Below are 86,708 nucleotides of genomic sequence, written 5' to 3'. Positions count from 1 at the left end.
GTCGAAGTAGTACTCGCCCCGCTCGTTGGTGACCGCCGTACCGATCTTGTTGCCATCGGCGTCGTACAGGTTCACCGTGGCACCCACCACCGGCTCCTCACCGGGGTCCTGGATACCGTCCTCGTCCGTGTCCTTCCAGACCCGGTTACCGATCTGCAACGGCGCCTCGTCACACATCACTTCGAGGTCACCGATGCCACGCGCCTTGCCGAAGGCATCGTTCAGGAAGTTGCCGTCGTTGTTGCCGGCAGTGCCCGTGGTGCGGTCGACCCACCGCACACCGCTACCCGTCCTGGGGATGGGGTCCATCGCGGTGAAGGGGATGGTCGTCTCCACCTTGGAGATGGCCACACCACCCGAGCTGTTCTCGTGGTGGGCACCCACGTTGTCACCGGGGTAGAACTCCTTGGCGTTCGGGTTCTGCCCGCCGGAGTTCTCGGGGGTGGCGTTGTTGGTGCAGCCGCCGTTGCCGTCCAGGACGAACATGTGGTTCCCGCCACGGCAGGCCCGGTTGATGTCACCACCCTGGAACGCGGTCGTCGCCGGCCACGTGGCGGAGGTGCCGGGCAGCTCCCAGCCGGCCCGGTCGGCGAAGCGGTCGGCGAAGCCGAGGACCATGTCACCGTTGGTCTCGAAGTTGATGTCCGAGAGCTCCGGCTCCGGGTTCTGGATGTAGGCGTTGGTGCAGGCCTTGCCGTCCTGGTTCAAGGGCCGGACATTGGTCCACGGGTACCAGCCCTCGCCGTTGCACACGTCCGCAGGCAGGCCGTCACCGGTGAGACCACCGCGGGGGAAGTTCAGCGGCTGGTCCATGACCGTGCCGGTGAACTGGCCCGTGACCGGGTCGAAGACCTGCACGACGGCCCGCATGTCGGCCTTGCTGCCGGTCGACTGCGCCGAGCAGACACCACCGACATACACCTTGCCCTCGTAGAGGCCCAGGCCGTAGGGGCGCCAGTCCCCGGGAGCGGCGCAGCCCGGGTCCTTGATCGCGTAGGACGCCTTTTCCTTGGCGGCCGTCGGCTGCGTGGCGTCGTAGCGGTAGAGCCTGCGGTCGTGCATGTTGACGACGTACAGGTCCTTGCCGTCCGAACTGACGTCCAGGTCGCCGAGCGATTCCTTGCCCACCACGGCACCGAACGCCTCGTCCATCCCGGCGTTCGGGTTGTGGCCGGTGGAGCCGGCGTTGGGAACCGTGGCGAACAGCGAGGTCTGCTTGGTCGCCGGGTCCGTCCGGTAGATCGCGCCCGGACCACCAGGACCGTACTTGGTGCCCCGCTTGGCATACGCGGCGGAGAAGACCTGCTTGGTCACCTTGTTGTAGCCCAGGCCCCACACCGTTCCGGTCTGGCCATTGTTCGCCAGATCGGTGAGCTGATTGTATTCGCCCCGCGCGTTGAACGGGAACGACGTCAGCGTGCGGTTGCTGTCCGGCGCCGGGTTCTGCGGCGGAATCGTCGGATTCTGGCAGGCCGTCACCAGCATGGCATTCTTCTGGCAGTAGTCCTCCGGGCTCCAGAACGCGGTCGTGATCTCCACGTTCTTGCCGCCCGACAGATCCACGAACTCCACGTTCGACGACAGCACCGTCGGATCGATCAGATCGCTCCTAAGCGAAGCGAACCCGGGAAAGAGCACACCCTTGTCGGGGTTCTTCACCTCGATCCGGTACTTGCCGCCGCCCAGGCTGTTGCCCGGGGTCAGCTTCACCGTGCCGTCCGCCTGCGTGGTACCGGTGATCGACCGACCCTTGTCGTCGGTCAGCACCACCGAGACACCGGACATACCCGGCTCCAGAGCCTGGTCCCACTTCCCGTTCGCGTTCACCTCCCGCACCACACGAACGGTCGCGTCGCCGTCCCCGGAGTCGGCCGCCGCGGGCGACACCACGGAGACCACCCCCGTCGCCGCGAGCGACGCCGATAACGCGGCCGATAAAGCCAAGGACATTCCGCCGGCCCACCGCCGACGCTGCCGCTGATTCACTACCAGCTCACTTCCGATAGTCCATCGTCTGCCCGTGATGACGAGTCACCACGGCAGGGGCCACTGGTAAAGATCCTTGCCGGGTCCGCCCTATGACGACCGGATGATCCGGGTGAGTGAGTGAGCGGCTGTCGGAGGGGCTGGAGCATCGACTGAAAGGCTGGATCACGCACCGAAAAACTCAGCTGCCGCCTGCGACCGGACGAGGTGGACTGGGGTGACCCCGGTGCCACCCGCTCCGACGGGGCCCCGGTGTCGGTGGGCCAGTCGACGCGTCCGGGATGGTGCAGCGGATGCCGCGTCCGCACAGACAGGCACGGTTCTTGCGGGACGCATCTGTCACACGCCCTGAGTGGACGCCTGCGGGGACCCGGGGTCAGGGTCGGGCCCCCGCAGGCTGTTCGAGGACCGCGCCTAGGCGGTTCCGGTGATGCGCTTGACGGCTTCGCTCGTGAGCTGTCGGTCGTGCGGTGCGGTGTCGAGGGCACGGTGGAGGGCCAGCCCCTCGATGAGTGCGTCGAGCTGGCGGGCCGTTTCGGCGTCGAAGTGTCGTTCCAGGACTTGTCGGCTGCGGATCATCCACTTCCGTGTCAGCTCTCGGTACTCCGGGTGCCGGGCCGCGAGGGTGTAGAGCTCGTGGGTGACGATCAGGTCGTACTGCGGGCCGTCGGAGAGTTCGTGGATGAGGTCGGTAACCGCTTCGCGCGCCTGCTCGGCGCTGTCGGCCGCGTTCAGGCGCCGCTCGAAGAGGGCGGCGACGTGCTCGGCGAAGCGGGTGAAGGCTTCATGGAGCAGCTCGTCGATGCCTTTGAAGTGGTAGGTCATCGAGCCCAGTGGCACCCCGGCGCGGGCGGCGATCTTGCGGTGGGAGACGCTGGCGACGCCTTCTTCGGCGATGTGGTCCAGGGTGGCGGTGAGGATGCGTTCGCGGCGCTGCGGGTCGGTGTGTCCTGTAGCCATCGGAGCAGTCGCTCTCAGAGACCGCGGACGGGCCGGGCGGGGCTGCCGACGGCGACGACGTTCGCGGGGATGTCTTTGGTGACGACCGCTCCGGCGCCGATGACGCTGTTGTCGCCGATGCTCACACCGGGGCAGACGATGACGCCGCCGCCGAGCCAGACGTTGTTTCCGACCGTGATGGGGCGCGCGGCCTCCAGCTTGTCGCGGCGGGGCTGCGGCTCCAGGGGATGAGTGGGGGTGAGGAGTTGGACGTTGGGGCCGATCTGGCAGTCCTCGCCGATGGTGATCGCCGCTACGTCCAGTGCGGTCAGGTTGTAGTTGACGAAGGTCCGGGCCCCGATGGAGATGTTGCTGCCGTAGTCCACGTACAACGGCGGCCGGACCTCGATCTCCTCGCCCGCGAAGCCGAGCAGCTCGTCGAGGAGCGTCCGGGCGGCGGCAGGGTCGTCCAGGAACGCGGCCTGGTAGCGCGCGGCAAGCCGCATGGCGCGCTGCTGCCTGTCGGCGATCCCCGGATCGTCGGCAATGTAGAGATCGCCTGCAAGCATGCGTTCCAGATTGGTGCGCGGGTCATCGGCAAAGTGGTCCACCGTCATGCGTACGATCGTACGCCCTGGAAGGTACGTTCGTACACTCCGATCGCCGAGGAAGCCGGAACAGCCCCGAAGGGGAACAGGGCCGTGCGGCGACTTTCGAAACACACCCCAGTGACGTTGCACACATTCCTGTCGGCCGCCTCGACTCCGGAGACCCCCGCCACGGAGGTGTGAGTCCGTCAACGCGCTTACAAGAGACCCTGACTGACGGAGCATCAGGGATGCCGCGGCCAATGGCACCGGCACGGGTGGGCCGCCTGAGCGGTCAGGCGGCTCCCGTATCTTCTCGAATATGAAAACCATTCGCACAAGAGGGCTGTTGGGTGTCTGCCTGCTGCTCCCCGGCCTCGCCGCCTGCGGCGCGAGCGGAACAGCCTCCTCGGGGACCCCGGACGCGACACGGGCGTCCGGCGCGGTCCTGACCAGCTGCGGCCTGGAGACGAGGGTGCCCGCTCCCCCCGAGCGGGCGATCTCCCTGGAGCAGAACGCGACGGAGATCATGCTCAGCCTGGGGCTGGCCGACCGGATGGTCGGCACCTCCTACCAGACGGATCCCGTGCTCCCCGCACTGGCCGCGGAGTACAAGAAGGTGCCGGTGCTCGCGGAGCAGTACCCCCACCACGAGGCCGTCCTCGCCGAGGAGCCGGACTTCCTCTACTCCACGCTCTCCTCGGCATACGCCGATGAGGCGGCGGGTCCCCGCGCCGACTGGAAGAAGCTCGGCGTGCCGGCCTACCTCTCCGTCCACGACTGCGAATCCCCCGAACTCACACCCGACGAGGTGCGTTTCGACGCCGTCTTCAACGAGATCAAGGACATCGCCGCCGTCTTCGGTGTCGAGCAGCGCGGGGAGAAGACGGTCAAGGACCTGCGCGTCCGGCTCGACCGAGCGGTGCGTGAGGCACCGAAGAACACCGGCGCGAAGCTGATGTGGTACTACTCCGGCACCACCACGCCCTACATCGCCGGACACGGTGGGCTCCCCTCGGCGGTCGGCAAGCAGGTAGGGGTGGACAACGCCTTCGACGACATCCGTCAGAAGTGGCCCGCGGGCAACTGGGAAGAGATAGCCGAGCGCGACCCGGACGTCATCGTCCTGGCGGATCTGACCCGTGGAGGCGACGGGGACAGCGCCGAGGCGAAGAAGCGGTTCCTCCGCGCGAACCCCGTCACCTCACACCTCGACGCCGTGCGCAACAACCGCTTCATCGTGGTGCCCGGTTCGGCCATGGACCCCTCCATCCGCAGCGTCAGCCTGGCGGAGGAGCTCAGCAAGGGGCTGACCGCGCTCTACGGCTGACGCCGCCCACCCCCACCCATCGAAGGACACCTGCATGACCGACACCGCTGCTCTGCCCCCGCGCGATCTCCTGGAGCGCTGGGACGCCCAGCAAGCCGCCTACGTCGCCCATCGGGAGCTGCGCTTCCAGTCGATGCTGGACGTACTGCGCCTCGGCCTGCCCGAGCAGTTCCACGTGCTCGACCTCGCCTGCGGCCCCGGCTCCCTGTCCGACCGCGTCCTGCGCGCCTTCCCCCGGGCGCGGGTCACGGCCGTCGACTACGACCCTGTGCTGCTGCGCCTGGCAGGCGACGTGCTCGCGGAGTACGGCGACCGGGCCACCGTCGTGGACACCGACCTCGTACGCGCCGACTGGGCCGAGCCGTTGGCCGGAGAGCGGATCGACGCCGTCGTCTCCTCGACGGCCCTGCACTGGCTCTCCCCCTCCCAACTGCTGCATGTCTACACCGCACTCGCCGACCTGCTGCCGCCGGGTGCGGTCTTCCTCAACGCCGACCATCTGCGCTACGGGCCCGCGAACGCGACCCTGGGCGCCCTGTCCGAGCGGCACGACGCAGAGGTGCAGCGCACCGCGTTCGCCGCCGGTGCCGACACCTGGGACGCCTGGTACGAACTCGCGGTGGCCCAGCCGGGCATGCCCCCGCTCGCCGCCGAACGTGAGCAGCGGTTCGCGGACCGCCCGCCGCAGCCGCCGGCGCCGCTCCACTTCCATCTGTCGGCCCTGCGCACAGCGGGTTTCGCCGAGGCGGGGACGGTCTGGCAGTACCTCGACGACTACGTGGTCTTCGCCCGCCGATGACAACTGCCACCACGAGGGCGGGCGGCCGACGGGGCGTGCTCTCCCGGAGCACGCTCGTCCTCGTCTGCTGCGGTGTCCTGCTGCCCGTGTCCGTACTCGTCGCCGTCGGTACGGGCAGCGCCGACATACCGCCACTGGCCGTGGCCCGGACCGTCGGCGCCCATCTCGGGGCGCCGTGGGAGGCGCTGCCGCCGCTGCGCGACAGCATCGTGTGGAACCTGAGGCTGCCGCGCGTCCTGCTGGCCGCGCTGGTGGGGGCGGGACTCGCGGTGTGCGGCACGGTCCTCCAGGCCGTGACCCGCAATCCGCTGGCCGACCCCTACCTCCTCGGGGTGTCGGCCGGAGCGTCCACCGGAGCGGTCCTGGTCCTGGTGCTCGGTTTCGGCTCCCTCGGCCTGCCTGTCGGGGCCTTCACCGGCGCGATGGCGGCCTTCGGCTCCGTTCTGCTCCTGCTCGGCCGCTCGCTCGGCTCCGCCACCAAGGTGGTGCTGTCGGGTGTCGTCGCGTCCCAGCTGTTCAGCGCGCTCACCAGCCTCGTCGTCGTCCGCTCCGGCGACGCCGAACGCACCAGGGCGGTGACTTTCTGGCTGCTCGGCTCGCTCGCCTCGGCCGACTGGACCTCGGTGGGTGTGTGCACCGCCACCACCGCCGCGGGCCTGCTGGTGTGTCTGCTGTACGCCCGCCATCTCGACGCGCTCGCCTTCGGCCGGGAGACCGCCTCGACCCTGGGCTTCGCACCGCACCGCACCGAGACGGTGCTGTACGGGACGACCGCCGTCGTCACCGGCGCTCTGGTCGCGGCGAGCGGCGCCATCGGCTTCGTCGGCCTGCTGGTCCCGCACGCGGCACGGATGCTCACCGGAGCGTCCCACCGGGTACTGCTGCCGTCGTCGGCCCTGCTCGGCGCGGTGTTCCTGATCTGGGCGGACACGGCCGCCCGCAGCGTCTTCGGCGCCCAGGAACTGCCGGTCGGCGTGCTCACCGCGCTCCTCGGCGTTCCGGCCTTCGCGGCACTGCTGCGCAGACGAACGGCCACGCCATGAGGGGCCCCGGAACCGCGCACGCGGCCCGCTCCCTGGAGTGGACGGCAAGCGGCCGCGCGATCGTCGACGGCGTCACCTTCGCCGTGCCACCGGGGCGCTTCACCGCTCTGATCGGGCCGAACGGCTCGGGCAAGTCCACCGTGCTGCGCCTCCTCGCCGGACTGCGCCGCCCCTCGTCCGGACAGGCCCTGCTGGACGGATCCGACGTCACGGCCCTGAAAAGACGCGACGTCGCGCGCCGACTGGCCTTCGTCACCCAGGAGACCGTGTCCGATCTCGACACGATCGTCTCGGAGGTCGTCATGCTGGGCCGGGCCCCGCACCGCGGACGCTCGGCCACCGCTGAGGAGGACGTCCGCGCGGTCGCGCAGGCCATGGCGGCGATGGGCGTGACGGCACTCGCCGACCGGTCCTGGGCCAGTCTGTCCGGCGGCGAACGGCAACGGGTGAGCATCGCCCGGGCATTGGCCCAGCAGACGCCCGCCCTGCTGCTCGACGAGCCCACCAACCACCTGGACATCAGCCACCGGCTCGACCTCATGGAGATGCTCTCGCGCACCGACGCCACGGTCGTCGCGGCGCTCCACGAACTCGACCTGGCCGCCCGCTACTGCGACCACCTGGTGCTCCTCGACGCCGGCCGGGTGGTCGCGGCCGGCCCTCCCGCCGCGGTGCTCACCCCGCGCCTCCTGGAGCAGGTCTACCGGGTCCACGCCACCGTGAACCTGGGACCCGACGGCAGGCCGGACGTGCGTCTGGCCCCACTCCCCCGCGGTGAACGCCATCAGCGTGGCGAAGAGCCGTCACGGACCGTCTCTCACGGCCCGCACCAGTCGCATGCTCGGCCGGACAACTCCTAAGTCCGCGCGCCCATGGATGCTCTCGCCGTCACCTCCGACGGCAGCCTGTCCACGCGTTGCTGGAACCGGCGCAGCAGCAGGAGCGCGGTGATCGCCAGACCGGTGAGCAGTCCGAGCCAGATGCCGAACGTGTCGAGTCCGGCCGCGAAGCCGAACAGCGCGGCGGCCGGGAGTCCGACGAGCCAGTAGCCGACGAGAGTCACCCGGAAGCCGCCCTTGGTGTCGTCGAGCCCGCGCAGCAGCCCGACGCCGATGTTCTGCGTGCAGTCGAAGAACTGCAGTACGGCGGCGACCAGAAGCAGTTTGACGGCCGTGTCCATGGCCTGGCCGTCATGGGAGTCCAAGAACGGGGCGAGGACGAGACGCGGGACGGTCACATAGACGACGGCCACGACCGTCATCACCCCGGCCGCGCAGGCCAGTGCGGTGGTCCTCAGACGCCGGGCGGCCGCCATGTTGCCGAGAGCGAGTTCACGGCTGACGCCCAGGGAGGCGGCGTGCGAGAGGCCGACGGCGATCTGGAAGACGATGTACACGAGCTGGTTGACGGCCGTGTGCGCGGCCAGCGCCGCCGTGCCGAAGCTGCCGACCAGCAGCGCGACGACGGAGAAGAAGCCGGCCTCGGAACCGTAGGTCGCGGCGATCGGCGCGCCGAGTCCGGCCAGTCGGCGCAGGGTCGCCGGGCGGGTCTTCCAGACACTCAGGGAGAGCAGCGGTGCCAACTGCGGGTCGCGGCGGGCGGATACGTACAGGGCGAGGAAGGACAGCGCGTAGACGGAGGTGGTGGCCAGGCCGATGCCGGGCAGGCCGAGCTTCGGGACGACCCATGTTCCATGGATGAGAACCCAGTTGAGGCCGACGTTGACCGCGATGGAGGCCAGTGTGATGCGCAGCAGCGCCTGCGGCCGGCGCAGCCCGACGGTGAACTGCCGGATCGCCTGGAACCACAGGCAGGGCAGCAGGCCGGGCGCCAGCGCGTAGAGCACCGGTTTCGCCGTGCGGACGATGTCCGGATCCTGGCCCAGCCAGATCACGGCATGTCCGATCAGCACCATCAGCACAGCGCCCACCGCACCCGCGAGCGTGGCCAGCAGCAGGCTCGCGCGGACCAGGTCGCGGACGTCCTCCCGGCCGCTCTCGCCCTTCTCCGTGCGGGCGTCGGCGGCGGCGACCTGGTTCCCCACGGCGGTGACCAGGCCCACCCCCATGGTGCGCAGCTGGTTGAAGATGACCATGGCAAGACCGCCGGCCGCGAGGGCCTCGGTGCTGATCAGACCCATCATCACGGTGTCGGTGGTGGTGAGGGCCACCTGGGCGAGCTGGGTGAGCGCCAGGGGGACGGCGAGGGCGGCCAGGGCTCGGCCATCGGTGAGGAGTCGTGTCAGGGTGGGCGGCATCAGGTGTGTTCCCGCGGGGTTCCGGAAGCGGTGGAGCGGAGTGCGGTCAGCAACGCGTGGACCTCGCGCTCCGCTCGGGGATCGAGCAGATCGCGTGCGATCATCCAGTCGTCGTCGAAGACTGTGTCCATGTACTTCTCCCCACCGTCGTTGATCAGGGCGACGGTAGTCGTTCCCGGTGCCTGCGACGAGAGACGGTTCAGCGCCTCGTACACCACTCCGCCCGCCGAGCCGCCGATGAGCAGCCCGACCCGGCGGGCCACCACTCGGGCGGTGGCGAAGGCCTCGACATCGCCCACCTTGACGCCCTCGTCCAGGAGGTCGTAGTCGACCATGGCCCCGATGGTCGCGCCCTCGGGGGTGCCGGTGCCGGACTGGTAGTAGTCGTGCGCCGGCGGTCCGAACGCGATCGACCCCTTCGGCTCGACGCCCACGATCCGTACCCGGGGCAGGGTCTCGCGCAACACCTTCCCGGTCCCGAACAGCCCGCCCCCGGTGCCTACGGCACCTATCAGTTCGTCGACATGCCCGTCCAGGGCGGCGTTGATCTCCCGTGCCACAGGGTGGTAACCGACGCCGTTCGCGGGGTTGTTGTGCTGCTCCGTGAAGTAGGCGTTGTCCGAATCAGCGGCCATCTTCTCGGCGAGTTCCTCGCGGGCCGCCGTGGCCAGTTCCTCGTCGCCCTCTTCCGCGACGTGGACCAACTCGGCGCCCAGGGCCTTCATCGCCCGCAGCTTGTCGGCGGCCGCGTGATGGTCGACTACGGCGGTGAAGGCGTAGCCGCGCTCGGCCGCGACGACAGCCAGCCCCAGGCCGGTGTTCCCGGACGTCGACTCGATGATCCGCCCGCCCGGGCGCAGCAGACCGCGTTCCTCGGCGTCGATGACCATCTGCCGAGCCATGCGGATCTTCGCCGTGCCGGTCGGGTTGAACTGTTCCAGCTTCAGCAGCAGCCGGGCGCCGTTCTCGGCACGGCACAGCTCGAACAGCGGGGTGGCTCCGATGAGTTCGGAGACCCGCCGGACGATCGGTGGTCGGTGGAGGGGGTCAGGCATGGGGGCTCCGTAAGTCGTGGGGTGGCGCGGGATGGCCGACTGCGGCTGAAGAGGCCGGTTCCGCAGCGGTCATCGGGACTCCAGGCATGGTCAGGCGGGGTGGCGGTCGAGCTGCCAGCGGAAGCGGTCGGCCGTCGGCTCGACGACGACCTTCGGGGGCAGCGGGAGTTCGTGGAACGGTGACTCGTTGGAGTCCATCTGGTAACCGGCGGTGTTGAGGTACACCAGCAGGTCGCCCACCGCCGGCGGAGTGGAGAAGGGAATCTTGCGCCAGGTCAGCAGGTCCGACTCCAGGCAGGTCGCCGCTCCCACACAGGCCGGATACGGACCGGTGCGCGCGGCGGCCTCCCGGCGCGCGGGCACGAGCACCGGGTCCGGCAGGAACTCGCTGCCGAACCACTGCTCGGACAGGCTCAGGCTGCTGCCGTCCACGGTGAGGATCGCGTAGCCGTCACGCTCCTTGACGCCCTGTACGCGGAACACGGTGAACCCGGCCTGGTCCAGCAGCGCCCGGCCGGGTTCGACCAGCAGTCCCACGTCCGCCGCACGCAGCAGTTCGGCGAGCGTTGCGTCCTCGCCGACCGGCACGGCGGCGAGGACCGCGCGCAGGGCATCGGCGCCCGCCACGGGGGAATGGTAGGGGTAGAAGCCGCCGGTGAAGCGCTTCGCCGCATGGAAGTGCTCGGGCCTGCTGCTCTCCTCGAACCGCTGCCAGTCCGCCCCGCCGACGTAGTCCACCGCGAAGCCGCCGCCTATGCTGATCCGGTCGGCGCGCAGCCCGAGATCCCGTGCCCGGCGGCACAGCCGCACCAACACTGCGGAGAGGTCGGCACGTTGGCCGGTGTCGTAACCGGACAGATGGAAGCTGAAGCCCTCCAGGTCCACCGCCGAGCCGCCGAGCCGGTCCAGTGCCGCGGTGATTTCGTTCCCGTCGAGCCCGAATCGGCTGTGCGGCTGGTCCGGTGGCAGCACGCGGAGCAACACCCGTGCCCTACGGTCCAGTTCCCGTGCCGTCATGTCGAGCCGGTCCAGCTCGTCCAGGGCGTCCACGGCGATCATCGCGCCGTGCAGCACGGCCACCCGCAGCAGTTCGTCCGCCTTCGCCGGGCCGGTGACCACCAGTTCACCGCCTCGGACACCGGCCGCGAGTGCCTCGCGCATCTCGCCCTTGCTCGCCACGTCGACACCCAGCCCGGCTGTGGCCGCGCGCTCCGCGAACACGGACGCCTTGTTGGCCTTCTTGGCGAAGTACACCCGCCCGTCCACCTCGGCCTCGGCGAGCGCCTTCCGGAAGGCGGCCACGTTGGCGTCGAAGGCGTCCGGGAGGAGCACGTGGTACGGGCCGCCGAGGCCGTGGCCGAGCTCGTGCAACAGCGGGTCGGAGAGCAGGCGCCCCACCACCGGGTCGGTGTGTGCGGGGAGCGGTACCGTCACTTCCACAACGGCACCGCCGTGCCCAGCCCCTGGGCGAGGGCGAGTTGGGCGAACCGGTGGCCGAGCGCGATATCGGTGACGACCAGTCCGCTGTTGTAGGCGAAGATGCTCTGACCCGCACTGGTGCGCCCGGATGCCCGCTTGGCCAGGACGTCGGGGAACTCCACGTCGACGTCCGGCAGCCGGCCCTCGGCATCGGCCATGTCCGTGCCGGTGACCCGCATCTGGGCGGCGCTGGTGGCGACGACGCGTTCGGCGCGCCACAGGGTGGACGGGGCGATGCCATAGCCGACCAGCACACAGAGGGCGGAGGGCTTGAGCCAGTCCGCCTCCACGGACGCCTGAGTGTTCGGGCCCGCCGTCGCCAGCACGATGTCCGCCTCCCCGGCGGCTGCCCGCAGATCGGACACGAGCTCCAATTCCCGCCCGGGAAAGTGCCGTTCCAGCTCCTCGCGGACCGCGCGGATGCCGTCCGGATGCGTGCCGGAGAGCATCAGACGCTCCAGGTCCGGCAGGGTGGTCAGCAGGAACGGCAGAGCCAGCCGCCCTTGGGTACCGGTGCCGACGACCAGCGCGCTGCGGCTGCCGGGGGCGGCCAGTTCGCGTGCCAGCAGCGCGGAGACCGCCGGGGTGCGCAGTGCGCCGATCCGTCCGCAGTCCAGCATCGCGACGGGCAGCCCGGTCTCGTCGTCGTACAGCGTCAACGTCGTGTAGTAGTGCTGCTGGTCGCGGTCCTCGTGCAGGCCGTGCTTGTACGAGGTCTTGACGGCGACCACGTTGCGCTCGCCGTCGCGGCCGAGCATGGCGTAGCCGACCGAGTGGCCGTCGGCCGGCTTGACGGTCAGCTTGCGCGGGTTGTCGGAGCGGCCCTCGGCCAGGGTGCGGTAGGCCTGCTCCACCACGGAGACCACGTCGGACAGGGTGATGTCGATGCCGGCCACGTCGGTGGTGCTCAGGACGCGCAGGGTCTTGTCGTCTTGCGCCATGTCATTCCCCCGGGACGGCTGTGCGGACGGTGTCTTCCTGGCGGCGTGTGCGGGTCACGCGAACGCCTCCACGGCTGCCTGGCCGTAACCGTGTTCGTCCTGTTCGGCGGCGGGCCGGGTGCGGCGGCGCGGGACACGGACCGAGGCGCGCTTGAGCCAGCGGTCGGTGCCGTCGTAGCGGGCCTTGAAGGGGACGCGGCCGTGGACCACGAGGTCGTTGTCGACCACGAGGACGTCGCCGGGTTCCAGGCTCACGGCCGTGGAGACCCTGACGAGTTCGTCCGACAGGCGGGCGTAGGCGGCCCGGTGTTCCTCCGAGGCCCGGTCGAGCGGGGTGTAGGCGGGGTCGTAGCGCAGGGTCAGCCCGGTGGGCGAGTGCCACAGGGTGGGCACCGGCTGCGGGGTGCCCGCGTAGGACTGGGCCTCGGCATAGGCATCGTCGGGCAGGATCGGCAGCACGGGCTCGCTGAGCAGTGCGACATCGGCGGTGCTGAGGTCCACTTCCCGGACGGAGGCGGCGGTGGTGGCCACGGCGTCGTGGTTGCGCATGCAGCCGAGGATCAGCAGATGGGCGCGGCCGGGGTGGAAGGCGTCCTCGGTGTGCGGGCTGAGCAGCACGGTGCTGCTGGCCCCGGTCTGTTCCTCCTCGTGTCCGGGCGACGGCACGATGTTGTGGACGAACCGGCCGTCCTGCTGGCCTTCCCAGGCGATCGGGGTGCCCATCACCGTGGCGAGCAGCAGCAGGACCGCGTCGTACAGTTCCCCGGCGCTGCCGGCGCTGGACCAGTGTCCCGGGGTGGGGCCGATGGCCGTGTCGTCGACGGGGATCCCGCGCAGGACGAAGAGACCGGCCGGAGTGTCCGCGGGGCGGCAGGCATGTCGGATGTCGACGCTCAACGACGCCGCCAGGTCGGGGGCCCGGCTCATGAGACGGGACCAGTCGGAGCCGTGGCCGGTGCTGGAGGACAAGAGCAGGTGCTGGGCGGCCTCGGTCAGTTCGTGTACGGCGTGCGGGTCCAGCTGACGCACAGGCGTGCCTGCCGTGGGCATGGTCGACCATCCGTTCTTGGGGATGCGCGTGCGGGTGCGCGGTGAAGTGATGAGGGAAAGCCGGGCAACAGGGCGTGGGACGTGGGCCGTCTGCGGCGGGACGGGAGAATCAGGTGTTCCGTTCCGGTGACACGCCTGGCCGGCTCGGCCTAGGTAAGCCATACCTAAGTTAGACGGTTGACGCGGGGCGCGCAGTACTCCACTTGGAGTATTGCGGCCTGATCAATTTTTAGGATAGGCAAACCTAAGTACCTGGTCGTTGTTTCTGGAAGTCGAGGCAGACGTGGACCTGACGAGACGTCAACTACTTGTGGCTGGTGGAGCTCTGGGGGCAACAGCCCTGCTGGCCGCGTGCGGCGGCGGTGGTGACGCCAAGTCGACTGAGAGTCCCGGCAGCGGCGCCGAGAAGCCCCGCAAGGGCGGCACGCTGCGGGTCGGGGCCCTCGGCCGCGCGAGCGCCATCACCCGGGACCCGCACGGCACCCAGTCCAACGAGAGCGACTACCTCATCATCAGCCTCGTATACGACACGCTCACCGTCCCCGGCAGCAAACCGAACACGATGCCCCGGCTCGCCGCGGGCTGGAAGGCCTCCGACGACCTGAGGACCTGGCGGTTCACCCTCGCCAAGGGGGCCACGTTCCACGACGGTTCACCGGTTACCGCCGCCGATGTCGTCTTCTCCCTCAAGAGACTGCGTGCCACCCCGTCCGGCGCCTCCCGCCTGCCCGGCATCCAGGCCAGGAACATCACGGCCGAGGGCGACGACACGGTCGTCCTCGTCTCCGACTATGCCAACGCCGAACTGCCCCTGCTCACCCGCCTGACCACTTTCGTCGTGCCCGAGGGCACCGCGGACGACGACATCGCGAAGGCGCCGGGAACCGGTCCGTTCAAGCTCGACTGGTTCCGCGGCGGCAACGCCCGCCTCGTCCGCACCCCCAACTGGTACGGCGGTGACGTGCACCTCGACGCCATCGAGGTGAAGATCTTCGAGAGCCCCCAGGCCATGGCCAACGCGCTCCTGGCCGGCCAGATCGACCTCGCCTCCAACGCCGGTGCCGTCGCGGCCCGCAGCGCCAAGTCGCGCGGCGACATCCAGACGGTCCGCCGCCCCAACGACATGGCCGTACCCATTGTCATGCGTACCGCCGACGGCCCGTTCGCCGATCCCAAGGTGCGCGAGGCACTACGCCTGGCCGTGGACCGCAAGGCGATGGTCGAGCAGGTGCTGTCCGGCTACGGCACCGTCGCCAACGACATCCTCGGCACCGGAGACCCCGCGTACGCCAAGAGCATCCCGCAGCGCACCCGCGACCTGGCCAAGGCCAGGCAACTGCTGAAGGAAGCCGGTTTCGACACCTCCAAGACCTACGAGATCCTCACCACCGAGGACATATCCGGGCTCGCGGAGTCGGCGACCCTGTTCGCCACGCAGGTGCGCGAGGCCGGCGTCAAGGTGAAGGTGGTCAAGCAGGAGTCCGCGGTCTTCTGGGACAGCACCTGGCTCAAGGGCGACCTGTACACCACCTACTGGGGCACCAACGACTCGGTGGTCTTCTTCGCCAGCAAGACCATGGTCTCCGACAGCGGACAGAACGAGGCCGGCTGGCAGGACACCGCCTTCGACACGGCGTACCAGAAGGCCATCGGCACCGCCGACGCCACCCGCCGCACGCAGTTGCTCCAGGAGATGCAGCAGATCGAGTACGACAGCTCCGGCTATCTCCTGTGGGGCATGGCCGACGGCGTCGACCTCGCCGCGGCGAAGGTGCGCGGGCTGCCCACGCTTCCCGGATACGGCCGTGTCCAGCTCGAGAAGACATGGCTGGCCAGTTGATCACGCAGACCAGCGTGCCCACGGCTCCCACGGCCGCGGTGCCGTGGGGGCCGCGGGCGCGGGCGGCCACGACCCGTATCGCCCTCGTCCTCCTCAAACGCGCACTGCTGCTCGCGGCGCTCCTCGCCCTGGTCTTCGCCGGCGTGGAGCTACTGCCCGGAGACGCGGCGAGCGCCACCTCCGAGCGTGGGGAGAGCGCCGCGGACCTGGCACTGCGCCGCCATGCGCTCGGCCTCGACCGACCGGTCCTGGAACGCTTCTGGGACTGGATGTCCGGCCTGCCCACCGGCGATCTGGGGACATCGGCCCACGGCGAGCGGGTCGCCGACCTGGTGACCACCGCGTTCCCCAACACCCTGGTGCTCAGCGGCACCGCCCTGCTGCTGACCGCCCTGCTGTCGGTGACGCTCGCCTCATGGGCGGCCCTGCGGCCCGAGGGACGCCTCGACCGGATCGTCACCGGCGCTTCGACCGCTGTCTTCGCCGTCCCGGAGTTCGTGGTCGCCGTGGCGCTCGTCCTGGTGCTGTCGCTGTGGACCGGATGGCTGCCCGCCGTCACCCTCACCGACAGCGACGGCACCCCTTCCTCATGGACCATGCTGATCCTTCCCGTCCTGGCCCTGACCGTCCCGCAGACCGGCTGGAACACCCGCATCGCACGTGCCGCCCTCGCCGACGAGGCCCGCGCCCCCTATGTCGAAGCCGCCGTCTTCGACGGTCTCGCACCGCGCCGTGTCCTGCTGCTGCATGTTCTGCCGGGGGCCCTGCCGACCATCGCCGCCGGGCTCGCCACGTCGTCGGGAGTGCTCCTGGGAGGAGCGGTTGCCGTGGAGACCATCTTCAACTACCCGGGGATCGGCGCTGTCCTGACCTCGGCGGTCGCCGACCGCGACACCCCGGTGATCGCCGGAGTGACGATGCTGGCCGGCGCGGCGATCACGGTCGTCCTGCTCGTGGCGGACCTCCTCCGCGACGTTCTGACGGCAGGTCGCCGATGAAGGCCTCGACCCGCTCGGTCCTGCCGCGGGTGATCCCCGCCGCCCTGCTCGTCACGCTGGCCCTCGCCGGCCCCTGGCTCATTCCGCATGCCGTGGACAAGCCCGTCACCATGCCGTTCGGCGAACCCGGTCATGGAGCGCCGCTCGGCGGCGACCAACTCGGCCGCGACGTGCTCAGCAGACTGCTGGCGGGCGGGCGTGAACTCGTTCTGTCGGCCCTGCTCATCGCCGTGGTGGTGACCGCGGTGGCCGCCGTGGTCGGAACGATCGGCGCCCTGCGGCCCGTCGTCGGGCGCGTCGTCGAGCGGGCCGCCGACATGCTGATCCTGCTGCCCGCCGTCCTGGGCGTCATGCTGGTCGCCCTGTCCTGGCCCGGCGGCGGGCGCCTCGCCGTGATCGTCGCCGCCGTCGCGCTGGGCTTGCCCTACGCAGTCCGCCTCACCGCCGGCGCCGCGGCTCCCGTGGCCGCGTCCGGCTATGTCGAGGCGGCAGCCGCCGGCGGCGAACGGCTGTGGTTCCTCGTGGTCCGCGAAGTGCTGCCCAATCTGCGCGCCACCCTGCTCGCCCTGCTCGGGCTGCGGTTCGTCGAGGCGGTCTACGTCGTCTCCATGGCCGGGTTCCTTCAGGTCGGCCCCCAACCACCGGCCGCCGACTGGGCGTTGATGATCCGTGAGAACTCCTCGGGAATCCTGCTCAACCCCTGGGCCGTCATCGCCCCCAGCGCCGCCGTCGGTCTGCTGGCACTGAGCGTCAACCTCGCGGCGGCCGCCCTGGCCCCGCAGACAGGCCGAAAGGCGGCAACGCTGCTGTGAGACACACCCCCGTGAACACCAACGCGGACCGCGAGGAACTCGTGGCCGCGGCGAGTGGGTTCGGCGTCAGGGCGCGGGACGGCCGACAGCTCCTCGAGGAGACCTCTCTCAGCCTCCGCGGCGGGCGCCTGTTCGCCATCACCGGTCCGTCGGGCGCGGGCAAGACAACGCTGCTGCGTGCCTTCCTCGGCCACCTGCCGCACGGCACCGCCCGCTCCGCCGGCACGGTGCGCGTCCTCGGCCACGACATGTTCCAAGTCGACGACGACAGCCGCCGGACGATCCGCAGGAGCGACATCGCCTACGTCGGCCAGGATCCCGTCTCGTCACTCAATCCCCGGCTGCGGGTCCGCACACTCCTCACCGAACTGGGTTCGGACAGCACTGCCGCTGAACTCCTGGCCGCCGTGCGTCTGCCCTCCGACCAGGGTTTCGCCGCACGTCGTCCGGGACAGCTCTCCGGCGGGCAGCTGCGGCGCGTCGCACTCGCCCGAGCCCTGTCGAAACGGCCTCGGCTCCTCCTCCTGGACGAGCCCACCGCCGGGCTCGATCCGGCGCTGCGCGAGGAGATCGTCGAACTGCTGTGCCGGCTGACCCGCGAACACCGTTTCGCCGTGGCCTTCTCCTCCCACGACAGGGACGTCGTGGAGAGGCTGGCGGACGATGCCGTACACCTGACGGCCGACGGCGGCCGCCGGCCGAGCACACTGCGGCCCGTGGCCCATCGCCCGGCCCCGGCAACGGAACCGCCGAGCATCGCCACACCTGGCGCCCCCGTCCTCGACGTCCGGGATCTCGGCGTCACCTTCGCCCGCCGGGGAGCGGGGCGTCCGGCGCTGGCAGGCATCCATCTCTCGGTGGCCAAGGGCTCCGCCGCGGCGGTCGTCGGCGCCTCCGGGTGCGGCAAGACCACGCTCGCCCGCACACTCGTCGGCCTGTGCAAGAGCCAGTCCGGCACCGTACGGCTGGACGGCACGGTTCTCCCGGCGACGATCCGGCGTCGCAGCAGAGAACAGCGCCGCCGGATCCAGCTGATCACCCAGGATCCCCTCGGCGCGCTCAACCCCAGCCGCACCATCGGCTCGTCCGTGGCCAGGCCCCTGCGTATCCACCACGGAACGCCGTCCGGCGCGATCGGCGCTCTGGTGGACGAACTGCTGCACCTGGTCGGGCTTCCGGAGTCCTTCACCGGCCGGTATCCCCACGAGCTGTCCGGCGGGCAGCGCCAACGGGTCGCCATCGCACGCGCGTTGGCCGCCGAGCCGGACATCCTCATCTGCGACGAGATCACCTCCGCGCTCGACCCGGACACCGGAGACGCGGTGATGGGCCTCCTTCACCGGCTGCGGCAGGACCGCCGCATGACGCTCATCGTCATCAGCCATGACCTGGCTCTCGTCCGGGAACGCACCGATACGATCACGGTCCTCGCCGACGGGCGGGCCGTGGAGTCCGGCGCCACCGCGGACGTCTTCGCCGCCCCCCGGCATGCGGCGACACGGGAGTTGCTCTCCTCGCGCCTGGCAGCCACGTGAACGCCCTTCACCGTCGTGGGCGCGGTCAGCGAGGTACGACTCCCTGCGCCTCGCCCACTTCGTGCCGCAGATGGAGCACACCGGCCACCGCCGCGCCCGCAGACAGCAGCACGACAAGGGCCGCGATGACGGCGAGCCAGCGCGATGCCGTGGTGCGGGGTGCCGAAGGCTCGAGGAGTGTCGTGACGCGGTGCGCGACCGGCCCGGTCTCGGCTCCGAGCGTCAGGTAGGGACGTGTCGTAGGGCCCGCCTCATGGCTGGCCAAGGCGGCTCGGGCCACCGCGACGGCGGCCAGTTTGCGGTCCCCGACGGCCCGGGCCGCCGCTTCGTCGGCCGCGAGTTCGGCAGCGAGGCGGATGGCGTCCCGCACCCGGCGAAGCGCGGGATGACAGTTCGCCGCGATCTCGGCGACGGCGAGGAAGTAATGGTGCCGTTCCGCGTTGTGCGCACGTTCATGGGCGAAGAGCACTTCTCGCTCGGCGGCCCGCAGGCTGCGCAGCATTCCTGCCGTCACGACGATGCGGTTGACGCGGCCCGGCAGGGCGTACGCGTCGGGCCGGGGTGAGTCGATGACGCACAGGTCGCCCACGACGGGAAGCTCGGCGACCTTGCGCTGTGCCGCTCTCAGCGTGCGGCCGTGCCGCACCGCCGAACACCCGAGACACAGACCGCCGATGCCCAGGGCGCAGGCCGCCAGGACCGCCATCGCGCCCATGAGGTGTGCGGACGGGGTGCACAGATGCCGGACGAAGTGATTCAGCTCGGCGAAGGCCGGTACGAGGTACAAGCCCGTCAGGACCAGAGCGGCGAGAGAGACGACACAGGCCACGGCAAGCACCGTCGTACTCACCGCGAGGATCCACAAAGCCACCGCCGGCCGCGCCCAGGACACTATGCGGCCCGCCGCCAGGCTCAGCGAGAACGGCAGCAGCATCGGCACCAGAAAAAGCGGAGTCAGCAACGGGGTCCCTCGTCTTCGGCGGCCACCTACACACTCACCCCAGATTTCGACTACAGTGTTGTAGACCGTTTACGGGCGTGTAGACGGTCCGGCCGCTATTTCCCGAGGAAGGTTGCGCCCGAATGTGCCCCTCGGTCCGTCATTCGCTGCAGACCACGGTACATGTGAGCGACGAGTCGCCGGAGCCTGCGGGGTGTGCGTCCGACATCGGAGATCGGCCCTGAAATTGGCCTATGTCCGGCGGCGCGGCTCGGTGACCTTCGCGGTTCCGCTGCGCTGAGAGGTGCCGGCGGCCGGACAACTGCGTTCCTTTGTTTCGATGTTCAGCAAGGATGTGGATGGTGCTGCGTGTACTGCTGGCCGGCGGTCGGACCTCTGTGCACTCCCGAATCGGCAAACTCGTCGAAAGCGCACCGGACATTCAGATCGTCGCAGCGGTCGAAAGCGGTATCGAGGGTGTTCGTCTGGCCTACGCTCTGCAGCCGGACGTAGTTGTCATTCACGCTCACGCCGAGGGTTTCGACGGAATCGAAGTCGCCCGCCAGATCGCGGGATCAAACGAACTGCCCGACGTCCGTACGGTCATGCTCTCCGATTCCACTGCGGACGACTGGGTGCTCGGCGCGCTGAATTCCGGCGTCAGCGGATTTCTTGAGAGCGACGCGCGGCCGGAGGTTCTCGTCGAGGCGATCAGGGCGGTCGCGCGTGGCGATGCGCATTTGTCACCCGCTGCGACACGGTGCGTCCTCGACAAGGTGTTCCCACTGCTGCGGCCGGGCTCCGGCGGCGAAACGGAACAGCGGTTGAGCGAGCTCACTCCCAGAGAGCGCGAAGTCGTCTGCCTCGCGGCACTCGGGCTGGACAACAAAGAGATCTCCAGCCGCTTGATCGTCTCGCACCTCACCGTCAAGACCCACATCAACCGGGCCATGGTGAAGCTCAATGTGAGAAGCCGCGCGCAACTGGTGGCCGAGGCACATCGCAGCGGTCTCGTCCGCCTGCGGGACGAGGACCAGGAGAAGGCCTGACAGCGGTGGGCGGCCGACGACACGGCGTTGCTCGATGGGTGTAGATGACTACACCAGGCATTCGGGAGCCCAGGCCATCGTCGCGGCAAGCGTGACACGCGATCGTAGAGGACAGATCGAATCCAAGTTTCCGCATCGACCGCATAGATGTCACGAATCCCGCAAGGGGCCTCCAAGGAGAAAACCATGTCCCACAAGATTGCGCGCCGAGTCTCCCTCGCGGCCACCACGGCAGCCGTCGCAGCGGCCGCCATCCTCGCCGTCGGGGGCTCCGCCTCAGCGGCGACGATCGAGCACAGCGACGTCTCCGCCCCCACGTCCCGCTCCGTCCAGTCCACAGATCGTCACCACCAGGGACACGTGGACGACGCCCGCAGCCGTTGGGTCCAGGACCAGATCCTCTGGCTCTCTCGGGACTGCTGACAACGCCCTTCGACGCCGAGGCACGCAGGTGCGCTTGGGCTCCCCAGCCGACCGGACACCATAATTTGCTTGACTTAAGTAACGGCATTATGCTTGCCTAAGTCAAGCAATCTGCCGGCGGTACCGTCGGCAGTTTCCAGCCGGGGGCGTCATGAGCGGCGACGCCCCCACAGCACCGAGCCCGTGGGGACGGGTGGTCGGTGCTTCTTCGGACGGGGCGGCCAGGCCCTTCCCCTGGGCCGCCGTCCCGTCCGAAGACTCGGCAGCCGCCCCGACCGGATCTCTGCCTTCGCAAGGGAGCAGGCTCCCCTCTTCTCGAAGGGGCGATCGTCTAGCGTTGACCCATGTGGAAGACAGTGCGGCGCGCCGCTCGGGCCACGGCCTACCTCGCCGGAGCCGCGGCGATGGCGTTCGGAACGTGGCTCTTCATCACCGTGCTGCTGATCGCCGCGTTCGGGACGCTGGCGGTCGCCGGTGCCTGGCTGACGCCCGAGGCCGTGCTGCTGCTGCGGCGGATCGCAGGGGCCAAGCGGAACATGACCGCCGCCTGGACCGGCGTGAAGATCCCCGAGGTGTACAGGCCCTTCACCGGGACCATGCGCGAGCGGCTCGTCAGCGCTCTGCGTGATCCCGGCACCCGCACCGATCTGCGCTGGATGGCCGCCTACTGGTTGTACGGCGCGATGTTCGCCTTGGCCGTGCCCCTGTGGCTCGCGGGGCTGGTCATCGACGGCGTGTGGTGCGGACTGCTGCGCCGCGAGGCGGTTGTGCTGCCGTTGATCGTGCGGCTCGCCGACCTGGATGCCGACTGGTCGACCGCCCTGCTCAAGCCGTCCCCGCAGGTGCAGCTGACTGCCCGGGTCGAGGAACTGGCGGCAACCCGCGCTGACGCAATCGCTGCACACGGCGCCGAGCTCCGCCGTATCGAGCGGGACCTGCACGACGGGGCACAGGCGCGACTCGTGGCGCTGTCCATGCGGCTCGGGCTCGCCAAGCGCGCCTACGGCCAGGATCCCGAACTCGCTCTCAAGCTGCTGAACGAGGCCCAGGAACAGGCCGAGAAAGCGCTGACGGAGCTGCGGCAGGTCGTGCGGGGCATCCATCCGCCGGTTCTCAGCGACCGCGGCCTCGCGGGCGCGGTGCGGGCACTGGCGGCCGGCAGCGGATTGGACGTCGTCGTGGACGACGGCGGCCTGGACGAAGGAGTACGGGCACCTGCGGCGGTGGAGACAGCCGCCTACTTCGTGGTGGCCGAATCACTGACCAATGCTGCCAAGTACAGTGGGGTCTCCCAGGCCGAGGTACACCTGGCCCGAGTCCGGCGCGGACTGCGTGTGCGGGTCAAGGACGAAGGCGGGGGCGGCGCCGATGAATCCTCCGGCTCCGGGCTGCTCGGCATGCGGCGACGTGTGGCCGCGCTCGACGGGATCATGGAAGTGTCCAGTCCCGCGGGAGGGCCGACCGTGATCGAAGTGGAGTTGCCGTGCGTGTGGTGATCGCCGAGGACAATGCCCTGCTGCGGGAAGGGCTCGTCCTGCTGATGACCTCGGCCGGACATGAGGTCGTGGCTGTCGCAGGCAGCGGACCCGAGATCATGCCCGCGTTGCTGAAGCACCGCCCGGATGCCGCCGTTCTCGACGTGCGGATGCCACCGGGTTTCCGCGACGAAGGCCTGCGTGCCGCGCTCGAGGCACGCAGGGAGATCCCCGGTCTGCCGGTGCTGGTCCTGTCGCAGTATGTCGAAGAGTCCTATGCCACCGAGTTGCTCGGCGGCGGGGCGGGCGGGATCGGCTATCTGCTGAAGGACCGGGTCGGCCGGGTGGACGAGTTCCTCGACGCCCTGGACCGGGTGGCCAAGGGCGGCACCGCCATCGACCCGGAGGTGGTCGCCGAACTCCTCACCCGTCGCCGCGACTCACCGCTGGACTCGCTCACCCCGCGAGAGCGCGAGGTACTGAAGTTGATGGCTGAGGGCCATGACAACGCGACCATCGCCAGGACACTCGTCGTCACCGAGCGCGCTGTACACAAGCACATCGGCAATGTCTTCCAGAAGCTGGGCCTGCCGCCGAGCGACAGCGGGCACCGCAGGGTCCTGGCTGTCCTGGCCTATCTGGCCCACACAGGGCGTCCATGATGTGGCACAGGGCCGGGGGTGTCAGAGCCTGCGGCTGAAAAGGTCCAGCAGGGCTGCCCAATGGCGTTCCGTTGCTTCGGTGCTGTGCATCGACGTGTCGGCCTGCGTGAAGCCGTGCTGGGCACGGGCGTAGACCTCACTGCGGTGCCGGACTCCGGCTTCGACCAGGGCTCGACCGAGTCGCTCGATCTGCTCAGCGGGGTTGGTGGAGTCCTGATCGGCGTGGCCGAAGTAGAGTTCGGCGGTGATGCGATCGGCGAGCAGGTGCGGGCTGTCCGGGGCGTCGGTCGCAAGATACGCCCCGTGGAATCCAGCCGCGGCGGCGACCCGTCCCGGGTAGGTGCCCGCGGTACGCAGGGCCAGTCCCGCACCCATACAGTAACCAGTGACACCTGCCGGCTCCTCGGTGGTCAGCCGTGAAGCGGCCAGCCAGTCCAGATAGGCACCGGCGTCACGCATGGCCGCTTCGGGGGTCAGGGCCTGTGCGGCCGGGCCGATGCTTCGGATGATCTCGGGGCGCCGGACCGGGTCGATGAACTCAGGCAGGTCCACCACAGGCGCCCGCCGGTAACGGTAGAAGACATTGGGGACCAGGACCGTGTAGCCGGCGGAGGCAAGCCGGTCCGCCATGGTCTTGAGGTGCGGACGCAACCCGAAGGCGTCCATGTAGAACAGCACAGCGGGGTGCGAGGTGCTGTCGTCGGGATGGGTCAGGTATGCGTCCGCGGTGCCATCCGGGGTGGGGATGTCGACGGTCGTTCCTTGCACGGCAGTGGTCACAGGTGTCAGTCCTGGCTGGGGTTCGCGAGGCCGTCACCGGCGGAGTGCCGGACGGCCTGGTCGGTCAGTTCCTTCACCTGCTTCGCGGAGACGCTCACGCCCGGCGTCTCGAAGAACCAGCGCTGAGCCTCTTCCTGACCGAGCGTCTCGGGGCGCTCCGCCAGGTACGGCTGTACGTAGACGGGGGTACCGGGCTCGCTGCGCCAACTGTCCGCCAGCGTGCCGATGTCCACGGAGTCGTAGCCGAGGGCATCCAGCAGTCGGGCCGCCTTCGCCTTGGCGGACCCGTCGTCGCCTGCGATGGGCAGAGCGCTGCGGTCAGGGCTACCAGCGGGTCTGGCGCTCGTGAACAGGCGGCGAAAATCGATGTTGTTGAACGCCTTGACCACTCGGGAACCCGTCAGGTGCCGCTGCACCAATGCGCTCGAGGGCAGCCGGCCCGCGTCCAACTCGTCGATGCGGCCGTCACGTTCTGGGTAGTAGTTCATCGTGTCGATCACGATCTTGTCGATCAGCGCCTCGGCCGGGAGCTGAGGGTATGCCTTCAACGGGACGGTGGCCACCACCAGATCGCCCGCCCGAGCGGCCTCGGCAGGCGTGGCCGCCCGGCCGTGCTCCCCGAGGTCGGCCACGAGGTCGGCCAGCGTCTCAGGTGCGCGGGAGTTGCTCACGACAACGTCAAGGCCGGCAGCGACGGCCAGGCGGGCCAGCGCGCTGCCAATCATGCCGCTGCCGATGAGACCGAGTGTTCGGATGGCCACAGTCTTGCCTCCATCGTGCCGACCGTGCGTACGTGTCCCGCAGACTCGACACCGTAGGTGATTCTTAGAATCCATGATGAAACTGAGTGTCAGGCTAGCTTCTGGGGATCATCTATGCAAGCAGGGTTCGGCTGGAGATAGGATCAGGGAGTGGACACAGCAGGGCGCACGAACACCAGGGACATCGCTCGGGCCGCGGTCCGGGCCCAACTTGCGCAGGTGGCATTCACGCTGTTCCGACGTGAGGGCTTCGAGAAGGTCACCCTCGATGATCTGGCTGCGGCCGCCGGGGTGTCTCGCAGTACCTTCCTCCGTTACTTCGGCACCAAGGAAGACGCCGTCCTCGGCACTTTTGACAACAAGGGCGAGCGCGTGGCGGACGCCCTGCGCCGGCGCCCGGGTGACGAGGACGACTGGACGGCGCTGCGCCACGCTCTGGACACCGCCATCGAGGAATACCGGAAGGATCCGGACGCGGCTTTGGCGTTGACCCGCCTGGTCCGGGACACCCCTGCCCTGTGCGCGCGGCAGCTGGAGAAGCAGCACGGTTGGTGCCCGGCCCTGGCCCTGGCCCTGGCCGAGCGCTCCGGTCGTGGCCCGACGCCCACGCTCGGCCAGCAGGTCCGGGTCGCCGCCGCACTCGACTGCCTGCGCGTCGCCGTGGACCACTGGACCGCTTCCGACGGCCACCACGACCTCGTGACCCTCCTGGACGAAGCGTTCGCCGCGCTCGCCCGCGGCTGACCGCGTCACCGGCCGGCCTCGCCCGGCAGGCCTCCCGACCGCCTCGGTCCGGGCTCGACCCTGTGGCCGCCGAGAAGCCACCCGGTTGCTCGACCGGAGCCGGCTCCCTCGACTGCGTCATGCCCAGCCGGCCCGAGGCGGGTTCTCGGTCACGGGCATTCAGGAGGCAGGGGGGGCGGCAGCGAAGTGTGAGACCCGGTAGCCCTCCTCCAGGTGCGCCACCGGGCCGAACTCTCGAGGGCCGCATGACGCGAGCCGACTGCTACCAGGCGATCGGCAACTCGTAGATGCCGTACGCCTGCGAGTCCTCCTTGAACTTCAGTTCCGAGAGGGGGGTGGCCAGCCTCAGTGTCGGCACCCGGCGGAACAACGTGCTGAACACGACGTGGAGTTCGATGCGGGCGAGTTGCTGCCCGATGCACTGGTGCGGACCCCAGCTGAACGCCATGTGGTGCGAGGCCTTGCGCGTGAGGTCGACCTTCTCGGGCTCGGGGAACGCCTGCGGATCCCAGTTGGCCGCGGGCAGGGCTGCGATGACGCCCTCCCCCGCACGGATGGTCTCGCCGTCGATCTCGATGTCCTCGACGACCGCCCGCCGCGCCAGCAGGTGCGGAATGGTGAGGTAGCGAAGCAGTTCCTCGACGGCATTGGTGACGAACTTCGGGTCATCGCTGTTCTGACGGAGCAGCGTGAGCTGATCGGGATTCTCCAGGAGCAGGGCGGTGCCCAGCGTGATCATGTTCGCGCTGGTGTCATGCCCTGCGACAAGGAGGATGTGCCCGAGCGGCGCGGCCTCCTCCATGGAGAGCACGCCTTCCCTGACCCGCGTGCCGAGGTCGGAGAGGACGTCCTCGGCCGGGTCGTCCATCTTGGCCTCGATGAGCCCCGAGATGTATTCGCGCAGTACCCGCGTTGTTTCGGCCGCCTCTTCGGGGGTCTTGAACCGCGCGTTGGTGACGCCCGCGTGCTCCTGGAAGAAGCCGTGGTCCTCGTACGGCACCCCGAGGAGCTCGCAGATCATCAACGAGGGCAGGGGCAGAGACAATGCCTCGTTCAGCTCAGCGGGGTTGGGGCCGGCCAGCATCTTGTCGATGAGGTCGTCGGTGATCGTCTGGATCGCCGGGCGCAGCTTCTCCATCCGGTGCCTGGTGAAGGAGCTGGTCAGCATCCTTCGCCAGCGGGCGTGTTCGGCTCCGTCGGTGTTGTTGATCGACGGCTGCATCTCGGCTGCGTGCGCTTTCATGGACGCTGTGGTGTGCGGGTAGCCGGGTGCACCGATGTCGGCACTCACCCGTGCGTCCGCCAAGAGCTGCCGCTGGGCCGCGTGAGTCGTCACCACCCACGGCGTGGTGCCGTCCCAGGTCTCGGCCCGTACCACGGACTTGCCCGATTCATGCAGTGCGAGCAGACCCGGCGGCGGCGCGAACGGGCACTGCGCTGCTCGGGGCGACGGGTACTTCGGAAGCTCCTCGGTCACCTCGGCACCGTCCACCTTCTCGGTCATGGTCGGCATTCCTCTCCTTGACGGCTGCGGCGCGGCGTACGTCTCGAACCATACTTCGACCGACTGGTCCAATCAATCACTTGCGATGTATTGACCAGTTGGTCTACTTGCTGTCACGATCCCGAACCGACGGGCCCTGTCCTTACGCCCGCTTCAGGGATTTCTGCCGAAGTGCAAGTCGATCACTGTCGAGTCATGCCTAGGCGAAAGAGACAAAGATGTCATCCCATCAAACAATCAGGGACAGCGTTCGTCCCCCCCGCCCCATCCCGGTCATCATCGCGGTCCTGATCCTCGCCGACGTCGTCAGCGCCTTCGAGTCGTCGATGATGTTCAACGCGTTGCCACGGATCATCACCGACTTCCGTACGACCCCCGTTGACGCCAGTTGGGTCCTGACCGCCTTCGTCCTGGTCGCCGCGGCCTCGGCCGCAGTCTGCGGCCGCCTCGGTGACATCTACGGCCGCCGCAACGTCATCATCGCGCTGCTGCTGATCTCCATGGTCGGGTCGATCGTCAGCGTGTCCACAGGCACGCTCACCGGCGTGATCATCGGCCGGGCCGTCCAGGGAGTGTCCGGCGGCATCCTCCCCCTGTGCTTCGGAATGGCCCGCGAGACCCTGCCGGAGAAGTACGTGCCGGTCGCGACAGCAATGATCGCGGGCGCCGCGATGCTCGCCGCGGCCTCGGGCAACATCATCGCAGGAGCACTGATCGACAACCTGAGCTGGCATTACATCTTCGTCGTGGCTGCCGTCGTCGCCCTGGTCTCGGCGGCTGCCTGCTGTCTGCTCCCCCGATCGACCGTGCTCGCCGACACGCGGCGTGTCAGCTGGCTCGGGAGTGTGCTCTTCGCCCCGGCGATCGCCCTGGTGCTCTACGGCGTCAACGAGACTCCGAGCTGGGGCTGGATCGACGCACGGACGATCGGCTGCGTCGTCGGAGGTCTCCTTCTTCTGCTGCTGTGGGCGTTGCGGGAACAGCGCACCGAAAACCCCATGATCAACCTGCGGCTGTTCGCCGAGCGCAAGCTCACGCTCACCATGCTCGCCACCGCTGCCCTCGCGATCGGCCCCCTCGGCGCCACGGGCTTCCTTCTCCAGATCATCATGCAGACCCCCGAGGACGCGCCCGTCGGCCTCGGGCTGAGTGCGACCGACGCGGGCTGGGTCTCGTTCTGCATCGCGATCTTCGGTTTTCTGCTCTCGCCGGTCAGTGGCCGGATCGCCTCGCGTGCCGGCGCCCGGCGATCCCTGATCATCGGCAGCGCCTTCGGAGTGCTCAACGCGGTCGCCCTTGCATTGCTCTACTCGTCCCTGGCAGGTTTGATCTTCTCCACGGTCTTCCTGACGGTGGCGACGTCGTTCATCCTGTCCTCGCTGCCGACGCTGGTCATAGAGGAAGCGCCCGCAGAGAACACCAGCGAGGCCACGGGCTTGAACGTGGTGGTCCGTACCGCGTTCACGGGTGTCGGCACGTCACTCACGACGTTGCTGCTCAGCATGTCGCTCGTGGCCGGCACGTCGTTCAGTACCCGTAGCGCGTACCTGTCGGTGTTCGTCCTCATCGGTGTCTGCTGTCTCGTGGCGCTCGCCCTCGCGTTCCTCATTCGTCCGGGCCTGCGTTCGGCGGCTGTCCCCGCAGCCATGGCATCGAGGGCCTGACAACCGCGGCGGCAGCAGCTGGGGGATCAGATGGTGTTCCGGGCGGGGCCCGGCTCCGGTCGACCGGAGCCGGGCCCCGCCCGGGTTCGCTCTTGCAGCCGGTGCGCAGCGGTGCGGAGGTGCTTCTTCCCGTCCGTTCCACGCGAGGAGTTGCTCCGCGAAGGCTACGCGGACGCGGAGCCCGGGTCCTGGTGGAACCGGTGTCCCAGGAACGCGCCCGTCCACGCCATCAGATCCGACGGCACGTAGTAGTCCTTCTCGTCGTTGATCGCGTCCCAGTTCTCCGCCACGTCCTCGACCGTGGCGGCACCGCCCTGGTGCACATAGCCTTGAGTGGAGCCGATGAAGAAGCGCGCGAAGCGGTCGGCTCCCGCCGCGTAGATCTCCCCGCTGACCGGGCAGCTCTCGTGCGCGAGGTAAGCCACCATGGGGGCCACGGCTTCGGCAGGCATGTACGACTGACCGGACGTGCCCTGTGCGTCGTCGTCCTCGGCACCGCCCATGCGCGTCATGGCGGCGGGCGCGATGAGGTTGACCTTGATCCCATGTGGCTCTCCTGCGAGCTTCGCGCTGCGGGCCAGGCCGATCACACCTCCCTTGGCCGCGGCGTAGGACACGTTGTTGTCCAGGCCGAACAGCCCCGCAGACGTGGTCAGCACCACTCGTCCGTAGCCCTGCTCGACGAAGTGCGGCCAGGCCGCCCACATCGTGTTGAACGACCCGACCAGGTGCACGGCCAGATGGCGTCGGAGGTTGTCCAGGTCTGCTTCGGGGAGGCCCGCCCATCTGATGATCCCGGCGTTGTTCACGAGGATGTCGATGCGCCCGAAGGCGTCGAGTGCGGCATTGACGATCGCCTGGCTGCCCGCCTGCGAGGAGACGTCGTTGGTGTCGGCCACGGCCTCGCCACCCGCCGCGGTGATCTCCTCGGCGACCTGCCGGGCTGGTCCGGCATCAGTTCCCTCGCCCTCCATCGACCCGCCGAGATCGTTGACCACCACCTTCGCACCGCGCTCCGCCAGGAGCCGGGCATACGCCCGGCCGAGACCCCGCCCGGCACCGGTGACGACGGCCACACGTCCTGCAAAACTCAACTCGTCCATGTCAACTCCTGTCGTGCTGCGCCCTCCCGCGAAGCCGGTGGCGCGCCAGCGTAGGTGTGGGTATGTCAGGAACGGACCGCACCGCGGTGCCGGCCGTCACCTCGGCCGCCTGGAAAGGCGTTGCCTTCATTCCTTGATGTGAATGGCCAGTGCGGGGCACACCGCCGCGGCGTTGCGGACGTCGTCGGCCAGCTCCGTCGGCGGATTCTCGTTCAGCAGGACCACGACACCGTCCTCCTCACGCTGGTCGAACACATCCGCGGCGGCGGCCACGCATTGCCCTGCGGCGACGCACTTCTCCTCGTCGATGACAACCTTCATGGCGGCGTCTCCCGGTTCTTCGTTCAGTGGATGGGGGCAACGGGCGGACGGAGGGCGTCCACCACCTCCTGGCGGCGCAGACGCGTCTGCTTCGGCATGTTCCAGCCGAGCACACCGGTGACGACACCGTCACTGGTGTACCGGGCCACGAACCGCCGGGCCGTCACATCGCCCTCGACGACCTCGGCATCGGGGGTGACACGTCCTTGTATCTGGAGCTTGGCGTCGAACTGGTCAGTCCAGAAATAGGGCACGGGAACATAGGGCCGGTCCTCGCCGAGGATCGCTCCGGCCACGGCAATGGCCTGTTCCGTGGCGTTCGTCCGGTTCTCCAGGCGCATCAAGCAGTCGAAGCGCTCGTGGTGGAAGCGGGCCACGTCACCGACCGCGAAGATCCCCTCCGCCGCGCGGCACCGGGAGTCGCACACCACACCGTTGTCGAGGCGCAGTCCGCTGTCCGCCAGCCACTCGGTCGCCGGGGCCGCTCCGATCGCGACCACCACCACCTCGGCCGGCAGGTGTTCCCCGGTGGTCAGTTCCACGCCGGTGACCCGCCCGTCCGCACGCGTCAGTGCTGCTGCTCCCGCGCCCAGGCGCAGACGGACTCCGTGTTCGGTGTGCAGTTCCGCCAGCAGGGCCGACACCATGGGCCCCACCTGGAGGGTCATGGGTGCCGCCAACGGCCCGGTGAGGGTGACGTCGAGCCCCAGCATGCGCGTGGTGGCGGCGATCTCGGAACCGAGGACGCCCTCGCCGACGACCACCAGCCGCACACCGGCCGCCAAGTCCTTCTTCAGGGCCAGGGCGTCGTCAAGGCCGCGTAGCGCGTGCACGCCGCGCAGTCCCTCCTGGCCGGGCAGGGTCCGTGTGCGCACACCGGTGGCGATCACGATCGCGTCCGCGGCCAGCTCCCGTCCGGACGCCGTCCGGACTGTCCGTGTCGTCGTGTCCAGCCCGATCGCCGCGTCGCCGAGGACGAATTCGGCGTCCAGTTGCGACAGGACGTCGGGGGTACGCAGGGTCGCCCGTTCCGGCTCCCACGCTCCGGAGAGCACCTGTTTGGACAGGGGAGGCCGGTCGTAGGGGGCGTGGGGCTCGTCGCCCAGCACTGTGATGTCCCCCGCGTATCCCCTGCGTCTGAGTGCCTCCACCGTGGTGAGCCCGGACGCCGAGGCACCCACCACCAGAACCCGGCCCGGGGCGGTCATGCCGTGCTCAATCGTCATTGATGACTCCGTTGCGCGTGATGCGATGCTACCTGAAACGTAGACCTAACGGTCGGTACACACAATGCGAGGCGGAGGGCCGCCGACGAGCCGCGGCGACCCCCCGTACGCCCCGCGCAGGCGTGCCGACCTGCTACCGCGGGCCTGCAGGCGTCACACGAGGTAGCGTCCGCCGTTGGCGCTGAGGGTCTGTCCCGTGATGTATCCGGCCTGGTCGGACGCCAGGTACGCCACCGCGTAGGCGACATCGGACGGCTGACCGGCCCGTTTCATCGGCATGGTGGCCGCGACCGCCTCCACATCGACCGGCCCCTGACGCACCAGCGGAGTGTCGATGAAGCCCGGGGGTACGTGGTTCACGGTGATTCCCTTGTCGGCGTACTCGACGGCCAGCGCCCTCGTGAGGCCGATGACACCGCCCTTGGATGCCACGTAGTGGGCCATGGCCGGGGCTCCCGTCTGCGCGGACGAGGACGAGATGTTGACGATCCGCCCCCAGCCCGCCGTGAGCATGTCGGGCACCAACGCCTTCGTGACCAGGAACGGCCCCTTGAGATTGATCCCGATCATGCGGTCCCACGCTTCCTCGCTGATGCTCGTGAATGCCTGGTAGGCCGTGGTGCCCGCGTTGTTGACGAGGATATGGACAGGGCCGAGCTCCTCGCGGGTCCGGGCCGCCGAGGCGGCAACCGCGCCCGCGTCGGCGGCATCTCCCGTGACCGCTATCGCCGTACCGCCGGCTTCGTGAATCGCCGCGGCGGTCTTCTCGGCGCCCTCGGCGTTCAGGTCCCACACCGCGACCGCGGCACCGCGCTCAGCGAGTACGGTGGCGACCGCTTGCCCGATGCCGCGTGCGCCGCCGGTGACGACCGCGACCTTCCCTTGCAATGACATGCGCGCTCCTAGTCGTGCGTAGTGCCAGACAACGGGCCGGATGTGAGCCTCGCCGCCATGGCCGGTGATCCATCCCCCGTACCTGCGTCGGACAGCCCCGGTGGTGCGTCGCCCTCCGTCAGCCGGAGAGGGCTTCGCGGGCGGCGTTGCGCGCTGCCGTTGCGGCCGGGAAGCCGGCGTAGCCGCTGGCGTGGTAGATGACTTCCGCGATTTCGTCCTCGGTCAGCCCGTTGGTGACCCCGATCCGGACGTGTGTCCTCAACTCGGTCTCGGCTCCGAGCGCGATGAGGATTCCCAGCGTGACCAGACTGCGGTCACGCGGGCTGAGCCCTTCACGCGCCCACAACGCACCCCAGACGCTGGTCAGGCCGATCTCCACCAGCTCTTCCCCGAGGCGCCCGTCACGCAGATCGATGTCCCCGTCGGGAAACAGCCCGGGCAGCGCTGTGCGCATGGCTTCGAGCCCAGCGCTCCGCAGGTCGGCCGGGTTCTCGGCATTCTTGGCCGTCATGTGCGACTCCTGTTGGCACGACGTCGTCGTCATCCCCCGTGCCGAAAGTTAGATCAAGCGGTCGGTATAATCAACGGTCCGGGCAATTCACATCTGCGGTGCTACCACCATTGATCGGACCCCCGAGCTCCTCTACGCTCGCAATATTCGATCGACCGGTCGATCTATCAATCGGCTCAAGCGGGCGGAGCAGCCCCCTGTTCACTGTGGAGGGCAGATGAGCGAATCGACGAAGGCAGCAGCGACGGCGCACGCGACGCCAGGGCGGCAGGCGGGTCCGGCCGACCTGTTGGACGTCGTGGTGGTGGGGGCAGGCGTCACGGGGATCTATCAGCTGTACCGGGCCCGGGAGTCCGGGTTCTCGGCGACGCTGCTGGAGGCCGGCAGCGGGGTCGGCGGCGTCTGGTACTGGAACCGCTACCCGGAGGCGCGCTTCGACTCGGAGAGCTACACCTACGGCTACCTGTTCTCGAAGGAACTGTGGGAGGAGTGGGAGTGGTCGGAGCAGTACGCCGGCCAGCCCGAGATCGAGCGGTACTTCAACCACGTGGTCGACCGGTTCGACCTGCGCCGCGACATCGTCTTCGATGCGCGGGTGACCTCGGCGGTCTTCGACGAGGCGTCCGGCACGTGGAGCGTGAGCACCGAGAACGGGACCACACTGCGGACCCGCTTCCTGGTCGCGGCGACGGGGAATCTCTCGGTGCCGTTCATCCCGCCCATCGCGGGCCGTGCGGACTTCCGGGGGGAGCAGCATCACACGAGCAGGTGGCCGAAGGAGCCCATCGACTTCACCGGCAAGCGCGTGGCACTCATCGGGACCGGTTCCAGCGGTGTGCAGGTCGTGCCCGCGATCGCCGACGAGGTGGCCTCCCTGACCGTGTACCAGCAGAAGGCCGACTGGGTGACGCCCCTCAACAACAGGCCCATCACCCCCGAGGAGCAGGCGCGGCTCAGGGCCGACTTCGAGCGGATCCGGGACACCCTCAACACCTCGCCGAGCGGGTTCCTGCACACCATCAACCCGGTCAACGGCGCAGATGTCGGTCCCGAGGAGCGGCAGCGGTTCTACGAGAAGATCTGGAACAGCCCCGGCTTCACCAAGTTGACCGAGCACTACCGCGACATGACGAGCAACCCCTTGGTGAACGCCGAGTGGTGCGAGTTCATGGCCGGCAAGATCCGCGGCATCGTGCAGGACCCGGGGACGGCGGAGAAGCTGATCCCCGGGGACGGCGGCTACGGGGCACGGCGTCCGCCGTTCGGGACCGGCTACTACGAGGCGTACAACAAGCCGAACGTCTCGCTCGTCTCACTGCCCGAGGAGCCCATCGTCCGCATCACCGAGACCGGGATCGAGACGAGCGCAGGCCTGCGCGAGTTCGACATCATCATCTGGGGCACCGGTTATGACTTCGGCACCGGCGCCCTGAACCGACTGGGAGTGCGCGGCAGGCAGGGTCTCGCGCTGAAGGAGTACTGGGCGGACGGGCCGGCCACCTACCTCGGGGTTGCCACGGCGGGCTTCCCGAACTTCTTCTTCCCCGGCGGACCTCACGGGGCCCTCGGCAACAACCCGCGCTACGCCGGGGACCAGGCGGACTTCGTCGCCGAGGCCCTGGTCCACACGCGCGACTGCGGCTATGACGTCATCGAGGTCAAGGCCGCCGCGGAGCAGGAGTGGACGGACCTCATGAACAACAGCGACTCGTTGTCCATTTTCCAGCGCGGCAGCTACTTCTACGGCGCCAACATCCCGGGCAAGGCCGTCCGGCAGTTGCTGAACCCCACCGGGCGCTGGAAGCTCCAGGAGCTGATCCGGGAGGTCAAACGGTACGACTACGCGACCTTCGCCTTCTCAAAAGCCGACGAACGGGACGGCTGACCCCCTGCGCGACCGCTCGGCCGGCCCTTCGGCCGGCCGAGCGGTCGGGACCCGCGCACCACGTCACGGCAGGAAGGTCGTAATCCTGCGCTGGAAGCGCCACTCGCCGCCGCGCCGCCGCAGCGTGTCGTCGTAGCGCCCCACCAGCCGTACCGCCCAGCCCGACTCATCGCGCTGGAGGAACACCAAGTCACTGGTGGCCGTAGCCTCGTCCCCCGCCGAAGAGGTGACCACCGTGTTGCCCACGAGGTGCAGCTGCGGCTGTGAGGGAACGAATCCGGCATAGCCCTCGCGTAGGGCGTCCCGGCCTTCGAAGGTGCCCACACCGCTGATCTCGGCGACGCCGTCGGGCCAGAACAGCTCGACCATGTCGGCCGGCCGCCCGGCGTCCAGGGCCTGCGCGTACGTGGCAATGAGGGACTGCGCGTGCGCCGCGACCGACGCCTCCGCTGATGTACTCATGGTGACTCCCGGGAGATGAGGATCGGCTACGCCTGGTAGGTGGTGGTCCTGCGCCGAAAACGCCACGCGCCGTCCTGGCAGCGCAGCGTGTCGTCGTACCGGCCGACCACTTGCACCGCCCAGCCGGACTCGCCACGCTGGAAGAAGACGACGTCGCTCACCGCTGTTGCCTCTTCCTCCGTCCACGAGGTGATGACCGTGTTGGACACCAGGTGCAGCTGCGGCTTCGCCGGCGCCCAGCCCTTGAACGCCTCACGGAGCGCGTCGTGCCCCTCGACGGGCGCAAGGCCCGGCACTTCAAGGACCGCATCGGGCACGTACAGGGCGACTATGTCGTCGGTGCGTCCGGCGTCCTGCGCCCGGGTGTGCGCACCGATCGCGGCACGCACACCGGCGGCTACCAGGGCCTGCACGGTTTCGCTCATTCGTCTCTCCAAGTGGCTGACGGTACTGAACCGGCTACCGCAAAAGAATCTTTCGACCGATGAGTCTATTATCAATGACCAGCACCCGGCGAGCCCTCATCGGCTTTTGAATTAATCATTGACCGAGCGGTACAAACCCCCATAGCATCGCCGACGACTGTCGACGGGGACTGTCGCCGAAGGAGGACTGATCGTGACGAAGCGTTGGAAGCAGCGGCCACCGGGGTCGACGTGGGGCGACTGGGGTGAGGACGACGAGCTGGGCCGTATCAACCTGCTCACCGCCGAGAAGGTGCTGCAGGGGGTGCGTACGGTCGAGCACGGGATCACCTTCAGCCTCAGCCTGCCGCTCGACTATCCCGGTGGTACCGCCCTCAACCAGCGGCGCTATCCGCCCGTCCTGCGTCCCACCGAGGATCTGGCACACAAGCAGGACGTCTTCTACAACGTCGTCGCCCGTGAGCAGATAAGTCCCGACCTCGTCGACGTATGGTCCGACGACGTGGTGACCCTCTGGCTGCAGTACTCCACCCAGTGGGACGCCCTCGCGCACCAGGGTGCCGAGTTCGACGCCGACGGCGACGGCATCGCCGAACCCGTCTACTACAACGGCTACCGCCCCGGCACCGACATCGTCGGCCCCCAGGACGATGCGAAGGGCGACGGCAGCGGCAGCCTCAGCTTCGCCCGCCACCTCGGCCTCGAACACATGGCCGCGCACGGTGTCCAGGGCCGCGGCGTCCTCATCGACCTGGCCCACCACCTGGGCACCGGGTACCAGCCGGTCAATCTGAAACAGCTCCAGGACATCATGGCCGCCGACAACATCACCGTCGAACCCGGCGACATGCTCCTGCTGCACACCGGTTTCGCCACCCAGATCCTCGCCTGGGAGAAGAACCCCGACCCCGTAGCCATCCACCGGACGGCCCCCTACCTCGACGCCGGCGACGCGGCACTGCTGGAGTGGATCGCCGACTCGCAGATCTCCGCCCTGATCGCCGACAACTACGCCGTCGAGGGCGTGGGCGTCACCCAGGCCCAGGGCCCGCACACACTGCTGCCGATCCATCATCTGTGCCTGTTCAAGCTGGGGGTGCCGCTCGGCGAGCTGTGGTATCTCCACGACCTCGCGGCCTGGCTGCGTGCACACGACCGCAGCCGCTTCCTGCTCACCGCTCCCCCGCTCAACCTCCCCGGCACCCAGGGCAGCCCGCTGACGCCGGTCGCAACCGTCTGACACACCGGTCCGAGATCCGCCGCCGGCCCACGGCCCGGTCCTGCCAGTACGGCTGGGCGGGCGGCGGATTCTCAAGAGGATGCTCCCCACGGCCGTAGCCGTGGGGAGCATCCTTTTCGCAAGCCTCGCTCGTCCGGCCCTGTGGCTCAGACCGCGGCGATCCGGCGCAATGTGTCGGCGATGGTGTCCCGCGAAGGCAGCCACAGACGCTCGAGCGAGGGTGCGTAGGGGGCAGGCGTCGCAGGCGGTGCCACGCGGGTGACAGGCGCGTCCAGATGCCAGAAGCCCTCGTCGACGGCCAGGGCGGACAACTCGGCGCCCACGCCGAAGTCCCGTACCGCCTCGTGCGCGATGACCAGACGGTTGGTCTTGGCGAGGGAGGAGAGAACGGTCTCCCGGTCCAGCGGGGCGATGGTCCGCAGGTCGACGACCTCGGTACTGATGCCCTGCGCAGCGACCAGTTCGGCCGCGGCGAGCGCGTCGTGGACCATCCGGGACCAGGAGACGAGGGTGACGTCGGTACCTTCCCTGACCACCCTTGCCCGGCCCAGCGGGACCAGGTGATCGGCCGCTGGACGCGGGCCTTTCAGGCCGTACTGGAGGCGGTTCTCGACGAAGACCACCGGGTTGGGGTCCTGGATGGCGGCGCGCAGCAGGCCGTATGTCTCGGCCGGGTCGGAGGGCATCACCACGGTCAGTCCGGGGATGTGGGCGAGGATGGCCTCCAGGCTCTGCGAGTGCTGGCTGCCCGAGGAGCGTCCGGCGCCGAACTGGGTGCGCACCACGAGCGGCAACGAGGCCCGGCCGCCGGTCATGAAGCGCAGTTTGGCGGCCTGATTGAGGAGCATGTCCAGGCAGACCCCGATGAAGTCCATGTACATGATCTCGACGACGGGCTTCATCCCGGCCATGGCGGCTCCGACCGCCGTGCCGAGGACGGCGCTCTCACTGATCGGGGTGTCGCGGACCCGGCCGGGGAATGCCTGGGCCAGCCCCCGGGTGAGCCCGAAGACGTTACCGCCCGCGCCGACGTCGATGCCGGCGACGAACACGTCCGGATCGGCGGTGAGTTCGTGCTCAAGCGCGAGCCGTACGGCGTCCATGGAGCGGAAGACCTCGGCGTCGGCCGGCGGTGCGGCCGGCTCGGGGCGGGCGGGACGGGGCGCGGAGACGAAGTGGTGCAGGGTCTCGGGGGCGGGTTCGGGCAGGCTTCTGGCCCACTCGACCGCTGCCTCGATCTCCTGGTCGATCTCCGCGTCCACTGCGTCGGCCGCCTCCCCGGACGACCCGGCCGCCGCCAGGTGGCGGCGGGCCACCAGCAGCGGGTCGCGCTCCTTGGCCGTGGCGACCTCCTCCGTGGAGCGGTAGCGCTCCGGATCGCCCTCGTAGTGGCCGTGCCAGCGGTAGGTTTCCGCCTCGACCAGGACCGGACCGCCGCCCGTGCGCAGGCGCTCCACCACGTCCGTCATCGTCCCCGCCACCGCGAGGACGTCGTTGCCGTCCACATGTGCGTAGCCGATGCCGTATCCGGCAGCGCGGGCCGACAGCGAGGCGCGGTGCTGCTCGGCGGCAGGGGAGAACTCGGAATAGTGGTTGTTCTCGCACAGGAAGACAACAGGCAGGTCCCATACAGCGGCCAGGTTGACGGCCTCGTGGAACATGCCCTGGGCGACCGCGCCGTCACCGAAGAACGCCACCACCACGTCGCCTGCCGCGCGCAGCTTGGCCGCCGTCGCCACCCCCGCGGCGATCGGGAGCCCGGCGCCGACGATGCCGTTGGCTCCGTAGATCCCGAGGCCCGGGTCGGCTATGTGCATCGAGCCGCCACGGCCGTGGCACGTGCCCCCCTCCCGGCCCATCAGCTCGGCCATCATCGAGGCGCTGTCCAACCCCTTGGCCAGGACGTGACCGTGACCGCGGTGCGTGGAGGTGATGCCGTCACGCTCACCCAGGGGCCAGCAGGCGCCGACCGCGGTGGCCTCCTGGCCGATCGACAGGTGCAGGAAGCCGGGAATCTCCGTCGCCTTGTACAGCTCTGAGGCCCGTTCCTCGAACCGCCGGATGCGGCGCATCCGGCGATACATCTCTACAAGCCGCTCCACGTGTGTGGGATCCACGCCGGTGGTCTGCGGTGCCACAGTCATGTGCGTCCTCGCTACGCTCACACAGGCGGTGCGCCGAGAGCAACGCCTGGACCGTCGTTTTAATGTACCGTTTGGTCTAGCAAACTGGGGGCAGCAGTCCTCGTGCCTGCTCTCCCCCCGCCGGGCGACAGCCGGCTGGAGCAGGCACGAAGGCTGCGGTCCCGTCGACGCGCTGTCATGTCAGGGGAGAGAAACACATGCCACGCCCACCGGGCCACGGACCCGATTTCCAGGTCAGACGCGAGAAGATCATCGACACTGCTGCGGAGATGTTCGCCCGCCAGGGATACGCCGCGACATCCGTGAACGACCTGGGCCGTGCGGTCGGTCTCGCCAAGGGTGCCCTGTACTACTACATCGGCTCCAAGGAAAACCTGCTCATCGAGATCCAGTCGCGCGTGATGCGGCCGCTGCTGTCCCGAGCACGGGAGATCGCCGGGCTCGACGAGGATCCTCTGCTGCGGCTGCGGCTGCTGTCCGAGTCGCTGCTGACGATCATCTTCCGCAGGCTCGACCATATCTGGGTCTACGAGCACGACTACCGCAGCCTCAGCGGAGATGAACTGCAGACGCTGCTCGGCCAGCGCTCCGACTTCGAGCAGTTGGTGTCCACACTCCTCATGGAAGCCGTCGAGCGCGGCACGTTCCAGCCGTTCGAACCGCGGCTGGCCACGCTCCAGTTCCTCAACCTCCACAACCACACCTACCAGTGGGTGCGGCCGGACGGGCCGTGGGATCCGGCGTTCCTGTCCCGCCAGTACTGCGCCACCCTCTTCCGGGGATTCGGCGCGGCCGAAGGGACCCTGCCGGATGTCGAGAAGCGGGCCGCCGCGTTCAAGCGTGACCGGCCCGAGCTTCCGCTCGACCCCGAGGCCGTATGGGAAAGCGTCCCTGTCGGGGGCTGAGCCGCGTCCGCGGTGCGCGGCAGCGCACCGCGGACACCCGTCCGCTCCGGGCCTCATGCCCGCTTGACCAGAGCCTTCGCGATGACGTTGCGCTGGATCTCGTTCGTGCCCTCGCCGATCTCCAGGATCTTGGCATCGGCGTAGAACCGGGAGATCTCCGATTCCCGTATGTAGCCGTAACCACCGTGGATCTGTACAGCCTCGGAGGCGGCGCGATGGGCGGCCTCGGAAGCGTACAGCTTGGCCATCGCGGCCTCCGTGGCGTGCGGGCGGCCCTGATCGGCGAGCCATGCCGCGCGGTAGACCAGCCAGCGAGCTGCCTCGAACCCGGTGCCGATGTCGGCGATCTTGTGCGCGACCGCCTGGAAGTCCGCCAGTGGCCGGCCGAACTGGTGCCGCTCCGTGGCGTGCTTCACGGCCAGCGCCAGCGCTGCCTTCGCCAGCGACAGGCCCAGCGCGGCCACGCTGATCCGTCCCTTGTCCAGTACGGCGAGGAACTGGCGCAGCCCGCCGCCCTCCTCACCGATCAGATGGTCTTCAGGGATCCAGCAGTCCTCGAAGACCAGCTCCCGGGTGTCCATGGCGTGCCAGCCGAGCTTCTTCAGCTTCCGGCCGCAGGTGTATCCGGGCGTGTCGGTCGGCACGTAGAACGTCGCGTACCGCTTGCGCCCGTCGTCGTCCCGGCCCGTCGCGGCCAGCAGCGTGACGCCCCGGCTGATGTCGGTCCCGGCGTTGGTGATGAACATCTTGGTGCCGTTGATGACCCAGCCGTTCTCCGACCGCCGGGCAGTGGTGGCGATTCCGGCCGCGTCGGAGCCGGCCTCCGGTTCGGTCAACCCGAACGCGCCCATGGCCTCGCCCCGCGCCAACGGTGCCAGCCAGCGTTGCTTCTGCTCCTCCGTGCCGTACGCAAGCAGGGGCAGCGAGCCGATGGTGGAGTGCGCGTTCCATGACGAGGCGACCGACTGGTCGGCGGCGCCGAGTTCCTCCATCACCGCCACGTACGAGACCATGTCGGATCCCGCGCCGCCGTATTCCTCCGGTACGAGCATGCCCATCAGACCGAGCTCGCCCAGCTTGGTGAAGATGTGGGTCGGGAACTCCTCGCGCTCGGACCACGCGGCCGCGTGCGGGGTGATCTCCCGGGCCGCGAAATCGCGGACCATGTCCTGCAGCGCCCTGGTCTCCTCAGGCAGGTCGAAATCCATGTCACAGTCCCTTCGGGGTGAGCAGAACCTTGAGGTGACGGGCCCGGTCGGCAGTCAGGTCCGCGAAGACCCCGGCCCCCTCCGCCAGCGAGAACCGCCCCGTGAGCAGGGCCCCGGCGTCCAGGCGGCCGGTGCTCATCAGGTCGATGACGCGTGGGATGTCGAAGTTGTAGCCGAGCGTGCCGAGCACAGCGCGCTCGTAGAACACCAGCTGTCCCAAGTCGAACCGGACGCTGCCGTGGCCCACCCCGGCCAGGACGACACGCCCGCCGCGACGGACCGTCGCAACGGCCTGCTCCGCCAGCGCCGGCACCCCGGTCGCGTCGATCACCGCGTCCGGGCCGACGCGGCCGGTACGCAGAAACACCTCACGCCGTACATCGGATTCGAGCGGGTCGAATGCCTCCGTGACACCGCTTTCGAGGAGCTTCTCCCGGCGTTCCGCCAGCGGCTCGCTCACGAACAGCCCGGCCGCTCCGGCCAGCCGGGCCGCGAGCACGACGGCGAAGCCGATGGGACCGCCGCCCAGGACCAGAACGTTGTCGCCGGCCCGCACACCGGCCCGGGTCACCGCATGCAGGCCCACGGCCAAGGGCTCGGCCAGCGCGGCCATCTCGTCCGTCACGTTGTCCGGCAGCCGGGTCAGCCCGGCGAGCGGGACGGTGACCCGCTCGGCGAACGCGCCGGAGGACGCCAGTCCCACCGATCCGCTCCGGGGGCAGATGTGGTACTCGCCGCGGGCACACCAGTAGCAGACGCCGCACCGCCAGACCGGATCCGCGGTCACCCGGTCACCGACGGCGATGCCCGGGACCTCGCCCCCCAGTGCGACCACGGTGCCGCTGAACTCGTGTCCCAGAGCGAGCGGAGGACTCGCTCCGGTCAACGGGTGCGGTTCGGAACGGATCATGTGCGGGCCCTCGAGAAACTCGTGCAGGTCAGTGCCGCACACTCCGCACCAGGACACCTCCACCACGGCCTCGTGCGCCCTCGGGGCCGGCGGATCGGGTACCTCCTCCAGCCGCAGATCGCGTGCACCGTGCCAGCGCAGCGCCTTCACGTCGTGCGTCCCTCCGTGTCGTGGTCCGTCTCGGCGCCCTCCCGTGCGGGCCCGTCGAATCTCGCCTTTCCCGGGCCCTGTTCGAGGAAGGAACGGATTCCCGTGGCCGCGTCCGCCGTGCCGAAGACCTGCGTGAACAAGGACCGCTCCAGTGCGAGCCCGGTCGAGATACCGGTGTCGCCGCCGTGGTCCACCGCCTCCTTGATCGCCTCCAGGGCTGCGGCAGGCCCCGCAGCGAGCCGCCTCGCATAGGCACAGGCAGCGGTGTGCACCGAGTCCGCCGCAACGACCTCGTCCACCAGCCCGATCCGGAGCGCCTCCTCGGCGCCTACGCTGCGGCCGGTCATCAGCAGGTTCTTCGTCCGGGCCGGGCCGATCAGGCGCGTCAGGCGCTGGGTGCCGCCGGAGCCCGGCATGATGCCGAGCCGCACCTCCGGCTGGCCCAGCACCGCGTCCTGTGCCGCCACCCGGTAATCGGCGCACAGGGCCAGCTCCAGCCCCCCGCCCAGCGCATACCCTGTGACCGCCGCGACCACGGGCATCGGCAGGCGTGCCACCTCGTCGAACGTGCGCTGCAACGCCCGGTTCCAGCCCCGCACCTCCGCGGGCCCCATGGCCGCGAGCGCCTTGATGTCCGCGCCGGCCGCGAAGAGCAGCTCACCGCCGTAGAGCACCACGGCCCGTACCTCACGGGAATCCGCCAGCCGGCGGACACACGCGGCCAGTTCCTCCCGCTGCCGGGAGTCGAACGCGTTCATCGGCGGATTGTCCAGGCGGAGCGTGACGACCGGTCCGTCGGTGTCGAGCCGGATGCGTGGCACGGAGTCCTCCCCTTCCTCGAACTGAATGGGCGCCGCACGACGGTTGTCGGTGGGGCGCGGTGCATCGTAAAGTGCGGCTAGGTTTTATAGACCAATGGGTACACTAAAACTCTGTAGCGGGCAACCGACCGGTCGGAACACTTCCCGATCACCGAACGAGAGAGTCGCCGTGCACAATTTCGCGAGCATCCTCGACTACCACTCGGCCCAAAGGCCCGGCTCCGTAGCCGTCGTGCAGGACGAACGACAACTGACCGTCCGCGAACTGCACGAGCGGGTCAACCAGTTGGCGGCGGGCCTGGCCGAGCTGGGCGTCTGTCGTGGCGACATCGTGGGGCTCCTGCTGTACAACAGGCCGGAGTTCCTGGAACTGGTGTACGCCGTCAACCGGATCGGTGCGGTTTTCCTGCCGCTGAACTACCGGCTGTCCGAAGAGGAGTGGCAGTACATCCTGGGCCACGCCCGCGTGAAGGTCCTCGTCACGGAGCCCGAGCTCGTCGGCTCGGTGGACCGGATCGCCGCAGGGCTGACCGACCTGGACCATCGGATCCAGGTGGACGGCGACTCCCTCGATGCGCCGTGGACCGGTTACGAGGACCTGCTGGCACGGCACCCGTGCGCCGGAGTACAGCCCGTCGAGGTCGCGTCGGATGATCTGCAGCGGCTGATGTACACCTCAGGCACCACCTCACGGCCCAAGGGCGTGTGCATCACGCACGGTAATGTGCAGGCGAAGAACCTGGCGCACATTGTCCACTTCGGCCTGACGGCGGCGGACACCACGCTGGTCTGCGGTCCTCTCTACCACGTCGGCGGCCTTGACATGCCGGCACTCGGGGTGCTGTACGCGGGCGGAAAGGTGGTGCTCCAGCGCAGGTTCGACCCCACGGGTGCGCTGCGCGCGATCCAGGAGCACCGTGTGACCAACGTGTGGCTGGCGCCCGCCATGGTCAACGCGGTTCTGGAGGTCCCGGACCGCGAGCGCTACGACACCTCCTCGGTCCGCTTCGTCCTGGGTGGCGGCGAGAAGACCCCGGAACCGGTGCTGCGGCGCATCATGACTGCTTTCCCCAACGCCTGGTTCGCCGACGCCTACGGACTCACGGAGACGGTGTCGGGCGACACGTTCCTCGACCGTGAGCACGCGCTGTCCAAGCTCGGCTCGGTCGGCCGCCCGGTGCCCCACACCCGGGTCAGGATCATCGACGACACCGGCAAGGAGGTTCCGGAGGGCGGGCTCGGCGAGATCACGCTCCGCGGCCCCAAAGTGTTCCCCGGCTACTGGCAGGACGAAAGAGCCACCACCGCGGCCCTGCGGGACGGCTGGTTCCACACGGGTGACATCGGGCACGTCGACGAGGATGGCTTCCTCTACATCGACGACCGGAAGAAAGACATGATCGTCTCGGGCGGCGAGAACATCGCCACACCCGAGGTCGAGCGCGTGCTGTACGAGCACCCCGCCGTGCTGGAGGCCGCGGTCGTCGGTCTGCCGCATCCACGGTGGGGCGAAGTACCCCGTGCTTTCGTCGTGTTCCGGCCAGGGGTCAGCGCCGGGGCCGAGGAACTGCGCGAGTTCTGCCGCGCCCGACTGGCCAAGTTCAAGGTGCCGGCCCGCTTCGAGGTCGTCGACGAACTGCCCCGCACCCCCTCGGGGAAAGTCCTCAAACGCACGCTGCGCGACATCCCCACGTTGGAGCAGGCATGACTGATGTGAACGCCGCGCTGCGGCTCGACGGGAAGACCGCCTGGGTCACGGGCGCGGGCAAGGGCCTCGGCCGGGCCATCGCCGTCGCTCTGTCCCAGGCCGGGGCGACGGTCGCCGTCACCGCACGTACGTCCGGTGACCTGGACACGCTTGATTCCCAACTCGCCGGGCACGGGGGAAAGGTGTTGGTGCTGCCCGGCTCCGTCGCCGACTCCGCCACCGTGCGAGCCACGGTCGCGCGCATCACCGAGGAGACCGGGCGCCTGGACGCGGTCGTCAACTGCGCGGGCATCAGCCCTCATTTCACCCGCAGCGAGCACGTCACCGACGACGACTGGCGCCAGGTGCTGGATGTCAACCTCCAGGGCACCTTCTACTGTTGCCGCGAGGCAGGCCGGGTGATGCTGGAGCAGCGTTTCGGCTCGATCGTGAATGTCTCCTCGGTGCACGCGCGTACCGGATTCGAGCGGATCGCCGCGTACGCCGCCGGCAAGGGGGGCGTCGAGGCGCTCAGCCGGGCACTCGCCGTGGAATGGGCCGACCGCGGGGTCCGTGTGAACACCTTGGCGCCCGGCTACTTCCGCACCGACCTCAGCTCGGGGTTGCTCGACAGCCGGTGGGGCGAACGCATCCTGCGTGGTATCCCCCTGGGCCGCGTGGGCGACGCCGACGAGCTGGGAGGCGCGGCGGTCTTTCTGGCCTCGGACGCTTCTCGCTTCGTCACGGGGACGACTCTCACCGTGGACGGCGGGTGGACCGCCTGGTGAAGGAGAGCCCGGTGGACGACGCCGCGGCCCCGTTCAGACTCCCCGACCCGTCAGGTCCCTCATGCCCAGGGACCGTCGGGGTCGACACGGTGCGGGTGACCGCCCGTCGACTTCTTCCTGCTCGCGACCAGGCCGCCGAGCGCGCCCAGGGACACCAGGCCCATCATGCCGGCGCCCACATACCGGTCCACGCCGTCCATGGCGACGTACATGCCCGCAGCCGCAGCTCCGTTGAACAGGAAAAGGAACCAGAGCGTGCCCGGCCGCCCCAAGAACGCCTTGATCCTCGGTTTCTGCGCGATCCTCGAGCCGGCGATGAGGGCGACCACTCCCCCGCCATAAGTGGCGAGGTTCTGCTGAGTGTTGTCGTCGAAGATCTGCTTGGCCGCACCGCTGAGGGCGAGGCCGACGACGAAGAGCGACCAGAGGAACAAGTTGACGAAGAACGATTTCACTTGGGAGAAGACCGAGATCACGGGAGTTTCCTTCGGGTGATGGTCAGATCGACGAGGAAGGGAACCCCCTCGTTGTCACCGACGATCCCGGCATCCGTCCACCACCACGAGGGAACGTGCTCCCGAAAGCATGGTGTAGCCGGCTACACCATGGGATGGGACCTGCTTGTGGTGTAGACGGCTGCACCGGTGACTGTCGCTGCCACTCCGGTTCGTGGAGACGAGCTCTCACCCCTTGGGCTGCGAGTATGGCGTGGCGGGGCGCTCAGTCAGCATGCCCTGGCCTTGACGACGCGGGGAATGAGGTGGTGGTGAAATGTGTCTGGGATCCGCTCAGTTGCTGCCGGTCAGTGCGACGCTGGCGTGGGTTCTCGCGGTTCTGTTGGTGGCCGCCGTGCTGACCGCGGTGCTTTTCCATCTGTCGCCGGATGACACGAACAGCCGCGCTTGGCAGATACTTTCCGCTGGTCTGCGTGGAGCGGTCCAGCTGGCCGTGGTGTCGGCCGTCATCGGGTGGGTGGTGCGATCCGTGATCGCGCTGCCCGTGTTCGTCCTGGTGATGTATGGCGTGGCGGTGCGGACTGCGGGCAGGCGGATCACTGCGGACCGTACGTGGTGGTGGGCAGCGCTTCCGATAGGCGGTGCCGCCGGGCCGGTTCTGTTGCTCCTTGTGGGAACCGGCCTGCTGCCCGTGCAGGGGATCGCGGTCATCCCGGTGGCCGGCATTCTGATCGGCGGTGCGCTGACCGCGACCGTGCTCGCCGGGCGGCAGGGCCTTGCGGAGCTGCGTTCGCGGCATGGCGAGGTCGAAGCCGCCATGGCCCTGGGGATGCTGGACCGGGATGCGCGTCTGGAGATCGCCAGGCCGGCTGCCTCGGAGGCACTGGTCCCAGGTCTGGACCAGACCCGCACCGTGGGGTTGGTGACGCTTCCGGGTGCTTTCGTCGGGATGCTTCTCGGCGGTGCCGACCCGGTCGCCGCTGGAGCGGTGCAACTGTTCGTTCTCGTAGCCCTGTTGGCTGTGCAGGCGGTTGCGGTGTCGCTGACGCTGGAGTTGCTGGCACGCGGTTTGATCACCGGATCCGACCAGGCACGGAGCAACGGTGCCGGGGCGAAACCGGACACCTCAGCTCCGCGGAAATGGGTCCCGAGGCCGCTCCGTTCCCGTCGGGTACGGGAAGCTGCCCGGTCTCACTCGTCACCTTGAGCGTGTGCTCGTCTCGTTCGGTGGTGTTTCCTGCCGGCCTCGGCGCCGTGGAGCCGAACGCCGAGGCCAACAGGGGGTTACTCGCTAGCCGAGGTCCTTCTGGAGTACCGACAGGACTCCGCGGGCAGCTGTGGGGCCGGTGTTGAGGTAGAAGACGTCGTCGTCGACGGGGACCGCGGTCTTGTTCGTCACGGCCTGGAGAGTCGGCCAGAGGGGAGCCTTGACGAGTGCGGTCGCCTTCGCGTCCCCGCCCTGGACGCCGTAGAAGAGCCAGTCGGCATCCGCACGGTCGAGCTGCTCATTGCTGATGTCCTCGGACGTATCGTCGAATTGCTGGCTCTGGGGGCGACCCAGGCCGGCGTCTTCAGCGATGCTGCCGGTGAAGGACGGCACCCCGAAGACCCGGAGCCTGTCGCCGTTCATCCGCAGGAAGGAGACGGTGACCGGCTTCTTCAACTGCTTGCCCAGAGCTGCGGCGTCGGCATGGAAGTCGTCCAGGAAACGCTGCGCCTGCTGCGTCTTGCCGACGGCGTCGGCCAGGAGAAGGAAGTCCTGCTTCCAGTACAGGCCCGTCCCCTGGGTGGCGACGGTGGGCGCGAGGTTGCTGAGCGAGGTGTAGAGGCTCTTGGCATCCTTGCCGGCGGTGTTCATGAGAATCAGGTCCGGCTTGATGTTGGCGACGGCCTCCAGGTTCGGCTCGAAGCGCGAACCGACGTCTGCCACTGCCGCGATCTGCTCGGCGTCCTCGGAGAAGGCAGCTGTCAGGTAGGCCGGTATGAGGTCGGCCCCCTCCCCGCGCGTGGAACCCACGGGGACGATGCCGAGAGTGAGCAGGGCGTCCGCCTGACCGGTGGAGATGACGACGACCTTCTTGGGGGCCGTCTTCAGGGTGGTCTTCCCCTCGAAGTGTGCGACGGTCCGGGGGAACTCGCCGTCCTTCTTGCCGCTGCCCATCCCTGCGGGAACGGACCGGGGAGCCGTGTGTGTCGTGGCCGCAGGGGTGTCAGCACTGCTCTTTGCGGCAGCCGGGGCGTCCGACGAGTCGGTGGTGGAGCAGCCGGTGAGCAGAACGAGGGCGCTCAGAGCGGCAGCCGAGATGAGCCGCGCAAGCGCCGGCTGGTTGAATCTTGCCATGAAAGGTAGCTTAGGCTTGCCTTACTAACAGGCCGGGTTCGGACGGCAGTGCGCTGTGTCACACCGGGTGCGCGCAGCGCCCCACCACAGAAGTGAAGAGAACGCCAAAGTGATGATGTTGTCCGGGTCGGCACACACACGGCCGCCCGATCCCGCGGTGCCGGCAACCAGGCGCAGCATCCGAGGACACCATGGGCGGCGCACCGTGGGATGGTTCGTGTGTCTGCTTGCCGTGGCCCTGCTCGCGCTGGTCAGTCTCGGGGTCGGCTCCCGCAGCATTCCCCTCGACACGGTGTGGAGCGTTCTCACGGGCCGCGGCAGCGCCGCGGAGCGGGCCATCATCTGGCAGTTGCGCATACCGCGCACGCTTCTGGCCTGTGTTGTCGGCAGCGCCTTGGGCGTCGCCGGTGTGGTGATGCAGTCCGTCATCCGCAATCCGCTGGCGGAACCCGGTCTCGTCGGTGTGAACGCGGGAGCGTCCTTCGCCGTCGTCCTGGCGATCTCACTGTTCGGAGTCACCGAGACATCCGGATACATCTGGTTCGCCTTCGTCGGCGCCATTCTGTCCGCACTCGCCGTCTATGGGCTCACGTCACGTAGCCAGTTCACAGGGCAGCACACACGGCTGGTCCTGGCCGGGGCGGCCATGTCGGCCACCCTTGGTGCTCTCACCGGCATTCTCACGATGTTCGACACGAACGCCTTTGACTCCTACCGGTTCTGGGTGGTCGGCGCACTGGAGAACCGGGGTACGCCCGCATTGACTGTCGCGGTTCCCTTCATAGCAGTCGGAATCGGCATCGCGCTGCCCCTCGGGCCGGCGTTCAACGCCCTGGCACTCGGTGACGAGACGGGCTCCGCGCTGGGGCTGCGCACCGGCTTGGTGCGTGCTGCGGCCTTCACCTCGATCATGCTGCTGTGCGGCGCCGCCACCGCGGCCGCCGGTCCGATCGCGTTCGTCGGGCTGGTCGTCCCGCATGCCCTCCAGTTGGTCCTCGGTCCGGACATCCGCTGGCTGCTGGCCTACGCGGTACCGGCAGGCGCCGCACTCGTCCTCGCGAGCGACATCACGGGACGCGTGGTGGCACGACCGGGCGAGATCGAGGCAGGCATCGTGACGGCCTTCATCGGTGCGCCGGTCCTCATGTGGCTGGTCAACAAGCGCAAGGCGGTCCGCCTGTGAGCCGTCACGGCACACCCACCGAGGCATACTCTGTCCTGCGCCTGCCGTACGGCGGGTCGTTGCGGTGGCCCCGCAGAACAGGCTGGGTGGGGCTGACAGCAATCGGCGCCTGCCTCGCGCTGTGCGCGCTGGGCCTCTTCACCGGGACCTACCACATCACTGCCGCCGAAGTGATGGACGTGCTCGGCGGAGGCGGGAACGACACCGACCGCTTCATCGTGCTCGGGCAGCGGATGGCACGCCTGTCCGCCGCCCTGGTGGTCGGCGCGGCACTGGGCCTGGCCGGCTCCCTGTTCCAGAGCCTGTCCCGCAATCCGTTGGGCAGCCCGGACATCATCGGCTTCACCACCGGTTCCACCACGGGCGCCCTCACCGTCCTCCTCGTCGGCGGCGGCGCCACCGGACTCGGGGCGGGAGGCGGAGCCCTGCTGGGCGGCCTGGCAACCGCTGTGCTGGTCCAGCTCATGTCCACGCTGCGCGGGGCGTCGGGCGGCAGCCGGCTGATCATCACGGGGATCGCGGTCGGGGCGATGCTGTCGTCGGTGAACGACTTTCTCCTCACACGTGCGGACATCGAATCGGCTGAGAGCGCCAAGGCGTGGACATTCGGCAGTCTCAACGCCATCACGTGGACCCAAGTCGCGCCGGCAGCCCTGCTGTTTCCCCTCCTTCTCGGCGCGAGCGCACTTGTGGCCAGGCCACTGCAGATGACCGGGATGGGGGACGAGACGGCGGCCGGACTCGGTGTCCGGGTCGAACGCGTCCGCACCGCGGCCCTCCTGATCGGGGTGGCGCTGACCGGCATGGCCATCGCCACCGCCGGGCCCATCGGGTTCCTGGCGCTCGCGGCTCCCCAACTGGCGCGCCGTGCCGCGCGGGTACCGGGGATCCCCGTGGGAACCGCGGCCCTCGTGGGGGCCGTACTGCTGTGCACCGCTGACTTCCTGGCCCAACGCCTGCTGGCACCCTTCCAGATCCCGGTGGGACTGGTGACCGGAGCACTCGGCGGCCTCTACCTGATGTGGCTGTTGTGGCGCCAGAAGTGACAAGTGTCGGGGTGCAGTGCAGTCGGACGGGCCGGTACGCCGTCGCGTACCTGTGCCGAGACACCGAGGGAGGCCTTGGCCGCCCCGGCCGACGGCGATCGCATGCAATGTGCCGCCTGCGACACGCCCCCGCCCGCACCGGTCACCCGCGCCCCCTTCGCGCCCAACTCGATTGTGTTTCACGGCTGTTGCCAAGGCGATGCCAGTACGTCAGAGGTCTTCACGAGATCCACATCGGGGGCATAGATTCCCGTCGGCCCGAACATCCATTCAAGTCGAGGGAATCCTTTGACACTCCATCCGTCCGGAAGAGGGCGCCGCCTGCTCGTCCTCGCGGCCGCCCTCCTGGTCACCGCGGCGACCCCGCACCTGACCGCCTCCGCTGACACCTCTCCGACCGGTGACGCATCAGGCACGACCCGCGCCCCTGACAACGTTGCCGCGTCCGTCGTCACCCTGATCACCGGCGACAAGGTCACCGTCACCCCTGACGCGAGCGGCGGCCCCGGCACCCTCACCGTGCAGGGGCCCGACGGCGAGCCCACCGGTGCCCGGGTACTCACCGTGGGCGGCGACACCTACGTCTACCCCGAGTCCGCCCGCCCCTATCTGGCGTCCGGCGCCCTGGACGACCGGCTCTTCGACATCACCCGGCTCGTGGCCGACGGCTACGACGACGCCGCGCAGCAGCGCCTGCCCCTCATCGTCACGTACGGCGGCAAGGACGCCCCGGCGGCCATGCTGCGCAAGCGGGCCGTCGCCATGCCCGGCGACGTCACCGGCGTCCGCCCCCTCACCAGCGTCAACGGGGTCGCCCTCGCCGCGGACCGCGACGACTCCGGCGCCCTCTGGAGGTCGCTCACCGCGACCCGTCCCTCCGCCGCCGAGAAGCCGGCAGGCGACGCGTCCTTCGCAGGCGGTGTCGCCAAGGTATGGCTCGACGGCCGGGCCGAGGCCACCCTCGCCGACTCGGTCGCCCAGATCGGGGCGCCCGAGGTCTGGCAGGGCGGCAACACCGGCCAGGGCGTCGACGTGGCCGTGCTCGACACCGGCTACGACCAGGACCACCCGGACCTCACGGACGCCGTCGAGGGCAGCGCCAGTTTCGTCCCCGGCGAGGACGTCACCGACCGCAACGGCCACGGCACGCACGTCGCCTCCACCATCGCCGGCAGCGGCGCCGCCTCCGGTGGCACGGAGAAGGGTGTGGCCCCCGGCGTGGACCTGCACGTCGGCAAGGTGCTGTCCGACGCGGGGTACGGATACGACTCCTGGATCCTCGCGGGCATGGAGTGGGCCGCCCGCGACGTCCACGCCCGGGTCATCAGCATGAGCCTGGGCAGCAGCCAGTACGCCGACGGCCAGACCGTCCTGGCCCGGGCCGTGGACGAACTCAGCGCGGAGACCGGCACCCTGTTCACCATCGCGGCCGGCAACGACGGTCCATACGCGCAGACCGTCCGGTCGCCCGGTACCGCCGACGCCGCACTGACCGTCGGCGCGGTCGACTCCTCCGACGCCATCGCCGATTTCTCCAGTCGGGGCCCCCGCTACGGCGACGACGCACTCAAGCCGGAGATCACCGCGCCCGGCGTCGGCATCGTGGCCGCCCGCTCGCAGTACATGACCCGGGGCTCCGGCCCGTACATCAGCCTGAACGGCACTTCCATGGCCACGCCGCACGTGGCCGGCGTCGCCGCCCTGGTGGCCGCCGCCCACCCGGACTGGACCGGCAGCCGCCTCAAGGACGCCCTGGTCAGCACCGTGAAGGCCACCCCGGAGATTACGGCGGACGACGGCGGCAACGGCCGGGTCGACGCCGCGCGGGCGGCCACCGCAAACCTCACGGCCACCGGCACCCTGGACGCCGGCATCCACTCGCCCGGCGAGGACGAGGGGACCGTGGTGAAGACCGCGACCTGGACCAACACCGGCGACCAGGCCGTCACGGTGGATCTCGCGGTGGACGCGCCCGGCGTACCCGCCGGTGTCTTCACCGTCTCCGACGGACGCCTGCACGTCCCCGCGCACGGCACGGCGAGCGCCACCGTCACCATCGACCCGGGCAGGGCGGGCGACCTCCAGCGCCGGACCGGCCGGCTGACGGCGTCCGCCGACGGCCGGGTGCTCACCCGGACCCTGCTCGGTGTCAGCACCCGCCAGCAGCTGTTCCACGTCCGCAGCACGATCACCGGCCGCTCCGGCGAACCCGTCCAGGGCGCCCTCACCTTCTTCCGCGAGGGCGACGAGTACGCGGGCTACTACCTCTTCGACGGCGGCAAGTCCGACGAACTGCTGCCGCCCGGCCGCTACACCGTCTACGCGGACTTCCGGGTGACGGGCACCCACGGCGCGGCCTCGGCCGGTTATGCCCGCGTGGTCCTGCCGCAGGTGGACATCACCGGCACCACCGACCTGGTCTTCGACGGCACGAAGCTGCGGGAGATCTCCGCGGTCACCCCGGAGAAGAGCGAGAACTTCGCCCGGCGCCTGGACTACTACCGCGCGTTCGACGACGGCACCTCCGTCCTCGACAGCACCCTGATCGGCGACGGCTGGGACAGCATGTGGACGGCGCCGACACCGCGCGTCCGCAACGGCGAGCAGTACCTGACCGCCCGCTGGCGCAATCAGGAGCCGCTGCTGACGGTGACCTCCGGCACGCAGAACTTCGACGACCTGTGGATCATGCCCGGTTCGGCGAAACTCCCCGAGGACGACTACGACCTCGACCTCATCCACCCCGGTGACGGTCTCGACGAGGACTACGCGGGCGTGGACGCGGCCGGCAAGGCGGCCGTCGTGCCCTGGGACTCCGACGACGAGGACACCGCAGACGACCAGATCAGGGCCGCGCAGAAGGCCGGTGTGAAACTGCTGCTGTTCGTCAACGACCTCGACGGACGGCTGCGCCAGCCGATCATCAGGTCCGCCATCGAGGTGGTGGGCCTGTCCCGCACCGAGGGCGAGAAGCTCATCGCACGCGTCGACGCCACCGGGAGCGTGCCGCTGCGGGCGGTCTCGCGCCCCGACACGGACTACCTCTACGACCTGGTCCGCACCTGGAAGGACCGCATACCCACGGACCTCGTGTACGCCCCGGGGACCGCCCAACTCGCCCGTGTGGAGACCTCGTTCCGCAATCCCGCCGGCCGCGAGGTGTACGAGAACCGCTACGACGTGCACCCCTGGACCGGCTACCGGGTGGGCACCAACCGGCTCAGCACCGCCGGCGCCCACCGCACCGACTACGTCACCGCCGACAACGCCTTCTCGTGGGTCGAGGAGGGCGAACTCCAGCTGATGTCCTACAGCGCGTCCGCGCCGGTCCGGTACCCGGCGGGACGGACCACCGACGTCGAATGGTTCGGGCCCGTCGTACGCCCCCGTATCAACAGCGGGGTGGCGGCCCCGGTCCGCACGGGCGACGAGATCGACGTGACCCTGCCCGCCTGGGGCGACTCCGGCGGCGATCACGTCAACTGGACCCCCTTCGGCAGCGCCGACACCACCCAGCAGACCCGGCTCTACCGTGACGGAACCCTGGTCGCCGAGGGCGGCGCCGGGCTGAACACCGCGGTCCCCGCGCAGCGGGCCGGCTACCGGCTCGTCCACGAGGCGACGCGCACCGCCACGGCCGCCTTCCCCTACTCGACCGCCACCCGCACCGAGTGGACCTTCGCCTCGGCCCGCCCCCGCGGCAAGGCGGACGGCGAGCAACTGCCGCTCGTCCAGGTCGACTACGCCCTGCCCACGTCCGACGACGGCAAGGCGGCAGCCGACGCCACCCTGCTGGTCACACCGGTCCACCTCGACGGCGGACCGCACGCGGCGCTGCGCACCAGCAAGGTCCAACTGTCCTACGACGACGGCGCCACCTGGACCACGGCGCGACTCCACCACAAGAGCGACGGCACGGTGAGCGTCGCCCTGAACGCACCCGCCTCGGCCGAGTACCTCACGCTGCGCGTGCACGCCGCCGACAGCCGTGGCAACACCGTCACGCAGACCGTCGTACGTGCCGCGGGAATCACCGAATGACCCGACCCTGACGGCAAACCGCCCGGCGGCCTGGTCATGGCCGCCGGGCGATCCGCAGGCCCCGGACATGGCCCACGGCCGCGTATCGTGATCACACCATGTCACGCAAGGATCGAGGATGCCCAGGAATCTGGCAGAGCTCGCCCGGGCAGCTCTGACGGCCGGCCACGCACAGGGCGCCGGCACGGCCCACGTCGCCGATACGTGTGTACGCGACGGCCTCGGCTTCGCCCTGCTCTTCCACCGGCGCAAGGATGGCCACTTCGCCGAGGAACTCTACTTCTCGACGCGAATCGACGACGAGTCCTGGACGGCAGCAGACCACCTCTCCGGGGGTGTCATGGGAATCGATCCGACCAGCGCCCTGGAATGCGCAGGCATTCTGAACGGCAGATCTCTGGTGCCGTTCGGCGAGTCGGAGACGGCACTGTTCACCGGCCGGCCTCAGGCCGACGACGGATACGAACTGCTCCGCTTCTACGAGTTGCTCGTGGAAGCGGAAGCCAGCCATCTGGCCGTCGATGACACCTCACCAGAGGCTGACCCCGCGCGCGGCCGGATCCATAAGTCACTCATCTCCCAGGTCGCGCTCGTCGCCCTCTTCCCCGGCGAGCGCCTCACCGTTCGCCCGGTGGTGCGGAAAGGAACCAAGTCGTACCCGCTGGGCGAGCCGTACGAGCTGACGGGGCCTGACAGTTGAGGGCTCATCGCTGACGAGCCCGGCGTACTGACTCGGCTGTGCGGTCCTGGGGGCCGCGGGGCTGCCCGAAAAGGCAATCCGTACTGCCCTTCCCTGACGGGTCCGGGCCTGGACGCGCGCCGGTCCCCCGTCGGACGCTGGAACGGGGCGTCGTCGGAGCGTCGTCCGGCATTCTGCTATTTCGCGGGGAGCGGCAGATGGGCTTTCACGAGCAGGGGCACGACGGCGAGCACGCGCACGACGAATCGTTCAAGGCGGCCAGGAAGGGCAAGTCCGAGGAGTTCTCGGAGGCGTCCGGCGGGTGGTCTTCCGACGCCTCCGCTCAGCCGTCGGCGGAGCTTCCCCACCTGCTTGCGGCAGCCGCCACCGGCCGTACGGATGTGCTCGGCCGCGCCGGAGTGACCAGCCTGCAACGGACGGTCGGCAATACCGCTGTCCGCTCGGCGCTCCAGCGGAATCCCGAGGAGGCCGAAGCGGAGCCTGTGGAGCGGGGCGTGCGGCGTTCCGGCGTCCACGAGGTGCTCACGTCCGGCGGCGGACAGCCCCTGGACACCGACACCCGTACGGACATGGAGGCCAGGCTCGGCGCCGACTTCTCGTCCGTGAGGGTGCATACCGGTTCGTCGGCACACGAGTCGGCGAAGGAGGTCGGCGCCCACGCCTATACGGTCGGCGACAACGTCGTGTTCCAGCGGGACAGTTACGATCCGTCCTCTCATCGAGGCCGGGTCACGCTCGCCCATGAGCTGACCCATGTGATCCAGCAGCGCTCCGGCCCGGTGGACGGTACGGAGGCTCCCGGCGGGATCCGGGTGAGCGATCCGTCGGACCGCTTCGAGCAGGAGGCGTCGGCCAACGCGGAGCGAGTCATGTCCGCCCCCGCTCCGTCCCCCGATTCGCCCGACCCGGCCATCGGCTCGTCCGTCCCGGTGTCCGCGGAGACCTCCTCGGCGGCACCGCCCGCCACCGCCGCTCCGGTGCAGCGTCAGGCCGAGGACGAGGACGAGGAACCGGCGGACGTGCAGGGGGCGTTCGTGCAACGGGCCGCGGAGGACACGGCGGAGGACGAGGAGGAGTCCGCGCCGGAGGGGTGACCGCGCCCCGTGACCGAGCCGTGCGCCCGGTCAGCCATTGGACTGCGCGGCCGCACCGATCTTGCCGCCCAGGAAGAGTGACTCGGAGCACTGGGACGGCGCCGGGGCCCCGACCGGACGTCCCACCCGTCGGCAGTTGACGGAGACGGTGATCCTGCCCGCGGACCGCACCTCGATGGGGGTCACGAAGTGGTAGTCGGAGTCCCGGAAGTTCTCCAGCGCCAGCGTGAGCAGCGGTCCGTCGTCGCTGGAGACGACCAACGTGCCCGCGTCGCCCTGCGGGTTCTGGATGACGATGTCGGTCAGTTCGAAGGTCCTGCCGGCGGGCACCTCGTAGGCGGTGCGCCGGGTGGCACCGCCGCCCACCGCGTCCCGCACCTGCACCCGGGCGCTCTTCGGTGTCCCGGACCCACCGGGTTCCCCGGTCGCGGAACTGCCCGGGGACGCGGACGCGTCGCCACCGGAGCCGGCCGAGCCCGCGTCCGCCCCCGCCGTCCCACCGCTGCCGGTTCCTCCTTCCCCTTGACCGCTGCTCCCCGTGCCGCCCGTTCCGCCCGGGTCCGGGTTCCCTTCCCGGAGTGCGGACTCGACGGCCTGCGGAGTGATCGCCTCGCGAGCGGCCGACCGCACCGTGGGCCGCAGCACCGAGTACCAGAGCCCGACCAGCGCCGCCGCCACCAGCACCGCCACGACCAGGGCGCGGGGCAGCCAGCGGGGCAGGATGGGCTGCTGCTCGTAGGAGCCGTCGAGGACCACCGGCTGGTACGGGTCCTGCCCCTCCGCCACCCGTGGTGTCACCGCCACCTGGAACGGGTGGGTGATCGGCGTGCCGCGCCACAGCCGTTTGGCGGGGCGCACCGTCAGGGTGGTGAACTTGGCCTGGCCCGGCGGCACTTCCAGTTCGGCCGGGCCGAACATCAGCCGTGACCGTTCGGTGGCGCCCCGAGCGGCCAGGTCGACCGTGACAGGCGTGTTGCCCCTGCTGTCGACGGCCACTTTGTGCCGCCCGCGCCAGGGGCTGTTCGAGCCGGGCGGCACCAGCTCCGCGGTGACCTCCGTGAACGTCCCTACGGTCACAGTGCGTTCGAGAACGACTGTCTCGCTGTGCTCGCTCGTCGGCACCACGCGCAGCCCGAGCGGTGTCTCTCCGGGACTCACCTGCGAGGTACGCGGCGGACGCAGGGTGAGGACGGCGGTGCCGGACGCGCCCGGGTAGAGCGACAGACTCTCCGGTTCCACCGTGGTCCAGCCGGCGCACGGCCCCACCACCTCGAACCTGCACTCCTCAACGGTGGTACCGGAGTTGAGCACCCGCACCGGTAGTTCTGCCTCGCCCCCGGGCTCAACGGTGACGGAAGACTCGTCCACGCTCGCCGAAACAGTCATGCGGCGCACCGTAGTGTCCGGTGTGACATACGGTCACCGGCCACACAGGAACACTTTCGGGCAATCCCGCTGCCCCTTGAGACACCGCCAATTCCCTTTGGGAATCCCGGGCATTACCGTGGTTACTCGGTAAAGGGAGACCCATGTGAATGAAATGTGAGGACCTGTGCCCCTGATCTTCCCATATTTCATCGGAGCTCTCCCGCAGTCGCCCGAGGGGAGAGAGCGACGTGCTACAGACGAACGGAGATCGCATCACGGTGGCGCTGCGCGCCCAGGACCCGGTGTCGCAGGCCGGAGTGTCCAGTCAGTTACGCGCCCGCCCGGAAGTCGAGGTCATCAACTGGGATGAACGGAACGGGACGGATACACCGCAGGTGGTGGTCGTCGTCCTCGACGTTCTCGACGATGTCGCGCTACGGGTGTTGCGTCAGATCCAGCGGACCAGTACCGCGCGGGGGGTACTGGTCACCACCCACATCGACGAGCAGCAACTGGTGAACGCGGCCGAGTGCGGGTTCGTCGGCGTCGTCCGCCGCGCCGAGGCGACCCCGGAACGCCTGGTCAAGGTGATCGGCTCGGTCGCGAGGGGCGAGGGCCGGGTCCCGCCCGACCTCCTCGGCAGCCTGCTCCAACAGGTCGGACGGTTGCAGGGGCAGGTGCTCACACCCCACGGGCTGCACCTCACCGGATTCACCGCCCGCGAACTCGAGGTCCTGCGACTGGTCGCGGAGGGATACGACACCGCTGACATCGCGGTGAAACTGTCCTACTCGGAACGGACCATCAAGAACGTCCTGCACTCCGTCATGACCCGGCTGAATCTGCGCAACCGGTCCCACGCGGTGGCGTACGCCCTGCGCCAGGGCCTGATTTGAGTACGTCCTCACAGCGCCGTTTCGGCACCGCTAGGGTCTTTCGTTTGGATCAGGCCGGATCAGGGAGCGGGGTCTGGTGCCGTGGATCGCAAGGCGGAGGAGGGCGGCAGGGCGGAGCCCTGACAACCGACGACAACGCCGCGAGGCGCGGTGCCAGGGCCCGCGAGCCCGGCATGATCCAAACGAGAGGCCCTAGGTGCCCCATGGGGCAGCCGGTCCTTCCCGAAGGACTGGCTCGCCCCCCGCTGCGTCGCACACGGACGGGCCGCGATGGTGGGCATCCGAGTCGCCGATCGTGACCGTGGGGTGTTCCGTGGGTTCTGTACGGGGGTTCGTGCACGGCGTACGAGGGTCACTGCCCCCTGCACTCGGAGTCCGGCGCCGCGGCCTGCCGCGCCGGCCCGCCGCCACCCTGCCTCGTCTCTTCCCTGTCGGCGTGCTGACCACCGTACTGCTCCTGGTGGTTGTCACGGGTGTCACCGGTGTCGCGGGGGGTGCGCCGGCCGCTGTCCCGCAGTCGGCGGTCACCCCGGCCGTGGTGGACGAGTCACTCGACCCGGGCGGCTCCCTCACGGTGGGCAAACAGGTCAGCACGCCTGTGGTGCCGCCGCGGCCGGACATCGTGCTGCTCGTGGACGGCACCGGCAGCATGGACACCACCATCGAGGGGGTCCAGCGGGACCTGGGAACCATCACGGACCGGGTCCGCCAGGAACAGCCCGACTCGCGCTTCGCCGTGGCGACGTACGGCGACCAGGAAGTGGACGGAGCACGGGTCTTCACGGTGCTCCAGGAACTCACGGACGACCTGGCGGCCGTACGGACGGGTGTCGACGGCCTCGACGCCACCCGCGGTGGTTTCAGCCCGGGACCCGCGGAGGACTGGATCAACGCGCTGTGGGAGATCGGCAACGGGGCGGCAGGAGCCTTCCGCGAGGGTGCGAGCCCGGTCGTGGTCCTCGTCGGCGACGCGTCCAGCCACGACCCCAGCATGGGTCACACGCTCGCCGACGCCGTCAACGCCCTGCAGAACGTGGGTGCTCGGGTCATCGGGGTCGATGTGGAGACGGTTCTGGGCGACGGTCTGAACGGCAACGGCGACAACGGCAACGGCCCCGACCAGAACCGGGAGCCGACCCACGATCCCGATCAGGCCACGAAGGTGGTCGAGGCCACGGGCGGCCGGCTCTTCCAGGACACCGACCCGGACCAGGTGGCCGACACGATCGTCGCGGGGCTGACCAATCTGCCCACCACCGTCGGCCACCAGACGGTCGGCTGCGATCCGGCGCTCACCGTCACCCTGAGTCCCGCCAGCCGGCAGGTGACCAGCGGGGAGGTCGCCGCCTTCGAGGAGACGATCACGGTGGCGGACGACGCTCCGCAGGGCATGACCCTGAGCTGCACCGTCCAGTTCCTGCTCGACGGCAAGGCACCGGGTGGGGACGCGCCCGTCGACGTCACGCCCGCCCGCGGGTTCCGCGGCCAGCGGATCACCCCCGGCGAACCGTCCTCCGCCGGCGGGGCCGACTCCCGCAGCGGCTCCGACACGGGCGGTGAACCTCCTTCCGGAGGGGAGGAATCGGCGTCCGGAACCATTCCCGGTGACGTCGGTGACATCGGTGACGTGGCGGGTGGCACGGACGGCGGCGGGGACGGAGGGCTGGTCGGCGGAGCGGTCAGTGGCGCGGCGGGTGGATCCGGCGACTGCGGGGGCGGAGCCGTCGCCGGGCTCACGGTCGGCGGCATCGGCGGCGACAGCTCCGGCGGCGGGCTCATCGCCGGACTGCTCGGCGGTCTCATCGGCGGCTCCACCGGCTGCGGAGACGCGGGGAGCGGCGGCGAGACGAACGGTGCCTCGTCGGTGAGCGGCTCGTCCGACGGCGGTACGGCGGACGGCGGATCGGTCACCGGATCGGTCGGTGGACCGGCTGGCGACGACGGTACCGGCGGTGCCACGGCCGGCGCCGGCGGGAACCGGAACGATGGCGGGGACCGGACAGGCGGGCAGAACAGCAACGGAAACGACGGTGGCGATGACGGAGGTGGCCGTGTCGGCGCCGCCGCCGTCCCCGAGGACTATCAGCAGCACATCACCATCACCGTCAACGACGTGACCGCGCCGGTCGTCACCGTCGTCGACCGCACCGTGGAAGCCACCGGTGGCAACGGCGCGGTCATCGACTTCACCGCCACCGCCGAGGACGCGGTCGACGGCACACTGCCCGTCACCTGCGACCCCGCGTCCGGATCGCGCTTCCCCGTCGGCACCACCCGGGTCACCTGCACCGCGACCGACTCGTCCGGCAACACGGGCACCGGCACAGCCACCTTCACGGTCACCCCGGCCCCCGTGCCGAACGAGGCGGACCTCGCCGTCCAGGCCGCCGTGTCACCCGCCACCGGCTACACGGGACTGACGACACGAGCCGACTTCGTACTCACGAACGCGGGGCCGAGGACAGCGCGGAACGTCGTCCTCACCACCGCCTGGCCCGGTGTGCGCGACCCCGGCGACCGTACGCTGTCATCGCCGTCGAACTGCACCCGCGCCAGGCCCTGCACCATCGCGCCGGGCAGCCGCGTCGTCGTCACCCAGACCGCGGTCCACGACACCGCCGTACGCGGTGAGGTCCGCGCCTCGGTCACCGGTTCACCCCGCGACCCACGGCGGGCGAACAACACCGCCACCGCCCCCCTACGCGTCCTGCAGCCGAAACTGACCGTCACCCCCACAGTGGCCAGGCCCGGCGACGTGGTGCTCGCCCGCGGCGAGGACTTCCCGCCCGGCCGCACGATCGCGCTCACCTGGAGCCGGGGCATCACCGCGGCACAGTCGACCGTACGGGTCGGCCGGGACGGTGCCTTCGAGGCACAGGTGCCGGTCCTGCGCAAGGACCAGCTGGGCCCGCGTGTGCTCCGCGCCCGGGTGCCGGCGCTGGACCGGCTGCATCGCCCGGAGGAGGACGTACTGATCGTGCAACGCAGCCTCCAGCCGCCGGACTTCGCGGGCCGGAGGTGAGGGGCGAGCCATGATCCACGAGGTCGACGAGGCGCTGCGCACGATGTTCCGCACCGACGCCCTGGCGGGCGGCCAGGTGGCGGTGGTCTTCGACGCCCCCACCCGCGACTGGGCCGCCAAGGTCAACGCCCCCACCGTCAACCTGTACCTGTACGACATCCGCGAGGACATGCGCCGCCGTGAGCGCGGCCTGCTCAACGAGTACGACGAGCAGGGCGCGATCGTGTCCAGGCGCCGCCCGCCCCGGTTCTTCAAGCTGTCGTATCTCATCACCGCCTGGACCAGACGCCCGGAGGACGAACACCGTCTGCTCTCGTCGCTCCTCTCCTGCCTCCTCCGGTACGAGGCGCTGCCCGCCGGACAACTCACCGGCACACTGGGGGAGATCGGTGTGTCCGTCCCCATGACGGTCGCGCTGCCGCCGCCCGAGGACCGGTCGTTCGCCGACGTATGGAGCGCGCTGGGCGGCGAACTCAAGCCGTCGCTCGACCTGGTGGTCAGCGTGCCGGTCACCGAGTCCCCGGTCTACCCGGCGGGCCCGCAGGTGGGCGAGGAAGGGGTGCAGCTCGGCTTCGGCGAGGTGCCCCCGGCCGAGCCGCCGTCCACCGCGTCGGCTCAGCGGACACCGGCCGGCGCGAACCTGCCGGTGTACGGGGCGCGCAGGGGCGGCATCGCGTCGCGCGTGGCGGAAGAACGAGCGGAATGACGGCCCTCACCGGCCCGGCGGCATCGGCCGCCTCGGACGGGAGCCTGCGCCACCTCCTCGACCGCGCGATGCTCGTCGAGCAACGCGTACGGCGGGCGGTCCATGCCCGGCAGCTCACGGATCCGGCGCCCGACGACGCCTTCCGCGGCCTGTACCTGAGCGACGAGACGATCCACCGTCTGCTGGACGCGGGCCCCCGTATGTTCGCCGTCACCGCTCCCGACAGCACGGACGCCGGCTTGCTGGCGGAGGCGGAGTCACGCGCCGACGCGGCGGAGGCGGCGAGCCGTCCCACCCGACTCCGGGCCCTCGCCCACGACTTCCGCCTCTCGCCGCTGGACGTCGAGATCCTGCTGATCGCCCTCCTCCCGGACCTGGACGACCGCTTCGAACAGTTCTACGGCTATCTCAACGACGATGTCACCCGCCGCCGCCCCACCACGGGGCTCGCCCTGGGTCTGTGCGGCCTGTCGCCTGCCGACGCGGCGGCCCGTAACCGGCTGTCCCCGCAGGCCCCGCTCCGTGCGGGCGGCCTCCTGCTGGTGGAGGAACCGGACCGCCCTTTCCTGGCCCGCGCCCTCCGCGTCCCCGACCGGGTCACCGCCCACCTCCTGGGTGACGACACCGCGGATCCGCGCATAGTGGAGCTGTTGGTGCCGCGGCAGGGCGCACCCGCCGTCGAAGCCGGTGCCGGGACCGGTGTGGGGACCGGTGCCGGTCCCGGCGTGGCGCCCGGTGCCGACCTGGGCGTCGGTGACCCGGCTCCGCTGGCCCGCGCGCTGGCCACCGGTGTCTCGCTCGCGTATCTCCGTGAGGAACAGGGCGGCGCGGGCTCGGCACTCGCCGCTGCCGCCGTGGCCCGCGCGGGCCATGGTGTGCTGGCCGTCGACCTGGACCGCGTGGCCCGTGACGTGAACCCCGCGGAGGCGATACGGATCCTGACCCGTGAGGCACGACTCACGTCGTCGGGGCTGGTGTGCGCCCCGCTGGACGCTCTGACCCGGGAGCCGGACAGGATCGACGTCGTCCGCGCGGTGACGGACGTTCCGGTCCCTACGGTTCTGGTCGGCAGAGTCCCGTGGGACGCGGCATGGTCGGCCCGGCCGCCCCTGCTCCTGCACGCCCCGCGGGTGGAGCCCACGTCGCGGGCGGCGCTCTGGACGACGGCGTACCCGGAACCCGTCCCACCGGACCTGGACGTGACGCACGTCCTGTCCCCCTTCCTCCTCACCCCCGACCAGATCGCCCGCGCGGCCCGCGCCGCGGCCCAGACCGCGACGCTGGACGGCGACGCCCTGCGCCCTCACCACATCCGCGCCGGCGCCCGCTCCCAGAACGCGGCCGGGCTCGACCGGCTGGCCCGCCGTACGGAACCGGCGGTGACCTGGCGGGACCTGGTCCTTCCCCCGGACACGCACGCCCAGCTCCGCGAGCTCGCGGCCCGGGCCCGCCACCGGGACCGGGTGCTGGGCGAATGGGGCATGCGACCGGGCGGCGGCCGGGGCAGAGGCGTGACGGCCCTGTTCGCGGGCGACTCGGGCACCGGCAAGACGATGTCGGCCGAAGTGATCGCCGCGGACCTGGGTCTTGACCTCTACACGGTCGACTTGGCGACGGTCATCGACAAGTACGTGGGCGAGATGGAGAAGAACCTGGAGCGCATCTTCTCCGAAGCGGCGGGAATCAACGGCGTGCTGCTCTTCGACGAGGCCGACGCGATCTTCGGCAAGCGTTCGGAGGTCAGGGACGCGCACGACCGCTATGCGAATGTCGAGAGCGCGTATCTCCTCCAGCGCATGGAGACCTTCGACGGTTTGGCCGTCCTGGCCACCAACCTCCGGGCCAACCTGGACGACGCGTTCACCCGCCGCCTGGATCTGGTCATCGACTTCCCCCTCCCCGACACCGCCCAGCGCCGGGCCCTCTGGGACCGCTGTCTGGCCCCGATCCTGCCCGGCACCACGGACCTGGACCTGGACTTCTGCGCGGAGTCCTTCGAACTGTCGGGCGGCAACATCCGCTCGGTGGCGGTGACGGCCGCGTACCTCTCCGCGGACTCGGGCAGCCCGGTGACGATGGCGAACCTGATCCACGCGATCCAAAGGGAGTACCAGAAACTGGGCCGCCTGACATTGGCCTCGGAGTTCGGACCGTATGTGTCCCTGCTGGTGTGAGACCGGCACGGACCGAGGTAGCCGGACGTCAGGAGAAGAACCTGAGAGATTCTTCTGGATCTCCCTTCAGGAGCCCTTCGGCATCCTCCTTCGTGATCACCGGGTGACCGTACTGCGGAGCATCCGTCAGCCCCAGCCCCGGACGACACAACCGATACCCCCGGGCGCTTTCATAGCAGGCCACCCCGACCCCAGCAGCTTGCAGGCGCACGGTCACGCGCCACTCCAGCTCCTGCGAGAACTGCACCCGGCAGCCCTTCTCGACGAGCTTCGGAATGATCTCTTGGTACGAGACGTCGGACAGGGGGTTTCCCGTCACATCGACCTGGAGCAGCGTCGGCACGTGCAGCAGCGGTTCGATGTCGGCAACGAAGTCCCGCGGCATCGAGAAGTTGAGGATCGGAAGAGATTCAATCCCCGAGATGTCTCGCAGCGCACTGTCCTCGATGCTCAGCATACGAAGCTTCGCAAGCGACTCGATCCGCCTCACGGAAACAGGATCGCACCCGACCATGATCAGCCGTTCAAGTGATCGAAAATCAGCGATGGGACCGAGGTCGCGCACACGTTGCATCACGAGCTCCGTCACCGATTCGCACTCCTGCGCGGTGACCGGAAAGCCGTGCCCGATCGCCCTGGTGACCGACCTGTCGAACTCGGGATCGATTTTCCTCATCGCCATCACCTTTCAGTGGAATTTAGTGTGACTACGCACTCTTGTTCCATTTCTTAATGTACTCCTCGGCTTCGAGGAAGTTCTGCAGCACTCGAGCATAGGCCGCCTGCTGCTCATCAATCAGGTCCCGCACAGTCAACGGTTCGACTCGTTGCTTCGCTTCGGTCCTGTCCGCGCTCACATGAATCGACTTGTAGATGGCCTTCACCGGAAGGTTCATCTGCCGCTCGGTGAAGTCTCCGGAATTGCCACCCCGCCACATCAGCTTCCCGGACTCCAGGAGACCACGGAGCACCGCAAGATACTCGAGCGGGGTCCCGTTCGGGCGCTCCTTGATGAAATTATCGAAGTAATCGCGGAGCGGCTGATGCCACTTCTGATCCCTTCCGTTGTAGACAGGGTTTCCGTCGTACGACATGAACGCACCCACGTGGGCGTCCATATCGTGGCTCTCGACCTCCGCCATCTCGTCACCCACCCGTATTTCCCAGATGACGTCCGCGGTGAACGATCGCAATTTGTCCTGAAGTTCGATCCACCCGACGGCCACCTTGGTAGACTCCTGCTCTATTGCCGTGTCGAGGATCTTCATCATCTGATTCGTCGGTATCCATTCATGGAGACCTCCGGCACCCCGGAACTCCGCCTTGAGCCATTTCACGTGAGGATTCTCGCCCGGGCCCTTCTCGTTCCACAGTTCCCGAAGTCGACCAATAGTCATCTCCTTCGACTCTGCATGCTCAGCCATGTCACGGAGAAATTCAACAACCCTGCCACCCGCAGCATCCTTCAACTGCTGATCCACTTCCCTCCTGGCGACCGGCAAGGACGCGAAGCGACCGTACTGGGTATTCGTCTCAAAATTCAGCTTGGCGAGCTTATCCTTCAGTTCACCTTTCTTCACCTCGTCCTTGGCACCGTTCTTGAGCAGCTCTTCCGCCGCTTTCCCAATGTCTTCGTAAAAGGCATCACGCACCGAATGCTTCGGCTGCGGGTCGAGCGCATGCAGTGCGTACTGCTTGAACCCCAGCGCCTTTGGCCCATCCCTCCGGGTCACGTTTCCGTTCCGCTTCGGATCGAAGTACCCCTTGAGGCTCTGCTTCGTCTTGTCCGTCTTGAGACGAGCCTCTGCATCCGCAGCGAAGCCGGTCAACACCCCGGCGCTGTCCCACGCACCCGTTGGCCCGAGCTGATCGGCCCACCATCGTTCACTGATCTTCTCGGACAGCTCCAGACCGTACGGCGGAAGCGCCACCGGGATCTCCTCGATGAATTCCGTCTGCTCCTTACCCGGACCTTGCGCATCCTGGTCCTCGTCCTGCGAGGCAACAGGCGCCTCGGTCTGCCTCTGATTCGCCGGATTGATAAGGCCCCGCACCGACCAATGCCGTCCATCGGGCACAGGGGTCAATTCCTTGAGCCCGTACCGGCGCCGGATTCCGGCCAGAAGGGGGTGGAGCACAGTCCGCCCGACCGGGCGTCCTCTGAATCTCGCCATCGCCCCCACCGCGGCGGCCATCGCCCTGTCCAGCCGCTGCTGCTTCCCGGCCGGCGAGTCGTCACCGCCACGACCCTTGCTCCTGAGCTTCTGCCAAAGCCCCCTGCCCCTTCTCGCGACAAAGTCGACGATCCTGTCGATCGCTCGGTTCACCGGGCGGGAGACCTTTTGGAAGGTCTGTCTGATCTTGTTGGCCAGGCCGCCGATTCCCAGTAGGGATGCCAGCAGGCCGATCAGCAGGGGGATGCTGGCCGCCAGCGCCGTTTCGATCGTCTTCGGGACGCCCGCCGAGCCGCCGTTGGCTATCGCTATCACCGCGTCCAGGACCGCGTTCACGAACTCCACGATCTGGGCGCCCTGCGTCACGATGAAGGTGACGATGTCGATGATCGCCTTCACGGCACGGATGAAGGCCGACGCCGGGTTGAGGAGCGACAGGATCCAGGTGATGCCCGCGACGATGACCGTCGGGATCAGGTAGGACTTGAGTTCCTCCAGGATCGTGGACTTCACGTCGCCCACCTCGGCCTGGATCTCCTTCGTCGCGCCGGCCGGCCCCTCCGTCGCCAGTGCCTTCGCGACCGGCACCGACTGCTCGACCTCCGTCATCGCCTGGTCCGGGACGCCCTTGCGGGTGATGCGGGCCCTGATGTTGGCCCACGTCAGACCCAGGAGTGAGGCGATGATCTGGATGATCCCCTTGAGGTCGAACCTCGCCGGGATCTCTATGCCCGCCTTCACCGACGTACCCAACAGCCATGACACCAGGCCCGATTGGAGGTGCGTGGCGATGTTCGACACGAACTGCTGCAGGCCCGCGCCCACCGAGCGGACCAGGTTGCCCAGGAACCCGATCGGATCCTTGATGATCTTTGTGATGGCGCTTGCGGCCTTGGCCAGGACGCCCATCAGGAGGTCCTTGAGTTCCTTGATGGTCTGCACGACGCTCACCACCGCGTCGACCGCCTTCTGGACCAGGCCCTTGTTCGCCTCCTGGAGTTTCTTGATCTCCTCGTCCACGGCGTTCAGCGCCTGGGTGTACTTCTGCGCCAGGCTCTGCACCAGTTCCTGCGACTTGTCGTCGACCTCCGCTTCGAGGTCGTCGAACTTCGCCGCGAAGTCCTGCGCCGCCTCCTCGCCGAACTGCCGAAGGTCCGCGGGGAGTCTGTCGACCTCCGCCTTCAGGTCCGTACGGCCCCGCGTGATCCGCGCCTTGGCCCGGCCCAGCTCCCGGCCGATCATGTCGGCGATGGACGAGATGACCCCCTGCATCAGACGCACGTAGAGCTTGCGGGACTCCTGGAAGAGCTGGTTCGCCTCCTCCGGCATGCCCATCAGCTTGTCCTTGGCCCACTTGGCCGGGCCGAAGAAACCGCCGTAGCGCTTGTCCTTGTACTCCTTCATCCGACGCTTCTGGTCCGTGTTGAAGGCGTCCCGTGCCCTCTTCTCCCCCTCCTCGAACTGCTGGTCGACCTTGCCGTCCAAGCCGTCCAGGATCTCCTTGACGTCCTTCTGCGTCGCGTCGAAGACCTGCTGGAGCTTGGCCGTCACCTCCTCCCGTTTCTGTTCGTCCTTCGACTTCGTCTCGCCCTTGCCGCCGTCCACCTCCCTGCCCGCCGCGCCGCGCTCGGCGGTCAGCGCCGCCATCGCCGTCGCCCCGGCCGCCGCGGCGCCCGCCTTCGCCGTCGCAAGCTGCTGCTTCTCCGCCGCGCGTGCCTGTGCCGGGGCCGTCGCCGAGTGCTGTTCGGCCTTCTTCTTCTCCCCCAGCGCCTCGGTGAACTGCGGCTCGTTGCTCCTGGCGAGCTGCTCCTCGGTGACGTCGGCTTCCGCCAGCTGCTGGTCGGTGCGGCGCGGCCCCTCGGAGAAGTCCGTGACCTGCGGCGGCTGTTGCTGCGGGACGGCGTCGGCGGCATCCGGTGCGCCCGGATCGGCCGGCGGCTGGTCCGGCGTCATGGGCGTGACCTGTTTTTCCTTCGCCTGTGACGTGTCCGGCGCCGCCGTGGTCGTGGTCTCGATGTCCTGGGCCGAGGACTCCTTGCCCTCGGTGACCTTGCCGTCGACCGCGCCCTTGATCTCGTCCGCCTTGCCCGAGTCGGCGAACTTGTCGGCCTCGTCCAGGTTCTTCGGCGCCTGGGCGTCGATCGCGTCGTTGACCGCCGCGATGAAGGCGGCCTTGTCGAACTCCCCCGGCTCGGCCGCGTTCATCTTCTCCGCGTTGGCCGCCTTGCCCTGCGCCTGCTTGTCGTCGGGCGGCGCCTTCGCCGCGCCCTGCGCCGAACGGGACTCGGCGGTCGCGGCCTTGTGCGTGGCCAGCTTCTGCTTCTTCGCGGCGATGTCGGCGTTCACCCTGCGCATGCCGGGCGCCTGGGCAGCCGGCGGCTTCACCGGAGCCGCGTAGCGCTGGGCCACGAGACGGGAGACCGCCGCGTTGCCCGCCGCGCCTTGCAGGCGTTGCAGGCTCCGAGGGGTCAGCCCCCGGCCGGAGGGCGTGGGGACGGGCGTCTCCTCCGACGACGGTGCCGGCGTCGGTGCCGGTGTCGGTGTCCGTTCCGGCGCCGGGTTCGCCGACCTGGCGGACGCCGTGGGCTTCGCGGGCTTCTCCGAGGCAGCCTTCACCGCATCACCCGGTGGGCCGGATGACGACGGAGCCGGACCCTGGCGCGCGGCGCGTCCGCAACATGTCTGTCAGAGTGCGGGGTCCGGCGGGGCAGCCCCCCAGGAAGTCGGGGTAGTGCCGGGGGCAGACATCGCTGCCCTATGGGGCAGGCCGGTTCGCTGCACCTTGGGGCAGGAACATCTGTACTCCGGGGCGGCCGAAAGCACTGTCCCACGGATCCTCCGTCCGGGAACAATCGCTCTCGCTTCCCTGGTCAACCCGGTCAACTGGTCGGCCTGGTCGAGGAGACCCGGTCAAGGAGAGTGGTATGCCGTCGTACCTGTCCCCGGGCGTCTACGTCGAAGAGGTGGAATCCGGGTCTCGACCGATCGAGGGGGTCGGGACCTCGGTCGCCGCCTTCATCGGGTTCGCTCAGAAGGGTCCGTTCGACGAGCCGACCCTCATCACCAACTGGACCCAGTTCCTCAGCGTTTTCGGCGACTTCGTCGAGGGGACCTACCTCGCCTCGTCCGTCTACGGGTACTTCGCCAACGGCGGCGGAATCTGCTACGTCGTGCGGATCGGGGACGGAGAACAGGGCCCGGCGGAGGGAACTGCCGGGCAGGTGGGGCCCACCGCCCAGCTCGGCCCGTACTCCGTGCGGGTGCTGCCCGGCGCCACCGGAGAGATCACCGTGGAGGTGGCCGACCCCGACGGCGAGGATCCGCCCCAGGACGTCTTCACCCTGATCGTGAAGCGGGACGGGCAGGTCGTCGAGACCTATCCCTCGGTGACCACCAAGCGCAGCAAGGACAATGTGGCCACCCAGGTCCGGGCCCGGTCGCAGCTCATCCGGCTGGAGGAGCCGGGCAAGGGGGCCGCGCCCGCCCGGCCCGCGGTGCAATCGGTGACGCTGGCCACGGCCTCCGGTGCCGGGCCGGGCGGCGGGGTCGTCGGGGTGCCCGACTCGCTGTCCACCGACTCCTACGTCGGCGATCCCGACCAGCGCACCGGGTTCGGCGGGCTGGAGGCGGTCGAGGAGGTCACGATGGTGGCCGCACCGGATCTGATGAGCGCGTACCAGCGTGGCGCGCTGGACCTGGAGACGGTGATCTCCGTGCAGCGTGGGCTGATCACCCACTGCGAGGCCATGGGCGACCGGATCGCGATCCTCGATCCACCGCCCGCCCTGAGCCCGCGCCAGATCAAGACCTGGCGGGAGGAGACGACGGGCTTCGACTCCCGGTACGCCACGCTCTACTACCCGTGGATCAAGGTCTTCGACCCGGCCGTCGGCCGCGACGCATTCGTGCCCCCGAGCGGGCACGTCGCGGGCGTGTGGGCGCGCAACGACGAGACGCGCGGGGTGCACAAGGCGCCGGCCAACGAGGTGCTGCGCGGCGCGGTCGGTCTGCAGACGCAGCTCACCAAGGGGGAGCACGATCTGCTCAATCCCATCGGGCTCAACTGCATCCGCGCCTTCCCCGGCCGTGGCATCCGGGTGTGGGGCGCGCGCACGCTGGCCGACGATCCGTCGTGGCGGTACCTCAATGTGCGGCGGCTCTTCAACTACCTGGAGGAGTCGATCCTCGCCGGCACCCAGTGGGTGGTCTTCGAACCGAACGACGACGCGTTGTGGGCCCGTATCCGGCGCACCATTTCGGCGTTCCTGGTCAACGAGTGGCGCAAGGGTGCCCTGTTCGGGCTGACGCCGGACGAGGCCTTCTATGTGAAGTGCGACCGCGAGACCAATCCTCCGGAGTCGATCGAGGCCGGTCAGGTCATCTGTGAGGTCGGGGTGGCCCCGGTCAAACCGGCGGAGTTCGTGGTGTTCCGGCTCGCCCAGCTCTCGGCGGGGTCGGGCGGAATCGACGAGTGACGCCACGGCCCGCGAGGGCCGTCACGACCGACAGAATCCGGAGTACTAGGAGGCTGGCATGCCGCTCCCCGAGCTCGACAGTTCCGTAGGACATTCCTTCGGCCTCGAATTCGACAGCGTGCTCATCAGACAGATCACCGAGGTCAGCGGTCTGAAGATGGAGCAGGACGTCATCGAGTTGAAGCAGAACACCGCCGACGGCAAATACGCCATCAAGAAGCTCCCGGGTCGTCCCAAGGCCGGTGAGGTCACCGTCACCCGCGGTCTGACGGAGGACAACAGTTTCGAGCAGTGGGTCAAGGATTCCCGGTTCGGGAAGATGACCAACGCCCGCCGCAACGGCTCGATCATCGTCTACGACTACGAGGGCATCCCGATCAAGCGCTACAAGCTGATCAACGCCTGGCCCAAGTCGTTGGAGATCAGCACGCTCAAGGCCGGTGACACCTCCGTGCTCACCGAGAAACTGTCGATCACCTACGAGAGCGTGGAAGTCGACTGATGCGGCGTACGATCGCCACGCCGTCCGCCGCCGAACCCGGAACCGCGGCGGCGACCACGGCGGCGGACCGGACCGGGCATGTCGACACGCTGCGCACCGAGTTCGTCTTCGAACTGCCGCGCGGCTATGTGGACCAGTCCGGGATCGTGCACCGCAGCGGGGTCATGCGGCTCGCGACCGCCCGCGACGAGCTGATCCCGCTCCGGGACGACCGGGTACGGGAGAACTCCGCTTATCTGTCCGTGGTGTTGATCTCCCGGGTGCTCGTGCGCATCGGCTCGATCGAGGATGTCCACCCGGGGATCGTCGAGGATCTGTTCGCCTCCGACCTCGCCTTCCTCCAGGACTTCTACCGCCGTATCAACGCCGAGGGACACACGCGCGCCGCGGTCACCTGCCCCGCGTGCCAGGAGAGCTTCGCGGTGGACCTGTCCGGCGGTGGTCGCCTGGGGGAATCATGACGTACGCGGCCGACCGGCTCCACGAGGAAGTCGCGTACCTCGCCTACCACTTCCACTGGTCCCTCGACCAGATCCTCGACCTAGAGCACCCGGACCGGCTGCGGTACGTCCAGCACGTCGCCCGGCTCAACGAAGGGTGACTCGGATGGGATGGCTGTCCTGGCTGACCGGCCGGCGTGGCAGTGACCCGCGTGGCGACGGTGCGCAGGGCCCGGCTCCCGCGCACGCGCCGGAGACGAGCAGTCCGCCGGTGCGGGCCGCCGGGTGGCGTGACGTGCCGCCGCTCCAGCGCACGGTGGACGCGCCCGCGCTGATCACGGATCCGGTGGGGTTCCGCGGCTCGCTGGACACCTGGCGGGACGCGTCCTTCTTCACGCCGCTCGGTCACCTGGTCAGCCCGCAGGCTCCGTCCGGCCTGGGCCATGGTCTCGCCACACCGGCCGCGTCCGAGGCACCGGCGGTGGGCCGCGAGGTCCGCGCCGACACCACGGGCGGGGCGCCGCAGCCGGATCTGCCGGTGCAGCGGACGGCGGGACCGGCCGCCGAGGGCGCGGGGCGTACGGCCTCGACCGAGCCGCTGGTCTCGGCCCGCCCGCCGGCCATGCGAGTACGTCAGCTCACCGCTGTGACCGTCGACGCCGCGCACTCCGGCCCGCCCACGCCCCCGGCACCGTCGGCACCGTCCACCTTGTCACCGCCCGCACCGCCGGTCCAGCGGGCCGCCGCGCCCGACCGCGGCCTTCCACACGCCTTCGGCCTCGGCGAGCCGCTGGCCGAGTTGCCGCTCACCGCCCGGCGCGAGGACACCTCCGGCGTCAGCGTTTCCCCGTCACCGGACGAGCCCGCTGCCGTGGCCCCGTCGCCCGACGACCCGTCACCGGACCCGCCCGCCGGGCCGCTGCTCTCCGACGACCCGCTCGTCCTGCGTACGGCGGTCACCGGTCCGCTCCCGGAGCCGACGGCCGCCGCGACACCCGTACGCGTTCAGCGGACAGCCGCGGACGGGACACCGGCGGCTCCCGGACCGGGCCCGTCGAGCGAGCCGTCGGCGCCGCTCGTCGCGCAGCGTTCGATGCCACTCTTCTCCGGAGTGCGGCCACCGGAGGCCGACGGCGCGTCGGAGGGCCCCGAGCAGCGGGTGGTGGTGCCGGTGAGCTGGTCCCACACCGCTCACGGACACCGGGCCTCGGACACCGGCACCCCGGCCGGAAGCGCCGGGGACTCCGTACGGCCCGTGCCCGTGCCGGTCACCCAACGGTCCGTCGCCCCGGCTGCCGCTCCCCCTGCTCCGCCGGCCGTCCCACGCTCGGTCGCCCCGGCCGTGTCCCGGTCGCCGGTGGCGGTCGACGCCGGTTCGGTGGCCGTCGCCGCCGGGGTGGCACAGCGCATGGCCGACGGTTCCGTCGTCTTCCGGCCGGTGTCCGCCTCGCCCGTGCGTCCCGCACCACAGCCCGCGCAGCCGTCCGCCACCGTGCCGTCGTACGCCTCCGTGCCGCTCCCGCCGCCCGTCCAGCGCGCCCGAGCCGACCTATCCGCCGGACCCGTTCGGTCCACGCGGTTCCTCCCGCCCGTGCAACGCGACGTCGAGACCACCGAGCCGGATCCCCCCGCTCCCCCGGTTCCCCCGGCCCCACCCGATCTGCCCGACCCGCCCGCCCCGTCGTCACCGGAGCCCGTTCCCGGAGCCTCGGCCACCGCCCAGGCGGCCCCCGGGGACGGCGGGCCCGGCCCCGGCGGCCCGCCGAAGGTGGACGACGAACTGGTCCGCGCCCTGTTCGCCCCGCTCAGCCGACTGCTCAAGGCAGAGCTGCGGCTGGACCGGGAACGGGCCGGACACCTGATCAACACCAGGCACTGACCGGACTCCGACCAGCCACCGGCCGCGTGCGGACCGCACGGGCCGAACAGAGAGAAGGGATACGGCATATGGCCGTGACCGACGACCCGGCGGTCAGCGTCTGCTTCGTCGTCACCGTGGACGGCATCGAACTCGGCTCGTTCAACACCTGCGAGGGCCTGGGCTGCGAGGTCGTGCTCGAACAACGCGAGGAGGGCGGCAACAACATCCATCTGTGGCAGCTGCCCACCCGTCTGAAATACCCGAACATCAAGCTGTCCAGGCCGCTGACCCGGGAGACCGAGAAGGTGGCCAAGTGGTTCGCGAGCATGACCACCGGGATCAGACGCAGGACGGCCCACATCGAGGCACGCACCGGCGACGGGCGGCCGGTGGCCAAGTGGGGGCTGCTGGAGGTGGTGCCGGTGCGCTGGACCGGGCCCGCGTTCAATCCGGAATCCCCCAAGGTGGCCATGGAGACGATCGAGATCGCCCACCACGGCTTTGTGACGATGGAGGACTGACCTGTGGGTTCCCCGGTGGCGTTCAGCGCGGCGGGTGCGGGGGCGGCCGCCGCCCGGAGGGGCGGGGCCCGGCCCAAGCTGGAGCACGCGTACCTGGAGCTGCGCACCCCGCCGCCGGGCGGGAGTCTGACGCCCGGCGGGCCGTGCGGGCGGATCGACTTCCAGTTCAACCCCAAGGAGCTGTCCCTGACCAAGGCGGCGGCCTGGAAGCGGACTCCGGCGAAGGGGGCGAAGAGCGCGGGGCCGCCGGAGTACCAGGGGTCGCAGCCCAGCAAGCTCACGGTGGAGATGTTCTTCGACGCGAGCGACACCCAGGACACCAGTGTGGTGACCGCGGTGGAGAAGCTGTTCGCGTGCTGTGTGCCGACGAGCGAGACACGGCAGCAGCAGCGGTCCTCACCGCCCTGGGTGGTGTTCCACTGGGGCGGACTCACCGGTTTCCCCGGTTACGTCAGCCAAGTGCAGGCGAAGTACACCCTGTTCACCACGTCCGGTGTGCCGATCCGGGCGGTGTGCCAGGTCACCATGGAGGAGATCACCGGGGAGACCCCGGGGCAGAACCCGACCTCGGGCGCCCTGCACGCGCGCCGTGTGCACCGGGTGCGCACCGGGGACACACTGGCGCTGCTGGCCTGGCGTGAGTACGGCGACCCGGCGGGCTGGCGGGCGATCGCGGAGGCGAACGGGATCGACGATCCGATGCGCCTGCCGGAAGGGCGCGAGCTGCTGCTCCCGGCCCTGGACGAACTGGAGCGGGCCGAGGGCCGGCACGGTACGGGCGGCGACGAACACGCCAGGGGCCGGTGAGGCGGGCGTCATGGTCAATCAGAGCGTCGCCAAGTCCCTGACGGTGGAGTTCGGCGGCCGTCCGCTCCCTGCGGCCCTGGCGAACACCCTGGTCGAGGGGTACGTGGACGACAGCCGTACCCTGCCCGACCTGTTCCTGCTGCGGTTCCGCGACCCCAGCCGGGTGCTGCTGGACCACGCGGGGGTGCGGATCGGTACGGAGGTACGGCTGCTGGCCGGCGCCGACGGCGGTCCGTCGCCCCGGCCGCTGCTGACCGGGAGCGTGACGGCGCTGGAGGTGGAGATCGACGACACCGGGACCTACACCGTGGTGCGGGGGCTGGACGAGTCCCACCGTCTCTTCCGGGGCCGCCGGGTGGCGGGCTACCAGAACATGACGCTGGCCGACATCTGTGTCCAGGTGGCACGGCGGGCCGGGCTGCGGCCGGGCACGATCGACGTGGCGGGCCCGGTTCTCGAGCATGTGGCGCAACCCAACATCACCGACTGGGAATTCATCAGCTCGCTGGCCGAGGAGGCGGGCGTCCAGGCATTTGTGACGGACGGCCGGCTCCATGTGGCCGGGCCGACCGCGGCGGGCGGTGCCCCCGACACCTCCGCCCGCGCCGACCGCAACCCGCTGGTCCTGGAGATGGGTGACAACCTGCTGCGCTGCCGGGCCGGGGTGTCCGCCGCGGAACAGGTGTCCGCGGTGGAGGTGCGCGGCTGGGACGTGCGGGCCAAGCAGCCGCTGATCGGCCGCGCCGACGCGGGCTCCGCGGCGACGCTGGAGCTGGGGGTGACGGCGGCCGAGGTGGCACGGCCGTTCGGCGCGGCCGACTTCGTGGTGTCGGATGCGCCGTACGGGAACCAGGCCCAGGTGGACCAGGCGGCGAAGGCGCTCGCCGCGCGGATCGCGGGGTCGTTCGCCGAGCTGGAGGCGGTGATCCGGGGCAACCCGGAGGTGCGAGCGGGTGGCGCGGTCACCCTGGCCGGCGTCGGCGCCCCCTTCGAGGGCCGGTACACCGTGACCTCGTCGCGCCATGTGTTCGACCCGGTCCGCGGCTACGAGACCTGGGTGACGGTCTCCGGGCAGCAGGAACGTTCGCTGTTCGGGCTGACCGGCGGCCCGGGAACCGGTGCGGGGGCGGGGGCCCGGTGTGCCGGGCTGGCGAACGGCACGGTCACGGACACCAAGGACCCGGAGGGCCTGGGCCGGGTGAAGGTGCGGTTCCCGTGGCTGTCCGACGAGTATGCGAGCGACTGGGCGCGGACGGCGCAGGCGAGCGGCACCGGCGGCGGGGAGGCGTTCATCCCCGAGGTCGGCGACGAGGTGCTGGTCGGGTTCGAACAGGGCCATCTGGACCGCCCCTACGTCCTCGCCGGGCTCTACAACGGGCAGGACAAGCCGGGCGGCGGGGGCGACGGGCCGGGGCAGGGAACCGGTCCGCAGGCGGAGGAGGACGCCGCGGCGGTCGACCCGACCAGCGGCGCCGTCACCAAGCGTGCGTTCGGTTCTCGCAGCGGCGACAGGCTCGAACTGCTGGACGCCGCGAACGGCCCGCAGGGCGTACGGCTGTCGACGGGCGACGGAAAGCTGAGGATCAGCCTCGACCGCCGGGGCACCACCGTCGTGGTGCACAGCGACGGCACGGTGGAGATCGAGGCGAAGGAACAGGTCTCGATCTCGGCGGGCAACGGGGTCGCGCTGGACGCGGGCGGCGGAACGCTGGAGCTGACCGGCGACTCGGTGAAGCTCACCGCCCGTACCGGCGTCCAAGTGGACGGCGGCAACGGTCAGGTGAAGCTCTCCACGGGCGGCGCGGTGGAGGTACGGGGCAACCAGGTCGCGGTGGGCAGCACCACCCGCACCGAGCTCAGGGGCGGCAGCACGCTGTCCGTCAACGCGCCGCTCGTGCGGATCAACTGAACGACGGTCTCGAGCAACGCATCGCCAGGAACCGCAGGAACGTGATGAACCAGGCAGGGGGCACAGCACATGCCAGCAGCCGCACGCGTCGGCGATCCCACCGGGCATCCCGGGGTGGTCGGCCCGCCCGGAGAGCCCACCGTACTGATCGGCGGGCAGCCGGCGGCCACCGTGGGCACCCCGCATCAGTGCGCCTCACCCGCCGCACACGCCCCGTCGGCGATCGCCCCGCCCGGCAGCTCCAGCGTGCTGATCGGCGGCCGGCCCGCCGCCCGGGTGGGTGACACGGCGGTCTGCGGTGCGCCGGTCACGGCCGGGTGCCCGACCGTGCAGATCGGAGGCTGACCTGATGGGACGTCAATTCATCGGTGCGGGCTGGGCGTTCCCGCCGCGCACGGACGCCACCGGCAGTATCGCGCTGGTCAGGGACGAACGGGAGATCGAGGAGTCGATCCGGCTGATCCTGGCCACCTCGCCCGGCGAGCGTCCGATGCGCCCCGAGTTCGGCTGCGCGCTCGGCGACTACGTGTTCGCGCCCGCGGACGCCGGTACGGCCGGGCAGCTCGCCTACGAAGTGCGACTCGCCCTGGAGCGGTGGGAGCCGCGGATCGAGGTGGCGGACGTCGCCGTACGGTTCGACGAGGCGGACAACGGGGTGCTGTACATCGTCATCGGCTATGCGGTGCGCGGCACCAACGACCCGCGCAACCTCGTCTTCCCGTTCTATGTGATCCCGGACGGTGAGGGAGCGGGCGGGGGATCCCTATGACGCTGCCCAGCCCCAATCTGGACGACCGGCGCTTCCAGGGCCTGGTGGACGAGGCCAAACGGCTGGTGCAGCAGCGCTGTCCCGAGTGGACCGACCACAACGTCTCCGACCCGGGAGTCACCCTGATCGAGGCGTTCGCCACCATGGTCGATCAGCTCGTCTACCGGCTCAACCGGGTACCGGACAAGAACTATCTGACCTTCCTCGACCTCATCGGCGTACGGCTGTATCCACCGACGGCCGCCCGCACCGAGGTCACGTTCTGGTTGTCCGCGCCGCAGCCCGACGCGGTGCGTGTGCGGGCGGGTACGGAGGTGGCCACGGTGCGCACCGAGACCGAGGAGGCGGTGGTGTTCACCACCGGCCGGGACCTGTCGGTGCCGCCGTGCGAGCTGTCCCATCTCGCCACCTGGCCGGCCGTCGGCAACGCCACGGACCGGTCGGAGGAGTTGGCGCTCGGCCGCGATGTGCCGTGCTTCGGCTCCGCGCCCGCCCCCGGGGACTGCCTCTGCTTCGGGCTGTCAGGTCCGGTGCCGGGCTGTGCGGTGGTGCTGCGGCTGGACTGCCGGGTGGACGGTGTCGGTGTCGACCCGCGCCGCCCGCCCCTGCGGTGGGAGGCGTGGGACGGCGCCGCCTGGGTGGCGTGCGAGGTGGAGAAGGACGACACCGGGGGGTTCAACAGGGCGGGCGAGGTCATCCTGCACGTGCCCGCCGGGCACACCGCCTCGCGGGTCGCCGGGCGGTCCGGCGGCTGGCTGCGCTGCCGGCTGGTGGAGGCGGCCGCGGACCAGCCGGCGTACGTGGCGTCTCCGACGGTGCGCCGGGCGAGCGCGTTCAGCATCGGCGGCACGGTGGTGGCCGCGCACGCCGAGACCGTGGCGGAGGAGGTGCTGGGCCTGTCGGAGGGGGTTGCGGGGCAGGGTTTCCGGCTGGCCCGGCCGCCGGTGGTGACGGGCGAGGAGCCGTTCGTGGTGGAAGTGGCGGAGGGTTCCGGCTGGGCGCAGTGGACCCGGGTGGACGACTTCGCGAACTCCACCCCGTACGACCGCCACTTCACCCTGGACCCCAACTCCGGCCAGGTGGACTTCGGTCCCGCCGTCAGGGAGGCCGACGGCACGCTCCGGCTGTTCGGCGCCGTGCCGCCGAAGGGTGCCCCGGTGCGGGTGCGGTCCTACCGTACGGGTGGCGGGCACCGGGGCAATGTGGCGCGGGGCGCACTGCGGGTGCTGCGCAGTTCGCTGCCGTTCGTGGCCCGGGTGGAGAACCGGCGGCCGGCGCTTGGCGGGGTGGACGGCGAGACGGTGGAGAACGCGCGGGTGCGGGGGCCGATGACGCTGCGCACCCTGCACCGGGCCGTGGTGCCGCGCGACTACGAGTTGCTGGCCCGTGAGGTGGCGCCGGACGCGGCCCGGGTGGCGTGTGTCCCGGCCGGGCCGGCCGGTGACCGGGATCCGGGCGACCAGGGGAGCGAACAGGCGGGTGGGGTACGGCTGTTGGTGGTTCCGGCGGGGCGGGGCGATGCGCAGGGGCGGATCCGGTTCGAGGAGCTGATCCCGCCGCGGGACACCCTGGCGATGATCGCGTCGTATCTGGACGAGCGGCGCCCGCTCGGTACCCGGCTGGCCGTGGAGCCGCCGTACTACCAGGGCGTCACCGTGGTCGCCTCGGTGGTGGCGGGCCGTGGCGCGGCGGCCGAGCAGCTGCGGGACGCGGCCCTGACCGCGCTGTACGGCTACTTCAACCCGCTCACGGGCGGGCCGGACGGGCGGGGCTGGCCGTTCGGGCGGCCCGTGCACTCCGGGGAGGTGTTCGCGGTCCTGCAGCGGGTGCCCGGTGTCGACCTGGTCGAGGACGTACGGCTGTTTCCGGCGGACCCGGTGAGCGGGCAGCGCGCCGAGGCCACCGCGAGGATCGAACTCGACCGGCATGCGCTGGTGTTCAGCTACGAGCACCAGCTCCGGGTGAGGGAGGCGTGAGTGCGCGGAGGACTTCCCGGACTGCCGACGCCCCATCCCCTGCTGCATCAGCTCCCCGCGGTCTACATGGATCAGCCGTTCACCGAACGCTTTCTGAGCGCGCTGGACGAGGTGCTGGCGCCGGTGCTGCTCACCCTGGACAACCTGCCCGCCCATCTGGATCCGCGTACCGCGCCCGAGGATCTGCTGGCCTGGCTGGCCGGGTGGGTCGCGGTGGAGGCGGACCCGGAGCGGCCGGTGGACCGGCGTCGCGCCCTGGTGAGCGGTGCGGTGGCCCGGCACCGCGTGCGCGGTACGCGGCACGGGCTGGCGGCTGCCGTACGGATGGAGACGGGCATCGAACCGGAGATCGACGAGAGCGGCGCCACGTCCTGGTCCGATGAGCCGGGGTCGGCGCTGCCCGGGTCGGCGGATGCCTGGGTGCGGGTGCGGCTGCGGGTGGCGGACGAAGCGGCCGTCGCCCCGACGCGGGTGCGGCTGGAGCGGCTGATGGCCGCCGAGGTGCCCGCGCATGTCGCGTACGAGGTGGACGTCGTCGTGGCGTCGGACGGGACGGGTGTGTGATGGTCTGCCCCGAGTGCGGTCACCGCAATGCGGCGCGTACCCGCTTCTGCGGCTCCTGCCAGGCGTTCCTCGGCTGGGATGACGAGGCGGAGACGCCGGACGGCACAACGGAGGGCACGGCGGAACGGACCGGCGACCGGCCGCCCGACGCGCCGGCCCCGACCGCTTCCACGCCTCCCCCGTCTCACCCGTCGCCGCCGCCTGCGCCGGCCGTGCCACCGTCGTCGCCCTCCCCCGTCCCGGCCCCGGCACACCCCGAGGAGCCGACGGCGGCCCCCGTGCGGCCCGAGGGGCCCACCGCGGCACCGGTGCGGCCCGGCGATCCCCGGCACGACGACTCCGGCGGCGGACCGGACCACCGCCCGGACCCGCCGGAGACGGCGGCCACGCCCTCGGCCGCGCCGCCTTGGGCACCGCCGCGGCCGGACACCCCGCCGCGCCCGGCCGCTCGGCGCTGCCCGGCGTGCGGCCGGGAGAACCCGTACGGCCGCAGGCTCTGCGTGAGCTGCGGCGAACTGCTCGACGTCGCGCCCGCTCCGACGCCGGACGTCGCTCCCTCCTGGTGGCGTCGGCTCGTGCGGGGCCGCGGGGAACGTCCGCTGGCCGCCGGGAGCAGGCCCAGGTCCAAGCGTCGCAGGTGGCCCCGGCCGCGCCTGACGCTGCCGGTGCTGCTGCTCGTGCTCGCCGCCGCGGCCTGGCTGGCCCGTTCGCACCTGTCCGACGTGCTCACGTTCACCGAGGACCGCGCCGGTGATCCGAAACCGCTGCACCCGGTGGCGGTGAGTGCGTCCAGCGAGTCACCGGCCCACCGGGCGCAGGCGGCCTTCGACGGGTTCAGCAACCGCTATTGGGCGCCGGCCGGCCGCGGGTCCGGCACGGGGCAGTATCTGGACGCGGAGTTCGACCGTCCCGTGCGGCTGCAGAAACTGCTGATCACTTCGGGAAGTTCGGCGAACGGGGACGAATTCCTGGCCCAGGCACGGCCGTCGGAGATCACCGTCACCCTGATCTCCGCGGAGGGCGCGCGCACCACCAAGGGGATCAACCTCAACGACGCGCCCGGCCAGCAGAGTTTCGACGTGCGCGGCTCGGACGTGACACGGGTGCGGCTGACGGTGGACGCCGCCTACGGGGTCCGGTCCGACCGCCGGGTCGCCGTCGCCGAGGTGGAGTTCTTCGGCCGCCAGTGACTCCCGTCCCGGCCACGAGCAGGTGACCGAGCGGCGGGCGCACCCCCTCGCCGCGCGCACGGTGCGCATTTATTCCCTCACCGACAGTGGCGCAACATATCTTTAACCAACCTGCAATCGATCACACACATGGCGCGAAGAAGGTCACTGGCAACTGTTTACAGTCCTTCCTGAGCTGCTGAAACACCATGAGGAGCGCCTTGTGAGACTACTCAAGACCCGCACGGCGGCGGCCTGTCTCACCGTCACCATGACCATCGCGCTGTCGGCGTGCGGAGGCTCGGACACGACCACGACCGGCAGCGCCGACGTCGCCCCGCCCAAGAACCTCGTCTCGTCCGGCACGCTGACCTACGGCACCGCCGCCACCTTCCCGCCCTTCGAGTCCAAGTCGTCCGGCGGCGACCTCGAAGGCTTCGACATAGACATGATCGAGTCGCTCGCCTCATCGATGGGGCTCGGGACCAAGGCGCTCGACATGGACTTCGACGGGCTGATCCCGGCTCTGGCCGGCCGCCGCACCGACATCGTCAACTCCGCGATGTACATCACCGACAAGCGTGCGGCGCAGGTGGACTTCGTGCCGTACCTCGTGATCGGCGAGGCACTGCTGACTCCGCGGGGCAACCCGCAGAAGATCAGCCAGGTTCCCGAGGACCTGTCCGGGAAGACCGTCGCCGTCACCCGCGGGGCCATCGGCGAGACGTACATGGAGGAGTACAACAAGGAGTTGAAGGAGCAGGGCCTGGCGACGATGAAGATCATGTCGTTGCCGAGCAACCAGGACGCGATGCTGGCCGTCAAGTCCGGCCGGGCGGACGCCTTCGACACCTCCACCCCGGGTGCGGCGACCACGATGGCCAAGAGCAAGGACTACTCCATCGCCGCGACCTTCAAGAACGACACGAAGATCGGCATCGCGGTCCGCAAGGGCGACAAGGAGACGGCGACGGCGATACGCAAGGCGCTCGACCTGTTCGTGCAGTCCGGCGAGTACCGCACCCTGCTGAAGAAGTATCAACTGCCCGCCGAGGCGGACTACTTCGGCGCCCGGTCCAGTGGGTCTCCGGCGGCGTCCGGCTCCGCGTCCGCGTCCGCGTCGGCCGACGGATCGGCGGGTTCCTGAATGGGCGGCTTCCTCGACAAGGCCGTCTCCGCGGACTTCCTCTCCGCCACGCTGCTGACCCTCGAACTCACGCTTCTCTCCATGCTCCTCGGAGTGGCCGGCGGCGTACTGCTGGCCCTCGCCAAGGGCGGCCCCCGCCCGCTGGGCTGGTTCGTGGACGGCTACGTCTGGCTCTTCCGCGGCACCCCGGTACTGCTCCAGCTGATCTTCGTCTTCAATGTCCTGCCGCTCTGGGGCCTCAACTTCTCTCCGTTCACCTGCGCGGTGATCGCCCTGAGCCTCAACGAGATCGCCTACATGGCCGAGATCGTGCGCGGCGGCCTGCTGGGTGTGGACCGCGGTCAGCGCACGGCGGCACACATGCTGGGTCTGTCGGAGGCGAAGATCCTGCGCTGGGTGGTGCTGCCGCAGGCCGCGCGTCTGGTCCTGCCGCCCACCGGGAACCAGTTCGTCGGCATGCTGAAGACCTCCGCGCTGGCCTCCGTGGTGAGCGTGCAGGACCTGATGCTCACCGCGCAGCGGCAGGCCGCGGCCGACTTCGACTACGTCGGCTCCCTGTGTGCGGCCGCCGTCCACTACCTGGTGCTGACGTCCCTGCTCACCCTGGGCCTGCGCTGGATCGAACGGCGGCTCGACGTCACCCGCCGGGCAGCGGCGCGGCGGGAACGGCAGCCGGTCACGAAGCACACGGACACGGCCGCCCTCGACCCCGCGGCCCGCTGAACCCCCGCCCGGCACCGGCCCGGCCGTACGACGACGGCCCGCCATCGCACACCGAGCCCCCTGTTCCCGGGGCGACCCGGACCGAGCGGACCCATGTCCACGAACACGACAGGACCGAGACAGGACAGCGACATGAAGCGTGCCCCCAGTGGTACTCCGACCTCCACCGACACCACGGCCACGGCGTCCGGCGGCTCCTCCACGGCCAAGGCGTCCCGTCCCGGCACGGTCCTGCTGGGCCAGGGCATGACCCGCACCTACCACGCCCGCACCGTGCTGCACGGAGTGGACCTGGCCGTCACACACGGCCAGACCGTGGCGGTCCTCGGCCCCTCGGGCGCCGGCAAGTCGACCATGCTGCGCTGCCTGGCCGGTCTCGAACCCCTCCAGGAGGGAACGGTCGCCTTCCAGGGCGAGTTGCTGTCGAAGGCGGGCACCGCTCCCCGCTCGGCGGGCGGGCGGATCGGCATGGTCTTCCAGCAGTTCAACCTCTTCCCGCATCTGACGGCCGCTCAGAACGTGTCACTCGCCCCGCGCAAGGCCCGGGGCATGCCCACGGCACAGGCACACGCACGAGCCCGCGACCTGCTGACACGGGTCGGCCTTGCCGAGCACTTCGACCACTATCCCTATGAGCTCTCCGGCGGACAGCAGCAGCGCGTGGCCATCGCCCGGGCGCTGGCCATGGACCCGGAGCTGATGCTCTTCGACGAGCCGACCTCGGCCCTCGACCCGGAGTTCACCCGCGAAGTGCTCGCCGTCATGCGGGACTTGGCCGACAGCGGCATGACCATCGTGGTCGTCACGCACGAGATGGACTTCGCCAGGCGCGGCGCGGACCGCGTGGTGTTCATGGCCGATGGCCGGATCGTGGAGGACGGCCCGGCGGAAGATGTCCTGACCGCACCGCGCCAGGAACGCACCCGGCGCTTCCTCGACCAGATACTCAGCGAGTGAGGACATGACGACGATCACCCCCGACGGTACGGGCCCGAAGGGACCGGCATCGGCCGTCGCCCCCGCCCCATGGAGCCTGCGCAAGACGGACTGGGCCTACCAGCAGCTGCGCGAATGGATACTGAGCGGCCGGCTGGCCCCCGGCGAGCGCCTGAGCCAGGAGCGGCTCGCCGGTGAACTGGGCATCAGCCGCGGCCCGTTGCGTGACGCGCTGTCGCGGCTCGCCACCGAGAACCTGGTCATCGACCGGCCCCACCAGAAGTGGATCGTCGCGGAGGTCTCGGTCGCCGACGCGCGCGACGTGTACAACGGCCGCGCCGCCCTGGAGGGCATGCTCGCCGCCGCTGCCGCCCAGGCGGCGGCACCGGAGCGGGCCGCACGCTGCGCGGACCTCGACGAGCTGCTGGCCCGTCAGACCGAGGCGGCACGCGGGGCCGACATGACGCTGCTGCGCCGGCTCGACCGCCTCTTCCACGACACTGTCTACGCGCTCGCCGCCATGCCGGCGTCGCTCGGCGCGCTGGACCAGCTCCGGGCGCGCAGCGACCGCTACATCGCGCTGTACCTGGCGGACAGCGACCGCGCGCACACCTCCGTCGAGGAGCACACCCGCATCCTCGAAGCCCTCAGGAGCGGTGACGCCACGCAGTCGTCGCTGCTCACCCGCGACCATGTGCTCGGCGGTCTGACCGCGCTGGCCGGCGGCATCGGCCGGCAGCAACCCGCCGGAGCCGCAGCCACGGATCCCGACGGCCCCTAGGGCCTCTCGTTTGGATCATGCCGGGCTCGCGGGCCCTGGCACCGCGCCTCGCGGCGTTGTCGTCGGTTGTCAGGGCTCCGCCCTGCCGCCCTCCTCCGCCTTGCGATCCACGGCACCAGACCCCGCTCCCTGATCCGGCCTGATCCAAACGAAAGACCCTAGCCCTGGGTCGTCCTGACGACGCCCGCGGCGTCGCGGTGCCCGTGAGGCGCCGTGCCGCCCGCCCGCGACCCCGCCGTACGCGCCTGACCGCGCCGGCGGCGGGGGCACCCCCCTCGACACACCGACAAGTGAGGAACTGCCCACCGTGCATCACCTCCCCCAGGCCATCCAGCGCCTGTCCATGCCCGAACTCACCGGCCAGATCGGCCAGTCGCTGCGGGACGCCGAACGCGAACTGGAGAACGCTCCCGGCCCCGCCGCGCCGCTGGACGCCACCTACGCCGACACGCACCGCTTCCCGCCGCCGGAGTGGGCGCTGCCCACCTTCGCCGAGGCAGCGGGCGGCCAGGGCATGACGTACACGCCCTACCGCGGTGACCGCGGGGTCCGCGAGGCGGTCGCGGAGAACGTGTCCACCGTGCTCGGCATCCCCGCCACAGGACCCGCCGACGTGATCCTCACGCCCGGCACCCAGGGCGCCCTCTTCACCGCGCTCGCCGCGATCCTCTCCCCCGGTGACCTGGTGCTGCTGCCCGACCCCGACTATCTGTCGACCGAGCGGATGCTGCGCTACTTCGGCGCCGAGGTGCGCCGTATCCCCATGATCTGGCCTCACGAGGGCGAGGCGGGCCGTGGCGCGCGGCCCACGCTGGACCTGGAGGAGCTGAGGCGCGCGGCCGCCCTGAAGCCGCGGCTGATGGTGTTCTCGCACCCGAACAACCCGACCGGCGCCATCTACGACGAGGCGACGATCGAGGCGATAGCCGACGTCGCGCGCCGCTACGACTTCCACGTCATCGCCGACGAGCTGTACTGCCGGCTGGTCTACGACGGCGAGGAGTTCTTCCACCTGGCCGCCCGGGACGGCATGGCGGAGCGGACCGTGACGCTGCTCGGCCCGTCCAAGACCGAGTCGCTGTCCGGTTACCGGCTCGGGGTGGCCGCCGCGCCCGCCGCCCTGATCGACGCGATGGAGGACGTGCAGTCCTGCACGGCGCTGCGGGCGCCGTCCTACGCACAGCACCTGCTGGCCCGTTGGATCGCCGACGACCAGCACTTCCTCAAGAAGCGGCTGGTGGAGTACCAGGCGCTGCGCGACACCACCGTGCGGAAGATCAACGCCTCGTCGGTGATGCGGGTGAACCCGAGTTACGGCACCGCCTACCTCTTCCCCGAGGTGCTGACGGGCGCTTCGGACCAGGCCGTGGCACTGGCGCTGAAGGAGCACGCCGGGGTGGTCGTCAACCCCGGTTACCAGTTCGGGCCGGCCGGCACCGGCCGTATGCGGCTGTGCTTCGCGCAGGACGAGGCCGTCTGGGACGCCGCCCTGGACCGGATCATCGGCGTCGTCTCCTCGGTGAAGGCGGCATGAGCGGCGGCGGGCAGACGGCCGCGGAGGCCGTACGCGGGACGGACCGGCCGGCCGGCACGGT

76 protein-coding genes (1 of these 76 only partly in view) are annotated in these 86,708 nt (G+C 69.9%); 48 read left to right on the top strand and 28 right to left on the bottom strand.

The genetic code is table 11. The features are described 5' to 3' along the window. The 3 genes from CTZ28_RS16310 to CTZ28_RS16300 all read right to left on the bottom strand — a co-directional run. Positions 1 to 1,950 (bottom strand): SdrD B-like domain-containing protein (locus CTZ28_RS16310; protein WP_220795342.1); only part of this gene is annotated, 1,950 nt, incomplete at its 3' end. Positions 1,951 to 2,400: 450 nt separating this feature from the next. After that, the gene (locus CTZ28_RS16305; RefSeq protein WP_121890119.1) at positions 2,401 to 2,946 is read right to left on the bottom strand and encodes a TetR/AcrR family transcriptional regulator; all 546 of its coding nucleotides are present in this window, start codon (positions 2,944 to 2,946) and stop codon (positions 2,401 to 2,403) included. A 14-nt stretch (positions 2,947 to 2,960) separates the two neighbouring features. Beyond that, positions 2,961 to 3,542: a sugar O-acetyltransferase gene (locus tag CTZ28_RS16300; protein ID WP_121890118.1), complete on the bottom strand. Its 582-nt coding sequence runs from the start codon at positions 3,540 to 3,542 to the stop codon at positions 2,961 to 2,963. 292 nt (positions 3,543 to 3,834) lie between these two features. Here CTZ28_RS16300 and CTZ28_RS16295 point away from each other — a divergent pair, with 292 nt between their 5' ends. Genes CTZ28_RS16295 through CTZ28_RS16280 form a run of 4 tightly spaced genes read left to right on the top strand, consistent with a single transcriptional unit; the run spans position 3,835 to position 7,544 of the window. Beyond that, entirely contained in the window at positions 3,835 to 4,842 is a 1,008-nt protein-coding gene (locus CTZ28_RS16295) for an ABC transporter substrate-binding protein (protein ID WP_121890117.1), read from the top strand. 34 nt (positions 4,843 to 4,876) lie between these two features. Next, positions 4,877 to 5,641: a class I SAM-dependent methyltransferase gene (locus tag CTZ28_RS16290; protein WP_121890116.1), complete on the top strand. Its 765-nt coding sequence runs from the start codon at positions 4,877 to 4,879 to the stop codon at positions 5,639 to 5,641. Then, positions 5,638 to 6,684, top strand: coding sequence for a FecCD family ABC transporter permease (locus CTZ28_RS16285; protein ID WP_121890115.1), 1,047 nt, complete (start codon positions 5,638 to 5,640; stop codon positions 6,682 to 6,684). The genes CTZ28_RS16290 and CTZ28_RS16285 overlap by 4 nt, the downstream gene beginning before the upstream one ends. Continuing rightward, a complete protein-coding gene (locus CTZ28_RS16280) occupies positions 6,681 to 7,544 on the top strand; it encodes an ABC transporter ATP-binding protein (RefSeq protein ID WP_121890114.1) in 864 nt (287 codons plus the stop codon). The genes CTZ28_RS16285 and CTZ28_RS16280 overlap by 4 nt, the downstream gene beginning before the upstream one ends. Here the strand turns inward: CTZ28_RS16280 and CTZ28_RS16275 are convergent. The 5 genes from CTZ28_RS16275 to CTZ28_RS16255 all read right to left on the bottom strand — a co-directional run bounded on the left by CTZ28_RS16275 (position 7,541) and on the right by CTZ28_RS16255 (position 13,466). Then, the gene (locus CTZ28_RS16275; RefSeq protein WP_121890113.1) at positions 7,541 to 8,941 is read right to left on the bottom strand and encodes an MATE family efflux transporter; all 1,401 of its coding nucleotides are present in this window, start codon (positions 8,939 to 8,941) and stop codon (positions 7,541 to 7,543) included. The genes CTZ28_RS16280 and CTZ28_RS16275 overlap by 4 nt on opposite strands. Next, positions 8,941 to 9,996 (bottom strand): cysteine synthase family protein, encoded by a 1,056-nt coding sequence (locus tag CTZ28_RS16270; RefSeq protein ID WP_121890112.1) that lies wholly within the window; start codon positions 9,994 to 9,996, stop codon positions 8,941 to 8,943. Before CTZ28_RS16270 ends, CTZ28_RS16275 begins: the two co-directional genes overlap by 1 nt. Positions 9,997 to 10,086: 90 nt before the next feature. Then, the gene (locus CTZ28_RS16265) at positions 10,087 to 11,430 is read right to left on the bottom strand and encodes an alanine racemase (RefSeq protein ID WP_121890111.1); all 1,344 of its coding nucleotides are present in this window, start codon (positions 11,428 to 11,430) and stop codon (positions 10,087 to 10,089) included. Next, on the bottom strand, positions 11,427 to 12,416 hold the full coding sequence (locus CTZ28_RS16260; protein ID WP_121890110.1) for an ornithine cyclodeaminase family protein: 990 nt from the start codon (positions 12,414 to 12,416) through the stop codon (positions 11,427 to 11,429). The genes CTZ28_RS16265 and CTZ28_RS16260 overlap by 4 nt, the downstream gene beginning before the upstream one ends. A gap of 54 nt (positions 12,417 to 12,470) precedes the next feature. Next, positions 12,471 to 13,466 carry a TauD/TfdA family dioxygenase gene (locus tag CTZ28_RS16255; RefSeq protein WP_121890109.1) on the bottom strand — a complete coding sequence of 332 codons (996 nt, stop codon included), beginning with the start codon at positions 13,464 to 13,466 and terminating at the stop codon, positions 12,471 to 12,473. Between the two features lie 283 nt (positions 13,467 to 13,749). Between CTZ28_RS16255 and CTZ28_RS16250 the strand changes: the two genes are divergently transcribed. From CTZ28_RS16250 to CTZ28_RS16235, 4 genes are read left to right on the top strand one after another with little or no spacing between them, the layout of a single operon-like run. Then, a complete protein-coding gene (locus CTZ28_RS16250; RefSeq protein WP_121890108.1) occupies positions 13,750 to 15,306 on the top strand; it encodes an ABC transporter substrate-binding protein in 1,557 nt (518 codons plus the stop codon). After that, positions 15,291 to 16,304: an ABC transporter permease gene (locus tag CTZ28_RS16245; protein ID WP_121890107.1), complete on the top strand. Its 1,014-nt coding sequence runs from the start codon at positions 15,291 to 15,293 to the stop codon at positions 16,302 to 16,304. The genes CTZ28_RS16250 and CTZ28_RS16245 overlap by 16 nt, the downstream gene beginning before the upstream one ends. Further along, positions 16,301 to 17,116, top strand: coding sequence for an ABC transporter permease (locus CTZ28_RS16240; RefSeq protein WP_121890106.1), 816 nt, complete (start codon positions 16,301 to 16,303; stop codon positions 17,114 to 17,116). Before CTZ28_RS16245 ends, CTZ28_RS16240 begins: the two co-directional genes overlap by 4 nt. Beyond that, on the top strand, positions 17,113 to 18,651 hold the full coding sequence (locus CTZ28_RS16235; protein WP_259471647.1) for an ABC transporter ATP-binding protein: 1,539 nt from the start codon (positions 17,113 to 17,115) through the stop codon (positions 18,649 to 18,651). Before CTZ28_RS16240 ends, CTZ28_RS16235 begins: the two co-directional genes overlap by 4 nt. Before the next feature lie 25 nt (positions 18,652 to 18,676). Here CTZ28_RS16235 and CTZ28_RS16230 read toward each other — a convergent pair whose 3' ends face one another. After that, positions 18,677 to 19,612, bottom strand: a complete 936-nt coding sequence (locus tag CTZ28_RS16230) for a M48 family metalloprotease (protein WP_259471646.1) — start codon at positions 19,610 to 19,612, stop codon at positions 18,677 to 18,679. Between the two features lie 338 nt (positions 19,613 to 19,950). Here CTZ28_RS16230 and CTZ28_RS16225 point away from each other — a divergent pair, with 338 nt between their 5' ends. The 4 genes from CTZ28_RS16225 to CTZ28_RS16210 all read left to right on the top strand — a co-directional run bounded on the left by CTZ28_RS16225 (position 19,951) and on the right by CTZ28_RS16210 (position 23,200). Beyond that, the gene (locus CTZ28_RS16225) at positions 19,951 to 20,640 is read left to right on the top strand and encodes a LuxR C-terminal-related transcriptional regulator (RefSeq protein ID WP_183154417.1); all 690 of its coding nucleotides are present in this window, start codon (positions 19,951 to 19,953) and stop codon (positions 20,638 to 20,640) included. A gap of 186 nt (positions 20,641 to 20,826) precedes the next feature. Then, positions 20,827 to 21,063, top strand: coding sequence for a hypothetical protein (locus tag CTZ28_RS16220; RefSeq protein WP_121890102.1), 237 nt, complete (start codon positions 20,827 to 20,829; stop codon positions 21,061 to 21,063). A 344-nt stretch (positions 21,064 to 21,407) separates the two neighbouring features. Next, positions 21,408 to 22,559, top strand: coding sequence for a sensor histidine kinase (locus CTZ28_RS16215; RefSeq protein WP_121890101.1), 1,152 nt, complete (start codon positions 21,408 to 21,410; stop codon positions 22,557 to 22,559). Next, on the top strand, positions 22,547 to 23,200 hold the full coding sequence (locus tag CTZ28_RS16210) for a response regulator transcription factor (RefSeq protein ID WP_121890100.1): 654 nt from the start codon (positions 22,547 to 22,549) through the stop codon (positions 23,198 to 23,200). Before CTZ28_RS16215 ends, CTZ28_RS16210 begins: the two co-directional genes overlap by 13 nt. Before the next feature lie 21 nt (positions 23,201 to 23,221). Here CTZ28_RS16210 and CTZ28_RS16205 read toward each other — a convergent pair whose 3' ends face one another. Further along, positions 23,222 to 23,980, bottom strand: a complete 759-nt coding sequence (locus tag CTZ28_RS16205) for a dienelactone hydrolase family protein (protein WP_121890099.1) — start codon at positions 23,978 to 23,980, stop codon at positions 23,222 to 23,224. Positions 23,981 to 23,985: 5 nt separating this feature from the next. Further along, entirely contained in the window at positions 23,986 to 24,816 is an 831-nt protein-coding gene (locus CTZ28_RS16200; RefSeq protein ID WP_121890098.1) for an NADPH-dependent F420 reductase, read from the bottom strand. 144 nt (positions 24,817 to 24,960) lie between these two features. On the opposite strand from CTZ28_RS16200, the gene CTZ28_RS16195 reads away from it, so the two are divergent. Further along, positions 24,961 to 25,485 (top strand): TetR/AcrR family transcriptional regulator, encoded by a 525-nt coding sequence (locus CTZ28_RS16195; protein ID WP_259471645.1) that lies wholly within the window; start codon positions 24,961 to 24,963, stop codon positions 25,483 to 25,485. Between the two features lie 262 nt (positions 25,486 to 25,747). Here the strand turns inward: CTZ28_RS16195 and CTZ28_RS16190 are convergent, their stop codons facing one another. Then, positions 25,748 to 26,989 carry a cytochrome P450 gene (locus tag CTZ28_RS16190; protein WP_121890139.1) on the bottom strand — a complete coding sequence of 414 codons (1,242 nt, stop codon included), beginning with the start codon at positions 26,987 to 26,989 and terminating at the stop codon, positions 25,748 to 25,750. Positions 26,990 to 27,207: 218 nt separating this feature from the next. Between CTZ28_RS16190 and CTZ28_RS16185 the strand changes: the two genes are divergently transcribed. Continuing rightward, entirely contained in the window at positions 27,208 to 28,653 is a 1,446-nt protein-coding gene (locus tag CTZ28_RS16185) for an MFS transporter (RefSeq protein ID WP_121890097.1), read from the top strand. A gap of 164 nt (positions 28,654 to 28,817) precedes the next feature. On the opposite strand, the gene CTZ28_RS16180 is transcribed toward CTZ28_RS16185, so the two are convergent. From CTZ28_RS16180 to CTZ28_RS16160, 5 genes are all read right to left on the bottom strand, one after another. After that, entirely contained in the window at positions 28,818 to 29,756 is a 939-nt protein-coding gene (locus CTZ28_RS16180; RefSeq protein WP_121890096.1) for an SDR family NAD(P)-dependent oxidoreductase, read from the bottom strand. Between the two features lie 126 nt (positions 29,757 to 29,882). Continuing rightward, positions 29,883 to 30,077: a ferredoxin gene (locus tag CTZ28_RS16175; RefSeq protein WP_121890095.1), complete on the bottom strand. Its 195-nt coding sequence runs from the start codon at positions 30,075 to 30,077 to the stop codon at positions 29,883 to 29,885. A gap of 23 nt (positions 30,078 to 30,100) precedes the next feature. Continuing rightward, a complete protein-coding gene (locus CTZ28_RS16170; protein ID WP_259471644.1) occupies positions 30,101 to 31,303 on the bottom strand; it encodes an NAD(P)/FAD-dependent oxidoreductase in 1,203 nt (400 codons plus the stop codon). A gap of 153 nt (positions 31,304 to 31,456) precedes the next feature. Further along, positions 31,457 to 32,197 carry an SDR family NAD(P)-dependent oxidoreductase gene (locus tag CTZ28_RS16165; protein WP_121890094.1) on the bottom strand — a complete coding sequence of 247 codons (741 nt, stop codon included), beginning with the start codon at positions 32,195 to 32,197 and terminating at the stop codon, positions 31,457 to 31,459. Positions 32,198 to 32,315: 118 nt separating this feature from the next. Next, entirely contained in the window at positions 32,316 to 32,708 is a 393-nt protein-coding gene (locus CTZ28_RS16160; RefSeq protein ID WP_220795341.1) for a carboxymuconolactone decarboxylase family protein, read from the bottom strand. Between the two features lie 217 nt (positions 32,709 to 32,925). Here CTZ28_RS16160 and CTZ28_RS16155 point away from each other — a divergent pair, with 217 nt between their 5' ends. Next, the gene (locus CTZ28_RS16155; RefSeq protein WP_121890093.1) at positions 32,926 to 34,593 is read left to right on the top strand and encodes a flavin-containing monooxygenase; all 1,668 of its coding nucleotides are present in this window, start codon (positions 32,926 to 32,928) and stop codon (positions 34,591 to 34,593) included. 63 nt (positions 34,594 to 34,656) lie between these two features. Here the strand turns inward: CTZ28_RS16155 and CTZ28_RS16150 are convergent, their stop codons facing one another. Continuing rightward, the gene (locus CTZ28_RS16150; RefSeq protein WP_121890092.1) at positions 34,657 to 35,055 is read right to left on the bottom strand and encodes a nuclear transport factor 2 family protein; all 399 of its coding nucleotides are present in this window, start codon (positions 35,053 to 35,055) and stop codon (positions 34,657 to 34,659) included. Between the two features lie 26 nt (positions 35,056 to 35,081). Next, positions 35,082 to 35,480, bottom strand: a complete 399-nt coding sequence (locus tag CTZ28_RS16145; protein ID WP_121890091.1) for a nuclear transport factor 2 family protein — start codon at positions 35,478 to 35,480, stop codon at positions 35,082 to 35,084. A 193-nt stretch (positions 35,481 to 35,673) separates the two neighbouring features. Between CTZ28_RS16145 and CTZ28_RS16140 the strand changes: the two genes are divergently transcribed. Beyond that, positions 35,674 to 36,720, top strand: a complete 1,047-nt coding sequence (locus CTZ28_RS16140; protein WP_121890090.1) for a cyclase family protein — start codon at positions 35,674 to 35,676, stop codon at positions 36,718 to 36,720. Between the two features lie 146 nt (positions 36,721 to 36,866). On the opposite strand, the gene CTZ28_RS16135 is transcribed toward CTZ28_RS16140, so the two are convergent. Beyond that, entirely contained in the window at positions 36,867 to 38,864 is a 1,998-nt protein-coding gene (locus CTZ28_RS16135) for an alpha-ketoacid dehydrogenase subunit alpha/beta (protein WP_121890089.1), read from the bottom strand. A gap of 197 nt (positions 38,865 to 39,061) precedes the next feature. On the opposite strand from CTZ28_RS16135, the gene CTZ28_RS16130 reads away from it, so the two are divergent. Beyond that, on the top strand, positions 39,062 to 39,769 hold the full coding sequence (locus CTZ28_RS16130; RefSeq protein ID WP_121890088.1) for a TetR/AcrR family transcriptional regulator: 708 nt from the start codon (positions 39,062 to 39,064) through the stop codon (positions 39,767 to 39,769). Positions 39,770 to 39,822: 53 nt separating this feature from the next. On the opposite strand, the gene CTZ28_RS16125 is transcribed toward CTZ28_RS16130, so the two are convergent. From CTZ28_RS16125 to CTZ28_RS16115, 3 genes are read right to left on the bottom strand one after another with little or no spacing between them, the layout of a single operon-like run. Next, positions 39,823 to 40,977 carry an acyl-CoA dehydrogenase family protein gene (locus CTZ28_RS16125; RefSeq protein WP_121890087.1) on the bottom strand — a complete coding sequence of 385 codons (1,155 nt, stop codon included), beginning with the start codon at positions 40,975 to 40,977 and terminating at the stop codon, positions 39,823 to 39,825. A 1-nt stretch (position 40,978) separates the two neighbouring features. Further along, positions 40,979 to 42,037, bottom strand: coding sequence for an alcohol dehydrogenase catalytic domain-containing protein (locus CTZ28_RS16120; RefSeq protein WP_121890086.1), 1,059 nt, complete (start codon positions 42,035 to 42,037; stop codon positions 40,979 to 40,981). Further along, the gene (locus CTZ28_RS16115; protein ID WP_121890085.1) at positions 42,034 to 42,858 is read right to left on the bottom strand and encodes an enoyl-CoA hydratase/isomerase family protein; all 825 of its coding nucleotides are present in this window, start codon (positions 42,856 to 42,858) and stop codon (positions 42,034 to 42,036) included. Before CTZ28_RS16115 ends, CTZ28_RS16120 begins: the two co-directional genes overlap by 4 nt. Before the next feature lie 169 nt (positions 42,859 to 43,027). Between CTZ28_RS16115 and CTZ28_RS16110 the strand changes: the two genes are divergently transcribed. Together CTZ28_RS16110 and CTZ28_RS16105 are read left to right on the top strand one after the other, a co-directional pair. Beyond that, positions 43,028 to 44,566: an acyl-CoA synthetase gene (locus CTZ28_RS16110; protein WP_121890084.1), complete on the top strand. Its 1,539-nt coding sequence runs from the start codon at positions 43,028 to 43,030 to the stop codon at positions 44,564 to 44,566. After that, positions 44,563 to 45,333: an SDR family NAD(P)-dependent oxidoreductase gene (locus CTZ28_RS16105; RefSeq protein ID WP_121890083.1), complete on the top strand. Its 771-nt coding sequence runs from the start codon at positions 44,563 to 44,565 to the stop codon at positions 45,331 to 45,333. Before CTZ28_RS16110 ends, CTZ28_RS16105 begins: the two co-directional genes overlap by 4 nt. Before the next feature lie 59 nt (positions 45,334 to 45,392). On the opposite strand, the gene CTZ28_RS16100 is transcribed toward CTZ28_RS16105, so the two are convergent. Then, positions 45,393 to 45,809 (bottom strand): hypothetical protein, encoded by a 417-nt coding sequence (locus CTZ28_RS16100; RefSeq protein WP_121890082.1) that lies wholly within the window; start codon positions 45,807 to 45,809, stop codon positions 45,393 to 45,395. Positions 45,810 to 46,104: 295 nt separating this feature from the next. Between CTZ28_RS16100 and CTZ28_RS16095 the strand changes: the two genes are divergently transcribed. Further along, a complete protein-coding gene (locus CTZ28_RS16095; RefSeq protein ID WP_121890081.1) occupies positions 46,105 to 46,995 on the top strand; it encodes an ABC transporter permease in 891 nt (296 codons plus the stop codon). Positions 46,996 to 47,079: 84 nt separating this feature from the next. On the opposite strand, the gene CTZ28_RS16090 is transcribed toward CTZ28_RS16095, so the two are convergent. Next, the gene (locus tag CTZ28_RS16090) at positions 47,080 to 48,129 is read right to left on the bottom strand and encodes an ABC transporter substrate-binding protein (protein ID WP_121890080.1); all 1,050 of its coding nucleotides are present in this window, start codon (positions 48,127 to 48,129) and stop codon (positions 47,080 to 47,082) included. Positions 48,130 to 48,334: 205 nt separating this feature from the next. On the opposite strand from CTZ28_RS16090, the gene CTZ28_RS16085 reads away from it, so the two are divergent. The 5 genes from CTZ28_RS16085 to CTZ28_RS16065 all read left to right on the top strand — a co-directional run bounded on the left by CTZ28_RS16085 (position 48,335) and on the right by CTZ28_RS16065 (position 56,193). After that, positions 48,335 to 49,312, top strand: coding sequence for a FecCD family ABC transporter permease (locus tag CTZ28_RS16085; RefSeq protein ID WP_259471643.1), 978 nt, complete (start codon positions 48,335 to 48,337; stop codon positions 49,310 to 49,312). 86 nt (positions 49,313 to 49,398) lie between these two features. Further along, positions 49,399 to 50,358, top strand: a complete 960-nt coding sequence (locus tag CTZ28_RS16080; protein WP_259471642.1) for a FecCD family ABC transporter permease — start codon at positions 49,399 to 49,401, stop codon at positions 50,356 to 50,358. Between the two features lie 288 nt (positions 50,359 to 50,646). Beyond that, positions 50,647 to 54,399, top strand: coding sequence for a S8 family serine peptidase (locus CTZ28_RS16075; protein ID WP_121890078.1), 3,753 nt, complete (start codon positions 50,647 to 50,649; stop codon positions 54,397 to 54,399). Positions 54,400 to 54,517: 118 nt separating this feature from the next. After that, a complete protein-coding gene (locus CTZ28_RS16070; protein WP_121890077.1) occupies positions 54,518 to 55,099 on the top strand; it encodes a hypothetical protein in 582 nt (193 codons plus the stop codon). Positions 55,100 to 55,296: 197 nt separating this feature from the next. Continuing rightward, positions 55,297 to 56,193 (top strand): eCIS core domain-containing protein, encoded by an 897-nt coding sequence (locus CTZ28_RS16065; RefSeq protein ID WP_121890076.1) that lies wholly within the window; start codon positions 55,297 to 55,299, stop codon positions 56,191 to 56,193. 30 nt (positions 56,194 to 56,223) lie between these two features. On the opposite strand, the gene CTZ28_RS16060 is transcribed toward CTZ28_RS16065, so the two are convergent. After that, positions 56,224 to 57,579: a COG1470 family protein gene (locus CTZ28_RS16060; protein ID WP_183154416.1), complete on the bottom strand. Its 1,356-nt coding sequence runs from the start codon at positions 57,577 to 57,579 to the stop codon at positions 56,224 to 56,226. 230 nt (positions 57,580 to 57,809) lie between these two features. Here CTZ28_RS16060 and CTZ28_RS16055 point away from each other — a divergent pair, with 230 nt between their 5' ends. The 4 genes from CTZ28_RS16055 to CTZ28_RS16035 all read left to right on the top strand — a co-directional run bounded on the left by CTZ28_RS16055 (position 57,810) and on the right by CTZ28_RS16035 (position 64,359). Next, positions 57,810 to 58,457, top strand: coding sequence for a helix-turn-helix transcriptional regulator (locus tag CTZ28_RS16055; protein ID WP_121890074.1), 648 nt, complete (start codon positions 57,810 to 57,812; stop codon positions 58,455 to 58,457). Positions 58,458 to 58,893: 436 nt separating this feature from the next. Next, positions 58,894 to 61,479, top strand: coding sequence for an HYR domain-containing protein (locus CTZ28_RS16045; RefSeq protein WP_259471641.1), 2,586 nt, complete (start codon positions 58,894 to 58,896; stop codon positions 61,477 to 61,479). Between the two features lie 10 nt (positions 61,480 to 61,489). After that, positions 61,490 to 62,185 (top strand): Pvc16 family protein, encoded by a 696-nt coding sequence (locus CTZ28_RS16040; protein WP_121890072.1) that lies wholly within the window; start codon positions 61,490 to 61,492, stop codon positions 62,183 to 62,185. After that, positions 62,182 to 64,359 carry an AAA family ATPase gene (locus tag CTZ28_RS16035; protein ID WP_121890071.1) on the top strand — a complete coding sequence of 726 codons (2,178 nt, stop codon included), beginning with the start codon at positions 62,182 to 62,184 and terminating at the stop codon, positions 64,357 to 64,359. Before CTZ28_RS16040 ends, CTZ28_RS16035 begins: the two co-directional genes overlap by 4 nt. Positions 64,360 to 64,387: 28 nt before the next feature. Here CTZ28_RS16035 and CTZ28_RS16030 read toward each other — a convergent pair whose 3' ends face one another. Both CTZ28_RS16030 and CTZ28_RS48280 read right to left on the bottom strand, forming a co-directional pair. Beyond that, the gene (locus CTZ28_RS16030; protein WP_147481156.1) at positions 64,388 to 65,035 is read right to left on the bottom strand and encodes a leucine-rich repeat domain-containing protein; all 648 of its coding nucleotides are present in this window, start codon (positions 65,033 to 65,035) and stop codon (positions 64,388 to 64,390) included. 31 nt (positions 65,036 to 65,066) lie between these two features. Next, positions 65,067 to 69,149: a hypothetical protein gene (locus tag CTZ28_RS48280; RefSeq protein ID WP_310887610.1), complete on the bottom strand. Its 4,083-nt coding sequence runs from the start codon at positions 69,147 to 69,149 to the stop codon at positions 65,067 to 65,069. A gap of 308 nt (positions 69,150 to 69,457) precedes the next feature. Between CTZ28_RS48280 and CTZ28_RS16020 the strand changes: the two genes are divergently transcribed. The 19 genes from CTZ28_RS16020 to CTZ28_RS15925 form a co-directional block, all read left to right on the top strand. Continuing rightward, positions 69,458 to 71,008 carry a phage tail sheath family protein gene (locus CTZ28_RS16020; RefSeq protein WP_121890069.1) on the top strand — a complete coding sequence of 517 codons (1,551 nt, stop codon included), beginning with the start codon at positions 69,458 to 69,460 and terminating at the stop codon, positions 71,006 to 71,008. Between the two features lie 58 nt (positions 71,009 to 71,066). Further along, positions 71,067 to 71,510 (top strand): phage tail protein, encoded by a 444-nt coding sequence (locus CTZ28_RS16015; RefSeq protein ID WP_121890068.1) that lies wholly within the window; start codon positions 71,067 to 71,069, stop codon positions 71,508 to 71,510. Next, entirely contained in the window at positions 71,510 to 71,971 is a 462-nt protein-coding gene (locus tag CTZ28_RS16010) for a hypothetical protein (protein WP_121890067.1), read from the top strand. The genes CTZ28_RS16015 and CTZ28_RS16010 overlap by 1 nt, the downstream gene beginning before the upstream one ends. Beyond that, complete coding sequence (locus CTZ28_RS16005) at positions 71,968 to 72,111, top strand: DUF6760 family protein (protein ID WP_121890066.1); 144 nt, start codon at positions 71,968 to 71,970, stop codon at positions 72,109 to 72,111. Before CTZ28_RS16010 ends, CTZ28_RS16005 begins: the two co-directional genes overlap by 4 nt. A 5-nt stretch (positions 72,112 to 72,116) precedes the next feature. After that, on the top strand, positions 72,117 to 73,829 hold the full coding sequence (locus tag CTZ28_RS16000) for a hypothetical protein (protein WP_121890065.1): 1,713 nt from the start codon (positions 72,117 to 72,119) through the stop codon (positions 73,827 to 73,829). Between the two features lie 68 nt (positions 73,830 to 73,897). Further along, positions 73,898 to 74,332, top strand: a complete 435-nt coding sequence (locus CTZ28_RS15995) for a phage tail protein (RefSeq protein ID WP_121890064.1) — start codon at positions 73,898 to 73,900, stop codon at positions 74,330 to 74,332. A 3-nt stretch (positions 74,333 to 74,335) separates the two neighbouring features. Then, positions 74,336 to 75,139, top strand: coding sequence for a CIS tube protein (locus tag CTZ28_RS15990; protein WP_121890063.1), 804 nt, complete (start codon positions 74,336 to 74,338; stop codon positions 75,137 to 75,139). A gap of 10 nt (positions 75,140 to 75,149) precedes the next feature. Next, positions 75,150 to 77,048 carry a VgrG-related protein gene (locus CTZ28_RS15985; RefSeq protein WP_121890062.1) on the top strand — a complete coding sequence of 633 codons (1,899 nt, stop codon included), beginning with the start codon at positions 75,150 to 75,152 and terminating at the stop codon, positions 77,046 to 77,048. Positions 77,049 to 77,117: 69 nt separating this feature from the next. Further along, positions 77,118 to 77,393, top strand: a complete 276-nt coding sequence (locus tag CTZ28_RS15980) for a PAAR domain-containing protein (protein WP_121890061.1) — start codon at positions 77,118 to 77,120, stop codon at positions 77,391 to 77,393. 4 nt (positions 77,394 to 77,397) lie between these two features. Then, entirely contained in the window at positions 77,398 to 77,817 is a 420-nt protein-coding gene (locus tag CTZ28_RS15975; RefSeq protein ID WP_121890060.1) for a GPW/gp25 family protein, read from the top strand. Then, the gene (locus tag CTZ28_RS15970) at positions 77,814 to 79,793 is read left to right on the top strand and encodes a putative baseplate assembly protein (protein WP_121890059.1); all 1,980 of its coding nucleotides are present in this window, start codon (positions 77,814 to 77,816) and stop codon (positions 79,791 to 79,793) included. The genes CTZ28_RS15975 and CTZ28_RS15970 overlap by 4 nt, the downstream gene beginning before the upstream one ends. Beyond that, positions 79,794 to 80,357, top strand: coding sequence for a phage tail protein (locus CTZ28_RS15965; RefSeq protein WP_121890058.1), 564 nt, complete (start codon positions 79,794 to 79,796; stop codon positions 80,355 to 80,357). A gap of 500 nt (positions 80,358 to 80,857) precedes the next feature. Further along, positions 80,858 to 81,547, top strand: a complete 690-nt coding sequence (locus CTZ28_RS15960) for an NADase-type glycan-binding domain-containing protein (protein WP_259471640.1) — start codon at positions 80,858 to 80,860, stop codon at positions 81,545 to 81,547. A 202-nt stretch (positions 81,548 to 81,749) separates the two neighbouring features. Then, positions 81,750 to 82,673: an ABC transporter substrate-binding protein gene (locus tag CTZ28_RS15955; RefSeq protein ID WP_259471639.1), complete on the top strand. Its 924-nt coding sequence runs from the start codon at positions 81,750 to 81,752 to the stop codon at positions 82,671 to 82,673. After that, positions 82,674 to 83,396: an amino acid ABC transporter permease gene (locus CTZ28_RS15950; protein ID WP_121890057.1), complete on the top strand. Its 723-nt coding sequence runs from the start codon at positions 82,674 to 82,676 to the stop codon at positions 83,394 to 83,396. A 246-nt stretch (positions 83,397 to 83,642) separates the two neighbouring features. Next, a complete protein-coding gene (locus CTZ28_RS15945) occupies positions 83,643 to 84,353 on the top strand; it encodes an amino acid ABC transporter ATP-binding protein (protein WP_220795347.1) in 711 nt (236 codons plus the stop codon). A 4-nt stretch (positions 84,354 to 84,357) separates the two neighbouring features. Further along, positions 84,358 to 85,113: a GntR family transcriptional regulator gene (locus CTZ28_RS15940; protein WP_121890055.1), complete on the top strand. Its 756-nt coding sequence runs from the start codon at positions 84,358 to 84,360 to the stop codon at positions 85,111 to 85,113. A 307-nt stretch (positions 85,114 to 85,420) separates the two neighbouring features. Then, entirely contained in the window at positions 85,421 to 86,647 is a 1,227-nt protein-coding gene (locus tag CTZ28_RS15930) for an aminotransferase class I/II-fold pyridoxal phosphate-dependent enzyme (RefSeq protein ID WP_121890054.1), read from the top strand. Beyond that, a protein-coding gene (locus CTZ28_RS15925) for a mandelate racemase/muconate lactonizing enzyme family protein (RefSeq protein ID WP_121890053.1) crosses the window boundary here: on the top strand, positions 86,644 to 86,708 show its beginning. Its footprint extends 1,216 nt past the window's final position; only the first 65 of its 1,281 coding nucleotides appear in the window; its start codon is at positions 86,644 to 86,646; its stop codon lies off the right edge, out of view. Before CTZ28_RS15930 ends, CTZ28_RS15925 begins: the two co-directional genes overlap by 4 nt.

This window comes from Streptomyces shenzhenensis (assembly GCF_003688995.1).
GTDB lineage: Bacteria > Actinomycetota > Actinomycetes > Streptomycetales > Streptomycetaceae > Streptomyces > Streptomyces shenzhenensis_A.
Note: the sequence above shows the minus strand (reverse complement) of the source record. Positions and strands in the feature narration are given on the sequence as shown.

Excerpts from the sequence above, each read along its gene's own strand:
- CTZ28_RS16305 (WP_121890119.1), bottom strand. The coding sequence starts at position 2,946 with ATGGCTACAGGACACACCGACCCGCAGCGCCGCGAACGCATCCTCACC.
- CTZ28_RS16300 (WP_121890118.1), bottom strand. The coding sequence starts at position 3,542 with ATGACGGTGGACCACTTTGCCGATGACCCGCGCACCAATCTGGAACGC.
- CTZ28_RS16295 (WP_121890117.1), top strand. The coding sequence starts at position 3,835 with ATGAAAACCATTCGCACAAGAGGGCTGTTGGGTGTCTGCCTGCTGCTC.
- CTZ28_RS16290 (WP_121890116.1), top strand. The coding sequence starts at position 4,877 with ATGACCGACACCGCTGCTCTGCCCCCGCGCGATCTCCTGGAGCGCTGG.
- CTZ28_RS16285 (WP_121890115.1), top strand. The coding sequence starts at position 5,638 with ATGACAACTGCCACCACGAGGGCGGGCGGCCGACGGGGCGTGCTCTCC.
- CTZ28_RS16280 (WP_121890114.1), top strand. The coding sequence starts at position 6,681 with ATGAGGGGCCCCGGAACCGCGCACGCGGCCCGCTCCCTGGAGTGGACG.
- CTZ28_RS16275 (WP_121890113.1), bottom strand. The coding sequence starts at position 8,941 with ATGCCGCCCACCCTGACACGACTCCTCACCGATGGCCGAGCCCTGGCC.
- CTZ28_RS16270 (WP_121890112.1), bottom strand. The coding sequence starts at position 9,996 with ATGCCTGACCCCCTCCACCGACCACCGATCGTCCGGCGGGTCTCCGAA.
- CTZ28_RS16260 (WP_121890110.1), bottom strand. The coding sequence starts at position 12,416 with ATGGCGCAAGACGACAAGACCCTGCGCGTCCTGAGCACCACCGACGTG.
- CTZ28_RS16255 (WP_121890109.1), bottom strand. The coding sequence starts at position 13,466 with ATGCCCACGGCAGGCACGCCTGTGCGTCAGCTGGACCCGCACGCCGTA.
- CTZ28_RS16245 (WP_121890107.1), top strand. The coding sequence starts at position 15,291 with ATGGCTGGCCAGTTGATCACGCAGACCAGCGTGCCCACGGCTCCCACG.
- CTZ28_RS16240 (WP_121890106.1), top strand. The coding sequence starts at position 16,301 with ATGAAGGCCTCGACCCGCTCGGTCCTGCCGCGGGTGATCCCCGCCGCC.
- CTZ28_RS16225 (WP_183154417.1), top strand. The coding sequence starts at position 19,951 with ATGGTGCTGCGTGTACTGCTGGCCGGCGGTCGGACCTCTGTGCACTCC.
- CTZ28_RS16220 (WP_121890102.1), top strand. The coding sequence starts at position 20,827 with ATGTCCCACAAGATTGCGCGCCGAGTCTCCCTCGCGGCCACCACGGCA.
- CTZ28_RS16215 (WP_121890101.1), top strand. The coding sequence starts at position 21,408 with ATGTGGAAGACAGTGCGGCGCGCCGCTCGGGCCACGGCCTACCTCGCC.
- CTZ28_RS16200 (WP_121890098.1), bottom strand. The coding sequence starts at position 24,816 with ATGGATTCTAAGAATCACCTACGGTGTCGAGTCTGCGGGACACGTACG.
- CTZ28_RS16190 (WP_121890139.1), bottom strand. The coding sequence starts at position 26,989 with ATGACCGAGAAGGTGGACGGTGCCGAGGTGACCGAGGAGCTTCCGAAG.
- CTZ28_RS16185 (WP_121890097.1), top strand. The coding sequence starts at position 27,208 with ATGTCATCCCATCAAACAATCAGGGACAGCGTTCGTCCCCCCCGCCCC.
- CTZ28_RS16180 (WP_121890096.1), bottom strand. The coding sequence starts at position 29,756 with ATGGACGAGTTGAGTTTTGCAGGACGTGTGGCCGTCGTCACCGGTGCC.
- CTZ28_RS16175 (WP_121890095.1), bottom strand. The coding sequence starts at position 30,077 with ATGAAGGTTGTCATCGACGAGGAGAAGTGCGTCGCCGCAGGGCAATGC.
- CTZ28_RS16170 (WP_259471644.1), bottom strand. The coding sequence starts at position 31,303 with ATGACGATTGAGCACGGCATGACCGCCCCGGGCCGGGTTCTGGTGGTG.
- CTZ28_RS16165 (WP_121890094.1), bottom strand. The coding sequence starts at position 32,197 with ATGTCATTGCAAGGGAAGGTCGCGGTCGTCACCGGCGGCGCACGCGGC.
- CTZ28_RS16160 (WP_220795341.1), bottom strand. The coding sequence starts at position 32,708 with ATGACGGCCAAGAATGCCGAGAACCCGGCCGACCTGCGGAGCGCTGGG.
- CTZ28_RS16155 (WP_121890093.1), top strand. The coding sequence starts at position 32,926 with ATGAGCGAATCGACGAAGGCAGCAGCGACGGCGCACGCGACGCCAGGG.
- CTZ28_RS16150 (WP_121890092.1), bottom strand. The coding sequence starts at position 35,055 with ATGAGTACATCAGCGGAGGCGTCGGTCGCGGCGCACGCGCAGTCCCTC.
- CTZ28_RS16145 (WP_121890091.1), bottom strand. The coding sequence starts at position 35,480 with ATGAGCGAAACCGTGCAGGCCCTGGTAGCCGCCGGTGTGCGTGCCGCG.
- CTZ28_RS16135 (WP_121890089.1), bottom strand. The coding sequence starts at position 38,864 with ATGACTGTGGCACCGCAGACCACCGGCGTGGATCCCACACACGTGGAG.
- CTZ28_RS16130 (WP_121890088.1), top strand. The coding sequence starts at position 39,062 with ATGCCACGCCCACCGGGCCACGGACCCGATTTCCAGGTCAGACGCGAG.
- CTZ28_RS16125 (WP_121890087.1), bottom strand. The coding sequence starts at position 40,977 with ATGGATTTCGACCTGCCTGAGGAGACCAGGGCGCTGCAGGACATGGTC.
- CTZ28_RS16105 (WP_121890083.1), top strand. The coding sequence starts at position 44,563 with ATGACTGATGTGAACGCCGCGCTGCGGCTCGACGGGAAGACCGCCTGG.
- CTZ28_RS16095 (WP_121890081.1), top strand. The coding sequence starts at position 46,105 with ATGTGTCTGGGATCCGCTCAGTTGCTGCCGGTCAGTGCGACGCTGGCG.
- CTZ28_RS16090 (WP_121890080.1), bottom strand. The coding sequence starts at position 48,129 with ATGGCAAGATTCAACCAGCCGGCGCTTGCGCGGCTCATCTCGGCTGCC.
- CTZ28_RS16070 (WP_121890077.1), top strand. The coding sequence starts at position 54,518 with ATGCCCAGGAATCTGGCAGAGCTCGCCCGGGCAGCTCTGACGGCCGGC.
- CTZ28_RS16065 (WP_121890076.1), top strand. The coding sequence starts at position 55,297 with ATGGGCTTTCACGAGCAGGGGCACGACGGCGAGCACGCGCACGACGAA.
- CTZ28_RS16060 (WP_183154416.1), bottom strand. The coding sequence starts at position 57,579 with ATGACTGTTTCGGCGAGCGTGGACGAGTCTTCCGTCACCGTTGAGCCC.
- CTZ28_RS16040 (WP_121890072.1), top strand. The coding sequence starts at position 61,490 with ATGATCCACGAGGTCGACGAGGCGCTGCGCACGATGTTCCGCACCGAC.
- CTZ28_RS16035 (WP_121890071.1), top strand. The coding sequence starts at position 62,182 with ATGACGGCCCTCACCGGCCCGGCGGCATCGGCCGCCTCGGACGGGAGC.
- CTZ28_RS16030 (WP_147481156.1), bottom strand. The coding sequence starts at position 65,035 with ATGAGGAAAATCGATCCCGAGTTCGACAGGTCGGTCACCAGGGCGATC.
- CTZ28_RS16020 (WP_121890069.1), top strand. The coding sequence starts at position 69,458 with ATGCCGTCGTACCTGTCCCCGGGCGTCTACGTCGAAGAGGTGGAATCC.
- CTZ28_RS16015 (WP_121890068.1), top strand. The coding sequence starts at position 71,067 with ATGCCGCTCCCCGAGCTCGACAGTTCCGTAGGACATTCCTTCGGCCTC.
- CTZ28_RS16010 (WP_121890067.1), top strand. The coding sequence starts at position 71,510 with ATGCGGCGTACGATCGCCACGCCGTCCGCCGCCGAACCCGGAACCGCG.
- CTZ28_RS16005 (WP_121890066.1), top strand. The coding sequence starts at position 71,968 with ATGACGTACGCGGCCGACCGGCTCCACGAGGAAGTCGCGTACCTCGCC.
- CTZ28_RS16000 (WP_121890065.1), top strand. The coding sequence starts at position 72,117 with ATGGGATGGCTGTCCTGGCTGACCGGCCGGCGTGGCAGTGACCCGCGT.
- CTZ28_RS15995 (WP_121890064.1), top strand. The coding sequence starts at position 73,898 with ATGGCCGTGACCGACGACCCGGCGGTCAGCGTCTGCTTCGTCGTCACC.
- CTZ28_RS15985 (WP_121890062.1), top strand. The coding sequence starts at position 75,150 with ATGGTCAATCAGAGCGTCGCCAAGTCCCTGACGGTGGAGTTCGGCGGC.
- CTZ28_RS15980 (WP_121890061.1), top strand. The coding sequence starts at position 77,118 with ATGCCAGCAGCCGCACGCGTCGGCGATCCCACCGGGCATCCCGGGGTG.
- CTZ28_RS15975 (WP_121890060.1), top strand. The coding sequence starts at position 77,398 with ATGGGACGTCAATTCATCGGTGCGGGCTGGGCGTTCCCGCCGCGCACG.
- CTZ28_RS15970 (WP_121890059.1), top strand. The coding sequence starts at position 77,814 with ATGACGCTGCCCAGCCCCAATCTGGACGACCGGCGCTTCCAGGGCCTG.
- CTZ28_RS15950 (WP_121890057.1), top strand. The coding sequence starts at position 82,674 with ATGGGCGGCTTCCTCGACAAGGCCGTCTCCGCGGACTTCCTCTCCGCC.
- CTZ28_RS15945 (WP_220795347.1), top strand. The coding sequence starts at position 83,643 with ATGACCCGCACCTACCACGCCCGCACCGTGCTGCACGGAGTGGACCTG.
- CTZ28_RS15940 (WP_121890055.1), top strand. The coding sequence starts at position 84,358 with ATGACGACGATCACCCCCGACGGTACGGGCCCGAAGGGACCGGCATCG.